This is a genomic window from Paenarthrobacter sp. NPDC090520 (assembly GCF_044769205.1).
Classification (GTDB): Bacteria; Actinomycetota; Actinomycetes; order Actinomycetales; family Micrococcaceae; genus Arthrobacter.
In genome coordinates, this window is record NZ_JBIVXM010000002.1 from 312915 (window position 1) to 426850 (window position 113936).

General features: G+C 63.9%; 105 protein-coding genes and 1 tRNA gene (1 of these 106 only partly in view). 67 read left to right on the forward strand and 39 right to left on the reverse strand.

Annotated features, from left to right (window positions below; genetic code table 11):
• The first annotated feature begins 153 nt into the window (after positions 1-153).
• The 3 genes from tpiA to ACIQTZ_RS04095 all read left to right on the forward strand — a co-directional run bounded on the left by tpiA (position 154) and on the right by ACIQTZ_RS04095 (position 1803).
• On the forward strand, positions 154-969 hold the full coding sequence (gene tpiA, locus ACIQTZ_RS04085; RefSeq protein WP_400332306.1) for a triose-phosphate isomerase: 816 nt from the start codon (positions 154-156) through the stop codon (positions 967-969).
• 36 nt (positions 970-1005) lie between these two features.
• Entirely contained in the window at positions 1006-1263 is a 258-nt protein-coding gene (secG, locus tag ACIQTZ_RS04090) for a preprotein translocase subunit SecG (protein ID WP_017198454.1), read from the forward strand.
• A 144-nt stretch (positions 1264-1407) separates the two neighbouring features.
• The gene (locus ACIQTZ_RS04095; RefSeq protein WP_402977762.1) at positions 1408-1803 is read left to right on the forward strand and encodes an RNA polymerase-binding protein RbpA; all 396 of its coding nucleotides are present in this window, start codon (positions 1408-1410) and stop codon (positions 1801-1803) included.
• On the opposite strand, the gene pgl is transcribed toward ACIQTZ_RS04095, so the two are convergent.
• From pgl to tkt, 6 genes are read right to left on the reverse strand one after another with little or no spacing between them, the layout of a single operon-like run.
• On the reverse strand, positions 1756-2574 hold the full coding sequence (gene pgl / locus ACIQTZ_RS04100) for a 6-phosphogluconolactonase (protein ID WP_400332309.1): 819 nt from the start codon (positions 2572-2574) through the stop codon (positions 1756-1758). The two genes, ACIQTZ_RS04095 and pgl, sit on opposite strands and share 48 nt — an antisense overlap.
• On the reverse strand, positions 2564-3505 hold the full coding sequence (locus tag ACIQTZ_RS04105) for a glucose-6-phosphate dehydrogenase assembly protein OpcA (protein ID WP_402977765.1): 942 nt from the start codon (positions 3503-3505) through the stop codon (positions 2564-2566). The genes pgl and ACIQTZ_RS04105 overlap by 11 nt, the downstream gene beginning before the upstream one ends.
• On the reverse strand, positions 3502-5058 hold the full coding sequence (gene zwf, locus ACIQTZ_RS04110; protein WP_402977768.1) for a glucose-6-phosphate dehydrogenase: 1557 nt from the start codon (positions 5056-5058) through the stop codon (positions 3502-3504). The genes ACIQTZ_RS04105 and zwf overlap by 4 nt, the downstream gene beginning before the upstream one ends.
• A gap of 15 nt (positions 5059-5073) precedes the next feature.
• Complete coding sequence (locus ACIQTZ_RS04115) at positions 5074-6705, reverse strand: glucose-6-phosphate isomerase (RefSeq protein ID WP_402977771.1); 1632 nt, start codon at positions 6703-6705, stop codon at positions 5074-5076.
• A gap of 6 nt (positions 6706-6711) precedes the next feature.
• Positions 6712-7830: a transaldolase gene (gene tal / locus ACIQTZ_RS04120; protein WP_400332318.1), complete on the reverse strand. Its 1119-nt coding sequence runs from the start codon at positions 7828-7830 to the stop codon at positions 6712-6714.
• A 33-nt stretch (positions 7831-7863) separates the two neighbouring features.
• Complete coding sequence (gene tkt / locus ACIQTZ_RS04125) at positions 7864-9978, reverse strand: transketolase (protein WP_402977973.1); 2115 nt, start codon at positions 9976-9978, stop codon at positions 7864-7866.
• Between the two features lie 435 nt (positions 9979-10413).
• Here tkt and ACIQTZ_RS04130 point away from each other — a divergent pair, with 435 nt between their 5' ends.
• A complete protein-coding gene (locus ACIQTZ_RS04130) occupies positions 10414-11376 on the forward strand; it encodes a heme o synthase (protein WP_397321786.1) in 963 nt (320 codons plus the stop codon).
• 367 nt (positions 11377-11743) lie between these two features.
• Here the strand turns inward: ACIQTZ_RS04130 and ACIQTZ_RS04135 are convergent, their stop codons facing one another.
• From ACIQTZ_RS04135 to ACIQTZ_RS04145, 3 genes are read right to left on the reverse strand one after another with little or no spacing between them, the layout of a single operon-like run.
• Positions 11744-12688, reverse strand: a complete 945-nt coding sequence (locus ACIQTZ_RS04135) for a heme A synthase (RefSeq protein WP_402977774.1) — start codon at positions 12686-12688, stop codon at positions 11744-11746.
• A 32-nt stretch (positions 12689-12720) separates the two neighbouring features.
• Complete coding sequence (locus ACIQTZ_RS04140) at positions 12721-13485, reverse strand: ABC transporter permease (RefSeq protein WP_402977777.1); 765 nt, start codon at positions 13483-13485, stop codon at positions 12721-12723.
• Positions 13482-14441 carry an ABC transporter ATP-binding protein gene (locus ACIQTZ_RS04145; RefSeq protein ID WP_402977780.1) on the reverse strand — a complete coding sequence of 320 codons (960 nt, stop codon included), beginning with the start codon at positions 14439-14441 and terminating at the stop codon, positions 13482-13484. The genes ACIQTZ_RS04140 and ACIQTZ_RS04145 overlap by 4 nt, the downstream gene beginning before the upstream one ends.
• Before the next feature lie 110 nt (positions 14442-14551).
• Here ACIQTZ_RS04145 and ACIQTZ_RS04150 point away from each other — a divergent pair, with 110 nt between their 5' ends.
• The 6 genes from ACIQTZ_RS04150 to ACIQTZ_RS04175 are packed head-to-tail and all read left to right on the forward strand — an operon-like array spanning position 14552 to position 19721.
• Positions 14552-15373, forward strand: a complete 822-nt coding sequence (locus ACIQTZ_RS04150; RefSeq protein WP_402942551.1) for a helix-turn-helix transcriptional regulator — start codon at positions 14552-14554, stop codon at positions 15371-15373.
• Entirely contained in the window at positions 15373-16848 is a 1476-nt protein-coding gene (gene sufB, locus ACIQTZ_RS04155) for a Fe-S cluster assembly protein SufB (RefSeq protein ID WP_144658782.1), read from the forward strand. The genes ACIQTZ_RS04150 and sufB overlap by 1 nt, the downstream gene beginning before the upstream one ends.
• Before the next feature lie 2 nt (positions 16849-16850).
• Complete coding sequence (gene sufD / locus ACIQTZ_RS04160; protein WP_402977783.1) at positions 16851-18152, forward strand: Fe-S cluster assembly protein SufD; 1302 nt, start codon at positions 16851-16853, stop codon at positions 18150-18152.
• Positions 18153-18189: 37 nt separating this feature from the next.
• Positions 18190-18546, forward strand: coding sequence for a non-heme iron oxygenase ferredoxin subunit (locus tag ACIQTZ_RS04165; RefSeq protein ID WP_400332335.1), 357 nt, complete (start codon positions 18190-18192; stop codon positions 18544-18546).
• Between the two features lie 43 nt (positions 18547-18589).
• The gene (sufC, locus tag ACIQTZ_RS04170) at positions 18590-19375 is read left to right on the forward strand and encodes a Fe-S cluster assembly ATPase SufC (protein ID WP_400269424.1); all 786 of its coding nucleotides are present in this window, start codon (positions 18590-18592) and stop codon (positions 19373-19375) included.
• A gap of 13 nt (positions 19376-19388) precedes the next feature.
• Complete coding sequence (locus tag ACIQTZ_RS04175; protein ID WP_144658786.1) at positions 19389-19721, forward strand: metal-sulfur cluster assembly factor; 333 nt, start codon at positions 19389-19391, stop codon at positions 19719-19721.
• An 81-nt stretch (positions 19722-19802) separates the two neighbouring features.
• Here the strand turns inward: ACIQTZ_RS04175 and ACIQTZ_RS04180 are convergent, their stop codons facing one another.
• Complete coding sequence (locus ACIQTZ_RS04180; RefSeq protein WP_402977786.1) at positions 19803-20705, reverse strand: neutral zinc metallopeptidase; 903 nt, start codon at positions 20703-20705, stop codon at positions 19803-19805.
• 61 nt (positions 20706-20766) lie between these two features.
• Here ACIQTZ_RS04180 and ACIQTZ_RS04185 point away from each other — a divergent pair, with 61 nt between their 5' ends.
• Together ACIQTZ_RS04185 and ACIQTZ_RS04190 are read left to right on the forward strand one after the other, a co-directional pair.
• Positions 20767-22155, forward strand: a complete 1389-nt coding sequence (locus ACIQTZ_RS04185) for a class I adenylate-forming enzyme family protein (protein WP_402977788.1) — start codon at positions 20767-20769, stop codon at positions 22153-22155.
• Positions 22156-22168: 13 nt separating this feature from the next.
• Positions 22169-23347 carry a thiolase family protein gene (locus ACIQTZ_RS04190; RefSeq protein WP_402977791.1) on the forward strand — a complete coding sequence of 393 codons (1179 nt, stop codon included), beginning with the start codon at positions 22169-22171 and terminating at the stop codon, positions 23345-23347.
• Here ACIQTZ_RS04190 and ACIQTZ_RS04195 read toward each other — a convergent pair.
• Genes ACIQTZ_RS04195 through ACIQTZ_RS04205 form a run of 3 tightly spaced genes read right to left on the reverse strand, consistent with a single transcriptional unit; the run spans position 23344 to position 25324 of the window.
• The gene (locus ACIQTZ_RS04195) at positions 23344-23982 is read right to left on the reverse strand and encodes an energy-coupling factor transporter transmembrane component T family protein (RefSeq protein ID WP_402977794.1); all 639 of its coding nucleotides are present in this window, start codon (positions 23980-23982) and stop codon (positions 23344-23346) included. The genes ACIQTZ_RS04190 and ACIQTZ_RS04195 overlap by 4 nt on opposite strands.
• Entirely contained in the window at positions 23979-24701 is a 723-nt protein-coding gene (locus ACIQTZ_RS04200) for an energy-coupling factor ABC transporter ATP-binding protein (RefSeq protein WP_402977797.1), read from the reverse strand. Before ACIQTZ_RS04200 ends, ACIQTZ_RS04195 begins: the two co-directional genes overlap by 4 nt.
• Positions 24701-25324 (reverse strand): biotin transporter BioY, encoded by a 624-nt coding sequence (locus ACIQTZ_RS04205; protein ID WP_400332351.1) that lies wholly within the window; start codon positions 25322-25324, stop codon positions 24701-24703. Before ACIQTZ_RS04205 ends, ACIQTZ_RS04200 begins: the two co-directional genes overlap by 1 nt.
• Before the next feature lie 255 nt (positions 25325-25579).
• Between ACIQTZ_RS04205 and ACIQTZ_RS04210 the strand changes: the two genes are divergently transcribed.
• Positions 25580-27178 (forward strand): ABC-F family ATP-binding cassette domain-containing protein, encoded by a 1599-nt coding sequence (locus ACIQTZ_RS04210; protein WP_397321801.1) that lies wholly within the window; start codon positions 25580-25582, stop codon positions 27176-27178.
• A 25-nt stretch (positions 27179-27203) separates the two neighbouring features.
• On the opposite strand, the gene ACIQTZ_RS04215 is transcribed toward ACIQTZ_RS04210, so the two are convergent.
• From ACIQTZ_RS04215 to ACIQTZ_RS04230, 4 genes are read right to left on the reverse strand one after another with little or no spacing between them, the layout of a single operon-like run.
• Entirely contained in the window at positions 27204-27689 is a 486-nt protein-coding gene (locus ACIQTZ_RS04215; RefSeq protein WP_402977801.1) for a YbaK/EbsC family protein, read from the reverse strand.
• Positions 27673-28539, reverse strand: a complete 867-nt coding sequence (locus ACIQTZ_RS04220) for an SURF1 family protein (RefSeq protein ID WP_400332357.1) — start codon at positions 28537-28539, stop codon at positions 27673-27675. Before ACIQTZ_RS04220 ends, ACIQTZ_RS04215 begins: the two co-directional genes overlap by 17 nt.
• Positions 28540-28809: a hypothetical protein gene (locus ACIQTZ_RS04225; protein ID WP_402977804.1), complete on the reverse strand. Its 270-nt coding sequence runs from the start codon at positions 28807-28809 to the stop codon at positions 28540-28542. It lies immediately after the preceding gene.
• The gene (locus ACIQTZ_RS04230; protein WP_400332361.1) at positions 28806-29318 is read right to left on the reverse strand and encodes a DUF3099 domain-containing protein; all 513 of its coding nucleotides are present in this window, start codon (positions 29316-29318) and stop codon (positions 28806-28808) included. Before ACIQTZ_RS04230 ends, ACIQTZ_RS04225 begins: the two co-directional genes overlap by 4 nt.
• A 155-nt stretch (positions 29319-29473) precedes the next feature.
• On the opposite strand from ACIQTZ_RS04230, the gene ACIQTZ_RS04235 reads away from it, so the two are divergent.
• From ACIQTZ_RS04235 to ACIQTZ_RS04245, 3 genes are all read left to right on the forward strand, one after another.
• Positions 29474-30199 (forward strand): beta-ketoacyl-ACP reductase, encoded by a 726-nt coding sequence (locus ACIQTZ_RS04235; RefSeq protein ID WP_400332363.1) that lies wholly within the window; start codon positions 29474-29476, stop codon positions 30197-30199.
• 138 nt (positions 30200-30337) lie between these two features.
• Positions 30338-31090, forward strand: a complete 753-nt coding sequence (locus ACIQTZ_RS04240; protein ID WP_402942515.1) for an SDR family oxidoreductase — start codon at positions 30338-30340, stop codon at positions 31088-31090.
• A 288-nt stretch (positions 31091-31378) separates the two neighbouring features.
• Complete coding sequence (locus tag ACIQTZ_RS04245) at positions 31379-32881, forward strand: ATP-binding cassette domain-containing protein (RefSeq protein WP_402977807.1); 1503 nt, start codon at positions 31379-31381, stop codon at positions 32879-32881.
• Positions 32882-32943: 62 nt separating this feature from the next.
• On the opposite strand, the gene ACIQTZ_RS04250 is transcribed toward ACIQTZ_RS04245, so the two are convergent.
• Positions 32944-33138: a hypothetical protein gene (locus ACIQTZ_RS04250; RefSeq protein ID WP_402977810.1), complete on the reverse strand. Its 195-nt coding sequence runs from the start codon at positions 33136-33138 to the stop codon at positions 32944-32946.
• Between ACIQTZ_RS04250 and ACIQTZ_RS04255 the strand changes: the two genes are divergently transcribed.
• Positions 33137-33280: a hypothetical protein gene (locus tag ACIQTZ_RS04255; RefSeq protein ID WP_402977813.1), complete on the forward strand. Its 144-nt coding sequence runs from the start codon at positions 33137-33139 to the stop codon at positions 33278-33280. The genes ACIQTZ_RS04250 and ACIQTZ_RS04255 overlap by 2 nt on opposite strands.
• A 565-nt stretch (positions 33281-33845) precedes the next feature.
• Here the strand turns inward: ACIQTZ_RS04255 and serB are convergent.
• A complete protein-coding gene (gene serB, locus ACIQTZ_RS04260; RefSeq protein ID WP_402977816.1) occupies positions 33846-34739 on the reverse strand; it encodes a phosphoserine phosphatase SerB in 894 nt (297 codons plus the stop codon).
• A gap of 110 nt (positions 34740-34849) precedes the next feature.
• On the opposite strand from serB, the gene ACIQTZ_RS04265 reads away from it, so the two are divergent.
• The 5 genes from ACIQTZ_RS04265 (at position 34850) to ACIQTZ_RS04285 (ending at position 38848) form a co-directional block, all read left to right on the forward strand.
• Complete coding sequence (locus ACIQTZ_RS04265) at positions 34850-35635, forward strand: ABC transporter ATP-binding protein (protein ID WP_400332375.1); 786 nt, start codon at positions 34850-34852, stop codon at positions 35633-35635.
• Positions 35636-35655: 20 nt separating this feature from the next.
• Positions 35656-36441, forward strand: coding sequence for a sulfite exporter TauE/SafE family protein (locus ACIQTZ_RS04270; RefSeq protein ID WP_397321812.1), 786 nt, complete (start codon positions 35656-35658; stop codon positions 36439-36441).
• 7 nt (positions 36442-36448) lie between these two features.
• Complete coding sequence (locus ACIQTZ_RS04275; RefSeq protein WP_402942507.1) at positions 36449-37258, forward strand: TrmH family RNA methyltransferase; 810 nt, start codon at positions 36449-36451, stop codon at positions 37256-37258.
• A gap of 151 nt (positions 37259-37409) precedes the next feature.
• Entirely contained in the window at positions 37410-37667 is a 258-nt protein-coding gene (locus ACIQTZ_RS04280) for a type B 50S ribosomal protein L31 (protein ID WP_009358283.1), read from the forward strand.
• Between the two features lie 86 nt (positions 37668-37753).
• Positions 37754-38848: a biotin/lipoate A/B protein ligase family protein gene (locus ACIQTZ_RS04285; protein ID WP_402977819.1), complete on the forward strand. Its 1095-nt coding sequence runs from the start codon at positions 37754-37756 to the stop codon at positions 38846-38848.
• Positions 38849-38878: 30 nt separating this feature from the next.
• Here ACIQTZ_RS04285 and pepN read toward each other — a convergent pair whose 3' ends face one another.
• Positions 38879-41482 (reverse strand): aminopeptidase N, encoded by a 2604-nt coding sequence (pepN, locus tag ACIQTZ_RS04290; protein ID WP_402942500.1) that lies wholly within the window; start codon positions 41480-41482, stop codon positions 38879-38881.
• A 110-nt stretch (positions 41483-41592) separates the two neighbouring features.
• Between pepN and ACIQTZ_RS04295 the strand changes: the two genes are divergently transcribed.
• The 3 genes from ACIQTZ_RS04295 (at position 41593) to ACIQTZ_RS04305 (ending at position 44988) form a co-directional block, all read left to right on the forward strand.
• A complete protein-coding gene (locus tag ACIQTZ_RS04295; protein WP_402942497.1) occupies positions 41593-43149 on the forward strand; it encodes a circularly permuted type 2 ATP-grasp protein in 1557 nt (518 codons plus the stop codon).
• Positions 43150-43213: 64 nt separating this feature from the next.
• Complete coding sequence (locus ACIQTZ_RS04300) at positions 43214-44140, forward strand: alpha-E domain-containing protein (RefSeq protein WP_400332391.1); 927 nt, start codon at positions 43214-43216, stop codon at positions 44138-44140.
• Positions 44137-44988: a transglutaminase N-terminal domain-containing protein gene (locus tag ACIQTZ_RS04305; RefSeq protein WP_397321818.1), complete on the forward strand. Its 852-nt coding sequence runs from the start codon at positions 44137-44139 to the stop codon at positions 44986-44988. Before ACIQTZ_RS04300 ends, ACIQTZ_RS04305 begins: the two co-directional genes overlap by 4 nt.
• Positions 44989-44991: 3 nt before the next feature.
• On the opposite strand, the gene ACIQTZ_RS04310 is transcribed toward ACIQTZ_RS04305, so the two are convergent.
• The gene (locus tag ACIQTZ_RS04310) at positions 44992-46443 is read right to left on the reverse strand and encodes an SDR family NAD(P)-dependent oxidoreductase (protein WP_400332394.1); all 1452 of its coding nucleotides are present in this window, start codon (positions 46441-46443) and stop codon (positions 44992-44994) included.
• 61 nt (positions 46444-46504) lie between these two features.
• A complete protein-coding gene (gene glgC, locus ACIQTZ_RS04315; protein ID WP_400332397.1) occupies positions 46505-47917 on the reverse strand; it encodes a glucose-1-phosphate adenylyltransferase in 1413 nt (470 codons plus the stop codon).
• Between the two features lie 93 nt (positions 47918-48010).
• Here glgC and glgA point away from each other — a divergent pair, with 93 nt between their 5' ends.
• Positions 48011-49207, forward strand: a complete 1197-nt coding sequence (gene glgA, locus ACIQTZ_RS04320) for a glycogen synthase (protein ID WP_402942489.1) — start codon at positions 48011-48013, stop codon at positions 49205-49207.
• A 124-nt stretch (positions 49208-49331) separates the two neighbouring features.
• Here glgA and ACIQTZ_RS04325 read toward each other — a convergent pair whose 3' ends face one another.
• Positions 49332-51434: an acyl-CoA dehydrogenase gene (locus tag ACIQTZ_RS04325; RefSeq protein ID WP_402977824.1), complete on the reverse strand. Its 2103-nt coding sequence runs from the start codon at positions 51432-51434 to the stop codon at positions 49332-49334.
• Positions 51435-51481: 47 nt separating this feature from the next.
• Positions 51482-52114 (reverse strand): TetR family transcriptional regulator, encoded by a 633-nt coding sequence (locus ACIQTZ_RS04330; RefSeq protein WP_402977976.1) that lies wholly within the window; start codon positions 52112-52114, stop codon positions 51482-51484.
• 162 nt (positions 52115-52276) lie between these two features.
• On the opposite strand from ACIQTZ_RS04330, the gene ACIQTZ_RS04335 reads away from it, so the two are divergent.
• The 3 genes from ACIQTZ_RS04335 to ACIQTZ_RS04345 are packed head-to-tail and all read left to right on the forward strand — an operon-like array spanning position 52277 to position 55883.
• Positions 52277-53617 (forward strand): acetyl-CoA C-acetyltransferase, encoded by a 1341-nt coding sequence (locus ACIQTZ_RS04335; RefSeq protein ID WP_402977827.1) that lies wholly within the window; start codon positions 52277-52279, stop codon positions 53615-53617.
• An 8-nt stretch (positions 53618-53625) separates the two neighbouring features.
• Positions 53626-54966: a 3-oxoacyl-ACP reductase gene (locus ACIQTZ_RS04340; RefSeq protein ID WP_402977830.1), complete on the forward strand. Its 1341-nt coding sequence runs from the start codon at positions 53626-53628 to the stop codon at positions 54964-54966.
• Positions 54963-55883, forward strand: a complete 921-nt coding sequence (locus tag ACIQTZ_RS04345) for a MaoC family dehydratase (RefSeq protein WP_402977833.1) — start codon at positions 54963-54965, stop codon at positions 55881-55883. Before ACIQTZ_RS04340 ends, ACIQTZ_RS04345 begins: the two co-directional genes overlap by 4 nt.
• Before the next feature lie 186 nt (positions 55884-56069).
• On the opposite strand, the gene ACIQTZ_RS04350 is transcribed toward ACIQTZ_RS04345, so the two are convergent.
• Positions 56070-56155, reverse strand: a tRNA-Leu gene (locus tag ACIQTZ_RS04350).
• A gap of 268 nt (positions 56156-56423) precedes the next feature.
• On the opposite strand from ACIQTZ_RS04350, the gene ACIQTZ_RS04355 reads away from it, so the two are divergent.
• Together ACIQTZ_RS04355 and ACIQTZ_RS04360 are read left to right on the forward strand one after the other, a co-directional pair.
• On the forward strand, positions 56424-57728 hold the full coding sequence (locus tag ACIQTZ_RS04355; protein ID WP_400332414.1) for a M20/M25/M40 family metallo-hydrolase: 1305 nt from the start codon (positions 56424-56426) through the stop codon (positions 57726-57728).
• 13 nt (positions 57729-57741) lie between these two features.
• Positions 57742-58902 carry an acyl-CoA dehydrogenase family protein gene (locus ACIQTZ_RS04360; protein WP_402942476.1) on the forward strand — a complete coding sequence of 387 codons (1161 nt, stop codon included), beginning with the start codon at positions 57742-57744 and terminating at the stop codon, positions 58900-58902.
• 9 nt (positions 58903-58911) lie between these two features.
• Here ACIQTZ_RS04360 and ACIQTZ_RS04365 read toward each other — a convergent pair whose 3' ends face one another.
• Positions 58912-59145, reverse strand: a complete 234-nt coding sequence (locus ACIQTZ_RS04365; RefSeq protein ID WP_387438396.1) for a DUF5703 family protein — start codon at positions 59143-59145, stop codon at positions 58912-58914.
• Positions 59146-59184: 39 nt separating this feature from the next.
• On the opposite strand from ACIQTZ_RS04365, the gene ACIQTZ_RS04370 reads away from it, so the two are divergent.
• The 13 genes from ACIQTZ_RS04370 (at position 59185) to ACIQTZ_RS04430 (ending at position 73341) form a co-directional block, all read left to right on the forward strand.
• Positions 59185-59442 (forward strand): hypothetical protein, encoded by a 258-nt coding sequence (locus ACIQTZ_RS04370; protein WP_397321829.1) that lies wholly within the window; start codon positions 59185-59187, stop codon positions 59440-59442.
• A gap of 267 nt (positions 59443-59709) precedes the next feature.
• Complete coding sequence (locus ACIQTZ_RS04375) at positions 59710-61383, forward strand: sugar transferase (protein WP_402942473.1); 1674 nt, start codon at positions 59710-59712, stop codon at positions 61381-61383.
• Between the two features lie 41 nt (positions 61384-61424).
• Positions 61425-62534 (forward strand): Gfo/Idh/MocA family protein, encoded by a 1110-nt coding sequence (locus tag ACIQTZ_RS04380; RefSeq protein WP_397321831.1) that lies wholly within the window; start codon positions 61425-61427, stop codon positions 62532-62534.
• Positions 62531-63550, forward strand: coding sequence for an NAD-dependent epimerase/dehydratase family protein (locus ACIQTZ_RS04385; RefSeq protein WP_402977836.1), 1020 nt, complete (start codon positions 62531-62533; stop codon positions 63548-63550). Before ACIQTZ_RS04380 ends, ACIQTZ_RS04385 begins: the two co-directional genes overlap by 4 nt.
• Positions 63547-64713, forward strand: coding sequence for a DegT/DnrJ/EryC1/StrS family aminotransferase (locus ACIQTZ_RS04390; protein WP_402977839.1), 1167 nt, complete (start codon positions 63547-63549; stop codon positions 64711-64713). The genes ACIQTZ_RS04385 and ACIQTZ_RS04390 overlap by 4 nt, the downstream gene beginning before the upstream one ends.
• Positions 64710-65372 carry an acetyltransferase gene (locus ACIQTZ_RS04395; RefSeq protein WP_400332426.1) on the forward strand — a complete coding sequence of 221 codons (663 nt, stop codon included), beginning with the start codon at positions 64710-64712 and terminating at the stop codon, positions 65370-65372. The genes ACIQTZ_RS04390 and ACIQTZ_RS04395 overlap by 4 nt, the downstream gene beginning before the upstream one ends.
• Positions 65369-66835: an oligosaccharide flippase family protein gene (locus tag ACIQTZ_RS04400; RefSeq protein WP_402977842.1), complete on the forward strand. Its 1467-nt coding sequence runs from the start codon at positions 65369-65371 to the stop codon at positions 66833-66835. Before ACIQTZ_RS04395 ends, ACIQTZ_RS04400 begins: the two co-directional genes overlap by 4 nt.
• Positions 66832-68103, forward strand: a complete 1272-nt coding sequence (locus ACIQTZ_RS04405) for a glycosyltransferase (RefSeq protein WP_402977845.1) — start codon at positions 66832-66834, stop codon at positions 68101-68103. Before ACIQTZ_RS04400 ends, ACIQTZ_RS04405 begins: the two co-directional genes overlap by 4 nt.
• Entirely contained in the window at positions 68100-69263 is a 1164-nt protein-coding gene (locus tag ACIQTZ_RS04410) for a glycosyltransferase (protein WP_402977848.1), read from the forward strand. Before ACIQTZ_RS04405 ends, ACIQTZ_RS04410 begins: the two co-directional genes overlap by 4 nt.
• Positions 69260-70003 carry a hypothetical protein gene (locus tag ACIQTZ_RS04415; RefSeq protein ID WP_400332436.1) on the forward strand — a complete coding sequence of 248 codons (744 nt, stop codon included), beginning with the start codon at positions 69260-69262 and terminating at the stop codon, positions 70001-70003. Before ACIQTZ_RS04410 ends, ACIQTZ_RS04415 begins: the two co-directional genes overlap by 4 nt.
• A gap of 2 nt (positions 70004-70005) precedes the next feature.
• Entirely contained in the window at positions 70006-70695 is a 690-nt protein-coding gene (locus ACIQTZ_RS04420; protein WP_400332439.1) for a hypothetical protein, read from the forward strand.
• A complete protein-coding gene (locus tag ACIQTZ_RS04425) occupies positions 70676-72013 on the forward strand; it encodes an O-antigen ligase family protein (RefSeq protein WP_400332443.1) in 1338 nt (445 codons plus the stop codon). Before ACIQTZ_RS04420 ends, ACIQTZ_RS04425 begins: the two co-directional genes overlap by 20 nt.
• A gap of 20 nt (positions 72014-72033) precedes the next feature.
• Entirely contained in the window at positions 72034-73341 is a 1308-nt protein-coding gene (locus ACIQTZ_RS04430; RefSeq protein ID WP_400332446.1) for a hypothetical protein, read from the forward strand.
• Position 73342: 1 nt separating this feature from the next.
• On the opposite strand, the gene ACIQTZ_RS04435 is transcribed toward ACIQTZ_RS04430, so the two are convergent.
• From ACIQTZ_RS04435 to rfbB, 3 genes are all read right to left on the reverse strand, one after another.
• Positions 73343-76024, reverse strand: coding sequence for a WecB/TagA/CpsF family glycosyltransferase (locus ACIQTZ_RS04435; protein WP_402977852.1), 2682 nt, complete (start codon positions 76022-76024; stop codon positions 73343-73345).
• Between the two features lie 194 nt (positions 76025-76218).
• Complete coding sequence (locus tag ACIQTZ_RS04440) at positions 76219-77628, reverse strand: sugar nucleotide-binding protein (protein ID WP_402977854.1); 1410 nt, start codon at positions 77626-77628, stop codon at positions 76219-76221.
• Positions 77629-77633: 5 nt separating this feature from the next.
• Entirely contained in the window at positions 77634-78632 is a 999-nt protein-coding gene (gene rfbB / locus ACIQTZ_RS04445) for a dTDP-glucose 4,6-dehydratase (RefSeq protein ID WP_400332454.1), read from the reverse strand.
• Between the two features lie 52 nt (positions 78633-78684).
• Here rfbB and rfbA point away from each other — a divergent pair, with 52 nt between their 5' ends.
• The gene (gene rfbA, locus ACIQTZ_RS04450; RefSeq protein WP_402942445.1) at positions 78685-79551 is read left to right on the forward strand and encodes a glucose-1-phosphate thymidylyltransferase RfbA; all 867 of its coding nucleotides are present in this window, start codon (positions 78685-78687) and stop codon (positions 79549-79551) included.
• Here rfbA and ACIQTZ_RS04455 read toward each other — a convergent pair.
• Positions 79548-80474, reverse strand: coding sequence for an aldo/keto reductase (locus ACIQTZ_RS04455; RefSeq protein ID WP_402977857.1), 927 nt, complete (start codon positions 80472-80474; stop codon positions 79548-79550). The genes rfbA and ACIQTZ_RS04455 overlap by 4 nt on opposite strands.
• A 51-nt stretch (positions 80475-80525) precedes the next feature.
• Between ACIQTZ_RS04455 and ACIQTZ_RS04460 the strand changes: the two genes are divergently transcribed.
• Both ACIQTZ_RS04460 and mshC read left to right on the forward strand, forming a co-directional pair.
• The gene (locus ACIQTZ_RS04460) at positions 80526-81359 is read left to right on the forward strand and encodes an undecaprenyl-diphosphate phosphatase (RefSeq protein ID WP_402942442.1); all 834 of its coding nucleotides are present in this window, start codon (positions 80526-80528) and stop codon (positions 81357-81359) included.
• Positions 81360-81374: 15 nt separating this feature from the next.
• Positions 81375-82655: a cysteine--1-D-myo-inosityl 2-amino-2-deoxy-alpha-D-glucopyranoside ligase gene (gene mshC / locus ACIQTZ_RS04465; RefSeq protein ID WP_402977860.1), complete on the forward strand. Its 1281-nt coding sequence runs from the start codon at positions 81375-81377 to the stop codon at positions 82653-82655.
• A gap of 85 nt (positions 82656-82740) precedes the next feature.
• On the opposite strand, the gene ACIQTZ_RS04470 is transcribed toward mshC, so the two are convergent.
• A complete protein-coding gene (locus ACIQTZ_RS04470; protein WP_400332464.1) occupies positions 82741-83646 on the reverse strand; it encodes a PAC2 family protein in 906 nt (301 codons plus the stop codon).
• A 122-nt stretch (positions 83647-83768) separates the two neighbouring features.
• Here ACIQTZ_RS04470 and ACIQTZ_RS04475 point away from each other — a divergent pair, with 122 nt between their 5' ends.
• The 18 genes from ACIQTZ_RS04475 (at position 83769) to ACIQTZ_RS04560 (ending at position 104576) form a co-directional block, all read left to right on the forward strand.
• A complete protein-coding gene (locus tag ACIQTZ_RS04475; protein WP_402977863.1) occupies positions 83769-84488 on the forward strand; it encodes an HAD family hydrolase in 720 nt (239 codons plus the stop codon).
• Positions 84489-85652: a site-2 protease family protein gene (locus ACIQTZ_RS04480; RefSeq protein WP_402977866.1), complete on the forward strand. Its 1164-nt coding sequence runs from the start codon at positions 84489-84491 to the stop codon at positions 85650-85652.
• 111 nt (positions 85653-85763) lie between these two features.
• Positions 85764-86819 carry a tRNA (adenine-N1)-methyltransferase gene (locus ACIQTZ_RS04485; protein ID WP_402977869.1) on the forward strand — a complete coding sequence of 352 codons (1056 nt, stop codon included), beginning with the start codon at positions 85764-85766 and terminating at the stop codon, positions 86817-86819.
• A gap of 97 nt (positions 86820-86916) precedes the next feature.
• On the forward strand, positions 86917-88725 hold the full coding sequence (gene arc, locus ACIQTZ_RS04490; protein WP_400332475.1) for a proteasome ATPase: 1809 nt from the start codon (positions 86917-86919) through the stop codon (positions 88723-88725).
• Positions 88722-90395 (forward strand): depupylase/deamidase Dop, encoded by a 1674-nt coding sequence (dop, locus tag ACIQTZ_RS04495; protein WP_402977872.1) that lies wholly within the window; start codon positions 88722-88724, stop codon positions 90393-90395. Before arc ends, dop begins: the two co-directional genes overlap by 4 nt.
• A gap of 118 nt (positions 90396-90513) precedes the next feature.
• Positions 90514-90717: a ubiquitin-like protein Pup gene (locus ACIQTZ_RS04500; RefSeq protein ID WP_400332481.1), complete on the forward strand. Its 204-nt coding sequence runs from the start codon at positions 90514-90516 to the stop codon at positions 90715-90717.
• A gap of 79 nt (positions 90718-90796) precedes the next feature.
• Positions 90797-91606 carry a proteasome subunit beta gene (gene prcB / locus ACIQTZ_RS04505; RefSeq protein ID WP_402977875.1) on the forward strand — a complete coding sequence of 270 codons (810 nt, stop codon included), beginning with the start codon at positions 90797-90799 and terminating at the stop codon, positions 91604-91606.
• Position 91607: 1 nt separating this feature from the next.
• Positions 91608-92315 (forward strand): proteasome subunit alpha, encoded by a 708-nt coding sequence (prcA, locus tag ACIQTZ_RS04510; RefSeq protein ID WP_400332487.1) that lies wholly within the window; start codon positions 91608-91610, stop codon positions 92313-92315.
• 1 nt (position 92316) lies between these two features.
• Complete coding sequence (gene pafA / locus ACIQTZ_RS04515; protein ID WP_402977878.1) at positions 92317-93681, forward strand: Pup--protein ligase; 1365 nt, start codon at positions 92317-92319, stop codon at positions 93679-93681.
• Between the two features lie 124 nt (positions 93682-93805).
• Positions 93806-94735: an FKBP-type peptidyl-prolyl cis-trans isomerase gene (locus tag ACIQTZ_RS04520; protein WP_402977880.1), complete on the forward strand. Its 930-nt coding sequence runs from the start codon at positions 93806-93808 to the stop codon at positions 94733-94735.
• A gap of 67 nt (positions 94736-94802) precedes the next feature.
• Positions 94803-95198, forward strand: coding sequence for an FKBP-type peptidyl-prolyl cis-trans isomerase (locus ACIQTZ_RS04525; protein WP_397321868.1), 396 nt, complete (start codon positions 94803-94805; stop codon positions 95196-95198).
• Positions 95199-95291: 93 nt separating this feature from the next.
• Entirely contained in the window at positions 95292-97298 is a 2007-nt protein-coding gene (locus ACIQTZ_RS04530) for a helix-turn-helix transcriptional regulator (RefSeq protein ID WP_402977883.1), read from the forward strand.
• Between the two features lie 9 nt (positions 97299-97307).
• Positions 97308-97658 (forward strand): hypothetical protein, encoded by a 351-nt coding sequence (locus tag ACIQTZ_RS04535; protein WP_402977886.1) that lies wholly within the window; start codon positions 97308-97310, stop codon positions 97656-97658.
• Positions 97659-97693: 35 nt separating this feature from the next.
• Positions 97694-97972, forward strand: coding sequence for a Sec-independent protein translocase subunit TatA (tatA, locus tag ACIQTZ_RS04540; RefSeq protein ID WP_400332498.1), 279 nt, complete (start codon positions 97694-97696; stop codon positions 97970-97972).
• Between the two features lie 50 nt (positions 97973-98022).
• Positions 98023-98817 carry a twin-arginine translocase subunit TatC gene (gene tatC, locus ACIQTZ_RS04545; protein WP_400332501.1) on the forward strand — a complete coding sequence of 265 codons (795 nt, stop codon included), beginning with the start codon at positions 98023-98025 and terminating at the stop codon, positions 98815-98817.
• A gap of 24 nt (positions 98818-98841) precedes the next feature.
• A complete protein-coding gene (locus ACIQTZ_RS04550; protein ID WP_402977889.1) occupies positions 98842-101793 on the forward strand; it encodes a DEAD/DEAH box helicase in 2952 nt (983 codons plus the stop codon).
• A gap of 45 nt (positions 101794-101838) precedes the next feature.
• Positions 101839-103479: an amidohydrolase gene (locus tag ACIQTZ_RS04555; protein WP_402977892.1), complete on the forward strand. Its 1641-nt coding sequence runs from the start codon at positions 101839-101841 to the stop codon at positions 103477-103479.
• Positions 103480-103832: 353 nt separating this feature from the next.
• Positions 103833-104576, forward strand: a complete 744-nt coding sequence (locus ACIQTZ_RS04560) for a polyprenol monophosphomannose synthase (RefSeq protein WP_400269490.1) — start codon at positions 103833-103835, stop codon at positions 104574-104576.
• 83 nt (positions 104577-104659) lie between these two features.
• On the opposite strand, the gene ACIQTZ_RS04565 is transcribed toward ACIQTZ_RS04560, so the two are convergent.
• The 4 genes from ACIQTZ_RS04565 to ACIQTZ_RS04580 form a co-directional block, all read right to left on the reverse strand.
• The gene (locus tag ACIQTZ_RS04565; RefSeq protein ID WP_397321881.1) at positions 104660-105007 is read right to left on the reverse strand and encodes an RNA polymerase-binding protein RbpA; all 348 of its coding nucleotides are present in this window, start codon (positions 105005-105007) and stop codon (positions 104660-104662) included.
• A gap of 257 nt (positions 105008-105264) precedes the next feature.
• Positions 105265-106245, reverse strand: coding sequence for an SPFH domain-containing protein (locus ACIQTZ_RS04570; RefSeq protein ID WP_400332510.1), 981 nt, complete (start codon positions 106243-106245; stop codon positions 105265-105267).
• Between the two features lie 90 nt (positions 106246-106335).
• Positions 106336-106797: an NfeD family protein gene (locus tag ACIQTZ_RS04575; protein ID WP_402942407.1), complete on the reverse strand. Its 462-nt coding sequence runs from the start codon at positions 106795-106797 to the stop codon at positions 106336-106338.
• 80 nt (positions 106798-106877) lie between these two features.
• Positions 106878-107732, reverse strand: a complete 855-nt coding sequence (locus tag ACIQTZ_RS04580) for a methyltransferase domain-containing protein (protein WP_402977895.1) — start codon at positions 107730-107732, stop codon at positions 106878-106880.
• A gap of 68 nt (positions 107733-107800) precedes the next feature.
• Between ACIQTZ_RS04580 and ACIQTZ_RS04585 the strand changes: the two genes are divergently transcribed.
• On the forward strand, positions 107801-109816 hold the full coding sequence (locus tag ACIQTZ_RS04585; RefSeq protein WP_402977898.1) for a prolyl oligopeptidase family serine peptidase: 2016 nt from the start codon (positions 107801-107803) through the stop codon (positions 109814-109816).
• 4 nt (positions 109817-109820) lie between these two features.
• Here the strand turns inward: ACIQTZ_RS04585 and ACIQTZ_RS04590 are convergent, their stop codons facing one another.
• Positions 109821-110495, reverse strand: coding sequence for a peptide deformylase (locus tag ACIQTZ_RS04590; RefSeq protein ID WP_402977901.1), 675 nt, complete (start codon positions 110493-110495; stop codon positions 109821-109823).
• Between the two features lie 72 nt (positions 110496-110567).
• On the opposite strand from ACIQTZ_RS04590, the gene ACIQTZ_RS04595 reads away from it, so the two are divergent.
• The gene (locus tag ACIQTZ_RS04595) at positions 110568-110972 is read left to right on the forward strand and encodes a nuclear transport factor 2 family protein (protein ID WP_402977904.1); all 405 of its coding nucleotides are present in this window, start codon (positions 110568-110570) and stop codon (positions 110970-110972) included.
• A 12-nt stretch (positions 110973-110984) separates the two neighbouring features.
• On the opposite strand, the gene ACIQTZ_RS04600 is transcribed toward ACIQTZ_RS04595, so the two are convergent.
• The 3 genes in view from ACIQTZ_RS04600 to ACIQTZ_RS04610 are tightly spaced (at most 47 nt apart) and all read right to left on the reverse strand, a layout consistent with a single transcriptional unit that may run on beyond the window.
• Positions 110985-112121 carry an FAD-dependent oxidoreductase gene (locus tag ACIQTZ_RS04600; RefSeq protein ID WP_402977907.1) on the reverse strand — a complete coding sequence of 379 codons (1137 nt, stop codon included), beginning with the start codon at positions 112119-112121 and terminating at the stop codon, positions 110985-110987.
• Complete coding sequence (locus ACIQTZ_RS04605) at positions 112111-112788, reverse strand: class I SAM-dependent methyltransferase (protein WP_402977910.1); 678 nt, start codon at positions 112786-112788, stop codon at positions 112111-112113. Before ACIQTZ_RS04605 ends, ACIQTZ_RS04600 begins: the two co-directional genes overlap by 11 nt.
• Positions 112789-112835: 47 nt before the next feature.
• On the reverse strand, positions 112836-113936 hold the 3' portion of the coding sequence (locus ACIQTZ_RS04610) for a type III polyketide synthase (protein ID WP_402977913.1). Its footprint extends 36 nt past the window's final position; 1101 of the gene's 1137 nt are visible here — the last part of the coding sequence; its start codon lies beyond the right edge, outside the window; its stop codon occupies positions 112836-112838.

The window sequence follows — 113936 nt, forward strand, 5'->3', positions numbered from 1 at the left end:
CGTCCGGGGGGGCGGCGCCCCCCTCCCGTACCCTCCCCTCTCCGTGCGGGGCGGGCCCGGCGGGCCCGCCCCCCCCCCCCCGCCGCGGGGGCGCGCCCCCCCCCCCCCCCCCCCCCCCCCCGTCCATATTCAACGCATCCCTTTGGAGTTCACGTGACTACCTCTGCCAACGGCAATTTTGTCCGCAAACCCTTTATCGCAGGCAACTGGAAGATGAACATGGACCACGTCCAGGGCATCACGTTGCTGCAGAAGCTCGCGTGGACGCTTGACGACGCGAAGCACGACTACAAGCGTGTTGAAGTGGCGGTCTTCCCGCCCTTCACCGATCTCCGTGGCGTGCAGACGCTGGTTCAGGGCGACGACCTCGAGGTCGCTTACGGTGGCCAGGATCTGTCCCAGTTCGACTCGGGTGCCTACACGGGCGACATTTCCGGCCAGTTCCTCAACAAGCTGGGCTGCTCGTATGTCCTGGTGGGGCACAGTGAGCGCCGGACTATCCACCATGAATCCGACGAGGTCCTGAACGCCAAAGTCAAGGCCGCTTACCGGCACGAGGTCACCCCCGTCCTCTGTGTTGGCGAGGGACTCGAGGTCCGCCAGGCCGGCACGCACGTGGAGCACACGCTTGCACAGCTTCGGACCGACGTTGAAGGCCTCACCGCGGAGCAGGCAGCTGATCTGGTGGTTGCCTACGAACCCGTATGGGCCATCGGAACCGGCGAAGTCGCCGGACCTGAGGACGCACAGGAAATGTGTGCCGCCATCCGCGCCGAGCTGACAGAACTGTTCGATGCCGATGTCGCTGCCAAGACCCGCCTGCTGTACGGTGGATCGGTCAAGGCAAACAATGCCGCCGCGATCCTTGCCGAGCCGGACGTGGACGGTCTCCTGGTGGGTGGCGCCAGCCTTGACCCGGCGGAGTTTGCTAACATTGTCAGGTTCGAGAGCCACCTCGTCACGGACTAGTCCGGCTCCCGCTTTCCGCTTCTTCGAAAGGCCGTCGTGGACGTTCTTCAAGTTATCCTGCAGATCCTGCTGGGCATTACCAGCCTTCTGCTGACGCTGCTCATTCTCCTGCACAAGGGCCGTGGTGGCGGCTTGTCCGATATGTTCGGTGGTGGCATGAGCTCCGGTTTGAGCTCGTCCGGCGTTGCGGAGCGGAACCTCAACAGGTTCACCATCATCCTTGGCATCACCTGGGGAGTGGTCATCATCGGCCTCGGCCTCATCATGCGTTTCACCTCCGGCGGGGATTCCTGATCTTCTCCGGAAAGTTCGTCACGCCATCCTGAACGGCGGCACCAAAGTTTGGTGCCGCCGTCGTGCACCTGGCATTAGACTGTCGGTGTTGGCCGTCAGGCCCACGGGCCATACGGCCGACCACCGAGTCGCTAGGGGTTCGAAATGGTTCATGGCACGCCCGGTTACCGGGGGACCCGAGTGGGAATAACCCAAGGGTCCGCACCGAGAAATCAGAGCGACCACAGTGACGGAGAACAATTGCCGCGTATTCGTGTTCCGTATTGGTGCGCCAAGGGACACGAAACGCGGCTTGTTTTTCTTAAGCTGCCGGACGAGCAAATTCCCAAGACCTGGGACTGCCCTAAGTGTGGGCTACCGGCGTCCCGTGACCCGCTGCATCCAGCAGCAGCACGCCCGGACGACGAAATCTTCAAGTCGCACCTGGACTACGTTAAAGAAAGACGCTCCAGCCAGGACGCAGAAATTGTCCTGGCCGGAGCGCTTGAGAGGCTACGCGCCCGCGGGGTCCTTCCGGACCAGCTGCTGCGGGACACGTGAGGCGGCGTTCTCGTCGATCAGCCACAGGGTCCTTGAGCGGCCCACCGGGCCGGCTGCAGGCACCTGTACGGGATTGGCGCCGGCCAAGGCAAGCCCGACAGCACCGGCCTTGTCTTCTCCGGCTACTACCATCCAGATTTCCTGGGCGGTGTTGATGGCGGGCAAGGTCAGGGAGACCCGCGACGGCGGCGGCTTGGGTGAGTTTTCAACGCCCACCACAGTACGGTCCTTGACCCGGATGGCTGCCTGCTCCGGGAACAACGAAGCAACGTGGGCATCCGGGCCGACGCCCAGCAGGAGGACGTCGAAGCGGGGCAAGGTGCCCGGTTCCTCGGGCCGGTCATCAGACATGTCGGCCGCGTGTTCGGCTTCGGCGGCTGCCTTCAAACGGTCCGCATAGTCTGCGGCAGCTTCCTCGGCTGTTGCGAAGTCATCCGAGGAGCCAGGTTCGTGGATGCGCTCGGGATCCACCGGAAGGTGCGCCAGAAGCGCCTCACGGGCCTGCCGTGTGTTCCGGTCACCGCTGTCGGCGGAGACGAAGCGTTCGTCGCCCCACCAGAAGTTCACCCTCGACCAGTCCACCGCGGGAGCGGCTGCCGAGTCGGCGACCGCCCGCAAAGTACCGATACCCACTGTTCCGCCGGTGAGGACCACCGTGGCTTCGCCGTGCTTGTCCTGGACGTCCACGAGCTTGGTGATGAGTCGTGCCGCAATGGCGGCCATCAACACTTTGGAGTCTGGGTGGATGCTTACTCTTGGCTCAGCGTGCACTGGTCTGGACTCTCCTCTGGCTGGTAAGTGGCAGTCCCATCGTAATCACTTCTCCGAAGACTTCGTCGGGGTCGAGCCGGCGGAGTTCTTCGGCGAGGCAGTCCTTGAGGCTGCGCCGCGGCAGGGTGATGCGCTGCGCCGGCTGGCCTGGCTGGGTGAGCTCGGCGACGGACAGTCCTGGACGGAACAGTTGCACATCTCCGCTGGCGCGGGTCAGCCGCACACGGCGGATGCCCGTACCGGCAGGATCGGCCACGATGGTCACCGGTGCTTCAAGTGCCAACGTCAACCACGCAGCCAGCAGAAGCGTGCTGGGGGAGTCCGAGGCACCTTCGACAGCAATGGCGGACACCGGATCACTGTCCACCTGGTCGAGCACCGCGGCGAGTTGGATGCGCCAGTTGGTGAGGCGGGTCCAGGCGAGGTCGGTGTCTCCGGCTTTGTAGGTGTTGCGGATGGTGTCGAGGGCTTGGGCGGGGTCGGGTTCGTTGGCGGAGTCGGTGATGCGGCGGTGGGCGATGGCTCCGATGGAGGTTTCGCAGGCCGATGCGGGGGCGCCGTGGGGCCACCATGCGACGATGGGTGCGTCGGGGAGGAGGAGTCCGGCGACGAGGGATTCGCTTTCGTGGGCCATTTGGCCGTAGCCGCGCAGCACGATCACTTCGGACGCGCCGGCGTCACCGCCGACGCGGATTTGCGCGTCGAGCCGGTCCGGGGCTTCGGCGCCGGCGTCGGCCAGGACGATGATCCGGCAGGGGTGTTCCCGGCTGGCTTCGTTCGCGGCTTCGATCGCTTCTTCTTCTTGCCCGGATTTGGTCACGACGACCAGGGTCAGGACCCGGCCCAGGGCGATCACCCCGCCTTGCTCGCGCAGGGAGGTGATTTTCTTGGAAATTTTCGAGGTGGTGGTGTCCGGCAGATCGACAATCATGGCCTTCTCCAGGTTCGTCCGTCACGGGCCAGGAGCTCATCGGCCGAAGCCGGCCCCCAACTGCCCGGTGCGTAGGGTTGCGGTTGTTCATCCAGGGACGCCCAGTAGTCCTCGAACGGGTCAAGGATCTTCCAGGACAGTTCCACTTCCTGGTGGCGGGGGAACAGCGGCGGCTCGCCCAGGAGCACGTCCAGGATCAACCGCTCGTAGGCTTCCGGGGAAGATTCGGTGAAGGAGTGACCGTAGCCGAAGTCCATGGTCACGTCCCGGACTTCCATCTGCGTGCCCGGGACCTTGGACCCGAACCGGATCGTGGCGCCCTCATCGGGCTGGACCCGGATCACCACCGCGTTCTGCCCGAAGTCATCCTCGCCGTGGTCACGGAAGAGCAGGTTCGGGGCGCGTTTGAACACCACCGCGATCTCCGTGACCCGCCGACCCAGGCGTTTACCGGCGCGGAGGTAGAACGGCACCCCGGCCCACCGGCGGGTGTTGATGTCCACCCGGATCGCCGCGAACGTCTCGGTCTTGGAATCGGCGGGGATGCCGTCTTCCTCCAGGTACCCCTGGACTTGTTCCCCGCCCTGCCAGCCACCGGTGAACTGCCCCCGCGCCGAATGCGTGGACAAATCCTCGGGGAGTTTGACCGCGGCGAGGACCTTTTCCTTCTCCGCCCGCAAATCATCGGCGTTGAACGAGATCGGCTCTTCCATCGCCGTCAACGCCAGCAACTGCAGCAGGTGGTTCTGGATCACGTCCCGGGCCGCACCCACACCGTCGTAATACCCCGCCCGGCCACCGGTACCGATATCCTCGGCCATCGTGATCTGCACATGGTCCACGTAATTCGCGTTCCACAACGGCTCGAACAACTGGTTCGCGAACCGCAACGCCAGGATGTTCTGCACCGTTTCCTTGCCCAAATAATGGTCAATCCGGAACACCGCATCCGGCGGGAACACCGACTCCACAATGTCATTCAACGCCCGGGCCGAGTCCAGGTCATGACCGAACGGCTTCTCGATCACCACCCGACGCCACTGCCCGGTCTTGGCCTGCGCCAACCCATGCTTGGACAACTGCCGGCAAACCTGCTCAAACGCCTTCGGCGGGATCGAGAGATAGAAGCCATGATTACCGCGGGTGCCGCGGGTTTCATCCAACTCCTCCAACACGTCCCCGAGCCGCTCGAACGCATCATCATCATCGAACTCACCCGTCACGAAACGGATACCGGAGGCGAGCTGCTCCCACACGGCTTCATCAAACTTCGTCCGCGCGTGCGCCTTCACGTTCTCTTTGACCTCAGCGGCAAAGTCAGCGTTATCCCACTCACGCCGGCCGAAACCCACCAAAGCGAAACTCGGCGGCAACAACCCACGATTAGCCAAGTCATACACCGCAGGCATCAACTTCTTACGGGCAAGATCACCAGTGACCCCAAAGAACACCAACGACGACGGCCCAGCAATACGACTCAAACGACGATCCCGCGGATCCCGCAACGGATTCCGCAAACCAGCAGTCTTCCTGCCGTTTTCAGTATCTGGCATTTTAGGTTTTGTGCCTTAGCTTTCGAGTGCGCTGGGCTGACCGGCCAACGCAGCGATGACATCCTGGAGCTGTGCTACGCCTGCGGCACGCTCGGTGAGGTGCAGGCGCAAGACGGGTCGGCCGTGGCTTTCGAGGACCTGGGCGTCGCCCGAGGCCTGGGCCGCAATGAGTTGACCGAAGGTGAAGGGCCGCTCAGGAATTTCAAGATCAAGGGAGGACGCTGCAGTGACCTGCAGGAACACACCGATGGCGGGGCCGCCCTTGTGGAACTGCCCGGTGGAGTGCAGGAAGCGGGGCCCCCAACCGAATGTCACCGGACGCCCGCTGGCAGCTGCGAGTTCATCGCGGATGCCCTCCAGGGGTGCATGGCTGATGCGGTCCAGGTACGCCTGGACGCTGAGGTAACCATCGGTGCCGAGCTGGCCAAGAAGCGCCTGCACAGCGTCCGTAACAGTCGCCGAGGAGCCGAGCCAATCGCCGCCGCGTACTTCCACGGCACCGTCGGTGAAGGCAGCAGGCGTCGGTTCGGGACGGGCATCGAGCAGGCCACGAGCGGCAACCTTGGCGGCTTCAACGTCGGGCTGGTCGAACGGGTTGATACCCAGGAGGCGACCGGCGACGGCGGTAGCAAATTCCCAGACGAACATCTGCGTGGCCAGGCCACCGGCGATGGCCACCTCGTTCTCGCGAAGTTCGACGTCGTCATCCGCACCGACCAGGCGGATGACCAGCACGTCGTCTGCACCGCCGCGGGCTTCGGGGGAGTCCGGGCCAGCGACAACAGGCAGGACACCGGTGCCGAGCTTGCCGGTGGATTCGGCAATGAGCTGTTCCGCCCAATCAGCGAAGCCAACAATGCCGGATCCGTCCTCTGCGATGACGATCTTGTTCCGTAGCGGGTTGGTCCCGCCCAGGGCAACACCGAGGGACAGGCCAATGTTGTCCGAGGAGTCCTCGTTGAGGACCTCTCCGGCTTCTTCGGCCTCATCAAGGAACGCCTGGATATCCACGCCGGCCAAGCCGCACGGGACCAGGCCGAAGGCCGTCAGGGCCGAGAAACGGCCGCCGACGTTCGGGTCTGCGTTGAACACGGCACGGTAACCGGCTTCGCGGGACGCCTTGTCCAGGGGCGAGCCCGGATCGGTCACGATGATGATCCGGCTCTTGGCGTCGATCCCGGCGTCGTTGAACGCCTTCTCGAACACCCGGCGCTGGGAATCCGTCTCAACAGTGGAACCGGACTTGGACGAAACGACGATCGCCGTTTCAGCCAGCCGGTCCGCGAGGGCAGCACTGACCTGTTCAGGATCGGTGCTGTCGAGAACAGTCAGCTCGACGCCAGCGGTGCCGGCAATGACTTCCGGTGCCAAAGACGATCCACCCATGCCACACAGGACAATATGGGAAACGCCTTCGGCGCGGAGCGCGTCACGCAACTCGAGGATCTGGCCGACCAATGGCTGGGAAATGGCCGGAGCCTCAACCCATCCAAGGCGGATAGCGGATTCCGACTCCGCGTCCGGACCCCACAGCGTGTGGTCCTTGGCGAAGATCCGCGTAGCGATCCTGTCTTCGACCAGGCTGTCAATGTGCTGGGCGATTGCCTGCTGTGCGGCACCGCTGGCGTCAAAGCTGATTGTGCTCATTGTTGGTTAGGAAGCCTTCCGTGCGGTAGCAAGTGCGCCTTCGACGTCGGCCAGCAGTTCCTTCCAGCTGGCCACGAACTTCTCGAGTCCCTCGGACTCGAGGAGCGCAACGACGTCGTTGTAGGAGACACCGAGGTTTTCAAGGGCGTTGAGGACGGCGTTGGCGTCTTCGTACGTGCCGCTGATGGTGTCGCCGGTGACCACACCGTGGTCGAAGGTGGCATCCAGGGTCTTCTCCGGCATGGTGTTCACTACGCCGGCGGCAACCAGTTCGGTCACGTAGAGGGTGTCCGGGTATGCCGGGTCCTTGACGCCGGTGGAAGCCCACAGCGGACGCTGGGGGAGTGCGCCCGCTTCTGCGAGCACGTTCCAGCGTTCCGTGGAGAACAGCTCTTCGTAGACCTGGTAGGCAAGGCGTGCGTTGGCGACGCCTGCCTTGCCCTTAAGAGCCTTGGCCTCGTCGGTGCCGATGCCGTCAAGGCGCTTGTCGATCTCGGTGTCCACGCGGGAAACGAAGAACGAGGCGACCGAGTGGATCGTGGACAGATCGTGGCCGTTCTCCTTGGCCTGCTCAAGGCCGGACTGGAAAGCGTTGATGACTGCACGGTACCGCTCCAGCGAGAAGATCAGGGTCACGTTGACGCTGATGCCCTCAGCCAGCGTGGCAGTGATGGCTTCGAGGCCTTCCAAGGTTGCCGGAATCTTGATGTGGACGTTGTCCTTGTTGACCTTGGCGTAGAGGTGCTTGGCCTCGGCGATGGTGCCGGCGGTGTCCCAGGCGAGGCGCGGGTCGACCTCGATGGATACACGGCCGTCAACACCGTTGGTGGCCGCTGCGAGCGGGGCGAAGAGGTCGCAAGCGTCCGCCACATCAGTGGTGGTGATCTCGAAGATGGTTTCTTCGACGCTGGCACCCTCTGCGGCCTTGGCTGCAATGGTTGCGTCGTAGTCCGTTCCGGAGGTGATGGCGGCGTGGAAGATCGACGGGTTGGTAGTCACGCCAACCACGTTCTTCTCGTCAATGAGCTTCTGCAGCGTGCCCGTTTCCAGGCGGTTGCGGGAGAGGTCGTCGAGCCAGATGGAAACGCCGGCGTCAGACAGCTGCTGCGTGGGAGTGCTGGTCATTGGTTTTCTCCTTGATGGGATTTCAGACGATTACTAAGAAAGGTCTGCGAGGGAGTCTTTGGCAGCGGCTGCAACAGCTTCGGCGGTGATGCCGAATTCGTTGAACAGGCGCTTGTAGTCGGCGGAAGCGCCGAAGTGCTCGAGGCTGATGGAGCGGCCGGCGTCGCCGACGAATTCCTGCCAGCCGAGGGCGAGGCCTGCTTCGACGGATACGCGTGCCTTGACGTAGCCGGGGAGGACGGATTCGCGGTAGGCCTCGTCCTGCTTCTTGAACCACTCGACGCAAGGCATGGAGACAACGCGGGTGGCGATGCCCTCGGACTGGAGTGCTTCGCGGGCCTGGACGGCGAGCTGGACCTCGGAGCCGGTGCCGATCAGGATGACCTGCGCGTCAGCTGTTTCGCCGTCCTTGGAAGCCTCGGCCAGCACGTAGCCGCCCTTGGCAACACCTGCGGTGGACGCAAAGGTGTCACCGTTTGCTGCACCTTCGCCACGGGCGTAGGTGGGGATGTTCTGGCGGGTCAGGACAATACCGGCCGGGTTCTCGTGGTTCTCCAGCATGGCCTTCCATGCTGCGGAGACTTCGTTGGCGTCTCCGGGGCGGACAACGTCCAGGCCGGGGATGGCGCGCAGCGAGGCGAGCTGCTCCACCGGCTGGTGGGTGGGGCCGTCTTCGCCCAGGCCGATGGAGTCGTGCGTCCAGACATACAGGGAGGGAACACCCATGAGGGCGCCGAGGCGGATGGCGGGGCGCTGGTAGTCGGAGAAGATCAAGAACGTGCCGGAGAACGCGCGGGTGCGGCCAGCCAGGGAGATGCCGTTCACGATCGAGGCGGCGGCGTGCTCGCGGATACCGAAGTGCAGCACACGGCCGTACGGGTTGCCCTTCCAGGCTTCCGTGGAGCGGGAGGCCGGGATGAACGACGGCGAACCTTCGATGGTGGTGTTGTTGGACTCGGCCAGGTCAGCCGATCCGCCCCAGAGTTCCGGAAGGACCGGGCCGATCGCGTTCAGGACCTTGCCCGATGCTGCGCGGGTGGAAACGTCCTTGCCGGCTTCGAAGACCGGGAGGGCGGCGTCGATGCCGACGGGCAGCTTCTTGGCTTCGATGCGCTCGAGCAACGCGGCGCCGTCCGGGTTGGACGCCTGCCATGCCTCGAACTTGCTCTGCCACGCGGCCCGCTCTTCGGAACCGCGCTCCACAACCTTGCGGGCGTGGGCCAGGACCTCCTGGTCCACCTCGAAGGACTTGGCGGGGTCGAAACCGAGGACCGACTTCAGCGCGGCAACTTCTTCGGCGCCGAGTGCGGAGCCGTGGATCTTGCCGGTGTTCTGCTTCTTCGGGGCCGGGTAGCCGATGATGGTGCGCAGCGAAATGATGGACGGCTTGGTGGTCTCAGCCTTCGCAGCCAGCAACGCCGAGTACAGTTCCTGGACGTCTTCGACGTACTCGCCGGTCTTGGTCCAGTCCACGCGGTGGGTGTGCCAGCCGTAGGCCTCGTAACGCTTCAGGACGTCTTCGGTGAACGCAATGTCCGTGTCGTCCTCGATCGAGATGTGGTTCTCATCGTAGACAACAACAAGGTTGCCCAGTTCCTGGTGGCCGGCGAGGGAGGAAGCCTCGGACGTGACGCCTTCCTGCAGGTCACCATCGGAAGCGATGACCCAGATGGTGTGGTCGAACGGCGATTCGCCGGCGGGAGCATCGGCGTCGAACAGGCCGCGCTGGCGGCGCTGGGAGTAAGCGAAACCAACCGAGGACGCAAGGCCCTGGCCCAGCGGGCCCGTGGTGATTTCCACGCCGGCGGTGTGCTTGTACTCCGGGTGGCCCGGAGTCAGCGAACCCCAGGTGCGCAGTGCTTCGAGGTCCTTCAGTTCCAGGCCGTAACCGGAAAGGAAGAGTTGGATGTACAGGGTCAGGGAAGTGTGGCCCGGGGAGAGGATGAAGCGGTCGCGGCCAATCCACTCGGGGTTCTTCGGGTCGTGGCGCATCAGCTTCTGGAACAGCAGGTACGCCGCCGGAGCCAAGCTCATGGCCGTACCAGGGTGGCCGTTGCCGACCTTCTCCACAGCATCAGCAGCCAACACCCGAACAGTGTCAACAGCCTTCTGGTCCAGATCGGTCCAGGACAGTACTTGCTCTTCCAAATGTGGCACGAAAACCGAGCCCCTCTCTGTGCTGACGGCAGGTTTTGGAAACACGGCGCGCAGGAAGCTCAGGATGGCGCCCGCTGCAATGTGTCTACCAGCCGTTCACCATTGAAACGTTGATCTCTCATCCAGTCGCACGGAGAATCCGAGAATACGGTTTCCCGGAAAGTCGACGTGTGCTGATCTGTTTCACAGCTTAGCCCTAAACGTGGCGTGGGACTCAGGGAATCCCACTAACTGGACAGAAATTCGCTTATATGAATCACCAAGGCGCCCCGAACGCGTGAAGATTCGGAAACATTGGCGTATTTTGCGGACATTGGTCCACTTCCGGCCACGGTATGATATTTGGAGGCCACCAGCGGTGTCCGGCCCCCGGTTCCACCATCAACCGGACGCTGCCGCTGCGAGAACCCCAGAGCATAGAACAGAGTGACTGCCGCCGTGAGCACAACTGATACGCCCCTTAACGCGTCCCCGGCCCGGGGAGGCATCGGAATTTCCCGTAAGTTCAAGGCGTATCTGGCCCTCACCAAGCCCCGGGTCATCGAACTGCTCCTGGTCAGCACGCTGCCCACCATGATCTTCGCCCAGCGAGGCTTCCCCTCCATTGGCCTGATCCTTGCAACGCTGGTGGGCGGAGCCTTTGCCGCCGGCAGCGCGGGCGTCTTCAACTGCTACATCGACCGGGACATCGACAAGTTGATGCACCGCACCGAGAAGCGTCCGCTGGTGACGGGAGAGGTGACTCCCCGCGAAGCGCTCGTGTTCGCTTGGATCCTCGGGGCCGCGTCCATCGCGATCCTTTGGTTCGGTGCCAACCCGTTGTCCGCGTGGCTCGGCCTCGGTGCAATCGTCTTCTACGTCGTCATCTACACGATGATCCTCAAGCGCCGCACCGCGCAGAACATTGTCTGGGGCGGCGCAGCGGGTTGCTTCCCGGTACTCATCGCCTGGTCGGCAGTGACCAACACCGTTGAATGGCCGGCGATCGTCCTTTTCATGGTGATCTTCCTCTGGACCCCGCCGCACTACTGGCCCCTTTCCATGCGCTATGGCGAGGACTACCGCAATGCCAAAGTGCCCATGCTGGGTGCCATTGCCGGCGCCAAGGTGGTCTCGGTGCAGGTTGTCCTTTACGCATGGGCCATGGTGGCATGTTCGCTGCTGATGATCCCCGTGGGCGGCGCGGGCTGGGTCTACACCATTGCGGCGGTCGCCGCCGGCGCCTGGTTCCTCTACGAGAGCCACGCCTTGTACAAGCGGGCCCAGGGTGGCGACGTTTCGAACAAGGGCGCCATGAAGGTCTTCCACGGTTCCATCAGCTACCTGACGCTGCTGTTCATCGCCCTCGCCGTCGATCCCTTCGTGGGTGCGCCGCTGATCGGCGGCTAACGCCCCAAGGCTCCAGCTACGCACAGTCCGACGTCGGACTTTTCCGTTAATCACCCGCCGCACGCTCTCCCAGCAAATCGCCCATCGTTGGGATCGCTCTCTCACGAAACGCCGGTGTCCTGCCCAACGCTCTCGCATCTAGGCGCCGCGTCAGACCGACGCTCGCTCAATTCGTCAGGAAAGTGAGAGAGCGTCGTCGGGCCGGGGGCGTTTCGTGAGCGAGCGTTCGCCAGACGGATGTTCTCACACGGCAGCCCCTCACTGCTGTCGTGATCCGGCTACGAAGAAGCCCGACGTCGGCACTCGGGACTTGAGTAACACCGTCGGGCCTTTCCGCTGGCGGCAGGCTGCCAAGCCTCCCGTGCTCCTACTTGACCGGGCTCGCCTTCGCCAGGTCTGCCGCGTTGGTTGAGGCGCTCATCAGGAGCGCCGCGCCGAGCATGTGGGCGCCAACCAGGAGGGCGGGGATGCCGTTGTAGTACTGGGTAAAGCCAATGATGGCCTGCAACACGGTGACCGCCACCATGAGGTACGAGGCCGTGCGGAAGGGCCCGGCAATCTTGTGCCGGAACACCACGTAGACGGCAAAGAGTGAGCCTGCCGTGATCAGGTAGGCCGGAACGGCGTGGATGTGCGAGAAGAGGTCCCAGTCGAGGTCGTTCCTCGGTGCGTCGGCATCGCCTGCGTGCGGGCCGGCGCCCGTCACCACTACTCCGAGCATCACCGCGATGGCAGAGAACACGGCCACTGCGAGCATTGCCGGGCGCAGAACAGCCGGGAGCGGAACCAGGGTGCGGTTCATGAACCGCCCTGTGCGCCCGTAGGCCCGGTTGACCAGGAGGGTGGCAAACACCACCAAGGCCATGGACACCAGGAAGTGCAACCCCACGACCCAGGGATTCAAGCCGGAAAGAACCGTGATGCCGCCGATGACGGCCTGCGCGGGGATGCTGGCCAGAAGTCCAAGTGCCAGAAGGAAGAGGTCACGCCGTTGCTTGCGGAGGTTCCACAAGTAGACCAGCATGAGGGCGGCCACGGCCGCCAGTGCGAACGTCAGGAGGCGGTTGCCGAACTCGATGAATCCGTGGATGCCCATTTCCGGAGTGTTGACGAGGGAGTCCGAGGTGCATCGTGGCCACGTGGGGCAGCCAAGGCCGGAGGCCGTCAGGCGGACGGCGCCGCCGGTCACAACCAACACTGTTTGACCGATCAGTGACAGGACGGCCAAGCGCCGGATGGTCCGGTTCACCTCGGTGGGGAGCTTGGAAGTGAACCGCTGAAAGGTTTGGGGAAGGCGTGATGCCGTGCTCACAGGTTTCTCGTTTCTCAGTTCTCGTTCGGTGGTCAGTTCCACTTGAACCAGCGGATGGCCGCGGCGCCCGCAATCAGTGTCCACAGCAGCAGGACCAAGGCGGCGGGCCAGGCGATGGCTCCGTGCAGGAACGCCTCGCGCAACGCTTGTCCGAGGGCGCCGGAGGGCAGGAAATGCACAATGTTCTGGGCCAGCGCCGGGAGTCTCTCGGCCGGAACCACAATGCCACCCAGGGCGCCGAGGAGGATCCACAGGAGGTTGGTGATGGCCAACGTGGCCTCCGGGCGCACCGTACCCGCAACCAGAAGCCCCAGGGCGGTGAACGCTGCAGCACCGAGGACCAACAGAGCCAGCCCCGGCAGCCAGCCTGCCGCTTCGGGGCGCCACCCCAGCAAACCGGCAACCACGGTGACCACCACTACCTGCAGGAACAACACCACCAGCACGGCCAGGATCTTTCCGGCAATGAGTCCACCCCGGCCCAGCGGGGTGGTGGACAGGAAGCGCAGGACGCCGTAGCGGCGGTCGAATCCTGTGGCGATGCCTTGGCCGGTGAAGGCCGTGGACATGGCGCAGAGGGCCAGGATGCCCGGCGTCGCGATATCAACGCGGGAGCCGCCGAGGCCGTCCAACAGGGGAGTAACAGCCAGGCCCACCAATGCCATGAGCGGCAATACGATGGCCAGGATGAGCTGCTCTCCGTTGCGGAGCATGGTGATGGTCTCGTACTTGCCCTGTTGGACGATGCGGCGGGACAGGGAGGCCGGACCTGCGTTGTGTGCCAGGAGTTTGCTCATCGAAGGTCCCTTCCGGAAAGGTCCAGGAATACGTCCTCCAGGCTGCGTGCCTCAAGCCGGAGGGATGCGGGCATGATGTTCCGTTCTGCCCACCACGCGGTCAAGGCTGCCAGGTCCGCCGGAGTCAAGGCGCCACTGACCGAGTAGCTCCCTGACCTTGTTTCGGTGACCTGGAGGCCTGCGCGGAGAACTGCGCTGAAGTCCAGCCCGCCGGGTGCGTCGAAGTAAAGGGTCCTGTCGGCGATGTCCGTCGAATGGTCGTTCGCCAACAGTTCGGCAACGGTTCCTTCGGCGACGTTGTGCCCGCCGTCGATGATGTAGACGTAATCGGCGAGCCGCTCGGCGTCGTCCATCAGGTGGGTGGTGAGCACAATGCCCATGCCGGCGTCGCGGAGTTCGGCGATGAGGTCGAAGACGATCTGGCGCGATTGCGGATCAAGCCCTGCGCTGGGCTCGTCCAGGAAGAGGATGTCCGGATTGCCCACCAGGGCGGCCGCCAGGGCGAGGCGCTGTTTTTGCCCTCCGGACAGCCGGCGGACGCTGGTCCTGCTGAACTGGTTGATGCCGAGCCGTTCCACCAGGAGGTCAAGGTCCATGGGGTTCGCGTACATGCCGGCCACATGGCGCAGCAAGGGAAGGGGGCGGGCCGACGGCGGGAGGCCGCCGTCCTGGAGCATCACACCAACGCGGGACCGCAGTTCCGCCCCTGCGGTGTCCGGGTCTTCGCCGAGGAGCGAGATGGTGCCCCCTGTCCGTTTCTGCAGGCCTTGGGCGCACTCGAGGGTGGTGGTCTTGCCGGCACCGTTGGCGCCAAGGAGGGCGGTGATTTGCCCGCGCTCCGCTACCAGGGAAACGCCACTCACAACCCTGAGCATTTTGCCGTCAAGGGAGGCCAGGGGGCCAACATCCTTGATGAGTCCGTCTATGGTAAGGACAGGGGAGTCGGTGGATCGCACCAAAGTATTCTACGCGAAGTAGTACGGTCACATGCGGCGGGTAAGGCAAGGTCAGTCTTGCCTTACTGGAGGCCGGAATGAAATTACGACATGATTGTGTTGTGTATTCCATGAGCACTCCAGTTTCCATGCCCTCGAAGCGGCATGCTGCGGCGGACGGGCCCGTTGCGCCCGTGCCTTCGCTGCCGGATGCTGAAGACCGTACGCGCGACCGCGTCCTTGCCGCGGTCCTGGAAAACGGACCTGTCAGCGCCGCGGAACTCGGCGACCTGCTTGGATTCACCCCTGCGGCCGTACGCCGGCACTTGGACCACCTTGAACGGAACGGCGTCATCGAAGTCAAGCGGGTCGCAAAGGCCGGAGCCGGTGCAGGCCGCCCGGCACGGCGGTACGTCCTCAGTTCACAGGGCCAGTCCAAGCTGGGCGACGACTACCTGAACATCGCAACCTCTGCCCTGCGCCGCCTGCAGGATATCGCGGGAGAAGATGCGGTACGCGACTATGCGGAAGAACGGTTCGCCGAGCTGGAACGCCGTTATGCGCCCGAGGTGGCCGCTGCCGGTGAGGACATAGGAGCCCGCGCAGTGGCTTTGTCCAAGGCACTGAGCCGGGACGGCTACGTCGCCTCCGCCCACTCCATCGAGGCCAAGGCTCCCTTGCCCGCCGAATTCTCCAGCGTCCAACTGTGCCAGGGGCATTGCCCCATACAGCAGCTCGCGGCGGAATTTCCCGTGTTCTGCGACACCGAAACCAAGGTGTTCTCCCGTTTGGTGGGCGTCGATGTCCGCCGCTTGTCCACCCTGGCGCAAGGCGGTCACGTCTGCACCACCCACATACCTACCGGGCGACCGGCTGCCACGATGCTCCCCGGCATCGCAGAGCAGTCCGGAAACCTGTCCAAGGAATCAAACAACCAGCAAGAAAGGCCGTGATGACGGGTCAATTAGCTGAAGGAACAGCAGAGAAGGCGGTAGCTGACGGCACTGTGATCTCGGAGATTCTGGAAAAGAATCCCGAGCTGCATGGCATCGGCAACTACGAGTACGGCTGGGCCGACAAGAACGACGTCGGCGCCAACGCCCGCCGTGGCCTCGATGAGGAGGTTGTCCGTGACATCTCCGACAAGAAGAGCGAGCCCGAATGGATGCTCGACCTACGCCTCAAGGGCCTGAAGTACTTCGACCGCAAGCCCATGCCCACCTGGGGTGCAGACCTCTCGGGCATCGACTTCGACAACATCAAGTACTTCGTGCGCTCTACCGAAAAGCAGGCAGCCACGTGGGAAGACCTGCCCGAGGACATCCGGAACACCTACGAGAAGCTGGGTATCCCGGAAGCTGAGCGCAGCCGCCTGGTTTCGGGCGTTGCGGCCCAGTACGAGTCCGAGGTTGTCTACCACCAGATCCGCGAGGACCTCGAAGCCCAGGGCGTGATCTTCCTGGACACCGACACCGCGTTGAAGGAACACCCGGAGATCTTCCAGGAGTACTTCGGCACCGTGATCCCCGTGGGCGACAACAAGTTCGCCTCGCTGAACACCGCGGTCTGGTCCGGTGGCTCGTTCGTGTACGTTCCCAAGGGTGTCCACGTGGACATCCCGCTGCAGGCCTACTTCCGTATCAACACGGAGAACATGGGCCAGTTCGAGCGCACCTTGATCATTGCCGACGAAGACTCGTACGTGCACTACATCGAGGGTTGCACGGCTCCGATCTACACCTCGGACTCCTTGCACTCGGCAGTGGTGGAAATCATCGTGAAGAAGGGCGCACGCGTCCGCTACACCACCATCCAGAACTGGTCCAACAACGTGTACAACCTGGTCACCAAGCGCGCCATCTGCGAAGAGGGCGCCACCATGGAATGGGTCGATGGCAACATCGGTTCCAAGGTCACCATGAAGTACCCGGCCGTCTACCTCGTTGGCGAGCACGCCAAGGGCGAGACCCTGTCCATCGCCTTCGCAGGCGAGGGCCAGCACCAGGACACCGGCTCCAAGATGGTGCACATCGCACCGAACACCAAGAGCTCCATCATTTCCAAGTCAGTGGCCCGTGGTGGCGGCCGTGCTGCCTACCGTGGCCTGGTCCAGGTCCGTGAAGGCGCCAAGCACTCGGCCAACACGGTCCGTTGCGATGCGCTACTGGTGGACACCATTTCCCGTTCGGATACCTACCCGTACATCGACATCCGCGAGGACGACGTCGTACTGGGCCACGAGGCAACCGTTTCCCGCGTCAGCGAAGAGCAGCTCTTCTATCTGATGTCCCGCGGCATGCCGGAGGACGAGGCCATGGCCATGATCGTGCGCGGCTTCATCGAGCCGATCGCCCGTGAACTGCCCATGGAATACGCCCTCGAGCTCAACCGCTTGATTGAACTTCAGATGGAAGGATCCGTCGGTTAACAATGACTGATATCACTACTGAAAAGGCTCGCATCGGCGCGCCCTCAGCACAGCCCTTTATCGACGGCTTCACCGAAGAAGGCGAGAACCTCTCGCCGATCAACGCCGGCTCGACGACGGAACAGCCTTCTGCGGGACCCCTCGCCGGTGCGTCGGCGAAGGGTCACTCGCACGGCGGCGGCGTCGGCGTTCCCGACAGTTCGCGCGCCGGTCGCCTGACGTCCTACAAGGTGGAGGACTTCAAGGCACTGACGGGCCTTGAAGAGGACTGGCGGTTCACCCCGCTGCGCCGCCTCCGTGGGCTGCACAGCGAAGCCCTGACCGGTGCTGCGCCGGCCGTGTCCGTCAACGCCCCTGCCGGAGTGACGGTTGAGACCGTGGGCCGCGAAGACCAGCGCATCGGCCAGGCAGGCATTCCCGAGGACCGCGTCTCCGCGAACGCCTGGGCGAACTTCCAGGAAGCCACCGTCATCACGGTTCCCTCGGAAACGTCCCTCGAATCGGAGATCACGGTGACCCTCGCCGGTGCCGGTACCGATGCTGCCGCCCAGCACGTGGTTGTTGTGGCGGAGAAGTTCTCCAAGGCCGTCCTGGTCCTGGGCCACGAAGGCACTGCCGTCGTGTCCGAGAATGTCGAGATCATCCTCGAAGACGGTGCAGAGCTTACTGTCGTGTCGCTGCAGGAATGGAACGACGATTCGGTTCACGCCTCCTCGCAGCAGGCAAAGATCGGCCGTGACGCGAAGTTCAAGCACATCGTCGTCAGCCTCGGTGGCGACCTCGTCCGCGTGACGCCGACGGCCCGCTTCGCAGCCCCCGGTGGCGAAGCGGAACTCTTCGGCCTGTACTTCGCAGACGCCGGGCAGCACCTTGAGCACCGCACGTACGTTGACCACGGGCAGCCCAACTGCGTCTCCAACGTGCTTTACAAGGGCGCGCTGCAGGGCAAGGGTGCACACACTGTATGGGTAGGCGATGTCCTGATCCAGAAGAACGCCGAAGGCACCGACAGCTACGAGAAGAACCAGAACCTGGTGCTGACCGACGGCTGCCGCGCGGATTCCGTGCCCAACCTGGAAATCGAGACGGGCCTGATCGAAGGTGCGGGCCACGCCAGCGCCACCGGCCGTTTCGATGACGAGCACCTCTTCTACCTCATGGCACGCGGTATTCCGGAAGACGTTGCCCGCAGGCTCGTGGTCCGTGGCTTCCTGAACGAGATCATCCAGAAGATCAAGGTTCCGGCCATCGAGGACCGTCTGACCGAAGCCGTCGAGCGCGAGCTCGCCGCAACCGACAACTAACGTCCACCGACAACCAGGACAGGCCAACAGGACAACCATGAGTGATCACATCAAGGGCGAACTCGTGTGCAACGCCAACGACATCAAGGTCAAGCAGGCGCTGCGCGTCCTGATCGATGACTACCCCGTAGCCATCGTGAAGGACTCGATGGGCGAAATTCACGCCGTCGGAGACACCTGCTCGCACGCTGACATCTCGTTGTCCGAAGGCGACGTCGAAGGCTGCGCGATCGAGTGCTGGGGACACGGTTCCCAGTTCGATCTGCGCAGCGGACAGCCCCTGCAGTTGCCTGCCTACGATCCTGTCCCGGTTTTCGCCGTCGCCATCGATGGCGACGACGTCTACGTGGATGTGACCAACGTTGTGAACGGCGCTCCGGTAAACAACTACTGAGCGCCCAGTACCGCCAGACTTACGAACGGAAAGAAAGAAGAGCATGTCTACTCTTGAGATCAAGGACCTGCACGTCAGCATCGAGACGGAGCAGGGCACCAAGGAGATCCTGAAGGGCGTCAGCCTGACCATCAGGACCGGCGAAACCCACGCCATCATGGGCCCCAACGGTTCCGGCAAGTCCACGCTTGCTTCCACCATCGCCGGCCACCCGCGTTACACGGTGACCAGCGGCAGCATCACCCTGGACGGCGAAGATGTCCTGGAGATGAGCGTTGACGAGCGCGCCCGTGCAGGCGTCTTCCTCGCCATGCAGTACCCGGTGGAGGTTCCGGGTGTCACCATGACCAACTTCCTGCGCACTGCCAAGACCGCCATCGACGGTGAAGCACCTGCCCTCCGCACGTGGACCAAGGACGTCAAGGCAGCCATGCAGCAGTTGCGCATCGACGCCGACTTCGCCCAGCGCAACGTCAACGAAGGCTTCTCCGGCGGCGAGAAGAAGCGCGTCGAGATCCTGCAGCTCGAGCTCTTCAAGCCCAAGTTCGCCGTGCTCGACGAAACCGACTCCGGCCTGGATGTCGACGCCCTCAAGGTGGTTTCCGAAGGCGTCAACCGGGCACACGCCCAGGGCAACATGGGCACGCTGCTCATCACCCACTACACCCGCATCCTGCGCTACATCAAGCCGGACTTCGTTCACGTCTTCGTTGACGGCAAGGTAGTCGAAGAAGGCGGCCCCGAGCTCGCCGACCGCCTCGAAGAAGAGGGCTATGACCGCTACGCCACAGGTGCCGGCGTCGCTGTTGCTCCTGCCGCTCAGGCCTAGTTAGGATCACCTTATGACCGAAATCAACGCTGCGCGCACCAGCCTCGAGGATGTCGAGGAAGCGCTCAAGGACGTCATCGACCCCGAGCTTGGGGTCAACGTCGTTGACTTGGGCCTGCTTTACGGCCTGAAGTACTCGGACGACGACGGCGCCCTCCTGATCGACATGACACTCACCACGGCGGCTTGCCCGCTGACGGACGTGTTGGAAGAGCAGGTTGGCAAGTCCTTGGACGGCATCGTCGATGACTGGCGCCTGAACTGGGTATGGATGCCGCCATGGGGTCCCGAACGGATCACCGACGACGGCAAGGACCAGATGAGGGCCCTCGGCTTCAACATCTGATCACCTGGCTGTCCCGCTGTAGGCGGACACGAGGAAACGGTTCCGGGCTTATGCCCGGAACCGTTTCCGTTTAAGCCCCGGCTATGGTGTGGCGACGCCGAACGTGTCGCACTTGTTGATGTCGCCGGTGGAGTAACCCTGGGAGAACCACTTCTGCCGCTGTTCGCTGGAGCCATGCGTCCAGGACTCCGGTGAGACCCTTCCGGTGGCCGCTTCCTGGATGCGGTCGTCGCCCACTGCCGATGCAGCGGAGAGAGCATCCTGCAGGTCCTGCTGGGTTATCGGATCCAGGAAGGGCTTTCCCGTTGCAGGGTCAGTCTGCGTTGACGCGTAACGCACCCACAGGCCGGCGTAGCAGTCGGCCTGCAGTTCCACCCGCACTCCGCCGGATTGGGGGCCTTGGGGATCCTGTTGTGCCCGGTCAAGGTTGCCCAGGATGTTCTGGATGTGGTGCCCGAATTCGTGCGCCACCACGTATTCCTGCGCGAGGGGGCCGCCCGAGGAGCCAAACCGCGTCACCAATTCGTCGAAGAAACCAGGGTCGAAGTAGGCCTTGACGTCGGCAGGGCAATAGAAGGGCCCTACGGCAGTGGTCGCCTGCCCGCAGCCTGTAGTGGTGACTTGGTCGAAGATGACCGTCCCCGGCCGCGAGTACTTCACGTTGTAGTCGGCCAGATAGGCGGGCCAAAAGGCGTTCAGGCTGTTGACCGTCCCGGTGATGCGGCAATCCAGCCGCTTGTCGGCATCCGCACCTGTCTGGCATTCCTGGACGCCGCCCGTTCCGGTGCCGCTCTCGACGGCGGGTGGCTGGCCGCCGCCGGTGATGTCACCGAGGATGTTGGGATTCACTCCCAAGAGCACGAGCAGGAGGGCCACAATGCCGCCTCCGATTCCGCCGCCGATCTTGGTTCCGCGTCCTATGCCGCTGCCGCGTCGGTCTTCAACCTGCGAGGGATCAAGCTGTGCTCCGTCATTGAAACTCATACAGCCAGAATAGACGTCACCTTTGATGCCTGACGGCGGACACTGCCGTAAAATTGCGGGGATGCCTTTCCTGGACAAACTTCAACTCTGGGCCGATGAACGCCCGCACCACACGGCCGTGGTTGTGGGCAGCAGCCGGCTCACCTGGGCGGAACTCCGCGACGCCGCCACGGACCTTATGGACACCCGGGCTACTACGGTGCTGGCCGAACAGAACTCGGTCCCCTTCATCGAACGCTACGTTGCCGCGGTGGCCGGGACCCGCCGCTGCGCCGTCCTCGACCCGGCTTGGCCCGGGCCCATGGTTGAGGAGGTCGCCGCGAGGGTCCAGGACTCGACGACGGTTACCGATAGGCAACTGCTGGATGGCGATCCCGCCAGCACGTTCCTGGTTGGACTGACCTCCGGCACAACCTCCATTCCCAAGGCCTTCACCCGTTCGCGCCGTTCCTGGCAGGTCTCCTTCGATGCCTCCATCGAATTTTTCGGCTTGGAACAGGACGACCGTACACTCGCTCCCGGGCCGCTTTCGGCATCCCTGAACCTCTACGCATTGTCCGAGTGCCTTTACGCGGGAGCCTCGTTCCATACCCTGGACACCTTCGATGTTGGCGACGCCCACGCGGCCATCAGCCACGACGGCATCACCAGGCTCGTGCTGGCCCCCACCATGCTCCGCCTCCTCAGCGAACGCGGCCTGGCCGGCGATGTGGACGCCTCGGGGATCCGCAGCATCGTCTCCGCCGGTTCCAAGCTCGATGCCCGCACGTTGGAGGCAGCCCGCCGCTGGGCTCCCAATGCGGTGATTTACGAGTACTACGGAGCCTCCGAACTGAGCTTCGTGTCCGGCACCCGGCTGGCCGCCGGGGAGCCGTTGGACATTGGCGGGACCGGCATTGGACGCCCGTTTCCTGGCGTGGACGTACGGATCCTTGATGACGCAGGGAACGAGCTTGAGCACGGTCAGCACGGAAATATCAGCGTCCGCAGCGGGATGGTCAGCAACGGCTACCTTTGGGGCGATGATGGCCAGGCGCTTCGCTGCCTCGACGGCTGGTACACGGTAGGGGACCAGGGCTACCTGGATCATGGCACCTTGCATATCCTCGGACGCCGGGCGGACATGATCATCACCGCAGGCAAGAACGTTTACCCGCACGAGGTGGAGCTCGCCCTTGCTTCCGTGCCGGGCATTGAATCCGCCGTTGCGGCCGGGGCGCCGGACGACATCAGGGGCCAAAGGGTGGTCGCGGGAATCGTTCCCGCATACGGGGCTGTCACAGCCACCCAGCTTCGCACGGGCCTGGACGGATTACTGCCACGGGACAAATGGCCGCTGCAGTACTTCGTCATGGCCGAGCTGCCCATGACGGACCGCGGCAAGGTGAGCCGCAAGGTTCTCCTGGATTGGATCAAGAACCACGATCCGCGGGTCCAGCCCCTTGGCTAAGGCGGGCAGCCGGGTGACGTCCGATCCGTCCCGACAGGCCGTCATCCTTGGGGCGTTGCGGACGCCCGTGTGCCGTGCCAACGGCCGGCTCCAGCACTTGCGGGCCGAGGATCTGCTGGCTCCGGTGCTGGCAGCCCTGGTGGAGGATGCCCACGTGGACCCGGCTGTGGTGGACGACGTCATCATCGGCAACGCAGTGGGCGGTGGCGGCAACGTGGCCCGGTTCGCTGCGCTCCAGGCAGGTTTCCCCGTCAGCGTTCCCGGCATGACGATCGACCGGCAATGTGGTTCGGGACTTGATGCGATAGCAGTGGCGGCTCGACTGGTTGCTGCCGGGGACAGCCCCCTGTTCATCGCCGGCGGAGTGGAAAGCGTCAGTACGGCGCCCGCACGCGCCAACCGGAACGACGACGGCGGCCTGGACTTCTACTCCAGGGCCAGCTTCGTGCCAAAGGACTTTGGTGACCCGGACATGGGGGTGGCCGCCGAAAATGTGGCCCGGCATTTCGGAATTGATCGGGAACGGCAGGATGCCTACGCGCTGGAAAGCCACCGCCGTGCCGTCGCAGCTTCCACGGCTGGCCGCTTCGAGGCCGAAACAGTGCCGCTGGCCAGCGCTGGAACGACTGTCGCCCAGGACGACGGACCCAGGAAGTCGCTCAACCCGACCCTGATGGCGCGGTTCCCGGCAGCGTTCGTTCCTGGTGGAAGCGTTACCGCCGCGAACTCGTGCTTTGACGCTGACGCTGCTTCCGCCGTCGTTGTTACCTCGCTCGACCGGGCCCGGTCGATGGGTGCGCAGGACGCCTTGCTTGTCCTGGACTGCGATACAGCAGGGGTGGACCCGGAGTTATTGGGCATTGGCGCTGCCCATGCTGCCGAACGGCTCCTGGGCCGCGCAGGCCTTTCGGCCAGGGACGTGGACCTCGTGGAATTCAACGAGGCGTTTGCCTCCCAGGCCATCGCCTGTCTGGACCAGCTGGGGATCGACCCGGCGGCAGCCAACCTGGAGGGTGGAGCGCTGGCTCTGGGGCACGCTTACGGCGCGTCCGGTGCAGTGCTGGTGACGCGGTTGATGGCCCAGGCCAGGGACCGCTACCACTCCGACGGCGCCGAGTCGCTGGGGCTGGCGATGATCAGCATCGCCGGCGGAATGGGGACGGCAGCCCTACTGCGGTACGCGAGGCTCTAGCGGCCCTCTGGTTCCTCGTCGGGTTCGCCAAGACCCCTGGCAGCAAGTGCGTCCCCGGTCTGGCGGGCATAGGCCACGGTGGTGATGAAGACAGGAAGCACCAGCGCGCGCGGGCTGCGCTCGAGTCCGCGGGCCCTCGCGGCGTCCCGGACATCGGAGAACGCGCCGGCAATGAACGGGATGCTGCGGAGCATGATGGCGATGGTCAGTGCGAAGCGCTCGGGATCTGCGCCCCAGCGCTTAAAGGGCCGGGCCAGCGAAACCACACCGTCCAGCAGCTTCTGTACCGGTGTCGTGGCCGTGAGGACAGAGGCGGCGACGACGCACACCAGGACATTCAGGACAATCCTGGCAGCAGTGGGGCCGCCCAGCTGCCACCATTGGAACAATCCGATGACTGCCACAATCGGCGCGACCATCCTGATGACCCGCGCAAGGCGGCGGGGACCCGCACCGCTCAGCAGGAACAAGGCGCATATGGCCCCGAAGACCGCCAGCGAAACAGCCCAGTCGACTATGAGGAAGGACGCGGCCCCGCAGACCGCCACCACCAGGAACTTCAGCCATAAGGGAGTCCTGTGGATCAGCGAGTCCCCTTGGACGTAGTTCGCGATGAGGAAGCCATGGCCCCTCACGGCGTGGTCCCGTTAATGCTGGCCGCACAAAGCTCCCGATAATGGGCAATGGCCGCGGCGGGGATGCCGTCGAAGACGATCCGGCCAGACTCGACCACCAGGACACGGTCCATGTCCTGGGCGAGTTCCAGGTCATGGGTGGACATGATGACCTGCTGTTCGAGCCCGGCGATGGTGCGTCGAAGCAGTTCGCGGTTCCGCAGGTCCAGCAAGGTTGACGGTTCGTCGAGGACCAAAACCTTGGGATTCACAGCGAGGACGGCGGCCAGGGCCAGCAATTGCCGCTCGCCGCCGGAGAGTTCGTAGATGCTTTGGTCGGCCAGGTGCAGGATGCCGAATCTGTTCAGGACCGCCTCGGCCCGGAGGGCACGCTCGCGCCCGTTCTTCACCGAACGGCGCAAGGACAATTCCACGTCTTCGCGTCCGGTGGGCATCACCAACTGCGACAACGGATCGGTGAACACGAAGCCCACATTGGCGCGGACCCGCCGCACGGCAGCCACGGTGTCCTCTCCATGGACCGTTACCGACCCGGCAGTGGGTTCCACCAGGCCGTTGACCAGGCGCAGCAAGGTGGACTTGCCGGAACCGTTGGCGCCGATGACACCGATGCGCTGTTCGGCCAGGCCGAGGGACACATCCTGCAGCAGGGTCTTGTCCGTCGCCGCACCGTCCACGGCAACACGGACGGAGACCCCGCTGAAGTTGATGGAAGTCATTAGCCTGCCTGTTTGACCCGGCGCACCAGCACGTCCGGAAATGCCTTATGGAGTGCCACCGCGATGAGGACCGCGAGGACGTTCTTCAGGATATCGCCCGGATAGTAGGGGAGGTCCGCGATGAATGCCTTGGTGAAGTCGAGTTTGCCGTTGACCATCATGCCCAGCACGCCGAGCCCGTGGATGATGACCACGCTGCTGACCATGGTGGCGACGAACAGCAGGAGGGCACGGAAGCGCACCGTCTTCCGGATGATCACGGCAGCCAAGGCGCCTGCCGCAGCGGCAGCCAGGGGGAACGCGATGATGTAGCCCGCGGAGGGAGTCGCCAGGATGCCGAGCCCGCTGCGTCCGCCGCTGAAGATCGGGAGTCCTGCCAGCCCCAACAGGACATAAAGCCCGACGGCGGCAAAACCGCGCCCGGCGCCCAGCACCAGGCCGCTGAGCATGACAGTCAGGGTCACCAGGGTGATCGGCACGCCAAGGGCACCCACCGGGATGCCCGGGACGATCGATGAAGCGGCCACGAGCGCCGCAAAGACGGCGATGAGGCCAAGGTCCGTTGCTGTCCACCTCTTGCGGGCGACAGTGCGCGCTGGTGGAGCCGGATTGGTTTGAGTCATTGGGGGTCCTTGTTAGCTGCAGTGATGGTGGGTTGGGGCCCACCTTTCGAGAATACGGAGGCGCGGGACCTCCTATTTTGGAGTCTCTCCACAAATGCACGGGAGCAATCTTTGGTGGGTGGCACAGTTTCCCCCGATGTCCGGTCCCGGCCAGGCTGCCGGTAGACTTGGACAGGCCGTTCTCATGGCCGTCCCCGCCGCACCCACCGGCCCACCGGCCCCGCAGGCGTTCCCCGTTGAAAGGCATCACCCGAATTGATTACCGTCCAGGAACTCGAACTCCGCGCCGGCGCACGCCTGCTGATGGACCAGGTCAACTTCAGGGTGGACAAAGGGGACAAGATTGGCCTTGTTGGCCGCAACGGCGCCGGCAAGACCACCCTGACCCGCGTCCTCGCGGGGGAGGGACTTCCGGCAGGCGGCAAGGTGACGCGGAGCGGCGAGATCGGGTACCTTCCGCAGGATCCCCGCACCCCGGACATGGAGCAGTTGGCACGGGACCGCATCCTCTCCGCCCGTGGCCTGGATGTGGTCCTCGGCAAACTGAAGAAGGCCCAGGCGGAGATGTCCAGTGAGGACGCAGCTGTCCAGCGCAAGGCCATGAACCGCTACGACCGCCTGGAGGCTGAATTCCTCGCAGGCGGAGGGTATGCAGCAGAGGCGGAAGCGGCCGCCATTTCGTCCAACCTCGCCTTGCCCGAGCGCATCCTCAACCAGCCGCTCAAGACGCTCTCCGGCGGCCAGCGTCGCCGCGTGGAGCTGGCCAGGATCCTGTACTCGTCCGCAGAAACCCTGCTGTTGGATGAACCCACCAACCACCTGGATGCTGATTCCATCACCTGGTTGCGCGACTTCCTGAAGAACCACCAGGGCGGGCTCATTGTTATCAGCCACGACGTGGAACTGCTCGAAGCAACGGTGAACAAGGTCTACCACCTTGATGCCAACCGCGCCCAGATCGATTACTACAACATGGGCTGGAAGCGCTACCTCCAGCAGCGGGAAACCGACGAGCGCGCGCGCCGTCGTGAACGCGCCAACGCCGAGAAGAAAGCCCAGGTCCTCCTGGACCAGGCCAACAAGATGCGTGCCAAGGCCACCAAGGCCGTTGCCGCGCAAAACATGGCCAAGCGCGCCGAGCGGCTCCTCAGCGGGCTCGAGGCTGTCCGTGAGCAGGACCGGGTGGCCGCGTTGCGCTTCCCCGAGCCCTCGCCTTGCGGCAAGACGCCGTTGACGGCGGAGGGCCTCAGCAAGTCCTACGGATCCCTGGAGATCTTCACCGACGTCGACCTTGCGATCGATCGCGGCTCCAAGGTGGTCATCCTGGGCCTCAACGGTGCCGGCAAGACCACGTTGCTGCGCATGCTCGCAGGAGTGGACGCGCCGGATACCGGTGACATCATCCCGGGGCATGGCCTCAAAGTCGGTTACTACGCCCAGGAACATGAAACCCTGGACCACGACCGCACCGTGCTGGAGAACATGCGTTCCTCGGCGCCGGACATGAAGGACGCCGAGGTCCGCGGCATCCTGGGCTCGTTCCTGTTCTCCGGCGACGACGTGGATAAGCCCGCCGGTGTGCTGTCCGGTGGTGAAAAGACCCGCCTGGCCCTGGCAACCATCGTGGCTTCCAGCGCCAATGTGCTGCTCCTCGACGAACCCACCAACAACCTGGACCCAGCCAGCCGCGCGGAAATCCTCGGGGCCTTGAAGAACTACACCGGTGCCGTGGTGATGGTGAGCCACGACGAGGGCGCAGTCGCCGCCCTGAACCCCGAGCGCGTAGTGCTGCTGCCCGACGGCGTCGAGGACCACTGGAACGAGGATTACCTGGACCTGATCACGCTGGCGTAAGGCCGGCACTGCGGCGCGGCTGCTGCTAGCGTACTGGGAGCTCGGCCGCTCCTGTTATGCGCAGCAGATCCTCGTAGGTGATGGAGAACATGGAGTTGTGGTCGCCGGCTCCGGCCCATAAAACGCCGTGGCCTTTGAGTGAGGCATCCAGGATGGTCCTTATCGGCTGGGGGTGGCCTACGGGCGCCACTCCGCCCACTTCTTGTCCAGTGTGTTCAAGGACGAAGTCGGGCTTGGCGCGCCGGATCTTGCCCGTCCCCAGTTGGCGGGCCACCAGGGCCGTGTCCACCTTTGCGGCGCCGCTGGCGAGGATCAGCAGGGGAGTGCCGTCCACTTCGAAAACAAGGCTGTTGGTAATGGCAGCGACCTCACAGCCCAGTACGGAAGCTGCTGCCGCCGCCGTCGGGACCTTCTCCTCGAAGATACGGACCGTATCCTTGGCTCCGAGCGCAAGGAGGGTTTTCCTGACGGTTTGGACAGGATCGCGGAGACTCTCAGTAGCCTTGGGCATCCAGGATGGCGTCTTCCTCTTCTTCGGACGTACGGCGCTTGTTCTTTCGTGGGGCAGGGGCGGGCCGCTTGCGGGGACCAACGGCGGACATGGTTTCCTCGTCGTCCTCATCTTCGGCATCAATCGCTGCGTTGCGCGCCTGCTGCCGGGCGGCGTAGCCGAACCCGATGAACATCAGGACGCCGAAGGCAAACCACTGCAGCGAGTAGGACAGATGGGTGCCTTCTTCCGTTGCCGGTTTCGGGAACGGCGTAGGCATGGGTTGCACGGCCGGTGCTTCGCTGGCCAATTGGCCGTAAGCGCCCGTTTCGATCGTGTAGGGCAACTCACCAGCGAACCCCGGCAGATCGATGGACGCCAGTTGCCCCTCCACCGCCCCGCGGTCCAGCTTCGGTTCCGATGGCTTGAGGCGGGCCACCACGGTGACCTCACCTGTGGGCGGGGACGGAACGACGTCGGGCCGTCCCGGGGTGTTGTTGCCGATCGGCAACCAGCCACGGTCGATCACCACGGCCTCACCGGTGGTGAGGCGGAAAGGAACCACGACGTCGTAGCCCGGCTGACCGTTCAACGGCCGGTTCCGGACCACTCGCTGTCCGTCAAGATCGTAGGTTCCGCGCAGTTCCACCTGGGTCCATTCGCGCTCGGGATCGAGTTGGCGGAACTCGTCCTTGATGGCGGCGAAGGGCACCGGGGTGGCCGAATAGTTGCTGACCACGCGGTTGATTTCGGCCAGTGTTTCCGCGCGCCGGTCCATTTGCCAGCGTCCCAGGAACACACAAGCCGTAGCGAAGATAACGGCCAGGACAAAATAGCCCAGCCACTTGCTGGAAAACAGGAAGCGGTACATTCAGCGGGCCCCGCCTACGGACGCCTCGTCCGACTCGAACGGCACCGTTTCCTTCCATAGTCCGCGCGTCTGCAAGTAGTCTTCGAGCCACGCGCGGTGTTCGCCACATGCCAGCCACACCTTCCGGCGCTCTGGGGTGTGAATGCGTGGGTTGTTCCACAGGAGTTGCCAATCCGCGCCATCACGGCAGCCTTTGCGGGAGCACAGCGCCTTTTCCGGTACCGCTTGCTGGTCGCCTTGACCAAGGCCGCCGAGGGTGAAGATGTTCATGAAGCCGCCCGTTCGTCGCCGGCGTTCCCGGCCTTCGTAGATGGTGTGTCGTCGGTGGTGCCTTGGGGCGGAGTGCTGTCCTGGTCCGGATCCTCGTCCACCAGCTCCCCCTGGAGGACGGTGACCGTTTCTTCGGGTTCTTCTTCGGCTGGTTGCTGCGACCCCTCGATTTCGGGCGTGGCAACATAGTCCAGCAAGGACTCACTGTGGTCCTCTGCCATGTCGCTGCCATTGGCGATGACAACCGCGATCCACGGCAGGAAGACGGCGCCGGCCACCGCGACGATCTTGAACCAGCCATCCACAACGAAGATCAGGATGATGCAGACCATGCGGATACCCATGGCCAGTGAGTACTTGATCATCCGTTGACGCATGTCCTCGGAGTGGGCGGTGGCGGCGTCCGTGATGCTGTGCACTTCGGGGTCGCTGGAAACAGCGTCCGGGTCCCCGGGCACCTGCTGCATGGGACTGTTCTCTCGTGTCACAGCTGAATCATCACGCTCCAAAGGCTCCTATCAATTCTCTCACCATCGCGGTACTGGCCCAAACCGCTGGCCACACCGGTTACCCGCGCGTTGCGGGGTCCGGCGGCTAAGATCGAGGCAGGTAAAAACCCCTCTTCACCGCGGCACACCCATGCCGCAGAACCTGGAGCGAATGAATGTCTGAAGCAGTATCCACCGGCCGGAGCGTCCTGGTTACGGGTGGCAACCGAGGAATCGGCCTGGCGATCGCTGAGTCCTTCCTGGCCAATGGCGACAAGGTTGCGGTGACCTACCGTAGCGAATCAGAACTCCCTGAAGGGATTCTGGGAGTGAAGGCCGACGTCACCGATGAAGGATCGATCGATGCCGCATTCAAGGCGGTCGAGGAAGCCCACGGGCCCGTGGAGGTGCTGGTGGCGAACGCCGGCATCACCAAGGACACCCTGTTGCTCCGGATGAGCGAAGACGACTTCACCTCGGTTTTGGACACGAACCTCACCGGCGCGTTCCGCGTCATCAAGCGGGCGTCCAAAGGCATGATCCGCCTTCGGAAGGGCCGCGTCATCCTGATCTCTTCGGTATCCGGCCTGTACGGTGCGCCGGGACAGATCAACTATTCGGCCTCAAAGGCCGGCATGGTTGGCATCGCCCGATCGCTCACCCGTGAACTCGGCAGCCGCGGCATTACCGCGAATGTGGTGGCGCCAGGATTCATCAACACCGACATGACGGCCGAGCTCCCCGAGGAGACTCAGAAGTCCTACCTGGCCAACGTCCCGGCCGGCCGCTTTGCCGAGGCTTCCGAGGTAGCCAACGTGGTGCGCTGGGTTGCCAGTGATGAAGCCGCCTACATCTCCGGTGCGGTCATCCCCGTCGACGGCGGACTGGGCATGGGCCACTAGCCGCTGCCGCACTAGCCGCTGCCGCACTAGCCGATCAGGCAGTTTTTGTTGGCGCTCCACAAGCATCTTTCCGGCACGCGCTGGCAAGATGGAATCCGAGCCCACAGTTTTTGGATGAAGTGAACAAAAGGAGCACGTATGGGAACGCTGGATAACAAGACTGCCATCGTCACGGGATCATCCCGCGGTATCGGTGCCGAAGTTGCCAAGATCCTCGCGGGCGAGGGTGCCGCCGTCGTCGTTAACTACCGACAGAAGGCCCCGCGGGCCAATAAGGTGGTGGCTGGGATCCAGGCCGCCGGTGGACGCGCAGCCGCCGTCGGCGCAGACCTCACCACGGATGAAGGCGTCCATGCCCTGGCCAGTGCCGCCATGGAGGAGTTCGGATCACTCGACGTCCTGGTGCTGAACGCCTCCGGTGGCATGGAAACGGGCATGGAAGAGGGCTACGCATTGAAGCTCAACCGCGATGCCCAGATCAATATGCTGAACGCGGCCGTGCCGCTCATGCCCGAAGGTTCGCGGGTTGTCTTCGTGACCAGCCACCAGGCCCACTTCGTCGAGACCGTACCCACGATGCCTGAGTACGAGCCCGTAGCAAAGAGCAAGAGGGCCGGCGAGGATGCGCTCCGCGCCCTGTTGCCCGATCTTGCCAACAAGGGCATTTCGCTGGTGGTCGTCTCCGGCGACATGATCGAGGGAACGGTGACGGCTACTCTCCTTGACCGTTCCAACCCCGGTGCCATCGAGGCACGCCGTGCAGAGGCCGGCAAACTGTACTCCGTGGAAGAGTTTGCGGCCGAGGTGGCCAAGATGGTCACGGCCGACGTCGAATCGGGCCACACCGAGTACGTTGGTGGCGCCGATTACTTCGGTAAGAGCGAGCAGTAGCGGCACACGAGGAAGAGGCCCGGGATGGCATCCCGGGCCTCTTTCACGTTAAACGGACCTTCATCCCTGGCTCAACACTTCATGACGATTTCATAAATTATTGCCATTCTTTCGTCACGAATTTCATTAACTTGTTTCCAGATTCTAATTTTGCATTAAAGTTCGCCATCTGATTGACTCGGCAATACGCCTGCGTCCGTAGTCGCGTGCAATATTGTGCCTTGGGCAGCGCGCATCAACGGGCTTTTCCTGCCAGTCCCTCCGCGATTCTGCGAACAAGGAGCTTTATTGGACCTGCTACTGCACGCCGACGATATCCGCGCGTCCTATGACCAGCGGCGCATCCTCAAAGGCGTCAGCTTCTCATTGCACCGGGGTGAAATCCTGGGATTGATCGGAACCAACGGTGCCGGCAAAACCACATTGATGGGCGTCCTGGCTGGAGCCCACAAACACGACGGTGGCCGCATGAATCTCGCCGGAGAAAAGTTCGCACCCGACTCCCTGGAAGAAGCCCAAGCCTGCGGTGTCGGCCTCATTCCGCAAAACTTCCGGGTGGATCCTGAATTAACGGTTGCCGAAGCCATATTCCGCGGGACGTTCCAAGCGGGGAAAGCCCACGGGGAATTAAGGGAACAAGCAGCGAAATTGATTCTGGACGCCGGGATTGACCTTGATCCGGACATGAAAGTCGGAGCCCTGATCCGTGCCGAGCAAACTTTGGTGGAAGTTCTCCGGATGGTTGCGGAGGAAGCCCAGCTTGTCATCATGGACGAAGTTGCGGCCTCCTTGCCGGACCACGACGTTGCCGTGCTGCACAAAGTCCTGCGAATGCTGAACCAGCAGGGCAGGGCGATCATCTACATCACCCACCGGCTCGATGAAGTGCGGTCCATAGCCCACCGCATCGCGATTCTGCGTGACGGGCGGGTTCATCGTGTGGTGGACGCGAGTCAGACAGACATCGCCGAACTGGCTTTCATGCTGTTGCAGCAAAAACTGGAGCCAAACGCCCGTCCCGTGGAACTGGCTACCGGTGAAGAGGCGCTGCGGGTGGTGAACCTGGGTGTAGGTGACGTGGTCCGCGACGTCACGTTCCACGTGGCCAAGGGCGAGATCTTTGGCCTCGTGGGTACGCACCGCTCCGGGATCTACCCTTTGATCGGTGCCCTTGTAGGGACGAACCCCAGCACCTCCGGGGAGATCTTCATGCACGGCGACAAGGTGGAAATCAGGGAACAGCCGGATGCCAAGCGTTTGAAGATCGGGTTCCTGTCAGAGACGGACGACAACTTTGAGGCGAGTGCCACCGTCGTCGACGGGCTTCAACAGGTGGCGGACGACCATGAGGTGAGCCTCCAGGACGAGGTGATGCAGCTCCGAGGGGTCATTGAGCTTGTCAGGCGCATGCGGATCAACACCACGAACATCCACGGAACCATCGCAACATTGTCCGGCGGTGACCGGCAGAAGGTGCAGCTCGCCAAGTGGATGACCACCGATTGCGACATCCTGATCCTCAGCCACCCCAGCCGGGGCATCGACATCGGCGCCAAGGAAATCGTTTACAAGATGCTCCACGAACTCAGCCAAACGGGAGTGGCCATTATCCTGCTGTCATCTGACTTGTCTGAATTGGTTGGCTGGTGCCACAGGATTGGCGTGATGCGGGACGGCGAAATGGTTTCCATCGAAGCGAACGCAAATACCAACGAGGATGTCTTGGTCCACCACATGTTGGGCGAGAAATTCGAGGCAGCATCCCGGGATCCCCGGCGCCAAAAGAGTTAGTTCGTTGGGGAATGAAGAAGGGGTGGTCCTCAGGAGGACCACCCCTTCTTCATTCGGTGACACTAGATGGTGATGCCCTTGGCCAGGTTCTTGAGCTTGTGGCGGGCCAAGGCAAGGTTCGCGTAGGTGCGGTCCAATACCAGGTAGACAAACAAGCCCTTGGAGCCGGCCGAGTTCAACACGTTGATCAAGTGGTACTGGGTATCCAATGTCATGAGAATGTCTTCGATGTCGCTCTCCAGGTTCAGGTCGGACATGGTGCGCAGTTTTGCGCTGACCAATCGAATTGCCTGCTGCCGCGACGCCGAGATCGAAGCCGGGGCTTCCGCCCTGGGCCAAAGCCATACCGCTGGTGTAGTCAACCACGGCGGCACCGGTGGCGCCTTCAATGGACAGTAGTTGCTTTACGGCTTCGTCAAGTGAACTCATATTCCGATCTTCCTGTTCTGTTTCCTTGGTGGAGGGTTGCGGGAAGTAATCGGTGGTGGATTCCCGGAACGGGACCTCCAGGAAACCCGGCTCCCCAACCACCGCCTTCCCATGGGGCGTGCCCGTGCCAGGGTCTTCTTCCTTGAGTACCTCGTCCAGGAAGGAGGCAGAACCTGTTGTCGGGTCAGGGGACCCATCGGCAAGGGGACCTTCAGTGAGGCGTCTCCACCATTTCCAGGTGCGCTGTGAACCTTCCACTTACCGTCCTGGCGTCCATGTGGTCCTGACGGCCACATGGTGCGTTGCAGACGTGAAGATATGGTTCATGATGCTCCTGGGTCAACGATGGGACGCCAGGCAGCACCTCATCGAAGGAACCTCTGTCAACGAGTCGCCGGACCATGGCAGCCGGACACAACAGTTAAGTGTCGGGAAGCCCGGTTCGTGACGACGATTCATCCACGGAGAAACGGACACAGGCATCGCTGGATCCGCGGAACCGTTCTCCTCGACCACGGCGGCGAGGAAATCCGGCTCAGACGTTGGCGATATGCCTGACCGCGTCGAGGTAAGGCATGTTGATGGCCGCGTCCGCCACGGCCCGTACGGCCGGCTTCGCGTTAAAGGCCACGCCGATCCCAGCGGCCCCCAGCATGTCGAGGTCATTGGCACCGTCGCCGACGGCGATGGTGTGCTCAAGGTCGATGCCTTCGGCCGCAGCCCACTCCCGCAGGTACTTTTCCTTTGCGGTGCGGTCAATGACAGCGCCCAGCACCTTGCCCGTCAGCGCGCCGTCGACGATTTCAAGCTCGTTGGCAATCCAGTAATCGAGGCCGAGTTCCCCGGCAAGCGGACCAAGAATCTGGTTGAAACCGCCGGAAACAACAGCCACCACATGGCCGGCCGCCTTGAACGCGGCAACGAGCTCTGCCGCGCCCAGGCTGAGGCGCACCTCGGCACGCACGGAATTCACGACGTCGACCGGCAAGCCTGCCAGTACTGCGACGCGGGCGTGAAGGCTTTGGGCAAAGTCGAGTTCGCCGCGCATCGCCGCTTCGGTGACGGCTGCGACTTCCTCCCGCTTGCCGGCGTAGGCAGCAAGCAGTTCAATGACTTCCTGCTGGATGAGCGTGGAGTCGACGTCCATGATGAGCAGCTTCCGCGACGCCTTCCGGAGGCTTTCGGGTACCAGCGCCGTATCCATGCCTGGAGCATCCACCCCGGCAACGGTGCGGCGCAACGCAGCCACGTCTTCTGCCGTGGCTGCGGCGACGTTGAGTTCAGCGGTATGCACTGCGTAACGCCCGTCACCGGACTGTGATTCTGCTGACACTGTGACGCCGGCGCCCGTGAGCGCCTTGCGCACGCCATCAAGGGATTCGGGGGACAAAGTCATGCCATAGCTGACCGCAGCCAAGTTCGAAGTCATGCCCTCAATCCTAGCGAGGCGGCTATATGTACCCGAATTGGTTTCGCCTGATAAACAAGGACAAGTGCCGGTTATCAGTCATGTTCATTTTTGTCCTAGTGTCTACTGCTATGAGTGATGTTCTGGAATTGGCTTCCGTCAGCGTTGTCCGAGGCAAAAAAACCCTGCTGGACAAAGTGGACTGGCAGGTCAACGAGGGCGAACGCTGGGTCATCCTGGGACCCAACGGCGCGGGCAAGACCACGCTTCTGCAGATTGCTGCCGCACGTCTGCATCCCAGCAGCGGCAAGGCCGGCATCCTCGACGAAACCCTGGGCCGTGTCGATGTCTTCGAACTCCGCCCCAGGATCGGCCTCTCTTCGGCTGCCCTTGCCACCCAGATCCCCGAGCACGAGAACGTGCTTAACGTCGTTGTCACCGCGGCCTACGGTGTCACGGGCCGCTGGCGCGAAGGCTACGAGCGCGACGACGAACGCCGCGCCTTTGGTCTCTTGAACGACTGGGGGATGGGGCCGCTGCTGAACAGGACATTCGCCACGCTGTCCGAGGGAGAGCGCAAGCGCGTCCAGATCGCCAGGGCACTCATGACCGACCCCGAACTCCTGCTCCTCGACGAGCCCGCGGCCGGGCTGGACCTTGGCGGACGCGAGGAACTGGTCCACAAGCTGGGCGAACTTGCCCAGGACGAAGCCTCCCCGGCAATGGTCCTCGTGACGCACCACCTTGAGGAAGTGCCGCCGGGCTTCACCCATGCCATGTTGCTGCGCGAAGGCGAAGTGGTGGCCGCGGGGCCCATCAACGACGTCCTGACCAATGAACACCTCAGCAGCACCTTCGGCCTTGAGCTGGACGTCACCGAAAACGCTGGCCGCTACACGGCCACTGCCCGCCGCTAGGCCGGAAACGCATATTCACTATGGAAATTCTTAGCAGCATCCTGGTCTTTTTCGCTGGCCTCTGGGCGGGCACCATCAACGCCGTCGTTGGATCCGGCACCCTGGTCACCTTCCCGGTACTTATCGCACTCGGTGTGGTTCCCGTGGTGGCCTCCATGAGCAATGCCATGGGCCTCGTCGCAGGCACCGCAGCCGGCGCCTGGGGCTACCGGCGCGAGCTGAAGGGCCGGGGCAGGCAACTGATGAAGTTGATGCCGGCCTCCCTCCTTGGCGGCATTACCGGCGCCTGGCTCCTCCTTCATTTGCCGGAGAAAGTCTTTGGCTATGTCGCACCGGTGCTGCTGGTTGCGGCCTTGCTGATGGTGCTGTTCCAGCCGAAGCTGCAGGGCTGGATAAAAAACCGCGAGCAGAACCCGGAGCACGCCCTCAAGGACAAGAGCCACGGCATCCTCCTGGTGGTCCTCATCTACCTCGCCGGCGTTTACGGCGGCTACTTCGTTGCAGCCCAGGGAATCCTCCTGGTAGGCATCCTTGGCGTGTTCATGTCCGGCACCATGCAAAACGCCAATGCCATGAAGAACATCCTGACGCTCACGGTCAACATGGTGGCGGCCATCTCCTACCTGATCTTCGCCTTCGACCGGATCGACTGGCTGGTGGTCCTCCTCATTGCCGTGAGCTCCACCATTGGCGGCCTGGTTGGCTCGAAGGTGGGCCGCAAACTCTCGCCGAAGGTCCTCCGCAGCGTTATTTTCACCCTCGGCATTGTGGCCCTCGGTTTCATGATCGCCAATCTCCTGAAGTAAACGCATCATGACCTTCCACTATCTCGAAGCTGCGGACGACCCCCGCGTCTCCGACTACACGACGCTGACAGATGTCCATCTGCGCAAGCTGCGTGAGCCGGAAGAGGGAATGTACATCGCAGAGTCGTCCCGCGTGCTTCGCCGTGCACTGGCTGCCGGGCACCAGCCACGGTCCTTCTTCCTGGCGGAGAAGTGGATCGAGGACCTCGCGGACGTCTTCGAGGCGTACCCCGAAGTTCCGGTCTTCATTGGCAAAGCCTCCCTGTTGGAAGAGATCACCGGCTTCCACCTGCACCGAGGCGCGATGGCTGCCATGCACCGGCCGGCCCCGGTAGCCCTGCCGGAACTGCTCGCGGGCGCCCAGCGCGTGGCGGTGCTCGAGGACATCGTGGACCACACGAATGTGGGTGCCATCTTCCGCTCCGCGGCGGCCCTCGGCGTGGATGCAGTGCTTGTCTCGCCGCGCTGCGGTGACCCGCTGTACCGGCGCAGCGTCCGCGTCAGCATGGGGACCGTATTTCAAGTTCCTTGGGCCCGGTTGGAAAACTGGCCCGGGGATCTGGCGCTGCTGCAGGAGCAAGGCTTTACTGTCGCGGCCATGGAACTAACGGATGACGCCCTGGACCTTGACGAACTGGCAGCCCGGGAGATCCCCAAACTTGCGCTGGTGCTCGGCACCGAAGGAGCCGGCATGAGCGCCGGGACGCTCGCCGCCGTCGACCTTGCAGTGAAGATTCCCATGCGAGCCGGCGTCGACTCCCTCAACGTCGCCGCTGCCTCGGCGGTGGCTTTCTGGGAGCTGCGTCCCCGCGATTGACGCGGGGCCGCCCACTGGTTCGTGCAGATGGCAAGCATCAGGTAGGATTGTTTGTTGGTCCGGACGTTGAAATGAGTTATGGCATCTACGGACCACCTCCATTCATACCTGGCAGCTGGCAAAATCCAGCTGCGCGAACAAAGGTCCAATTATGAAGTCTGATATTCACCCGAAGTACGAAGCTGTTGTCTTCAACGACCTGGCTTCCGGCGTCAAGTTCCTGACCAAGTCCACCGTGTCTTCCTCGAAGACCATCGAGTGGGAAGACGGCAACACCTACCCGGTCATCGACGTCGAAATCTCCTCGGAGTCCCACCCGTTCTACACGGGCAAGCAGCGCATCATGGACTCCGCTGGCCGCGTCGAGCGCTTCAATGCTCGCTTCAAGGGCTTCGGCGGCAAGAAGTAACCCACTTCACCCCAAGTCTTCTCGAGGGCCCGCATCACCGGTTTCCGGCGATGCGGGCTTTTGCGTTTTCCGGCAAGATGGAAACCATGACTTCCCTCCCCGCACAGGAAATGAACGACGACGGCACGCACCTTCACGGGGCGTACAAAGTTCCCGGCGGGAAGCTGGTGGTGGTTGATCTGGACGTCGTCGAGGGCCGGTTTGCGAATGTCTCCGTGAGCGGAGACTTCTTCCTTGAACCCGACGAAGCACTCCTGGACATCAACACGGCCCTCACCGGGCTCCCCGCTGAATCTTCGGCTGCGGAGATCGCGTCCGCCGTCAACACGCGGCTTCCGGAGGGGGCAGTGCTGTTTGGCTTCTCGGCGGAGGCCGTGTCCGTCACCGTCCGGAGGGCCTTGTCCAAGGCCACGGGATGGGCGGACCACCATTGGGACGTCATCCCTCCGTCAGTCCTTCCGACACCTGTCAACGTGGCCCTCGACGAAGTCCTGACCGAGGAGGTGGGCGCTGGACTCCGGAATCCAACCCTGCGTTTTTGGGACTGGGCGGAACCCTCGGTGGTGATCGGGAGCTTCCAGTCCGTCCGCAACGAGGTGGATCCGGAGGGTGTCGCGAGGCACGGGGTGACAGTGGTCCGCCGCATCAGCGGGGGAGGGGCCATGTTCATGGAGGCGGGCAACTGCATCACCTACTCCCTCTACCTGCCGCAGACCCTGGTTGACGGGATCAGCTTCGCCGACTCCTACGCCTTCCTTGACTCCTGGGTCATGGCCGCCCTGGAGAAGCTCGGCATCAGTGCTTTCTATGTGCCACTCAATGACATCGCCACGGACCAAGGCAAGATCGGTGGCGCGGCCCAGAAGCGGCTGGCGAACGGCGGCATGCTGCACCACGTGACCATGAGCTATGACATCGATGCGGACAAGATGGTGGACGTCCTGCGGATCGGCAAGGAGAAGCTCTCCGACAAGGGAACCCGCAGTGCGAAGAAACGGGTGGACCCCTTGAGGAGGCAAACAGGCCTCGCCCGGGCGGCCATTATCGACGCCATGCAGGAGGTCTTCACGGAGCGCTACGGCGCCGTCGTGTCGCGCCTGACGGATGACGAGTTGGCCGAAGCCAGGAAACGGGTGGACACCAAGTTCGGCACCGCCGAATGGCTCAACCGCGTTCCCTGACCCCGGCTGCCTCTTCTGCAAGGGCGGATGTCAGCCTGCTGCCTGCGCTGTCAGGGCGCGCAGCAGGTGGCTGCGCTGCTCGATGATGATCCGGCGCAGGGCGCGGGGCGCGTCTGCGTGCTCCTGCAACCACTGGTCGGTCCGTAGCACCACGGGGTGGGCGACGGGGTCGGTCCCCTCCGGGAGGTCCTGGGAAGCGGGGAACAGGCCCCGGACAATCCGGCCGGCGATCTCGATGGAACGCTCTGCCCACACCGTCTCAAGGGCCTGGAAGTACGGTTCGATATAGGGGTCGAGCAGCGCGGTGGGCGCCACCATGAAGCCGTTGATGGTGGCCGACAGGATTTCGTTGGAGAGCTCCGAGCCAAGAACGGCGGCTTTCCAGGCGGACGCCTTGACAGCATCGTCCGGCCGGGCCGCCATGGCCAGCGCGTGTCCTTCATGGCCCGAAGCCGTTCGGTCACCCGCCAGCTCTGCGTCCAATTGCTCCTGGGAAGCCTGCCCATGCGCCGCCAGCGCCTGCCAGAGGCTCCACCGAAGCTCCGCATCCACCGTCAGGCCATCGATCACCACGCCGCCCTCCAACAGGCCCATCACCAGCGGAAGTTCCCGGTCCGAATGCCGTGACACATCTGCCAGGGTGCGCGCCCAAGCCAGTTGCTGGTCCGAGCCAGGCAGTGCAGCGCGAAGTTGGCGCGCTGCCACGGACAGGAACCCGGACCTGACCTTGTCCCGCTGGGGAGCCGGTACGTACCGCCCGGCAGCAAAGGATGCATTGGCCAGCACGTTGAGGAGCACGCCGATGCCGGTTTCCGCAGGAGCGAACTGTTCTACGGCGGACACGTACTGCGCCGATGGCGTCACGCCGTCCCGCGCAGCGTCCCATAGGGCTGTCCAGCACAACGCGCGCGCCATGGGGTCCTGGATGCGGTGCAGGGACGTACGGACGGTCTGCTCTGAAACCGTGTCCAGCCTGACCTTGGCATAGCTGAGATCGTCATCATTGACCAGGAGCAGGGCCGGGCGGGATTTTCCGGAAAGCCCGTCCACCAAGGTCCGCGGGCCGGCCACATCCACCTCAATGCTGTCCACGCGGACCAAAGCGCCGTCCTGGTCCGGGTCGTACAGCCCGATCCGCATCCGGTGGGGACGCAATTCCTGGTCTCCGGTCAGCGGGTCCACCGCATCCTGCGTCAGTATCACGGCCCCAAGGATGCCGTTGTCCTCGACGATCTCGGCACCGATCGTGGAGATGCCGGATGTCTGAAGCCATTGGCGGGCCCACACGGCAAGGTCCCGCCCGGACGCCTCGCTGAGTGCGCGCAGGAGGTCGTGGAGGGAGGTGTTGCCATATTCGTGGTTGCGGAAGTACTGCCTGGATCCGGCAATGAAGGCGTCGAATCCAACGTAGGCAACCAATTGCTTGAGCACCGAGGCGCCCTTGGCATAGGTGATGCCGTCGAAATTCTGTTTGGCCGCCTCCAGGTCGGGGATGTCGGCAACGATCGGGTGCGTGGTGGGCAGTTGGTCCTGGACATAGGCCCAGGCCTTGCGCTTGCTCGCGAAGTTCACCCACGCGGTGTCCCAGTCCGTGGCCCGGTCTACGCCCAACGTGCCCATGTAGTCGGCGAAAGACTCCTTCAACCACAAATCGTCCCACCAGGTCATGGTCACCAAGTCGCCAAACCACATGTGGGCCATCTCGTGCATGAGCGTGTTGGCACGTGCCTGGTACTGGGCGTCCGTTGCCCGTGACGAGTAGACGTACTTTTCGGTGAACGTCACCAGCCCGGGGTTCTCCATGGCTCCAAGGTTGTACTCGGGAACGAAGGCTTGGTCGTACTTCCCCCACGGGTACGGGTAATCGAAGAGTTCATTGAAGAACGCGAGGCCCTTCTTGGTGAGTTTGAAGAGCTCACCGGCATCAAAGGACCCAGCCAAGGACGCGCGGCAGTAAAGGGCCAGCGGAACATCAAGGCGGGTTCCGCCGTCGAGCGTTGCTCCCCAGTGGTCCGTCGCCTTGAAGTACGGGCCAGCCAAAACGGTGGTGATGTAGGTGGACATCCGGGCCGTTGTGGCGAAGTCCCACAGGGCCGCGGACGGATCGTCGCGCAGTGGCGTCCGCGCCACCTCAACACCGTTGGAGGCAACTTCCCATCCGGTGGGCGCGATCACGTGGAAGGTGAATTCGGCTTTCAAGTCAGGCTGTTCGAAGTTGGCGAAGACGCGCCTGCTGTCCGCCGGTTCGTACTGCGTGTAGAGGTAGCACTTGCCGTCCGCGGGATCCACGAAGCGGTGCATGCCCTCGCCGGAACGGCTGTAGAGGGCCGTCGCGGAGACCGTAACCACGTTTTCTGCCGCAAGGCTTTCGAGGATGATCCGGTCCTGGTCTACTGCCAGGGCGACGTCCAAGGCGCGGCCGTTAAGGACGACGGACTCAACGGTGCCGCCGATGAAATCAAGGAAAGTGGCCGAGCCGGGCTCGGCGGAAAAGGCGATGGTGCTGGTGCTCGGGTATCCGGTGACTGCGGGATCTGCCGCGTTGCGGACATCGAGGGTGACGTCGTAGGAATGGGTGGTGATCAGGGCTGAGCGGGTAGCGGCTTCTTCGCGCGACAAATTGTGATTCGACACACAGCCATCTAATCATGAGGCAGGTGGCGGCCTGACGCGGGAGGCCTGCGAAACCGCGACACAATCAGCGCGAAATGCGCTCGACCCAAAAAGGTGATTGTCTATTTCCCATGTCTGACCTCTTCCAGGATTACTCAGAGGCCGCCGCGCGCAGCGGCGCCTATGACGAAATGTTTGCCAACGGCCACGTCGCCAGAAAATCCTACGGTCAGGTTGCCGGCGCCCTGCAGGAGCTTTCCCTGGCGGATGTCACCGCCCGGGCCGACTCCATGGCCCGCAGCTTCCTCGACCGTGGCGTCACCTTCGACTATGCGGGCGAGGAGCGGCCGTTCCCGCTGGACATTGTTCCCAGGGTCATCCCGGCTGACGAATGGGATGTGCTGGAACGCGGTGTGGCCCAGCGCGTCAAGGCCCTCGAAGCCTTCCTCAACGACGTCTACGGGCGCATGGCGGTGGTGGCGGACGGCGTGATCCCGCGCCAACTGGTGACCACCAGTGCGCACTTCCACCGCGCCGTGCATGGCTTCGAACCGTCCGGCGGTGTCCGCGTCCACGTTTCGGGCATCGATGTGGTCCGTGATGCGGCGGGCACGTTCCGGGTCCTTGAGGACAACGTCCGCGTCCCGTCGGGCGTCAGTTATGTCCTGGAAAACCGCCAGGCGATGGCCAAGGGCCTTCCCGAGGCGTTCGGCCAGCAGCATATCCGTCCCGTGGAGGAGTACCCCCGCAGGCTTCTCTCGGCTCTTCGCAAGACAGCTCCGGCGGGCGTGGACGACCCCACAGTGGTGGTCCTGACGCCCGGGGTCTTCAACAGCGCCTACTTTGAGCACACACTCCTTGCGGGCCTCATGGGCGTGGAACTGGTGGAAGGCCGCGACCTCATCTGCCGCGGCAACCGCGTCTATATGCGGACCACCGCCGGCGAGCAGCGCGTGGACGTCATCTACAAGAGGATCGATGACGACTTCCTTGATCCGTTGCAGTTCCGTTCCGACTCCATGCTGGGTTGTCCCGGATTGGTCAATGCAGCGCGGGCCGGCGGCGTGACGATCGCCAACGCCGTGGGCAACGGCGTCGCAGACGACAAGCTCGTGTACAGTTACGTCCCTGACCTGATCCGCTACTACCTTCACGAAGAGCCGATCATTGCCAACGTCGACACTTTCCGGCTTGAGGAAAAGGAAGCCAGGGAGCATGTTTTGGACCGGCTCGAAGAGTTGGTGGTCAAGCCCGTGGACGGTTCCGGCGGAAAGGGCCTGGTCATTGGCCCCGATGCTTCCAAGGACGAGCTCGATGCTTTGCGCAAGCGCGTGATCGCCGATCCCCGCGGCTGGATCGCGCAGCCTGTGCTGCAGTTGTCCACTGTTCCGACGTTGTCCGGAGACAAGTTCGGCCCCCGGCACGTGGACTTGCGTCCGTTCGCAGTGAACGACGGCGACGACGTCTGGGTCCTGCCCGGCGGACTCACCCGTGTGGCACTCAAGGAGGGGTCGCTGATTGTGAACTCCAGCCAGGGCGGCGGATCCAAGGACACTTGGGTACTGGCCAATTCGCCGCAGATGCCGTCCGAATTCATTCCACGGCAATCAGTGACCGTTCGCGAACAGGTGTCCGTGTGGCCCGTGGAAAGCAACTGGCGGGACCGGCAGACGGAACAACAGCAGTGAGCGGCGTTCCGTTCCTCCCCACCCTTGAACTTCGACAAGCACCACGCGAAGGAGGCACAGCCGCATGCTGAGCCGTATTGCCGAGTCACTCTTCTGGATCGGCCGCTATGTTGAGCGCGCCGATGGCACCGCCCGCATCCTGGACGTCCACTTGGAACGCCTCAACCACTTGCCCCTTGAGGAACAGCGCACCGTGGCAAGGGACCTGCTTGCCGTCATGGGCGCCAAGCCGCAAAACGAGGACTTCGGCCTGCCCGAACTCCTGCATGCCCTGGCCTACGACAAGCAAAGTGCGTCCTCGATCGCCGGTTCCCTCGGTGCCGCCCGTGAAAACGCACGCCGTGCCCGCGAGACCGTGTCCCAGTCGCTCTGGGAGAGCCTCAATACCACCTACTACGGCCTTAACCAGCACCGTAAGGATGTGGTGGGCACCTACCGGTTCTGCAACTGGGTCCTGGAACGGACCGCCATGGTCCGCGGCCTCGCCGACACTACGGTGAGCCACGACGAAAGCTGGCTGTTCATGGTGCTTGGCCGCTCCCTGGAACGGGCAGACATGACCGCACGCATGCTCTCCACCCGCGACGTCCAGTCGGCCGGCATGTCCTGGGTCAACATGCTGCGGTGCGCCGGTGCGTACGAGTCGTTCATCCGGACCCGCAGGGCCGCTTTCGGTGACCAGCACGCTGCCGAGTTCCTGCTCCTGGACCGGCTCTTCCCACGGTCCATCGTCTACGCACTGCGCGATGCCGACGAGTCCTTGGCCAAACTGGATCCCTCGGCCCAGCGCGTTGGCTTCATCAACGATGCCCGCAGGATCGTGGGCCAAGCCCGCACCTTCCTTGAGTTCCACCGGACCGATGACCTGATGTCCGAGCTTCCCGAGCACATGGAACGTGTGCAGAAGGCCGTGACCCAGGCCTCGGACGCGATTTCCCGTAAGTACTTCAATCAGGCTGATGAGCACGCCTGGGTGGGAGAAGTTTCATGACCCGGTTGAGCATCGTCCACAAGACCGCCTACAAGTACAACCGCCGTGTGACCCTCAGCTACAACGAGGCCCGCATGACGCCGTTGACGGACGGCCAGCAAGTGGTCCTTGAGTCCTCGCTGAAGGTGAGCCCCAGCCAGGCCTCGGTGAGTACCTACCGCGACTATTGGGGTACCCGCGTTACCGCCTTCGACATGCAGATGCCGCACGAGAACCTTGAGGTCCTGGCGACTGCCACTGTGGAGGTCCACCGCACTGAACGGGTGGCGAACGACGACGATATTGTTGGCTGGGACGTCATCCGTTCCGCGAAGATCCAGGACGAATTCAGCGACTGGTTGCCGCAGTCACGGCTTAGCGGTCCGGGCGAGGAAGTCCTCAGCCTGGTTCCCGGCGTCGTCGAGGGCAAGAACCCGCATGAGGCGGCACTAGCAGTCTTCTCCTGGATGGCCGGTGAGATGACGTACATGAAGGGCACCACGGGAGTCACCACCAACGCCGAGCAGGCCTGGACCCAGCGTCAGGGTGTTTGCCAGGACCTCGCACACCTGGCCATCGGCTCGCTGCGCAGTTGCGGCATCCCGGCGCGGTACGTCTCCGGCTACATCCACCCGAGGTCCTCGGCGGACATCGGCGAAACCGTGGCGGGCCAGTCCCACGCATGGCTGGAGTGGTGGGATGGCGAATGGCGCAGCTGGGACCCCACCAACCACAAGCCGGCGGGGGACTACCATGTGACAGTTGCCAAGGGGCGCGACTACCGGGATGTGCCGCCGCTGAAGGGAATCCTTTCGGGCGGCGGCGGCTCCGGTTTGTCGGTGTCGGTGGAGATTACCCGCCTGGCGTAGTGCTCACCAGGGCGAGGACTTGTAATCCTTGAGGAAGACGCCGTACTGGTCCTCGCCCTGCTCGCCCATCACGATCGGATCGTAAACCCGGGCGGCGCCGTCCACCAGGTCCAAGGGAGCATGGAAGCCTTCTTCCATGAGCCGGATCTTGGTGTAGTGCGGCCGCTCGTCGGTGATCCATCCGGTATCGACGGCGGTCATCAGGATACCGTCGGCGTCCAGCATTTCCTGGGCACTGGTCCGCGTCATCATGTTCAAGGCTGCCTTGGCCATGTTGGTATGCGGATGGCCCGGCCCCTTGTAGGCGCGGGAGAACTGCCCCTCCATGGCGGACACATTCACGATGTACTTCCGCCGTGCCGTGGAGCGCTTCATCGCGCCGCGAAGACGGCTGACCAGCAGGAACGGTGCCGTGACATTGCACAGTTGGACCTCCAGCATCTCGAGCGGATCCACCTCATCCACCACTTGCGTCCAGCTGTTGATCGTGGCGAGGTCCGGAACCAAGCCACCGGCATCGATCGCCGTTCCGGATTCGATCCGTTCCAGCGAAGCGGACCCCGTGGACAGCGCCAACGAGGTAATGGCGTCGCCGGCGAGGACCGGGTGCTCGGTCACGCTGCTCGCCAGGGCCAGGGGGTGCTTGTCGTGGGCGTGGCCGAAGGTGACCAACTCGGGCCCACCGTTGGCCGTTTCGAGGGCGGCGGGCAACGGCTCGTCCTCCGCGTCCACCAATGGCTTGTAGGCATTGCCTGACCTGCGCACCGTCTGAGCCGCGTTGTTGATGATGATGTCCAACGGACCGGCCTCGTTGAGCGAATCCGTCAGTGCCATGACCTGTGCCGGATCGCGGAGGTCAATTCCCACGATCTTCAGGCGGTGCAGCCATTCGGAACTGTCCTCCATGGCCGCGAAACGGCGCGCGGCATCCTTGGGGAAGCGCGTGGTGATGGTGGTGTGGGCGCCGTCACGGAGCAGTCGCAGGGCGATATACATGCCGATCTTGGCCCGCCCGCCGGTCAGCAGCGCCCTGCGCCCGGTGAGGTCCGTGCGCGCATCCCGCTTGCTGTGGCTGAATGCGGCGCACTCCGGGCACAACTGGTGGTAGAAGGCATCCACCTGGGTGTAGTGCTGTTTGCAGATATAGCAGGGCCGGGACCGGATGAGGTGACCGGCTACCTCACCGGTTGCCGAGGGAGCCAGCTTGTTGCCCCGGGTTTCGTCGTCAATGCGGTCCGGGGCCGCTGTGGCGGTAAGGGCGATCACCGCGCGGTCCGCTTCCGCGATCAGGTCCCGCTTGGTCACCCGCCGGTGACGCTTGACCGCCTTGAACATCTTGCCCGTGGCACGGCGGACGGCAATATAGTCCGGGTGCTCTTCGTCGTAGGCATGGATGGTGGTTAAAACCTTGAGGCAGGCCTGGATCTCCTCAGGCGTCAGGTCGGTGGAGCTCATTGACCTGATTTTACAGCCTTGGGACCCCGGGGCCTGCCTCGGGTTGGTGGTGCGGGTTTCGTCAGTGCGCGGCGCCTTGGGAAGCGGCGTCCACCACGCGCGCCTGGATCCCGGCGGCTACTTTCTCGGCAGAGTCGCGAATGTCGGGATCGCCCTGCGTTGCTGCCTTGAGGGCTTCAGGAAGGCTGCGGCGGTACTCGGCGGAAAGCGCCAGCTCTTCTTCGCCGGGTTCCGGGACCACCTGGCCCTTGGCCAGCACCGTGATGCCGGATTCGGTGACCTTGTACCCCCGGGCCTTGTCCAAGGCCGCATCCACGCCAATGGCAGCACCGGCGGGGACTTTGACGTTCTTGTCAAGGATGGCCCGTTTGATCACGGCACCCTCCCCAACGCGAACCTTGTCCATGAGTACGGAATCCTGGACCCGGCTGCCGGCTTCGACGAAGACGTCGTTGGACAGGACCGAACCCTCAACAATGCCACCGGAGATCACCACGCCGCTGGCAACGATCGAATCCAGGGCTGTTCCCACCGTGCTGTTTTCGCCGCGGACAAACTTGGCCGGCGGAGAAATGCTCTGGCGGGTGTAGATCGGCCATTCGGAGTTGTACAGGTTGAAGACGGGGACGGGGGAGATCAGGTCCATGTGGGCGTCGTAGAAGGAATCGATGGTTCCTACATCGCGCCAGTACGTGCGGTCGCGCTCCGTGGCGCCCGGGATGTCATTGAGCGTGAAGTCGTAGACCCCTGCCTCACCCTTGTCCACGAAATACGGGATGATGTCGCCGCCCATGTCGTGCTTGGTGTCCAGCCGTTCGGCATCCACATGCAACGCTTCCACCAGGGCATCGGCGTTGAAGACGTAGTTGCCCATGGAAGCCAGGAACTGGCTGGGGTCGGCCGCGAGCCCAGGCGTGCTGGCGGGCTTCTCGACGAAGGCGGCGATCTTCTGGGGATCGTTCTGGTCGACCTCGATCACGCCGAACTGGTTGGCCATGTTCAGCGGCTGGCGCACGGCTGCAACGGTGGCCTTTGCGCCGCTGGCAATGTGCTGCTCAACCATCTGCGAGAAGTCCATGCGGTAGACGTGGTCAGCACCCACAACAACCACAATGTCCGGGGCGTCGTCGTGGATCAGGTTCAAGGATTGGTAGATGGCGTTGGCGCTGCCGAGGAACCAGCTCTTGCCCACCCGCTGCTGCGCCGGAACGGAAGCGACGTAGCGCCCCAGCTGGGTGGACATGCGCCAGGTCTCGGAGATATGGCGGTCCAGGCTGTGCGATTTGTATTGTGTCAGCACAACAATTCGCAAATATCCCGAATTGACCAGATTCGATAGTGCAAAGTCAATAAGCCGGTAACCGCCGGCAAACGGTACAGCTGGCTTGGCACGGTCTGCTGTCAGCGGCATCAGGCGGTTGCCCTCTCCACCGGCCAACACGATTGCCAAAACTTTCTTCAACGCCATGGTCACAGCTCCCCGTACGTCTTCGTAGCCCCCAAAAGTCCGATTTTCCGGACTCTTTCACACTAGAACACATACGGCTGAACGACTACGTTGGTTAGCGTGCGAATAGACATTGTGACTAAAGAATTCCCCCCGGAAATTTATGGCGGTGCCGGTGTCCATGTTGCCGAGCTCAGCCGCGTGCTGGCGAAGCACGTTGACCTCCATGTGCGGGCCTTCGGCGCAGCGCGCGAAGCCGACTACCACGGTGCAACGGTTGACTCCTATGAGACACCCGGGGATCTGGACGGGGCCAACGCTGCCGTGCAGACCCTCGGCGTCGATCTGAGGATCGTTCCGGACGTTGCGGGGGCGGACCTCGTCCACTCGCACACCTGGTACGCGAACATGGCAGGGCACTTGGCGTCGCTGCTGCACGGTATTCCCCACGTGCTCAGTGCCCACAGCCTTGAACCGTTGCGGCCATGGAAAGCCGAGCAACTTGGTGGCGGATACGCGCTCTCGTCGTGGGTGGAAAAGACCGCCTACGAGGCCGCGGCCGCGATCATCGCCGTGTCGGAGGGGATGCGCCAGGATATCCTCCGCAGCTATCCCAACGTCGATCCGGCCAAGGTGCGCGTGGTCCACAACGGGATCGACGTGTCCCTGTGGGAGCGCGACGAGGAAGAAGACGCAATCCGTGCGCTCGGCATCGATCCCGCCAAGCCCAGTGTGGTCTTCGTGGGCCGCAATACGCGCCAGAAGGGTGTTCCCTACCTGCTGCGCGCTGCCTCGAGCCTTCCCGGGGACGTGCAGCTGGTTCTTTGCCTCGGCGCGGCTGACACCCCCGAACTTGCCGCGGAAACGGCCAAGCTCATCGAAGAACTGCAGAGCCAGCGTGAGGGCGTCATCCTCATTGAACGGATGCTGCCGCGGCGCGAGCTGATCCAGGTCCTGAGCCACGCCACCGCGTTCGCCTGCCCGTCCATCTACGAGCCCCTCGGCATCGTCAACCTTGAAGCCATGGCCTGCGGCGCGGCGGTGGTGGCCAGTGCCACCGGCGGCATCCCGGAGGTGGTGGACCACGGAAACACCGGGCTCCTGGTGGAGTTGGAACAGGTCACCGACGGGACGGGTACGCCGCTGGATCCGGAGAAGTTCGTCCGTGACTTCGCCGCTGCCCTCAACGAGGTGGTGACCGATCCGGACCGTGCACGCGCCATGGGTGTCGCAGGACGGCGCCGGGCCGAGGAACATTTCTCGTGGGAATCCATCACTGAGTCCACCCTTGAGGTCTACCGCTCGGTGCTCGCCTAAGCGTCGCTGAAGCAGCCGAAACCACGACGGCGCCGCCCCCTCAGGTGGGGACGGCGCCGTCGTGGTTTCCAAGCTTCAGCAATTGTTCACCCCTTGGCCAGCCCGGACTGCTAGACCCCGAAAATCACTGTTGCCGGCCCGCTTTCAGCGCCATCAGGGCCTTTTCGTCGGCTGGGGCGCTGCCGCTGGCCCGCTCGTGCCGGAAGTAGGTACGGGCTTCCTCCTGGCGCGTGGCCTCGGCACCCGTGGCTACCGCAGCCCGCAAGTGCTCCGGGCCGTAGCCGAAGGCATCCACGAGGTCCAGGGCATGCGGGCGGATCTTCACCAGCAGCCGGTTGATGTAGGTGCCTACCGTGCGGCCACGCTGCATGGAGAGGCGGCCGTTCATGAGGTACCACGAGAGGTGTTTCTCAATGAGGGACAGTCCAAAGAGATCACGCAACCACGTCAGCACTTGCTTGGTTCCGGCATCGGATACCGATTCCAGGGCTTCGGTGAACGCCTCCCACTGAAGCAGTTCAGCGTGTGCCTGGGCGGCTTCGATGAGCTCATGCTGGTGCTGGTTGAACAGCGCTGCCGCCTGGTGTTGGGGAAGCTTGTTGGCACCCTTCAACGCGGCCCCGACCTCCGCCACCATTGACTGGACCCTGTCTGTCAGCAGGGTGCGCTGGCCGGCTTCATCCCGCAAGGCCAGTGCGGCTTTCTGGACGGATCCGGAATCAGCCACGAACTGCGCTACTTGGCGAAGGCCGGTCCGGTGGAACGCAACATCCGCAGCCTGATCCACAACGTAGCGGGCCAGCACTCCGAAATCGGCACTGCGGAATTCCTTGGCGTAATCGGCCAGCAGCCGCTTGGCCACCAACTGAAGGAGAACCGTATTATCGCCTTCGAAGGTCACGTACACATCCAGGTCGGCCCGCAGGGAGGCGAATCGGTTCTCGATGAGGAACCCGGCCCCACCACAGGCTTCCCGGCACTCCTGCAACGTGTCCAGGGCGTGCCAGGTGCTGAGCGGCTTCAAGGCAGCGGCGAGGGTTTCCAGATCCTGGCGGTCGGCGTCGGTGTCGTGGGCTCCGGAGAAAACGTCGTCGAACTTCGTGAGCAACTGTTCGTGCGCAAAGCTTGCCGCGTAGGTGGTGGCCAGCCGCGTGAACAGGCGGCGCTGGTGTCGCTGGTAGTCCAGCAGCACTTCCTCGTCCGTGGGCGATGACGCGTTGAACTGGCGGCGCTCTGCCGCGTAGTGGATGGCGGCCTTCAGTGCCACCTTGCTGGCCGCCACTGCGGCGCCGTCAAGGGAAACCCGCCCTTGGACCAACGTGCCCAGCATGGTGAAGAACCGGCGGCCCGGGCTTTCGATGGTGGAGGTGTAGGTGCCGTCGGCGGCGACGTCGCCGTAGCGGTTCAGCAGGTTGGTCCGCGGAACCCTGACATCGGTGAAGTGCAGGCGACCGTTGTCGATGCCGTTAAGTCCACCCTTGATGCCATCGTCCTCGCCCCCGATGCCCGGGAGGAACTCCGTGGTGTCCGGATCGCGCAACTCAACGTAGAACGCGTGGACGCCGTGGTTGACGTTGCGTGTGACGAGTTGGGCGAAGACCACCGCAGCCAGGCCGTCGTTGGCGGCGTTGCCGATGTAGTCCTTCCAGGCCGCCCGGAACGGAGTGTTGATGACAAATTCCTGGCTGGCGGCGTCATAGGTGGCTGTGGTGGCGATACTTGCCACGTCGGAACCGTGACCGGTTTCCGTCATGGCAAAGCACCCGGGGATGTCCAGGCTCATGATTCCTGGAAGCCATTTGTCGTGATGTTCCTGCGTGCCCAGGTGCATCACTGCGGAGCCGAAAAGCCCCCACTGCACGCCCGCCTTGATCTGAAGCGAAGGGTCGGCGGTGACCAGCTCCTCGAACCCGGCGATATTTCCGCCGTGATCGTCCGATCCGCCCAGGCGCACCGGAAAAGCCCGGTGGACGGCGTTGTTGTCCACGAGGTACTTCAACTGGTCGAAGACGCGGTGGCGGTGGTCTGTATGAGTGAGGCCCTCGATCTTCCGGACCTCGGGGCGGCCGGCGAGTTCACGGGCCTGGCGCCGGACGCCGGCCCACGTGCCGAGGAGTTGCTCGCCCAATGCCGCGACGTCCACGGCGGGCACGGCTTCGACACCGGGTGCAGGGTTGCCCGCGGTCGCCTGCCGGGCTGATGATTCGCGATCCACTACGTCGGTCATGCTTCTTCTTTCTCTGGTTCCGGACAACTGCTGCGTCTTTGCTGGTGTCAGGTGGTCTTGAGCTGTGGGGCGATGCCCAGGCACAGCCAGTCGGTGATGTTCGCGGCCATGGTGGCCTTGTCCGGCTTGGCGGGCGTGGCGGCACTTCCGAGCCACATTTCGCCGGCGTTCCGGACCAGGCCGATCGCAGCCGTAGGCCAATATTCGATGAGGGCCTCGTTGTCCGGCCCCAGGTATTGACGCATGGGAGTGGCGATCATGCCGGTGATCTGCTCGAAAAAGTTGCCCAGGGCGCCGGATGCGGCAATGGCATCCTGCGCCGAGGCTTCTCCCGGGGTCAGCCTGGTAATGAAGGCATAGACATTCGGGCTGGATTCGGCCATCTGGAGGTAGGCGGAGACCATGGCGTACAGCCCCTCACGCGGAGTCTGCGCCGACTGGGCTGCGTCCTTCATGCGGCGTTGCATCTGCCCAAGAACCACTTCGCCCATGGCCTGTTGCAGCCCGGCTTTATCTCCGAAGTACCGGTAGTAGACCGATTTGGAGGTTCCGGCCGCGCCCGCGATGTCCTCCATGGACGCGTCGCTGCCGAGCGCGTGGACGGCCTTCCTCGCCGTCTTGATCAGCGCCCGCCGCCGTTCTTCGCGGTGGGACTGCCAGCGGGCCGTGCGGCCATCCATGGCGGTTTCGGCCCCGGCGACGGCGGCAGGGGAGTGCTCGACGCCGGTTCGGCCGGCGCCTTGGTGGGCAGGTGGGAAATCTGCGGGACCGCTGTTCACGATACCCAGCGTATCAGGTACGCTGGGTATCAGTAACCGGCATCTTTTCAGGAGGAGACAAGCATGGCTGCAACAGACGTAACCACGGGTGCAGGCCCGCAACCGCTCCAAGCACGTTCGGCAGTCATCGTGGGCGGAAACCGGATTCCGTTTGCGCGCACCGGCGGTGCGTACGTGAAGTCGTCCAACCAGGACATGCTCACCGCAGCACTGGACGGGCTGATCGCACGCTTTGGGTTGCAGGATGAACGCATCGGCGAAGTCGCGGCGGGGGCCGTGCTGAAGCATTCCCGGGATTTCAACCTCACCCGTGAGGCGGTGCTCGGCTCGGCGTTGTCTCCGGAGACTCCGGCGTACGACCTGCAGCAGGCTTGCGCCACCGGCCTTGAAACGGTCCTTGGCCTGGCCAACAAGATCAAACTGGGCCAGATCGATTCCGCCATTTCCGGCGGCGTGGACTCTGCCTCGGATGCCCCCATTGCAGTCAGCGAGGGGTTGCGGGAGATCCTCCTGGACCTTAACCGCGCCAAGACCCCGGTCCAGAAATTGCGCATCCTTGGAAAGATCAGGCCCAAGGACCTGGCACCGGATGCACCCAACACCGGCGAACCGCGTACCGGACTGTCCATGGGGGAACACCAGGCCCTGACTACGGCACAGTGGAAGATCTCCCGCGAGGCCCAGGACGAACTCGCCTTCAACAGCCACCACAATCTCGCCTCCGCCTACGACCACGGCTTCTTCGACGACCTCATCACCCCTTACCGTGGCCTCAACCGCGACTCGAACCTGCGACCGGACACGTCCCTTGAGAAGCTCGCTGCGCTCAAACCGGTGTTCGGCAAGAACCTTGGATCCCAGGCCACCATGACCGCCGGCAACTCGACGCCGCTCACGGACGGCGCTTCGACAGTGCTGCTCGCCAGCGCGGAGTGGGCAGAAAGCCGTGGCCTGCCCAAGCTGGCCACCGTCGTGGACGGTGAAGCCGCCGCCGTCGACTTTGTCCATGGCAAGGACGGGCTGCTCATGGCGCCGGTATTTGCCGTCCCGCGGCTACTGGCACGCCAAGGACTCACCTTGGAGGACATCGACTTCTTCGAAATCCACGAGGCCTTTGCCGGGACCGTGCTCAGCACCCTGGCGGCGTGGGAGGACGAAGACTTTGGCCGCACCCGACTCGGCCTGGACGGCGCGCTGGGCAAGGTGGACCGCGCAAAGCTCAACGTGAATGGATCATCCCTCGCGGCAGGCCATCCCTTCGCGGCGACCGGGGGCAGGGTTGTTGCCTCGCTGGCCAAAATGCTGCACGGAAAGGGCACGGTGGACGGTCGTCCGGCCCGCGGCCTCATCTCCGTTTGCGCCGCGGGCGGCCAGGGCGTCGTCGCCATCCTGGAAGCTGCATAGGGGACCCGATGACGGACAAATACACCCAAATCGTCAGCGGTGGGCTGGGCCGGGACGTGGCCAGGAAGCTTGGCCTGCCCCAGCCCGTCCTGTTGCGTCGCTACCAGCCCGGTGCGCCGTTGATCTCCGGTCCGGTGTTGGTCAACGGGGACAGTGCGGGCGCCGACGATCTCGCCACCACCTTGCTGGGTTGGGGCCTGGACGTCCGCCGGAATGCCTTGCCCAAGGAAAAGTTGGGCGCCATCATTCTGGTCCTCGATTCAGTGCAGCACCCTGAGGACCTGGGCAAGCCTGTCCTTGCCGTGGGTGCTTCCCTCCGGGACCTTGCACCCAACGGCCGGTTCATCACGGTGTCCCGGGCACCCCAGGGAACCTCGTCGCCGGCAACCGCCGCCGCCCGCCAAGGCATCGACGGCCTGCTGCGTTCCCTGGCGAAGGAGCTCCGGTCGGGGGCTACGGCCAACGGTGTCGTGCTTGCGGAGGACCTGGCCACCACCAGCCCCTCCGCCCTCGGGGCCGTCCGGTTCTTCCTGTCCGGTCGCTCGGCCTACGTCGACGGACAATTCCTTTCGGTGACCTCGGCGGCCGGTCGGATGCCGGCCGTGGCGGACAAGCCCCTTGCAGGAAAAGTCGCCGTGGTCACCGGCGCGGCGCGGGGGATCGGTGCCGCGATCGCCCGCACCCTGCACCGGGATGGCGCGAAAGTGGTGTTGGTGGACATCCCTGCGGCCGGAGACCACCTGGCCGAGGTGGCCAACCAGGTGCACGGGACGGCGCTGCAACTGGACATCAGCCGCAGCGATGCGGGGCAGCGGATCATCGAGCACGCCGTGGAGCGACACGGCAGGCTGGACATCGTGGTGCATAATGCCGGCATCACCCGGGACCGCCTCCTCGCCAACATGGACCAGGGCCGGTGGCAGTCGGTCATTGCCGTGAACATCGCCGCGCAATTGCGGATCAATGAGGCACTCCTGGCGTCCGGGCATTTCAAGGATGCCCCGCGCATTGTCTCGGTGGCCTCTACCAGCGGCATCGCCGGCAACCGGGGCCAGACGAACTACGGTGCCTCCAAGGCCGGTGTGATCGGCATGGTGCGGTCAACCGCGCCGTTGATGGCCTCCTTTGGCGGGACCATCAACGCTGTTGCTCCGGGCTTCATCGAAACGGAGATGACCGCCCGGATGCCCCTGGCCATCAGGGAGGCGGCCCGCCGGCTGAACTCCCTCAAGCAGGGCGGCCAGCCGACGGATGTGGCCGAAGCCATTGCCTTCCTCGCGAGCGACTCTGCCGGGGGCATTTCCGGGGAGGTCCTTCGAGTCTGCGGACAGCAACTGGTGGGCGCATGATCCAGGCCCAGCCCGTCATCCTCGGAGAGTTGCCGTCGCTGTCCAAGCTCTACGTCAATGCCGCCGCCAACGCGGCCCGGAGGCGCGTCCTGGGGACCCCGCCGCGCAGGAAGCTTCCGGCCGTGAGCCATGAGGTCCGGGACGTGACGGCGGACGTTGAAAACCTCACGTCCTATCAGCATTTCCTGGGTGAAACGGCACGCGACATCCTTCCTGCCGGGTTCGTCCACGCGCTGGCTTTCCCGGTGGCCATGAGCGTGATGAACCGTGACGACTTTCCGTTGCCACTGCTGGGGATGATCCATCTCAGGAACCATGTGGAGCAGTACAGCCCTATCCAGTTCACCCAGGCGCTGGATATCAGGGCCTGGGCGGAAAACCTCCACGGTCACCGCGCAGGTACCCAAGTGGATGTGGTGGCCGAAGTCCGTTCCCACGCTTCGGGAGTGTTGCTGTGGCGTGGCGTTTCCACTTACCTGGCCAAAGGCGTCTTCCTGCCCGGAATCGACAAGGCCGGGACGTCCAACAGTGCGGCAAAGACGGACTTCAAGCCCCCGTTTCCCACCGCTCTCTGGCAACTCGGGGTGGATACGGGACGCAGCTATGCCGCGGTATCAGGTGACTTCAACCCGATCCATTTGAGCGGTCTTTCCGCCAAGGCCCTGGGGCTGCGCGGATCGATTGCCCACGGCATGTACCTGGCGTCCAGGGCGTTGGCCGATGTGGGCGCCGTCAAGGCCGAAGCGTTCACGTGGGACGTAGCCTTCGAGGCCCCCGTGTTCCTGCCGGCGCGGGTGGCTTTGGATATCTCCACGACCCAGGCGGCATCCGGGGCTTGGGAACGCTCGGAGTACGTCGCCTGGAATCCGCGCAGCGGACGCCGCCATTTCATCGGCAGCGTTGCTGCGCCGGGCTAGGCCCCGGGGCACGACGACGGCGGCAGTCAGTAATGGTGACTGCCGCCGTCGTCGTGTATATGACAAAGCGGGATTTCGGCACATGACGCCGGTGGCAATAAATGTGAGCAAGCTCGCAAGCGGGTATTTTTGCGACAATGCCTTAAACAATCAAGGCCCGGAATTCGAAAATTCCAGGCCTTGAATTGGTGCGCGGAGGGGGACTTGAACCCCCACCCCCTTTCGAGGACTAGCACCTCAAGCTAGCGCGTCTGCCATTCCGCCACCCGCGCAGGTGGTGTCCGAAGTAACTGTTTGCGCCGTGCGGCGCTTTACTTTCCTTCGAAGCAGCGAGAAAAACTCTAACACGCTTTTGTGGGAACACAGAAATCGGGCAGCCGGTGCGCGGTGGTGCGGTAAAGCCCGCTCCGACGGGTGGCCCGAATGTCTGCACCCTGGCCCATCCGATGAGTAGGCTGAGGGGACACGGGACAGCACAGCGGCGGAGTCCGCGCTGCGCGTCACCGGAACCTGCAGCCCAGCCACGCAAGGAGAACTTCCATGTCTGTCATCCGTCCCGAAGACGAAGTAGTCCGGATCTGCCAGGAGCTCATTCGCATCGACTCGTCCAACTTCGGCGATGGCAGCGGACCGGGGGAACGTGCTGCCGCTGAGTACACCGCAGGCCTCATCAGCGAAGTCGGCCTCGACGTCGAGATCTTCGAATCCGAGCCTGGGCGGGCAAGCGTGGTCACCCGCATGGCCGGCGAGAATCCATCCGCGGACGCGTTGGTGGTCCATGGCCACCTGGACGTGGTTCCGGCACTGAAGGACCAGTGGAGCGTTGATCCTTTCAGCGGTGAACTGAAGGACGGACTGATCTGGGGCCGTGGAGCGGTGGACATGAAGGACATGGACGCCATGATCCTGTCCGTGCTGCGTGATTTCGCCAGGACTGGCCGCAAACCCAAGAGGGACATCATTTTCGCCTTTTTCGCCGACGAGGAAGCGGGCGGAACGTACGGGGCGCGCTATGCCGTGGAGCACCGCCGTGAACTTTTCGACGGTGCAACTGAAGCCATCTCCGAAGTGGGCGGTTTCTCGGCAACAATCGGTGGCCAGCGAACCTACCTCCTGCAAACAGCCGAGAAGGGTATCTCCTGGCTGCGGTTGGTAGCGCACGGCCGCGCCGGCCACGGCTCCCAGATCAACACGGACAACGCAGTGACCCGTCTCGCGGCTGCCGTCACCAGGATCGGCGAGTACACGTGGCCCATCGAGCTGACTCCCACCACGCGGCAGTTCCTGGACGGCGTCACCGAACTCACCGGAGTGGAGTTCGACCCCGACAACCCGGACATCCTCCTCAAGGAACTGGGGACCGTGGCGCGGTTCGTTGGTGCGACCCTGCAGAACACTTCCAACCCCACGTACTTGCGCTCGGGTTACAAGCACAATGTCATTCCGGAGTCCGCCGAAGCTTTCGTCGATTGCCGCACGCTGCCGGGTCAGCAGGAGTTGGTGTTCCAGACCATCAAGGAGCTCGCTGGTGAAGGCATTGACATCAGCTACGTGAACAAGGATGTGTCCTTGGAAGTCCCGTTTGCGGGGAACCTGGTGGACTCCATGATCGATGCCCTCCACTCGGAGGACCCTGGAGCGAAAGTACTGCCCTATACGCTTTCCGGTGGAACGGACAACAAGTCGTTAAGCAAAATCGGCATCACGGGCTACGGCTTTGCCCCGCTCATGCTCCCGGACGAGCTCGATTTCACCGGCATGTTCCACGGCGTCGATGAGAGGGTTCCCGCCGAATCGTTGAAGTTCGGCGCCCGCGTCCTGAACAGGCTGCTCACCAACTACTAGGAAGGCTGAGGCAATGGTTCCCGAGGAAATCCTGCCCGACGAACTGCTCGAGCGGCTCCGGGGGCGGGCTGCGGGCTACGACAGGGACAATGCGTTCTTCCACGAAGACCTCGCGGACCTTGCCGACGCCGGTTACCTCAAGGCTTTTGTCCCGGCGTCCGACGGCGGCCTGGGCCTTGGCCTCGAAGCGGTGGCTGCGCTTCAGCGCCGGCTCGCCACGGCCGCGCCGGCCACAGCGTTGGGCGTGAACATGCACCTGGTCTGGACCGGCGTCGCGCATGTCATGAACGCAAGGGGAGACGATTCCCTGGCCTTTGTCCTCAAAGAAGCCGGAGAAGGGGAGGTCTTTGCCTTCGGGATTTCCGAAGCGGGCAATGACTCCATGCTCTTCGATTCCGGAACTGTGGCCGAGCCGTTGCCTGATGGCGGCTACCGGTTTACCGGCCGCAAGATCTTCACCAGCCTGTCCCACGGCTGGACACGGCTGGGTACCTTCGGCAAGGACTCCGATGCCCGTGATGGCGAGGGCGAACTGGTGTTCGGATTCCTGCGCCGGGAGGATCCCGGGCACCGGACCCTTGATGATTGGAACACGTTGGGCATGCGTGCCAGTGCGTCCAACAGCACCTTGCTGGAGGGTGCTGTGGTGCCGCCGGAACGGATCTTCCGGAAGCTCCCGGCAGGACCGAACCGGGATCTGCTGATCTTCGCGATTTTCGCCTGCTTCGAAACGTTGCTCGCCGCCGTCTACACCGGGCTTGCGGACCGTGCCTTCGTCCTGGGCGTGGACGCCGTGAAACGGCGCGTCTCCTCGAAGTACGGGGGACGCAGTTTTGCCCAGGATCCGGACATCCGCTGGAAGATCGCCGATGCCGCCATGGCCCTGGACGGCATCTACCCACAGCTGGCCGGCCTGGCCCGGGACGTGGACGGGTTGGTGGACCACGGTCCGCAATGGTTCCCGAAGCTGGTGGGCCTGAAATCACGGGCGACGGAGAATGCCCGCTACGTGGTTGACGTGGCCATCAGGGTGTCCGGGGGAGGGAGCTATTTCCGTGGCTCGGAGCTCGAGCGGCTCTACCGTGACGTGCTGGCCGGCATCTTCCACCCGTCCAACGACGAATCGGCGCACAATACAGTGGCCAGCGCCTGGTTGGGACCCTTGGAAAACTAGTCGGTGGGACTACACCGTTCGTTGGACGGAGTACACCTTCCGGCGAAGCCAGAAACGGCGGCCGCCGCCCATATACAGCCGGCTGCGCTCCAACTCCCACTTGCCGTACTCGGAGTGCTCAGCCAGCCGACGGCGGGCCTCCGGCAGCGAATCCTCAGGTCCAACCGTCAGGACGAGGTACTCGTACTGACGCGCATAGTCTCGTTGGCGCTCAACGGAGCCGCCTTGAAATTGTTCCTTCATCCCTCTCCATTTTGGTCCTTTTCCGGCTAACGTGAAGGCATGAGCATCGATCCGCGTGTCGCGCTGCAGTCACTGACTGCTGCCTTCGAAGAGCATCTGGCCGCTGCCTCCGCCCGGCGCGGGGAGGGTGATCCCACCGTCGAGGCGGCCTTCTTCGCCGTCGCCGATGCGTTCGAGGTTTACGAGGACGCACTCTACGAGGCCTATTCCGAGGTTACTCCCCTTCAAGTGTTCGACGAGGATGACGAGGACGGTGAAGAGGTCCTCGACGAGGACCTCGAAAGCCTGGAGGACTGAGCAACTGTCACCGGCCACCCAACGGGTGGCCGGTTTTTTTGTGCCGGTTTTGGCCTTCTTTGTGCTGCCTTGGGCCCGGATTGGCGCTGATCTCCGGCGTCGAACCACGAGCCAAGGCACGTAGTCCCAAGTAGCGCAGCTAGGTACTCGCGAGTATGCGCAAGGGGTAAACCTGCGCAAAGTTGAGTACCGACTACTGGTGCGCCCCCATTTCCCCCCGGCTTCACTGGGTTGTAGGCAATGGCAGGTCTGCAAAAGAAGGCTGACATGGTACGAGTTCCGCTCTTGCGCCAAGGCAAGGCAACAGCACCCAAGCGTGCAACCCACACCGTCGCGGCATTCCCCCTGCAACCGGCCGTTGCCACCGTCAATCCGCCGGTGTCTCCCTGGATTGACAAGTCCGTTGCTGCACAACGGACTGAAAAGGCGGGACTGGCGGCACTGGGGGCAGATGTCACCCTGGACCTCATGCCGCCAGTCACCCGCCGGCCCGCACACGCGGTGCTGCCGCGGCCCGACCGTTCAACGTGGATCCGGTTGCTGAGGAATGCCCTCCGCCTTTCCGACAGTGTTTTGGTGGCGGTCGCGGTTTTTGCCGGATACCTGCTGAACACCGATGGCTTCGCTACGGCCGCGGAGGGAACCGGATACACACGGCAAGCCATCCTGGGACTGCTCATCGGGTTGGCGTGGATTGGCGCACTGGAGGTCTACCGCACGCGGGATTCGAAGGTCCTTGGCGTCGGCCCGGAGGAATACAAGCGCGTCCTCTCGGCCAGCCTGCGGGTCTTCGGCTTCCTGGGCGTCGCCGCGGTGGTGTTCAGGATCGAGTCCGTCAGCACCTTCGTCCTTGTTTCGCTGCCCATCGGCGTTGCTGCCCTTGCGGTGAACCGGTGGGCTTTCAGGCGCTGGCTGGGCCGGCAGAAGGCCCATGGCCTGTGCCTCTCCCGAGCCATCGTGGTGGGTGAGCCGGAGGACGTCAGGTACGTCATCAAGCAAATCAACAGGAAGTCCGGAGCCCCTTACGACATTGTGGGAGCCTGCCTTCCGGGCGCACGCCGGGGAACAACCCTCGTGGTGGACGAACGCCGTGTCCCTGTTCTCTCTTCGATCTACGGGGTGGCCCGCACCGTCCGGCAGACCGGAGCCAACGCAGTGATCGTGGCAGGCCCAGTTCCGGGCGGCAACCAGTTCATCCGCGAGCTGGGGTGGCGGCTCGAGGAAGATGCTGCCGAACTGGTGCTCGCGGCAACACTGACCAACGTCGCCGGTCCCCGCATCCACTGGCGGCCGGTCGAAGGCCTCCCCCTGATGCACGTCGACATCCCGCACTATTCCGGTGGCAAGCACACCCTCAAGCGGGTCATGGACATCGCCGTCGCGGGCGCAGCCCTCCTGGTCCTGGCGCCCGTGCTGCTGGCACTGGCCCTCATAGTCCGGTCCGACAGCCCCGGTCCCGTCCTGTTCAAGCAGGAACGGATCGGAAAGCGCGGAACCACCTTCCAGATGCTCAAGTTCCGTTCCATGGTGGTGGACGCCGAGGCCCGGTTGGAAGAACTCAGCACCAAGGACCAAGGAGCGGGCGTGCTGTTCAAGATCAAGGGCGACCCCAGGATCACCAAATGCGGACGCTGGATGCGGAAGTACTCCCTGGACGAACTGCCGCAGTTCTGGAACGTCCTGATGGGCACCATGAGCCTGGTGGGCCCCCGCCCGCCCCTGCTCCGCGAAGTTAACGGCTATGAGCAGCACACCCACCGCAGGCTACTGATCAAGCCGGGCATCACCGGTCTGTGGCAAATCAATGGACGGTCCGACCTCCCATGGGACGAAGCTGTCCGCCTGGACCTCTATTACGTCGAGAACTGGTCCATCGCGGGGGACCTCATGATCATGTGGCGGACCTTCCGGGCCATGACCCGGCCCGCCGGAGCCTACTAAACCCTTTCAACCCAGTCACCCTCACAGAATCCGAGTGGAAAATGAGCATAGGAACCATTCCATCAGGCCAACTGAATGGCCACGGGCTGCGCCCGAAACTGCGGATCGCCGTTGTGGGCGCGGGTTATTGGGGACCCAACCTGGCAAGGAACCTCAAAGCGAGCCCGGACTGGGAACTCGTGGCCATCTGCGACCTTGACGTCGAGCGGGGACTCCGCCTGGCGGAAACGGTGGGTGGGGTGGCCGTCGTCGAATCCCTCGACGAACTGTTGGACACCTACAACCTCGACGCCGTAGCCGTGGCGACGCCGGCCCACACCCACCACGGAGTGGTGATGACCGCCCTGCGGGCAGGCAAGCATGTACTGGTGGAGAAACCGCTGGCAGACAGCAGGGCCAAAGGCCTCGAAATGGTCGAGGAAGCCAAAGCCCGTGGCTTGGTCCTGATGGCCGACCACACCTACTGCTTTACCCCGGCGGTCCTGAAAATCCAGGAGCTGGTCAGCAGCGGCGCTTTGGGCGACATCCTGTACGTCGACTCGGTGCGTATCAACCTTGGCCTGGTCCAGCCCGATGTGAACGTGTTTTGGGACCTTGCCCCGCACGATCTGTCCATCCTGGATTTCATCCTCCCCGGCGGACTGCACCCGACGGAGATCTCCGCGCACGGAGCCGATCCACTCGGAACCGGGCGTGACTGCGTAGGCCACCTCACCTTCGGGTTGCCCAACGACGCCATGGTCCACATCCATGTGAACTGGCTCAGTCCCACGAAGATCAGGCAAATGATCATCGGCGGTTCCAAGAGGACGCTGGTGTGGGATGACCTGAATCCCCAGCAGCGGCTCAGCGTCTATGACCGCGGCGTCAGCCTGGAACACCAGCCCCGCTCTGCTGCGGACAAGAAAGCGACCGCCATTTCCTACCGCCTGGGAGACACATGGTCCCCGGCACTCCAGGAACGGGAACCCTTGACCCAGGTAGTGGCCGAGCTGGCCTCGTCCATCCGCAACCACTCGACTCCGCGAACCAGCGGCGAGTCCGGACTGCGCGTCCTGTCAGTCCTGGAAGCCGTCACCCAGAGCCTCGGCACCGACGGTCATGCGGCCGTTGTGGCGGGGAACGAAGTTTCCCTCCAGGTTGCCCAATGAACGCCCTCCTCGGCGCCACCGTCCTGGTCACGGGCGGGGCCGGCACCATCGGGTCCACCCTCGTGGACCAGTTGCTCGACGCCGGAGTGGCCCACGTGGACATCCTGGACAACCTGGTACGCGGCCGCAAAGCCAACCTCGACGATGCCATGGCCTCAGGACGTGTCCGTTTGATCGAGGGGGATATCCGCGAGCGCGACCTGGTCCACGATGTGACGATCGGCAAGGACCTGGTGTTTCATCAGGCGGCCATCCGCATCACCCAGTGCGCTGAAGAACCACGGCTCGCGCTGGAAGTACTGGTGGACGGGACGTTCACTGTCCTTGAAGCGGCCGTCGAGCACAAAGTAGGAAAGCTCATCGCGGCTTCCAGTGCGTCGGTTTACGGCATGGCGGAGGAATTTCCCACGACGGAACGCCACCACCACCACAACAACGACACCTTCTACGGCGCCGCCAAGTCGTTCAACGAAGGCATGGCCAGGAGTTTCCGGGCCATGTCCGGCCTGGACTACGTGCTGCTGCGCTACTTCAACGTCTATGGTCCCCGCATGGACGTCCACGGACTCTATACCGAGGTGCTGGTCCGCTGGATGGAGAGGATCGTTGATGGACTTCCTCCGTTGATCTTCGGAAACGGTGAGCAGACCATGGACTTCGTGCACACGGCAGACGTGGCCCGGGCCAATGTCCTTGCAGCTGCGAGCCCCGTGAATGAGGGCGTTTACAACGTGGCCAGCGGTACGGAGACCAGCCTCGCTGACCTCGCCCGTACCCTGCTGCACGTCATGGATTCGCCTTTGCACCTGGAGCATGGGCCGGAACGGGCAGTGAACGGAGTTGTCCGCCGGCTGGCTGACACCACCCTTGCCCGGCGGGATCTGGGCTTTGAGGCCGCGGTGGGATTGGAGGACGGATTGCGTTCCCTCGTTGATTGGTGGAGGCCACTCCGGGAGGAAATCGCCGCAGCCAGGTCCGCCACCCGGCCGGCAGTGCCTGCGGCAGGTGCACGATGACCCTGTCAGAGACCTCGCTGGCGCGTATCGACGTCATGAAGCCGTGGCTTGGAGCCGAAGAGGCCCAGGCCGTGGCGGAGGTCATCGCATCGGGCTGGGTTGCCCAGGGACCGAAGGTGCGCCAGTTCGAGGAAGCTTTCGCTGTGGAACAGCAGGCGGCTTATGCCGTTGCCGTCTCGAGCTGCACGTCCGCCCTGCATCTGGCTTTGGCCGTTGCCGGTGTTGGTCCCGGCGATGACGTGGTTGTGCCGTCCCTTTCCTTCATCGCCACTGCGAACGCGCCCACGTACGTGGGCGCACGGCCGGTGTTCGCCGACGTCGACCGCGTCACCGGCTGCGTGACGGCCGAAACCGTGGCCGCCGCGCTTACTCCTGCCACCCGGGCCGTGATCGCCGTGGACCAGGGTGGTGTGCCGGTGGACCTGGAACCCATCCGTGAGCTGTGTGATCCTTTGGGCATCGTGGTGGTGGAAGATGCGGCGTGCGCCATCGGGTCGCGCTACCGCGGGCGGCCGGTGGGTGCCGGTGCGGACGTGGCTGCATGGTCCTTCCACCCCCGCAAGATCCTCACCACAGGAGAGGGTGGCATGCTCTCGACGTCCCGGAAGGACTTTGGCGACCGTGCCCGCAGGCTCCGCGAACATGCCATGAGCGTTTCGGCCGCCGACCGGCATGCAAGCGTCCTGGCCCCGGCCGAGGAGTACCTCGAAGTTGGCTTCAATTATCGCATGACAGACCTTCAGGCCGCCGTCGGACTCGTGCAGTTGGGCCGACTGGCCCAAGCCGTACGGCGGCGTCGTGAAATGGCCGCCAACTACGCTGACGCGTTTGCCGGTGTGGAAGGACTGCGGCTCGTGGAGGATCCCGTGTACGGGGCGGGCAATTACCAGTCGTGCTGGCTGGAAATCGGTGAGGCTTTCCCGCTGGAACGCGATCAGCTGATGGTTCGCCTGGCGGAGGACGGAATCTCGGCCCGCCGCGGCATCATGGCCGCGCACCGCCAGCCCGCCTATGCCGGCAGGGATACCGGCAGCGCAGCCCTCGACGCCACGGAATGGCTCACGGACCACACATTGATCCTGCCCCTCTACCATCAGCTCACGCTCGCCGACCAGGTCCGCGTCATTGATTCCGTGCTCCGGGCGGCAGGGCGGGGACGATGAGCGAGTTGCTCCTGATCGCTGCAAGCGGCCTGGCCCGGGAAGTCCTGGCCATGGTCCGCACCAGCGGGCCGTTCGACGTCATCGGCATACTTGACGACGACGAAGACAAGCTCGGACGTGTTGTGGATGGCGCCCACGTACTCGGGCCCATCCGCGACGCCCTGAAATTCCCGCATGCACTGCTGTTGGTCTGCATCGGATCGGGCAGCGGCAGGGAAAGCGTCGTCATGCGGCTTCGGGCGCTTGGGCTGTCCGAGGACCGTTACGCGACCGCCGTCGATCCCTCCGCCCATGTTCCGGAAGGGTGCCGCATTGGCCCCGGCAGCATCATCCTGGCGCACGTCACGATGACTGCTTCGGTGACCCTCGGCAGCCACGTCGTGGCCATGCCCGGAGTGACCTTCACGCACGATGATGTTGTGAGCGACTTCGCGACCTTCGCCGCGGGCGTGTCCCTGGGCGGGAACGTCCACATCGGCAGGTCAGCGTACATCGGAATGAACGCCAGCGTCCGCGAGCGCCGCACGGTTGGCGCCGGTGCCACCATTGGCATGGGTGCCGCCGTTCTGAGCGACGTTCCCGAGGATGAGACGTGGGCGGGTGTTCCTGCACGGATCATCCGGCGCGGCAACTACCCCGCGCTGGAGGGCATCCTGTGACTCTCCAGAAGCACGTGGCGACCCAACGCCGGCCAACGCCCTCAAGGGCCTTTGCGCTGAGCGTCATCAATGCGTTCGTCACGCGCCTGGGGACCATTGGCATTGGCATTGCCCTGGCCCGTTTGCTGGGACCGGAGGAGTTCGGTACGTACGCGGTGGCGTTCGTCGCCCTGATCGCCGTGTTGAGCTTCAACGAGTTGGGGGTGAGCCTGGCCATTGTCCGGTGGCCCGGGGACCCAAAGCATATCGCTGCTACGGTTACTACGATTTCCACGGCGTGCAGTGTTGTTCTCTTCGCTGCGTCCTATGTGGCTGCCCCGTACTTTGCTGCTGCCATGGGCAACGAGGCCGCCACGGATGTTGTCCGGCTGCTTGCCACCTGCATCGTCTTCAACGGCCTCGTGGCCACCCCTGCTGCCCTCCTGCAAAGAAACTTCCGTCAAGGGCAGCGGATGGCCATCGACCAGGTGAACGTGTGGCTCGGTGCGGGTGTTTCCCTGGTCCTGGTCATAGCCGGCATGGGGGCCATGAGCCTTGCCGTCGGCCGGGTGGCAGCAAGCATTGTGTCTGCCGTGCTCTTCGTCGTTTTTTCGCCGTTGCCTTACCGCTTCGGTTTTTCCCGGAAGGCGGCCCGCGAGCTGTTGTCGTTCGGGCTGCCGCTGGCAGGGGCGAGCCTGGTGGTTTTCAGCGTCGGCTACGTGGACCAGCTGGTGGCAGGCAAGATGCTGGGACCCGTGACGCTGGGACTCTACGTGATGGCGTTCAACATGGCCGGTTGGCCCGCGGCATTGTTGTCACAGCCCCTCAGGAGCGTCGCCCCGGCCATGTTTGCCCGCTTGCAGGACAATCCGGAAGATATGCGCGCCGCGCTGCTTTCCTTGCTCGGTGCATTGTCCGCGGTGCTCCTTCCGGTCTGCGCGGTGATGATGGGCTGCGCTGTCGCGTTGGTGACCTTGGTCTACGGGGATGCCTGGTCCTTGGCGGGCCTGGCCCTGGTATGGCTTGCACCGTTGACGGCACTGCGCATCCTTCACGAGCTGCTCTATGACTACCTCGTGGTGGTTGGCCTCTCCATGTCGATTTTCAGTGTCCAACTGGTGGCGCTGCTGGCATTGGTTCCAGGACTGATTGCCGGGGCCGCGCTTGGCGGGATGCCCGGCCTGGCCATGGCTCCGGCAGGTGTGGCCCTGCTGGTGACCACTCCCATGTATCTGAGGACCCTGCGCCGGGCGAACGTCGCCATGAAGGACCTGGCGGCCCGTGTTGCCGTTCCGCTCGCCCTGGCCGCCGTCACCGGTTACGCATCGTGGCTCGTGTCCCAGGCGCTGCACTCACCCTTGCCGGCTGTCCTTGCTTCCACCGGCATTGGACTCGTGGCCATGGGGGCCGCCCTCGCCCTGAGGCGCTCCGACGTCGCCGAAATCCGGCGCTGGGGCCGTGGCCGCGAGGAGGTGGCCGCATGAGGATCGTTGTCTACCCCCACGACCTTGGCCTCGGCGGCAGCCAACTGAACGCCATCGAACTGGGCGCCGCCGTCCAGGCGCTGGGACACGAAGTGATGCTGTTCGGACAGCCCGGCCCCTTGGTTCGCAGGGCCAGGGAACTGGGCCTCGAGTTCATCCAGGCTCCAGTACCGGGGAAACGTCCCTCTCCGGCAGTGGTCCGGTCACTGGGACGCCTGGTCCGCGAGCGCGGCGTCGACATCATCCACGGCTACGAATGGCCCCCCGCCTTGGAATGCCTCGCCGCCAGCAAAATAGCGGGCGGTTCCGCCGTCGCCACCGTCATGTCCATGGCGGTTGCACCCTTCATCCCGTATTCCATGCCCCTGATGGTGGGAACAGAGCAGATCCGCCGCCATGAAGAGAAGGCCGGCCGGGGAATGGTCCGCCTGATGGAACCACCTGTGGATACTGCAGCCAACGTTCCGGATACGGGCGCTGCCACAGACGAATTCCGGGAAAGGTGGGGGCTGGCGGACGCGGCCATGCACGTTGTCTGTGTTTCGCGCCTGGCCCACGAACTGAAGCTGGAGGGAATTCTCGCAGCCATGGACGCCGTGGCGGATCTTTCCCGCGCAGGAGACGTGCGTCTGGTAGTTGTGGGATCCGGGCCGGCCGAGGCAACCGTCCGCGCACGGGCCGAACGGATCAATGCCGGGGCCGGACGCACCGTGGTTGTCCTGACCGGGGAAATCGAGGACCCACGTCCCGCCTACGGCATAGCCGACGTGGTCTTGGGAATGGGCGGCTCAGCCTTGCGGGGCATGGCGTTCGCCAAACCCCTGGTGGTCCAGGGCGAAGAGGGCTTTTGGGAGCTCCTCACGCCGGAATCGCTGCCAACCTTCCTGTGGCAGGGCTGGTACGGCGCAGGGCCCGGGAGTTCCGGGCAGGGAAGCGGGGCACTCACCGCCATCCTCGCCCGCCTGCTTGATGACCAGGGGCTGCGCATCGCCCTGGGAAGCTACGGCCGGCGCCTGGTTGTGGAACGTTTCTCCCTGGAGCACTCCGCACAACGGCAACTTGACCTCTACACGGAAGTTACCGGGTCACCGCAGCGGCCGCCTGCGCTGGCACCGGCCGAGGCGACGGCCCTGGCACGATATGCCGCCTACATTGCGCGACGCCGCTGGCTCCGGCTCCGCGGCAGGGCCGCCCTGGATGATTTCAATTCCCGCCCCGTGGCGTCCTCGCCACGTCCGGCCTGGAACCCCGCTGAGGTCCGGCCATGACGCGGACCATCATGTACATTTCCGGAGGTCGCTGGGACGGCATCGCCGGCACGGACCGGCTCCTCGCCGAGGCGCTCGCAGCACGAGGCGATGTGTTGTGGGCGGACCAGCCAGTCTCCGTCCACCGCTACGCCGACGTCCGCCGCCACGCGTTCAGGAGCCTCAACGGTGTTCCCGAACAGGTGGCACCGTCCATCAACCGGCTCCGCCTCCCTGCACTTCCCGGCTTCAGCCGCCCCCTGGTCCGGCGAAGCACCGAAGCTCTGGCCATAAGGGCGCTGGCGTCCGCCGCGCACAAGGGGGACATCGCCGTCGTCGTCAATTCCTCCCCGGTGGTGCCGTTCCCTGCAACCATCAGGGCTCCCCGGCTTCTCCACCTCACTGACGACTGGCTGGCGGCAGCGGACCTCCTTGGCTTGTCGCGCCGCCATGTGGAACGGGTCCTGCGGGCCAACTGCGCCATGGCAGATGTGGTCACCGCGGTCTCGCCAGGCCTGGCCGAAAAAATGACCGCGCTCGCTGGCCGCACAGTGGAACTGCTGCCCAATGGTTGCCGAACCCCGGCGGCAGGGGACCCGGACGCCGTGCGGCGGCCCGTTGCCGCCCTGGTGGGGCAACTGAACGAACGGCTGGACAAGGAAATCCTCACCGAACTGGGCCATGCCGCAGTGCCCCTGGTGGTGGTGGGACCCCGGACCGAACGTGATCCGGGGATGGCACGGTTCCTGGATGGCTTCCTGGCCCTGCCGTCGGTGGATTGGCGCGGTGCAGTCCCCGCCGAAGAGGTGGCCCGGATCCTCCAAACAGTCGCGGTGGGCCTGACCCCGTACAGCGTTTCGGAGTTCAATACGTCAAGTTTTCCCTTGAAGACCCTCGAATACCTTGCATCAGGTGTTCCCGTGGTTGCGACGGACCTGCCCGCCACACGGTGGGTTGGGGGATTGTCCGTCGCCATCGCCGGGACACCAAGGGAATTCGTGGATCTTGTGCGTTCCAGGATCGTTGACCCGCCCGGCCCTGTGCGGCGGCTGGCGATCCAGGACTCGGCCCTCGCGCACACGTGGGATGTCAGGGCAGAACAGCTGCTTTCCCTTGTGGGCAAGCATCAAACCACGGAGCCGGGCAGCACACGCGGATCCCGTCATGTTGGGAGCAAATGATGCAATTTCGTACCGTCATAGCGAGCATAATCCGGCGGTGGTACGTGCTGGTCGCCGGCATCCTGGTCACCGGGCTGTTGTGCGTGGCCATCCAGATGAACGCCCCGGACAAGTTCAAAGCCCAAGCCAGCCTGGTGCTGATGCCCTCCAGCCAAAGCATCGGCAGCGCGGGCAACCCCTACCTCTACCTGGGAGGCATGAGCGAGGCACTGGACATCCTGATCCGCAAACTCTCCTCGCAGCCGGTCAAGGAGCGCGTCCTGGCGAACTTCGGCACGGCCACGTACACGGCCGAACCGGACCGCGGCACCAACGGCGCCATCCTGGTCATCACGGCAAATGCTGACTCACCGGAACAGACCATGTCCCTCCTCAAGGCCGTGATGGAGGAAACCCCGCGCTCCCTCAACGAGATGCAGGAAGCACTCAATGTCGCCGTTCCGGCCAGGATCACCACCATGAACCTGCTGGTGGACCGGCAGGCCGTGCCGGAGGTGAAAGCCCGGACCCAGCTGGTGTTGGTAGCAGGCGCCGGTGGCGTCGCCGTGACCCTGGTGATCGCCGTCCTCCTGGACGGGTTGCTCCTGACCCGGCGCCGCCGCAAGCTCGCAGCAGAGCAGGAAATCACCGTGGACCCCTTGGCCGCCTCGCCGGTGAGATCCCGTAACCGGAACAAGACCCAGGCCACCACGGAACCTGAAGCTGACGGCGTCCTGCCCTTGTCTTCCGGACCAAGTTAGCCATGACGGCGGCTACATTCCTCGGGATCCTCCTGCGCCGTTGGTACGTAGTAGCCATAGGCCTGGTGCTGGGCCTGGCTGCATTGGGCGCCATCAGATCCTCCGAGCCCGTTTTCTGGACCGAGGCAGATGTCACCTTCCTCGCCCCGGAACGGGAACCTGCCTATTGGATCTCAGGGGGCAGCGCCATGACGTTGGTGGAGTTCGCGGACATGGTCAAGCGCCGGGTCAACCAGGATTCTGCTGCCGTGGACCTGGTCCTGACGAGCGGAACACTGTACGGCGCAGGAGTCCAGCAGGGCTACTCCGTTACCTTGCCCAACAATGGTGGCCAGTGGAACAAGACCTTCAGCCAGCCCGTGCTCAAAGTGCAGGTTGTGGATTCGAGCGCGGAGAAGGTGAACCAGGTGCTGGCGAACGTCCTTGACCGGATCAACGACGCTACCGTCGCGCTGCAATCCGAGGCCAAGGTCAAAGGGGACCTCATCTCCACCCAGACCACTCCGTCCAAATCGGAGGTGGTCTTCGGCGGTGGAACTCCGGTCACGCGGCTCAAAGGAGCGGTGGTGCTCGAGGCGCTCTGCCTGGCGGTCACGTCCGTGGCCACCATCTACATTGACCGCATCATGGTCCGCCGCCGCCAGAGCAAGATGCAACCAAGGGAGGTGTCCGATGCCAAGGCCCGGGTCTGAGCGGAACACGCTGCTTGCCAACCCCACACCCCTCGAACCCGCTGAACGCAGGGACGTCTCATCGTTCGTCATCGTCTACCTGCTTCTCACCTGTGCCATCCCTTCCAACCTGACACTCACCGCCTTGGGGTCCGTGGGCAGGCCCAGCACCCTGTGCGGGCTCCTGGCCTTCGCGTGGTGGTTGCTGTACCAACTGCAGCGCACCACCCCAAGCCGTGCTGGAACGCAAATGGTCCGCAACGCCATGGCCGTTTTCCTGGCCATGGCGTTGGCCAGCTACGCCCTGGCCATGCTCCACGGAGTCCCTGCACCCGAAACGAGCCCGGCCGACAGCGGCATCATCCGCCTGACGAGCTGGGCGGGCATCTTCCTGCTGATCAACGATGGCCTGGCCAGTCGCCGGACCCTGATGAAGGTCCTCCGCGCCCTGGTCCTGGTGGGAACAGGAACAGCACTGCTGGGCCTCCTGCAGTTTGCCACAGGCCAGTCGCTGGTGGACTGGATCAGCTTGCCCGGGTTCAGCGCCGCCTCGGAGCTCACCGGCGTACAGTCCAGGGGTGGCTTCGTCCGCGCGGCCGGCATGGCCAGCCACCCCCTGGAGTACGGCGTCGTCCTGGTGGCCTCCCTCCCCGTAGCCATCGCATTCGCCGTGACCGACAGGCACCGGGGATGGCTCCTCAGATGGTCACCGGCAGCGATCATCTCTGCCGCAGCCGTCCTCTCGGTGTCCCGTTCAGCGCTCACAGCCTTCGCCGTCGCTATCGTCGCCCTGGTTCCGTCATGGCCCAAAAAGATCCGACGCCGGGCGATCCTCCTGGCCGTCGTCCTGGCCGGCGCCCTGTACGTCCTGACTCCCGGCATGCTGGGTACCCTTCGCGGACTCTTCACGGTGGGAACCGAGGACCCCAGCATCAGCTCCCGCACCAGCGCCTACAGCACTGCGTTCGGGATGCTGGCCAACAACCCAATCGTCGGCCGCGGGTTCGGAACGTTCCTGCCCGATTACGTGATCGTGGATAACCAGTACCTTGGCACCCTCGTGGAACTTGGAGTCCTCGGCCTCCTGGCCTTCCTTGGGGTCATCGCCTGCGCGCTCGCCGCCACCTGGCAGGCCAGGAAACTCGCCACGGATCCCGCCGCCCAACAGCTCTCCCAAGCGGTCCTGGCATCAGTAGCAGCAATCGCGGTCACCTTCGCCTTCTTCGATGGATTGTCCTTCGCCATGTCCGCCAGCGTCCTGTTCTTCATGCTCGGAATCTCCGGAGCGCTGTGGCGGCTGGCCCGCACGGACGCAGCCCTCGAACCCACTCCGCACTGACCACCGGGAATCGGGGAACCATGAACCGCAGGTCCGCGGCAATACTCGGAGCGCTGGCACTGCTCTGCCTCCTGGCAGGTGCCACGATCAGCGGGGGAGCACCCCTCGCGGGCACGGCGCCGCAACCTGAACCAACCCACCCGGCGGGCACTGCACTGCGCCCTGTCGACGGCGGACCGGGCTTCTACGGACAATTCCGCAACCCATTGCCTACCGATCCGGACTACTTTCCCGTGGGTGTCTGGTTCGAAAGTGCCTTGGAAAAGGACTATGTGGCCAAGGACCTCGCGGCGGGACTCAACACGTACGTCGTGCTCACACCGGACTCCGACATGGAACTCATCAAGTCCTCCGGAATGTACGCCATCCCCACCTACCCGGCCGGGACAGCCTCAGGCTTCGCGTTGGGTGACGAAGTGGACATGTGGGCCGGCGGCGGTGACGGTGCGTGGAGCGGCAAATACCCCGGGGAGGGGACCATCTGCGTTCCCGAACAAGCCAAATGCGGCTACACGGTCCAGGGCCAACTGCGCGCCGCCGCGCCACCAGGCACCATGGTCTACGCCAACTATGGCAAGGGTGTCACTTTCTGGCTGTCCGACGAACAATCACAAAAGTTCCTTCGCGAATATCAGGACGTTGTCTCGGCGGACAACTACTGGTTCACGGACCCCAACATCTGCGCCAAGACCGAAGGCGGCGCCATCAACGGCTACCTCCGGGACCTCACCCCCGCAGAATGCCGGCTCGCGGCCAATTACGGGTGGACGGTGGAGCGCATCCGCAAACTCACGGGAGGCAGCCAACCCGTATGGGCTTTCGTCGAGGCAGGCCACCCGTTCGAGGACTCACCAGCCGCTGCCACCATTACCGGTCCCCAACTGCGTGCGGCCGTATGGAGCAGCCTCATCCACGGTGCCCGCGGAATCGTGTACTTCAACCACAGCTTTGGCGGGGACTGTGTGACCCAGCACGTGCTTCGTGACTGCCCCGGAGACGTCCGGCCTGCGGTCACGGCAGTGAACCACCAGATCAAGCAGCTCGCCCCCGTGCTGAACGCGCCGTTCCTGGATGGTGCCGCCACCGCATCCGGTCCCGTGGATGTCGCGACGAAACTCCACAACGGGCAGGTCTACGTCTTCTCCGGTGCCAACACCCAGGCCGCAGGCCAGGCCACCTTCCACCTCGCCTGCGGCGGCAGCACCGCCGTCGTGATCGATGAAAACCGCACCATTCCCATCACTGACGGAACGTTCACCGACAGTTTCGCCGACGGCAACGCGGTCCACCTCTACCGCATTGAAGGAGGCACCAGCTGCGGCTGGTGACTTAGCGGCTGCTGTTGTCCCTCTCCCAGGCCAACGCCGGGGTGCCCGGGCGTAGTGCACGACGGCGGCCCGCACCTGCGAAGGCCGCATACACCAACGCGTCGAAGGCCGTCAGCGGACCACGGACCGATTCCACCAACTGCCGCAGCGTCCTGGAAGCCGTGGCATCACCGGAAACCGCATCCTGCTGGGCGTTACCCGAGGACGTACGCCGCAGGACGGCCATCAAGGCAGACGGGGAACGGGGGGTCCGAACCACCACCGGTTCCGTGTCCAGGACGGCCTTCTCCTCCGCCGTGAACAACCTGTCAACGTAGTAGTCATCGCCACTCAGCGGCGGAAAGGTCCCCAAGCGGGCGTGTCCCGGCTCGCTGAGGGCATAAGCCCCCGCACCCCACAAGCCCTCCGAGTTCCCGGGGATCCTGGTCCTGGCCCGGTAGTAGGCGCGGACAAGGAACGTTGCACCCGTGGTGTCGTACCGGTAGGCGGGGCGCCCGGCAAGGAGACTACCCTCCGTTAGCGCCGAGAACACCGCAGCCAGGGCACCGGCCGTCACTTCTATGTCGGCATCCAGGTACAGCCGCGGCCACAACTGCGCAGCCTCATCAGCGGCATTTAAAGCCGCCACCTTCGAAGCCGCCTCCACCTCGATGACACGCACGCCGTCATAGGCCGCCGCAATGGCCTCCGTCCCATCCGTACACCCATTGCAGGCAACAATCACCTCCACGGTGCCCCAAGCCAACACCTCCCGCAACGAATCCAGCGTCCGCCCGATCACCGCGGCCTCATTGTGCGCCGGAATAACCACCGAGCCCACCGGGCGAACAACCGGTCCCGGCTCCGGGTAGGCTCCCGCATGGGGCAAGGAAGCCCAACGCCTGCGGCTCAGCAACGCCACAGCGGCCTCCCGGTGACCGGGTTTCCCGAGGCGCGCAATCTCCGAGCCCAGCACCGCCAGCCGGAAAGCCCCCGAACGCCCACGGCCCAGATGCTTCTCCGCATACCGCACCCGGTTGACCGACATCAGGGCCGACAACTGCGCAGACGAACCCGACCCGCCACGCTCGTGCCACATCCTGGCAGACGGCTCAAACCAAATCGGGAAGCCCAACTCCCTGACCCGCCGGCAAAAGTCTGTTTCCTCCGAGTAGAGGAAGAACTGTTCGTCCCACTCGCCCACGGCCTCAGCCACCCTCGCATCGATCAGCAAGGCCGCACCCGTTGCCCACTCCACAGCGTGGGCATACTTGTAGCTCTCTGCATCAAAGTCCATCTCGGACAACCATCCAGGCCGTCCGGGCAGACGGCTTCCCATGGCCGCGTCACCCAGCGCTCGCAGGATGCTGGGTTCGCGCCGCAAAGAGGGATAGACGCTACCGTCGTCATCGAGGAGAACAGGTACCACCGCACCGGCGCCCGATGCCGCCATGCGGCGCCGCAGCGCAGCCACCGCGCCCCGTTCCACGCGCAGGTCAGGGTTGAGAATGAGGAAGGCACCAGCCGGACCAGCGGCCCGGAGCCCCACGTTGATTCCACCGGCATACCCCAGATTGCCGCCCGTGCTCTTGGCAATCACATCTGGATGGTCCGCCAGGGCTGCCATGGTGTCGCCGTTCGGTGAGTTGTCCGCCACCACTACCTTGAGCGTCTGGGTTGCCGTTTCGGCCCGGAGGCTTTCGATGAGCGGGCCAATATCATCGGCGTTGTTGTAGGTCACCACCACGACGGCGATGTCCGCTTGGTCTTCCGCCGAAGCGAAGGTGCCCGGCGCCTGGAGTGGCGCGTGCGCAGGTTGTCCCACCGCGCGGGTCATCCCGGACGCGGCGGACAGTCCACTGTCCCGCCGCAGGTGGAGGTAGGCCTCGGGGCCGTCCACGAGGTAGCGGTGGGCCAGCCGGCGGGGCTCGAGCATGAGGCGCCATGCCCATTCGAAGCCATGTCCGGCCACCCAGGCCGGTGCCCTCGTGATGCGGCCGGCAAGGAAATCCACCACGGCGCCGAACGCCAGAAGGACCTTGGCTCCTGTCAGATGGCCGTACTCGGTGATCCACAGTTCCTGGCGGGGTTTGCCCAAACCCACCACCAGGAGGTCTGCGTCGCTGGCAGCTATCTCACCGGCCAGTCGCCTTGATGCCTGCGGATCGCTGATCTCGGACCGGTCCGGCGCCCACCAGCCAGCGATGGCCAATCCCGGACGATCCGCGGCGAACCGCTGGCGGATCAGCTGCTGGGCCTGCCCTGACCCACCGAGGAAGCCCACGCGCAATCCGCGACTCTCTGCTTCGTCGAGGAGGGGTCCAACCAGGTCGCTGCCCGCCAGCCGTGGCCACGGCTTGCCGGTGAGGCGCTCCGCTTCCACGGCAAGGGGAGCGCCATCGATGAGGGTGAGCCACTCAACCGCGGGGCCGGCCATCGTTCCTGCCCAACGGCTTCCCGTGCCGAAGTGCCGGATGTGGTCCAGGTTCGCTGAGCACACACCGAGGGGCGGTGTTCCCAGGTGTGTGGCGCGGTCCATGATGAAGCGGACGGCCTCCGGGAACTCCATGAGCCGGACCGAGGAGCCGCCGAGACAAAGCTCCTTGGCTTGGGCCGCCTGTGGCGCTGCTGGAGGGTGGTAACTCAGCCGTCCGGCGAGGTCGTGGAAAAGGCCCCCGATGGGGAAGGTCTTTGACTGCAGCATTATCGGCTCTCCAGACGCAAGGTCTCGCTCGGGTCCAACTCAAGGCATGGACAATTGACCGGCGATCCCTGGCCGCTGCACTGCCTTGGATCGCCGCGGGCAACTGGTGCTGCCCGTACTTGCTTGAGTTGTCTCCCGGCCCCGTCTGATCGAGGTTGCCGTACGGCCACTGTAGGACGTTTTGTGCCGCAGGGCTAGGGTTTCAGGTCCTGCAGGTACTCCTTGAGCCGGACGTGTGCCTCCGGGGGCACGAATCCGGCCGCCTTGATCCTGCCAAGATCCAGCACGCTTCGTCGCGGACGGGCCGCCATGCCGGGTTTGGCGTACTCTTCGGCGCTCACCGGGGTCACCAGCCCGGGATCCACGCCGCTGAGGCGGTAGACGTCCCGCGCGATGTCCGCCCACGATTGCACCGGCCCGTCGTTGCTGACGTTGTACGTTCCATACGGAGCGCCGGTGCCCAGCAAGTGCCTGATCGCCGCCGCGATGTCCTCGGCAAACGTCAGGCGCCCCCACTGATCGTCGACGACGGACGGTCCTGCACCGCGTCCGGCCAGCGCGGCCATGGTGCGCACGAAGTTCTTTCCATCGCCTACCACCCAGCTGCTCCGGAGGATGTAGTGCTTCGGTGCCACAGCAGCGGCCGCATCGCCCGCGGCCTTGCTCTGCCCGTAGACGCCGAGGGGACTGGGTTGCTCGTCCTCGCCGTGGATCTCCGCCGTGCCGTCGAAGACGTAGTCGCTGGAGACGTGCACCAAGGTCAGTGAATGGTCGACGGCGGTCCTCGCCAGGTTCGACACCGCACCGGCATTGACCTGCCAGGCCGCAGTCCGGCCCGCCGGGGTTTCGGCGGCGTCGACGGCGGTGTAGGCGGCGGCGTTGATGACCGTGTCGTACTTCCGCCAATCGGCCCGGTCAAAGGAGCTGCCATCCGTGACATCAAAGTCCGCCCGGTCAAAGAAGTCCACGGTGTCCAGATGCGCGAAGACCTTCCGCAAGGCGGACCCCAGTTGGCCGTTGGCGCCCAGAACCATGGTCCGGAGCGGCTTCATGGGAGCAACCTGGGCCAAGGATGGGTGCTGTTGGTCCTGGGTGGACATGGTGGCTTCGGCCAAGGGGATCGGCCACGGCACAGCAGCGGTGGCGTCGGCCAGGTTCAGGAACGTGTAGTCGGCCTGGGCTTCGGAGCTCCAGTGGTCGTTGACCAGATACGTGTACGCCGTGTTGTCGTCAAGGGTTTGGAAGGCGTTGCCCACGCCCCGCGGGACGAAGACGGCCTCGCCGGGACCCATTTCGGTGAAAAACACCGTGCCGAATCCCGGACCGCTCCTCAGGTCCACCCACGCTCCGAAGATCCTGCCGGAAGCTACCGAAATGAACTTGTCCCACGGCTCGGCATGGATTCCCCGCGTCGTACCGCGTCGGGCATTGAATGAGATGTTGTTTTGCACGGGCCCGAAGTCGGGCAGGCCCAGGGCGCCCATTGTCCTGCGGTTCCAGTTCTCCTTGAACCAGCCTCTTTCGTCTGCGTGCACCGGCAGGTCGAAGAGCAGTAAACCGCGGATCGGGGTGGACCGGGACGTCAACTCTTTGGGTGTCGGCATCGGCGCTAGTGACCTTGCCCTGCGTACTTCACTTCAGTTTCGGCTTTTTGCGGCCGCCACCAGTCCTCGTTCTCCTGGTACCACTGCACTGTAGCCGCCAGTCCGGCGTCGAAATCTTCGAACAGCGGCCGCCACCCGAGCTCGCGTCGCAACTTGGTGGAGTCTATGGCGTAGCGCAGGTCGTGGCCTGGGCGGTCCGTGACGAGGTCGTAGGCATCGGATGGTTGGCCCATCAGGTGGAGCAGTTTCTCCACCACCGTGCGGTTGGACTGTTCCCCGTCGGCGCCGATCAAGTACGTCTCACCAATGCGGCCGCGTTCCAGGATGGCCGCCACCGCCGAGGAATGGTCTTCCACATGGATCCAGTCCCGGACATTCAGGCCTTGTCCGTAGAGCCGTGGCCGGTGTCCATCCAGGAGATTCGTGATCTGGCGGGGAATGAATTTCTCCACGTGCTGGTATGGCCCGTAATTGTTGGAGCAATTGCTGATGGTGGCCTGCAACCCGAAAGAACGGACCCAGGCCCGCACCAGCAGGTCCGAACCGGCTTTCGTTGCGGAGTAGGGGCTCGTGGGCCGGTACACCGAATGCTCGGTGAAACGGGTGGGCTCATCCAGGGCGAGGTCTCCATATACCTCATCGGTTGAGATGTGATGGAATCGCGTCCCGTGCTTCCGGGCAGCCTCAATGAGGGTGTAGGTCCCCAAGAGATTGGTGTCCATGAATGGCCTGGGATCCTGCAGGGAATTGTCATTGTGGGATTCCGCCGCGAAATGCACCACCGCATCAACACTGGCCGTAAGCCGGTCAACAAGCACGGAGTCGCAAATATCGCCCTTGATGAATTCGAATCTTTCCGGTGGCAGCCCGGCCAGGGATGATTCATTTCCCGCATAGGTCAATTTGTCCAGGACAGTGACATGAACGCTGCCGTGTTCCATGATGTAGTGGACAAAGTTGCATCCGATGAATCCGGCCCCGCCGGTGACAAGGATTCTCTGCATGGCGATAGCGTAACCGCCAGCACCGGTCACGGGCAGGGGAGAGGAGCGCAAAATGCGCGGAATTATTCTGGCAGGTGGAACGGGCTCACGGCTTCATCCCATCACGCTCGGAATCAGCAAACAATTGGTTCCGGTGTTTGACAAGCCCATGATCTACTACCCGCTCTGCACCCTCATGCTGGCGGGAATCCGCGACATCCTGGTGATCACCACCCCCAAGGACGCCCCCCAATTCGAGAACCTCCTGGGCGATGGCTCCCACTTCGGCATTTCCCTCACGTACGCCCAGCAGCCCACCCCGGACGGCCTGGCACAGGCCTTCATCCTGGGCGAGGAACACATCGGCGGCGGCAAGGTGGCGCTCATCCTCGGGGACAACATCTTCAACGGTCCCGGCATGGGTGCCCAGCTCCGGCATTACAACGACGTCGACGGCGGCGCCATCTTCGGCTACTGGGTCAAGGACCCGACGGCGTACGGCGTGGTGGAGTTCGACGACGACGGCCTCGCCATCTCGATCGAGGAAAAGCCCGCGCAACCAAAGAGCAACTACGCCGTACCGGGACTCTACTTCTACGACAACGACGTCGTTTCCATGGCCAAGGACCTGGCGCCCTCGCCCCGTGGCGAACTGGAGATCACGGACATCAACAGGAAGTACATGGAGCTTGGCAAACTCCACGTCCAGAAGTTCCCACGCGGCACCGCGTGGCTGGATACCGGTACCTTCGGCGACCTTAATGACGCCTCGAACTATGTCCGCACCACGGAAAACCGGCAGGGGCTGAAAATCGGCTCGCCGGAAGAAGTGGCATGGCGCATGGGCTACCTGAGCGATGACGAACTGCGCCGGCAGGCGGCCAAACTGGCCAAGAGCGGCTACGGGAGCTATCTCCTGGACATCCTGGACAGGCGCTAGGAAACGTCTTCCAGGGCCCGCGAAATTTCCGCCGGCAGGACACCCAGTTGCGCGTCGAGGAGTTCCTTGAGCTGGACTGCGTTGCGCGGTCCGACGATGGCGGTAGAGACGCCCGGGCGGGAGAGCAGCCAGCTCAGTGACACATCCAGCGGCGAGCGTCCCAGACCCCGCGCTGCCATGGCCACGGCTTCCACCACCCGGGAGGCCTGAGGGTCAAGGTACCTTTCCACGTACGCGGTCAACCGGCCCTGGGCTGCCCGTGAATCCGTGGGGATCTGTCCGCGGTACTTGCCGCTCAGCACTCCGCGGCCCAGTGGAGCCCAGGCCATGAGTCCCAGGCCGGCATCTTCAATGGCCGGGACAAGTTCATCTTCCGGCCGGCGCTGGAGGAGCGAGTACTCGGATTGGTTGGCCACGAGGGTGAAGCCGGCAATCGCCGCAGCTTTGGCTGTTTGCCAGCCGTTGTAGTTCGAAATTCCCACATAGCGTGCCCGACCGGTCCGCTGGGCCAGTTCCAGCGCAGACAGGGTCTCTTCGAGGGGAACGTTCGGATCCCACTCGTGGGCGAACCAGATGTCAATGTAATCCGTCCCCAGCCGCGCCAGGCTGGCGTCCAGCGCAGCCAGCATGGCACCCCGCGAAGCGTTGATGCTGCGACGGGATTCGGAACTGGACGCGCCGGCTTTCGTGGAAAGGACCACTTCGGAACGGGCAACCACGTCTCCCAGCATGGAGCCGAGCATCGCTTCGGCCTGACCCTGGGCGTAGGACGCGGCGGTGTCGATCACGGTCCCGCCACCGTCCACGAAGGCATGCAGGAGGGCGGCGGCTTCCTGTTCGTCCGTCTCTTGTGCCCAGGACATGGTTCCAAGCGACAAAGAGGACACCCGGAACCCACTGTTTCCGACATAACGCTGCTGCATGCTGATAGCTTACGGGGAGTTCCCATACTTCATGACGTAGGGTCTATTCACGTGAACTGGATAGAAGCTGCCTTGCTGGGCCTGGTGCAGGGCCTCACCGAATTCCTCCCGATCTCTTCGAGCGCGCACCTGCGGATTGTGGGCTCGTTCCTCCCGAATGCCTCCGATCCCGGCGCCGCGTTTACGGCGATTACGCAGCTCGGCACGGAAACCGCCGTCATTGTGTATTTCTGGCGGGATATCGTCAGGATCATTCGCGCCTGGTTCGGTTCCCTGACCGGCAAAGTCGCCAGGAACAACCCCGACGCGCGGATGGGGTGGCTGGTGATCCTCGGCAGCCTGCCCATCGTCATTTTGGGCCTTTTGTTCCAGGACCAGATCGAATCCGTGTTCCGCAGCATGTGGATCGTTGCCACCATGCTGATCGTCTTCGGCATGATCCTGGCGGTGGCGGATGCCATAGGCAAGCAGGAAAGGGACCTTTCCCAGCTCAGCTACAAGCACGGCATCCTGTACGGCTTCGCCCAGGCCATGGCGTTGATCCCAGGCGTCTCCCGCTCCGGGGGCACCATCACTGCCGGCCTCCTGATGGGCTACACGCGTGAGGCGGCCGCCCGCTACTCCTTCCTCCTTGCGATCCCCGCGGTGTTCGGCAGTGGCTTCTACCAGTTGTACAAGACCGTCTCCAAGGAAGGGCTCGCCGGCCCCTACGGTCTCCCCGAGACTGCCCTGGCCACCGTGATCGCCTTCGTGGTGGGCTACGTCATCATTGGCTGGTTCCTCAAGTTCGTTTCGACCAGGAGCTACCGGTTGTTCGTTTGGTACAGGATCCTGCTGGGCTTGGCGTTGTATGTCCTGCTCGGTTTCGGTGTGATCAGCGCCTAGCACTAAGGTTGACTCGTGAAATCGTGGATCTCCCGCCCTGTTCCTGAGCTGCCCGGCAGCCCGGCGTCCCTGCGCCTTTTCGATACTGCCCTGGGGCAGGTGGTGGAGGTCGGCCACAAAGCGGACCAGTCCATGTACGTGTGCGGCATCACCCCGTATGACGCTACGCACATGGGCCACGCCGCCAGCTATGTGGCCTTCGACCTCCTCAACCGTGCGTGGCGTGACGCCGGAACCACAGTGTCCTACGTCCAGAACGTGACGGACATTGACGATCCCCTCCTGGAGCGGGCCAATGCCACCGGCGTGGACTGGCGGGAGCTGGCAGCGAGCCAGATCGAGCTGTTCCACACTGACATGGATGCCCTCAATGTCCTGGCTCCGGACCACTACATCGGTGCAGTGGAGGCCATCCCGGACATTGTGCCTGCGGTGGAGCGCTTGATCGCTGACGGCGTCGCTTACCGGGTCCAGGGTGCGGATGGCGAACCTGACGGCGACGTCTATTACGACGTCGAAACGGCCGGCAAACGCTCGGACGCCACCGATGCCTGGACCCTCGGTGACGTCTCCGGTCTGGGCGAAGCGGAAATGCTGGAGCTGTTCGCCGAGCGTGGCGGCGATCCGGCCCGCCCGGGAAAGCGCCAGGCCCTCGACCCACTGCTGTGGCGCGTAGCCCGCGAGGGCGAGCCGAGCTGGCCGGGCGCCAGCCTCGGTGACGGCCGGCCCGGCTGGCACATTGAGTGTACGGTGATCGCCCAGAAGTACCTCCCGGCACCGTTCACCGTCCAGGGTGGTGGCTCAGACCTCATCTTCCCGCACCACGAAATGGGAGCCGGCCACGCCTACTCCTTGGCCCATGTTCCCCTCGCACGGCACTACGCCCACGCCGGCATGGTGGGCCTTGACGGCGAAAAAATGAGCAAGTCCAAGGGCAACCTCGTCCTCGTTTCCAAGCTTCGCGCCGCCGGCGAAGAGCCTGCGGCCATCCGCCTGGCCATCCTTGCCCACCACTACCGTTCCGATTGGTCCTGGACTGCGGAGGGTTTTGCTGAGGCCAAGCAGCGGCTGGCCACGTGGCGCGAGGCAGCCCTGAAGGCACCTGCGGAATCGGCCATGCCGCTCATTGCAGCCATGCGCACTGAGCTGGCCAACGACCTGAACGCCCCAGGTGCCATCGCCGCCGTCGACCACTGGGCAGAATCGGCGCGCACTGCAGGCGCCGCCGAAGCCTCACCCGTGGACGGCGCCCTGGTGAAGGACGCCCTGAACGCCTTGCTCGGCATCGAACTCTGAACCGAAGTGCAGTAAAACGAAGCGGCCCTGACGGATATCCGTCAGGGCCGCTTCGTTGCCGGCAGTAGCTGTACCAGCGGTCCGCCTAGGGGCGTTCCTTACCCCGCCGTTTGAGATAGCGTTCGAATTCCCGGGCAATGGACTCTCCGGAGGCCTCGGGAAGGTCCGCCGTGTCCTTGGCTTCTTCGAGTTGGCGAACGTAGGCCGCGATCTCCGGATCTTCCGTGGCGAGTTCATCCACGCCTCGTTCCCAGGCCTCTGACTCTTCGGCCAGCGTGCGGCTGTCCAAGGGAACCTGCAGCAGGTCCTCGATCTTGTGGAGGATCGCCAGCTGCGCTTTGGGCGACGGTGGCTGGGCAACGTAGTGGGGGACTGCGGCCCACAGCGAAACGGTGGGTAGTCCGGCGAGCATGGCGAACTCTGCCAGCACGCCCACAATGCCCACGGGTCCCTCGTACTGGGAGGCCTCGAGGTTGAGCCGCTCGCGCAGGGAGTTGTCCTCAGTGGTGGTGCTTACGGGGATGGGGCGGCTGTGCGGAACGTCGGCCAGCAAGGCCCCGACCAGGATCACGGAGTCAACCTTGAGTGCTTCGGCGTGGACCAGCAACTCAGTGGTGTAGGCGCGCCAACGGTACGACGGTTCCGTGCCGAGGACGAACACCACGTCAACATTGCTGTCCGGTATGGATGCCTTGTAGATCCGGGTGGACGGCCATTTCACCTTGCGGGCGCCGGACGAGGTACGCCGCACGGTGGGGCGGGTGAACTGGAAGTCGTAATACTCCTCGGCATCCACCGTGCCCACCTTCTTGCCATCCCACAACTTGTTCACATAGTGCAAGGCGTCGCTGGCGGCCTCTCCGGCGTCGTTCCAGCCTTCAAACGCGGCGATCATTACGGTGACACGTTGGCCTTCCGCGGGTTCCTTGAGGAAACGCTCGGGCTCCGCAACGGTGTCCTGTCCTTCGGGGGTCCCGTCCACACTGTTCATCCACTCACCCTACGTCCAAGACCCGCGTGGATGCATGGCATTTCAACGGGGCGCGTCCCCGGTCTTCGCCCACAGCGCAAGCACGGCAAGGTTGGCTCCGTGTTCCACGTAGACTTGAAGCCATGCATTCCTCACCCAGCCAGCCCTTCCTCAAAGCCGTGCTCTGGGATATGGATGGCACCCTCGTGGACACCGAACCCTATTGGATTGCCGCTGAGCGTGCCCTCGTGGAGGCCCACGGCGGTTCCTGGTCCCACCAACAAGCCATGCAGCTGGTAGGCCAATCACTGCTCCACTCGGCGGGGATTCTGCAAGCAGCAGGCGTTCGGCTCGAGGCCCGTGAAATCATTGACACCCTCAGCTCCCAAGTGATCCAGCAGGTCCGCAACGAAGTTCCGTGGCGGCCCGGGGCGCGCGAGCTCCTGGAAGATCTCCACCAGGCCGGCATCCGCTGCGCCCTGGTCACCATGTCCGAGGGCCCCTTGGCCGGCGTGGTGGTGGAAAGCCTGCCCAAGCCGTACTTCGAGTTCCTCGTCACCGGCGACACCGTGACCAACGGCAAACCCCATCCCGAGGCCTACCTGACGGCAGTCGACCGCCTGCGGCTGGACGATCCAACGCTGACCATCGATCACTGCGTGGCGCTCGAGGATTCGGTTCCGGGAGCCACCGCGGCCATGGCATCGGGAGTCGTCACCATCGGTGTTCCCCACCAAGTGCCCCTTCCGGACGATCCCCGCATGGTCCTGTGGGACACCTTGGTGGGCAGGTCCGCCGCCGACGTCTCCAGCCTCGTCCTCGACCGCTTCGCAGCAGCAAACCTGCTTGAAGGGGCCAACTAAGTGAGCAGTCCCTCCGCGCCACACCATGCCGCCACGAAGCGGGACGGCATACCCCTGGGCAAAATCGCCGGAATCCCCGTGTACCTGGCTTACTCGTGGTTCGTGATCGCCGGGTTTACGGTGATCGTTTACGGTCCGGCCGTGTTGGTTCAATTTCCTGGATTGGGCCTGGGCGCGTACTTCGTGGCCTTTGGTTACGCACTGTTGCTGGCCGTGTCCGTGTTGGTTCACGAGCTTGCGCACGCTTTGAGTGCCAAGGCGTTTAAGTGGCCAACGGAGAAGATTGTTCTCAATCTTTGGGGAGGGCACACACAATTCCAGAACTTCACGGCATCGCCCGGGCGTGCGGTGGTGGTGGCCATGGCCGGCCCCGCGTCAAACTTCATCCTGGCCGGGGCTTTGGCTCCATTTGTGTTCGGCCATGCCTTCCACGGCGTCGTTGAGATGCTTGCGAACATTCTCATGTGGGCCAACTTCCTGATCGGCATCTTCAACGTCCTGCCCGGAACCCCGTTGGACGGGGGACGCCTCGTCGAGTCAGCCGTGTGGAAGGCCACCGGAAGCCAGGACAGGGGGACTATCGCCGCAGGCTGGTCGGGGCGTGTCATCGCGGTAGCACTGTTTCTCTGGTTCATTGCCCGGCCCTTCCTCAGCGGGGAGCGGTTGGACATCAACCTCATGTTGATTACATTGCTGGTCTGCGGCTTCCTCTGGATGGGCGCATCCAGTTCCATCCAGCATGGGCGACTCCGCAGCCGGCTCTACCTGGTGAGCGCCGGCGGACTGGCCGATCCCGCGGTCGGCATCCCGAACTCCGCCAGCGTCGCGGACGTGGTGGCCATGTCACCGGAAGGACGTCCCGCCGTCGTGATCTGCGGTCCGGACGGTAAGCCCCAGGGCGTGGTGGACACCAGCGCGGCCGCCGCTGTGCCGCCTTATGCGTTGGCCACGACGCCGGTCACGGCGGTGGCGCACGCCCTCGCAGCCGGTGCCTACGTGCCGGAATGGTCCAAGGGCCAGGAGCTGATCCAGTACCTGGCCAGACTGGACGGCAACGAATATGCGGTGGTGGACCACAACGGCATGGTGACCGGATTGCTCCGCCAGCAGGCGGTGGTGACGGCCATAACAGGTAAAGAAGCCCGCGGAGGCGGGCGGGCCTGACGCCTTAGCCGGTAGAGTTACGTGCCGGCCCGAATAGATCCAGACGAATTTTTGGCGCCCTCAGGGCAGCGATATATGGCGGCACAGCCGCACAGGAGTGAGGAACACCAGATGAGCAGCGAAACCGCCGCGGAAACGGCCACCACCGTCACCGGCGCGAGCCCGGCGGCCCAACCAACCGGCGCTGCGCGGCGCCGTGGACCCTTCCGCGTCGGCGAACGCGTCCAGCTCACGGACGAGCGTGGCCGCATGAATACCATCACGCTCGAGGTGGGCGGCGCCTTCCACACGCACCGTGGATTCCTGAACCACGATGAAATCATCGGCAAGGTGGACGGCTCGGTCGTCAGCAACAACATCGGCCAGCAGTACCAAACGCTGCGCCCGCTGCTTTCGGACTTCGTTCTTTCCATGCCGCGCGGGGCTGCCGTTGTGTACCCCAAGGACGCAGCCCAGATCGTCACCATGGCGGATATCTTCCCTGGTGCCCGCGTGGTGGAAGCCGGCGTCGGCTCCGGCGCCCTCTCGATCTCCCTGCTGCGGGCCGTCGGCGACGGCGGCTACCTCCACTCGTTTGAACGTCGCGAAGAATTTGCCGACATTGCCCGCGGAAACGTGGAGACCATCTTCGGCGGACCGCACCCCGCGTGGCAGATCTCCCTGGGTGACTTCCAGGACGAAGTGGTCAAGGCTGAGGCCCCGGGGTCGGTGGACCGGGTTGTCCTGGACATGCTGGCGCCGTGGGAATGCCTCGATGCCGTGGCAACCGTCCTGGCACCGGGCGGCGTCTGGATCAACTACGTGGCCACCGTGACCCAGTTGTCCCGGACCGCGGAGGCCATCAGGGCCGACGGACGCTTCACCGAGCCGGACGCCTGGGAATCCATGGTCCGCGGCTGGCACCTTGAGGGACTGGCTGTCCGCCCCGACCACCGCATGGTGGCCCACACCGGTTTCCTCCTGGTGACCCGGCGTCTGGCTGACGGCGTCCAAGGCATTTCCGTGAAGCGCCGCCCGTCCAAGACCGAGTTCAGCGAAGACGACTTGAACGCCTGGACGCCCGGTGCCGTGGGGGAGCGTTCCGTCTCGGACAAGAAGCTTCGCCGTGCGGCCCGTGACGCAATCGCCGGCACCAACGTCCAGGACGATCCGCCGGTCACAAACTGATAAAGGTCACAATAGGGTCCGCATTCCGGATGTCTCCCAGCACCCTGAGCTTTTCGGGACTAAGGTCTTCTTAAGCGCAGGAAGGGGCTGATGAATCGTGGATACGTCGAACAACGACATTGGACGGCCGACGCCGGAAGAAGCAAACGCAGCAGCGGAAGAGGCTGCCCGCCGAAGGCTTGCCGCCATCCAACCGCCTGACCCTTCGAGTGAACTTACCGTGGCCGAACGGCAGATCAACATCCTTCGGGACAAACTCCGCCATATCGACCGCCAGTTGGCCGCTGCCACGCAGAACAACACCAAGCTCGTCACCATGCTGGAAACGGCCAAGGCCGAGATCCTCCGGCTGAAGGGCGCGTTGGAGCAGGAGGGGCAGCCACCGTACAGCTTTGGCACGGTGGTCCAGATCAATCCGCGCAGGCAGCCAACGGCAGGCAATTCGGGCCAGGCCGCCACAGAAGAATCCGTGGATATCTTCAATGCCGGCCGGAAGATGCGCGTAGGCATCAGCCCCTTGGTTAACGTCAACCAGCTGGCCGTGGGCCAGGAAGTCCTCCTCAATGAGGCACTCCTGGTGGTCGCTGGCCTGGGATATGAGCGCGCCGGGGAACTGGTGACACTGAAGGAACTCCTTGGCCAGGACCGTGCCTTGGTGGTGGGCCGCGCAGACGAAGAGCGGGTGGTCCGTCTCTCCGGTGCCCTGCAGAACGTGCACCTCAAGGTCGGCGACGCGCTCTCGCTTGATTCGCGGACCGGTTACGCCTTGGAGAAGGTGCCACGCGCCGAGGTGGAAAACCTGGTCCTTGAGGAAGTTCCGGACATCACGTACCAGGACATTGGTGGCCTGGGCCCGCAGATCGAGCAGATCCGCGACGCCGTGGAGCTTCCGTTCCTGCACCCGGACCTGTACCGCGAACACGGCTTGAAGGCTCCGAAGGGCATCCTTCTTTACGGTCCTCCGGGTTGCGGCAAGACTCTCATTGCCAAGGCCGTTGCCAATTCCCTGGCCGCACGCGCAGCCGAGCGCGCAGGGAATACGGACCTCAAGAGCTACTTCCTGAACATCAAGGGTCCCGAACTGCTGGACAAGTACGTCGGCGAGACGGAGCGGCACATCCGCCTCATCTTCTCCCGAGCCCGCGAGAAAGCCTCGGATGGCAGCCCGGTAGTGGTGTTCTTCGACGAGATGGACTCGCTGTTCCGCACCCGCGGCACCGGGGTGTCCTCCGACGTCGAAACCACCATTGTGCCCCAGCTCCTGAGCGAGATCGACGGCGTGGAGCGGCTGGACAATGTCATCGTCATCGGTGCATCCAACCGTGAGGACATGATCGACCCCGCCATCCTGCGGCCAGGCCGCCTGGACGTCAAGGTCAAGATCCAGCGGCCGGACGCCGAAGCTGCGGCGGACATCTTCGGCAAGTACATCACCACCGACCTGCCGTTCCATGCCCAGGACCTCGCGGAGTACGGCGGGGATGTCCAGGCCACCGTGGACGCCATGATCCAGCGCACCGTGGAGGCCATGTACTCCACGGAGAAATCCAACGAGTACTTGGAAGTCACCTACGCCAACGGCGATACGGAAATGCTCTACTTCAAGGACTTCAATTCAGGTGCCGTGGTCCAGAATGTGGTTGACCGGGCCAAGAAGTACGCCATCAAGGACCTCCTGACCAACCACCAAAAGGGCCTGCGCATCGACCATTTGCTCCGGGCCGTCGTCGACGAGTTCCGCGAGCACGAGGACATGCCCAACACCACCAACCCGGACGACTGGGCCCGGATCTCGGGCAAGAAGGGTGAAAGGATCACCTACATCCGCACCATCGTGCAGGGCAAGGCAGGCCAGGAGCCTGGCAAGTCCATCGAAACCACCGCCAACACGGGCCAGTACCTGTGACAGCTCGGCCCGAGGGACAAACCCAGGAGAAACTGCCTGTAGGCGGCGCCATGCGGGTGATGGGCTCGGAAACGGAATACGGCATCCATGCCCCTTCCGCCCCCGGCGCCAACGCCACCATGATGTCCGCGCGCATCATCCAGGCCTACGCCACCGTCACCCGGCAGCGTGCTGCCGGCGGCGCGGAAACGCGCTGGGACTACACGGACGAAGAACCGTTGCATGACGCCCGCGGTTGGACGCTGGAACGTTCGGCGGCCGATCCGAGCCAACTCACGGACCAGCCGCCAGTGCTCGACGCCGAGGCAGTCGCCTTGGCGTACGGGCGGCAGGAGTTGGAACTCGATGGGGCTGATGAATCAGGCTCACTCCTCATGAACATGGTGCTCGGAAACGGTGCCCGGCTCTACGTGGACCATGCACACCCCGAATACTCGAGCCCGGAGGTAACCAACCCCCGTGACGCGGTGACGTGGGATGCTGCCGGGGACCTGGTTGCCTTGGCTACGGTTCGCAAGGTTGCCGCGGACACCAGCCTTCCCCCGATCAACCTTTACAAGAACAACACGGACAACAAGGCGGTGTCCTACGGATCGCATGAGAACTACCTCATGCCGCGCTCCGTGCCGTTTGGTGACATCATCCGCGGGCTGACGCCGTTCTTCGTCTCCCGCCAGGTGGTTTGTGGTGCAGGCAGGGTTGGCCGAGGGCAGGACAGTTCCACCTCCGGCTACCAGATCAGCCAACGTGCCGATTTTTTCGAGGCCGAAGTGGGCCTGGAAACCACCATCCGGCGTCCCATCATCAACACCAGGGACGAGCCACATGCAACGGCGGACAAATACCGCCGCCTGCACGTCATCATCGGCGACGCGAACCTCAGCCAGGTGTCCAACTACCTGAAGTTCGGGACCACGGCCATGGTGCTGAGCCTGATTGAAGCGGGACAGGCACCCAGGATCGAGGTCCACGAGCCCGTCCAGGCGCTTCAGGCCATCAGCCATGACACAACGCTCACCACCTCCGTGAGGCTCCTTGACGGAAGGCACGTCACGGCGCTCGACATTCAGTGGATGTACTTCGAGGCCGCGGCAAAACTGGCGCAGGAGACGGGCGTAGCTGACTCCGTGACCGGCGACGGCCATACCTACGAGGTGCTCGAGCGGTGGGAGGCCACGCTCACTGCGCTGGGTACCGATCCTGCCTCCGCAGCGGCGTCCGTGGAGTGGGTAGCCAAGAAATCCATCGTGGAGGGCTACCGGAACCGGGACAAGCTCGAATGGGGAGACGCCCGGCTGGGCCTGGTGGATCTTCAGTGGTCCGACATCCGGCCGGAAAAGGGCCTCTACTACCGGCTTCTCTCACGGGACCGCATGGCGCGGATCGTCGACGACGCCGCCATCACCAGGGCGGTGGGCGAACCGCCGTCGGACACCAGGGCCTACTTCCGGGGACGGTGCGTCTCGACGTTCGGCAAGGACGTGGTGGGGGCGAGTTGGGACTCCGTGATCTTCGATGTCCCGGGCCTTGGCAAACTGCAGCGTGTCCCTACCCGGGAACCCCTCCGCGGCACCCAGGCCCTCACGGGTGGGCTGTTCGACAGGCACAGTGAAGCAGGTTCTTTCCTGGCCGAATTGCTGGGGCAAACACCCCTGCCGCCCAAGGCCTAGGACACCGCCCGGCACGGCAAAAATGGTGGTCCGGCAAAGCCGGGCACGGCAGCCCGCAGCGTGGCAGTATGGCAGTAGGAAGTCCCCATATGGGGGACTGACAGTAGGGAGAAAGAAAATGGCAGGTCAGGAGCAACAGCAACCGCAGTCGCGGGACACCGAGGCCGAGGTAGACGTACCGGAGGCCCCGCCTGCGGCGCCCGAAGCCCAGGCTTCGGACGCTACCCAGGGCGTGGACGACCTCCTCGACGAAATTGACGGCGTGCTCGAATCGAACGCCGAAGAGTTCGTCAGGGCATTCGTCCAAAAGGGCGGCCAGTAACCGGTCCCGGACACAGGATGTAGAGCCCGTTCGGCGAGAGGCCGCCGGGCATTGGAACGCGAGTCGAAGGAGTGCAGCAATGCAGGACCCATCAATCGGCCCCCTGGCCACCCAGGCAACGTCTTCATTCACGGAGCATCTCCAACGCTCGCGTCCCGAACTTCTTCCCTTCAATCAATCCCTTCCGGCGGGCACCGTTCCCGCCGCGCCGCATGCCACAACCATCGTGGCCATGACGTATGCCGGGGGAGTCCTCATGGCCGGCGACCGGCGCGCGACCATGGGCAATGTCATTGCCAGCCGCCATATCGAGAAGGTCTTCCCGGCGGACGAATACTCCGTCCTGGGAATTGCAGGCACTGCAGGCCTCGCCATCGACATCACCCGCCTCTTCCAGGTGGAACTGGAACACTACGAGAAGATCGAGGGCACCCTCCTCAGCCTCGTGGGGAAGGCAAACCGCCTGGGCGCCATGATCCGCGGCAACCTGCCCATGGCAATGCAAGGCATGGCCGTCATACCGCTCTTCGCCGGCTTCGACCACGTCTCAGCTACCGGGCGGCTGTTCTCCTATGACCTGACGGGCGGGCGTTACGAGGAGTATGAGCACCACTCTGTTGGCTCTGGCTCGGTCTTCGCCCGCGGGGCTTTGAAGAAACTATGGAAGCCCAATCTCTCCGAGGAAGCGGCCGTAGCCGTAGCCGTCGAAGCCCTGTACGACGCCGCGGATGACGATTCCGCAACGGGTGGCCCGGATCCGGTCCGCCAGCTGTATCCCGTGATCTATGCCGTGAACCGGGCGGGCCACCGCCGGGTTCCTGAAAGGGACCTCGCTGTGATTTCCTCGGCCATCGTCGAATCGCGGGCCATCGCCGGACGGGAGGCCTGACATGACGCAGCAATTCTACGTTTCGCCTGAACAGCTGATGAAGGACCGGGCGGACTTCGCCCGGAAAGGCATCGCAAGGGGCCGGTCGGTGATCGTGATTTCCTGCTCGGAAGGCATCGCTCTCGTGGCAGAGAACCCTTCACCCTCCCTGCACAAGATCGGCGAAATTTACGACAAGATCGCCTTTGCGGCGGTGGGCAAGTACAACGAGTTCGAGAGCCTCCGGCAGGCAGGTGTGCGGTATGCCGATGTGCGGGGCTACTCCTACGACCGTGAAGATGTGACGGCCCGTGGGCTCGCCAGTGTCTACGCGCAAAGCCTGGGCGCCGTGTTCACCGCTGAACAGAAACCTTTCGAGGTTGAACTCGCGGTGGCCGAGGTAGGGCTGCGCCAGGACAAAGACCACCTGTACAGGCTGACGTTCGACGGTTCCATCGCGGACGAAAATGGCTTCGTAGTGATGGGTGGCGTGGCCGAGCAAATCTCGGATGTGGTGCGGGGTTCCTGGGATCCCGAACTGGACTTCGCCGGCGCCATGAGATTGGCGCTTCGGGCGCTGGCTGCGGACAAGGACGTTGAAAGTCTTCCTGCTACCGCCGTGGAGGCCGCTGTCCTGCACAGGGCCTCGGAGAGCAGCAGGGGAACGCGGAGGTCTTTCCGCCGCCTTCTCCCTGAGGACATGGCGCAATTGATCACTGAGGAGGCCTGAGATGGACAAACGGATTTTCGGCATAGAAACCGAATTCGGAATCTCGTATTCGAGCCCTGACTCCCGGCCCCTGGCTCCGGAAGAAGTGGCCCGCTACCTGTTCCGCAAAGTGGTCAGCTGGGGCAGGTCCTCCAATGTCTTCCTGACCAACGGATCGCGGCTCTACCTGGACGTTGGTTCGCACCCGGAGTACGCCACAGCCGAATGTGACGACCTCGCCCAGCTCATCGCCCACGACAGGGCGGGGGAGTTGATCCTGGACGACCTCGTCGATGAGGCACAGGCGCGGCTTGCCGCCGAAGGTTTCAACGGAACGGTGTACCTGTTCAAGAACAACACCGATTCCGCCGGCAATTCCTACGGCAGCCACGAGAACTACCTCATTCCCCGTAGGGGCGAGTTCTCCAGGTTGGCCGAAATCCTCATTCCCTTCCTGGTGACCAGGCAGTTGATCGCCGGTGCCGGCAAGGTCCTCAAGACACCGCACGGCGCCACCTTTGCGTTTTCCCAGCGTGCCGACCACATCTGGGAAGGCGTCTCATCCGCGACCACCCGTTCGCGTCCCATCATCAACACCCGCGACGAACCCCATGCCGATGCCGAGTTCTACCGCCGCCTGCACGTGATCGTCGGCGACTCGAACATGTCCGAGACCACGGCCCTCCTCAAGGTGGGCACCGTGGACCTGATCCTTCGCATGATCGAGGCCGGAGTCATCATGCGGGACATGCGCATGGAGAACCCGATCCGGAGCATCCGCGAAATATCGCACGACCTGACTGGCCGGGCCTTGGTCCGTTTGGCCAACGGCAGGCAACTTTCCGCGCTGGACATCCAACGTGAGTACCTGGGCAAAGTGACGGAGTTCGTGGCGGCCAATGGCGCGCACAACCCCCATGTCCCCCTGATCCTCGACCTCTGGACGCGCACATTGGATGCCATCGAAAGCGGTGACACCAGTTCGATCGACACCGAAGTGGACTGGGCCATCAAGAAGAAGCTCATGGACGGTTACATGCGCCGCCATGATCTCAGCCTCGATTCGCCCCGGATCGCCCAGTTGGACCTGACGTACCACGACATCTCCCGCCAACGCGGACTGTTCTTCCTCCTCCAGTCACGCGGTGCTGCCCGCCGTTTGGTCACGGAGACCGAGGTCAAGGACGCAGTGGACGCTCCGCCGCAGACCACGCGCGCCAAACTGCGCGGGGATTTTGTCCGCCGCGCCCAGGAACTTGGACGCGACTATACGGTTGACTGGGTTCACCTGAAGCTCAACGACCGTGCCCACCAGACCATCCTGTGCAAGGATCCCTTCCGCAGCGTGGACGAAAGGGTGGAGGCCCTGCTGGACTCTATGAGCTGACTCCCAGCTTCGCCGGTTACTCTGGATGTTGGTCTCTTTCCAAAGAGGCACCTGATCGGACGCAGCGCGCCCCGCGATTGCCTGCGATTCCGAATGTCCTTTGTCCCGACGAAAGTGTCTTTTTGTGCGACGACTCCTAGCAATACTGATTCCTGCCCTTCTGCTCGTGACAGCCTGTGGGGGAGGAGGAAGCACACCGGCTGCCGAGCCCACCAGCCAGTCAACGGGTGATGTCTCGAAGCTCTCTTCGCTGAAGGTGTCCGACAACGGTGACGACAAAGCACCCGGCCTCGACTTCACCAAGCCCCTGGCCGTCACCGAACCCACCGTCAAGGTTGTTGACGAGGGCGGCGGAGAGACCATCAAGGCCGGCCAGACGGCTGAGTTGGCGTACATCGCCGTCGACGGCACCGACGGCAAGACCCTGGAAGACACCTATCCCCAGGGACCCCAGCCGATCGAACTAAATGACGACTTGAAGTCTGGAAACGCGGCAATCTACAACGCCATTGTTGGCGCCAAGATCGGTTCCCACGTCGCTTTCGCTGCGCCCGGAAACGCCTCCACCGGCGAGGCGGCCACGACGCAGTTGGTGGTCTTCAAGCTGCTCTCCGCCAAGGACACTCCGAAGGCCCTCGACAAGCCTGAAGGCGAAACCGTCACTCCTCCGGCAGGCCTGCCCACCGTCAAGGAAAATGACAAGGGCATCCCCGAGATCTCCGTTGACGGCGTCGCGGCTCCCAAGGAGCTCATCGCACAAGACCTGATCAAGGGCACCGGCGCGGCCGTCAAGGCCACGGATACGCTGACCGTGAACTACGTGGGCGTTAATCTCGTTGGCGGCGAGAAGTTCGACTCCAGCTATGACAGCGGAAAGACTGCCAGCTTCCCCCTGTCCGGCGTCATCAAGGGCTGGACCCAGGGCCTGGCGGGCAAGACCGTTGGTTCCCGCGTACTCCTGGTCATCCCGCAGGACCTCGCGTACGGCGCGGAAGGATCCGGCAAGGCCAAGGGCGACCTCGTCTTCGTCGTGGATATCCTCGGCGTCAAGTAACAGGAGCCAGCACGACGGGCACTGGCTTAGGCTGGAACCTGACACCCGACTACTTCAAGGAGCAACCATGTCATTTGGACAGCGCGATTACGACCGCACCAAGCCGGAGATCGACTTCCCTGAGGGCGAGGTCCCCACGGAACTGCGCATCACCGACATCATCGAAGGCACGGGCGCCGAGGCGAAGGCCGGAGACACCGTTTCCACGCACTACGTTGGCGTGGCCTGGTCCACCGGTGAAGAGTTCGACGCTTCCTGGGGCCGTGGTGCACCGCTGGACTTCCGCGTCGGCGTAGGCCAGGTCATCCAGGGCTGGGACCAGGGACTGCTGGGCATGAAGGTTGGCGGCCGCCGCCGCCTCGAGATTCCCTCCGAGCTTGCCTACGGCTCGCGCGGTGCTGGTGGAGCCATCAAGCCCAACGAGGCCCTGATCTTCGTCGTGGACCTCGTAGCCGTCCGCTAGGCGAACCAAAACCACAAGGCGCGTCACCTCCGGTTCAGCCGGCAGGTGACGCGCCTTGCTGTTTTTCGACGGGTGTTTAGTAACGTAGCAAGGGTGTCCGCATCCCGCACTGAACGCCTCCTGAACCTGCTCCTGGCCCTGCTCAACACCAAAGTAGGGTTGAGCCGCGCAGTCCTGCGCGAGACGGTCTACCGTGGCTCCGCTGAGAGTGACGCGGCTTTTGGGCGCATGTTCGAACGTGACAAGGTGGACTTGAAGCAGTTTGGCTTCGATATAGAGACGCTGATGGATACCGGTTTCGGTGAGGATGACCCCGCCTCAACCAGATACCGGATCGGGAAGGATTCGAACAGGCTTCCCGAGGTCAGCCTCACCCCGGCTGAAGGGACTGTCCTTCTCCTGGCTTCGCAACTCTGGGAGCGTGCAGCCCTGGGGAATGCCGCGGTGAACGCCGTGCGCAAGCTGCAGGCCGCAGGCGGGTTCGCGGACACGGAGCTCCCTTCCGGAGTCCAGCCGCGCGTCAAGCCTGCGGGCCAGGCATTCGATGACGTAGTGGCGGCCATGCACGGACGCCAGGCCATCCGTTTTGGCTACCTCGCCGGCAGCACCAACAGGGAGGAAACCCGTGAGGTTGAACCGTGGGGCCTGGGCAGCCGCTTCGGCCAGTGGTATCTGGTGGGCCTGGATCGCGGACGGAAAGCGAAGCGGTTCTTCCGTTTGTCCAGGATGACCACCGCCGTCACGGTCATGGCCACCAGCCGGTTCGACCCACCCGCTGGTTTCGATGCAAGGGCAGAGCTCAATTCCCTCACGGAACTTCCACTCCAGGAAGCGCACCTCGACGTGGACGCGGGACGGTTGCTGGACCTTCGGAAACGCGGCTCGGCCATGCCCGGCACCAACGGACGCGACACACTCCGGATCGCCTTCCGGGATCCGGAGAAGTTGGCCGAGGAGCTGGCCTCCTACGGGCCGCATGTCATGGTGAGGGAGCCTGCCGGGTTGCGCGCCGCCGTCGTACGTCGCCTTCAGGGTGCGGCCGCCTTTGATGCCGCCCCACCTGTTGCCGTTGAGTTTCCCGCCTCCGCCCCGGTTGTCCGGGCGCGGAAACGGACCTCGGAGGACCAGCTCACCCGGATGCTGCAGCTGGTGCCGTTCCTGGTACACCACCAGGGGCTGCATATCCAGGAGGTCGCAGACCACTTTGGGATCACCCGCAAGGCCCTCATCGACGATCTGAAGATCCTGATCTGTTCCGGGCTGCCGGAAGGCTATCCGGACGACCTGCTGGACATCCAGTGGGAAAACGACCACGTGTACATCACCGAACACCTGGATCTGAACCGTCCCGTGCGATTCAGTGAGGAAGAAGCCGCGGCGCTGTTGACGGGATTGGCCATGCTGGGAGACCTGCCGGCCTTGGCCGGTGTTGAAGAAGACCATGCGGGCAGCGCCCTTGAATCGGTCACGCTCAAGTTGGCAGGTGCCGCGGGCGACGCTGGAAGACTGGCAGGGGCAGTGGCCGGAGCCTCTGTGGAACCCGAGCAGTCGGAGGCCTTCGCCACGGTGACCAAAGGCCTGCGGGACGGCACGCAACTCCGCCTGCGGTACCTGTCCTTGCAGCGGGACGAAGTCAGTGAACGGGACGTGGATCCGCTCCGCCTCTTCTCCATGGACAATACGTGGTATTTCGAGGCCTACTGCCACAGCAAATCAGGACTCCGCAACTTCCGGCTGGACAGGGTGGAGTCGCTGGAGCCCAACGGGCGGCCGGTGTCGCGGAAGGCGGTTCCGGACGCTGATGTGCCGGCACGTCTCTTCACTCCCAGTGACGACGACGCCTTGGTAGTGCTGCAGCTGACCCGCCAGGGCGCCGGACTTGCCGACGACTACTACGCGGAGCGCACGGCTCAACTGCCCGACGGCGGCCTGCTCGCCGAAGTGCGCTTCGGCAGTCCGGAGTGGCTGCCCATGTTCATAGCCCAGCACGGTGGAACAGCCCGGATCATGGACCCCGGGCCGCTCAGGGAAGCTTCGCGGGCCTGGCTCGAATCCGCCTTGGCGCAGTATGGCGCCACGACTTCCAGCCCGGCTGGCTAGACTACTCAGATGCCTTGGTGGTTTTGGATCCTGTTGTGGATCGCGCTCATAGCCCTGTCGCTGCTTTTGCATGTCACCCTGGGCTTCCGTTTGTTCCGGAAATTCATGGCTACCGTGCGCGAATTGGGCGAGGCGGGTAAACGTTTCAGCAACATTTCGCCAACAACGGAAACCTCCGATGTGGACGCGACGTCCGAGAGGTCGGTGCCCGGTTCTGCCGTTTTTGCCTCGCCCGAGCAGATGCGTCATGATTACCTGACGGCCAAAGCCTTCCGCCAGGAAGTTCGTCGCCAACGGCGCGTCCAGCGCAAAGCCGAGCGGGGCCAACCCCAATCCCTGCACGACATAGAATTCAGATAGACGTAGGATGTATCCAAAAGGAAAGGACCTCCCCAATGGGACGACTATTTGACGGGCCCTGGCCGATCGTCATCATCATCATCGTGGCTCTTCTGCTGTTCGCCGCTCCTAAGTTGCCAGCGATGGCGCGCAGCCTCGGACAGTCGATGCGGATCATCAAGTCCGAGGTCAAAGAAATGAAGAATGACGGCAAGCCGGAGACCAAGGACTCTGCGAGCGATGCCGATGCCGTAGAGGGCAGGGTTGTGGATCACCCGGACGCCAAGTCCAAGAACAGCGGCGAAACTGACGTTCCGCCATCCAACCGCGTCTAAGAAGAAGTGTGGTAGCGACGAAAGGGCGCAAAGCCAATCCCGAAGCCCGGATGGCCTTGCTCGACCATCTCAAAGAGCTCAAGAACCGCCTAATTAAGGCTGCCATCGGTGTAGTGGCTGCTGCCGTTGGCGGCTGGTTCCTCTATGACCCGGTTCTCGAAGCATTGAAGTCTCCGGTCGATTCAATCGCCGGGCATACGGGTGCAATTGCGACCATCAACTTCAACAGCATTGCTTCGCCCTTTGATTTCAAGCTTCAGATTTCCATCCTGATCGGGCTGGTGATTTCCAGCCCGATATGGATTTATCAATTGTGGGCTTTCATCACTCCCGGCCTGACCAAGAAAGAGCGCCAGTACACGCTGGGCTTCATGGCTGCGGCTGTTCCGCTCTTCCTTGCCGGGGTCTGGGTTGGTTGGCTTGTGACGCCGCAGGTGGTCAGGGCCCTTACGCAGTTCACTCCCTCCGGCGTTGCCAACATTATTGATGCGCGCGACTACATCGACTTCGTCACCCGCATGATTCTGTTCCTCGGTCTGGCCTTCCTTGTGCCGGTGGTCTTGGTTGGGATCAACATGGCAGGCCTGGTTTCGGGAAAGACCATCCTGAAGGCTTGGCGGATCACGGTGTTCCTGGTCTTCGTACTGGCCGCCGTTGCCGCACCGGGCGCTGATGCCTTGTCGATGTTCCTCCTCGCAGGACCATTGCTGGTGCTGTTCTTCTCAGCCATTGGCGTCTGCATCTTCAACGACCGGCGGCGCGAACGCCGTGCCGTCAAGCGGGCTGCTGAGACGGAAGCCACGGCGGACATAGCCACCTCGGCATCGGATCTGGAGAATCTGTAGACCTCCGGCCACTAGGCTTGATGCATGTCCTCCATCTCCGGGTCTCCGTCACCATCAGACCGCTACCGGGCGGCAGCCAACCGGACGGCCGAAGCCAAGACGTATCTTGGCGCTTTCGCACGTTCCCTTGATTTCGACCTGGACGACTTCCAACGTGAGGCGTGCCGGTCCCTCCAAGAGGGCCGGGGCGTCCTCGTGGCGGCACCCACCGGCGCGGGTAAGACAATCGTTGGTGAGTTCGCCATCTATCTTGCGCTGCAACGGGGATTGAAGGCGTTCTACACCACTCCCATCAAGGCGCTGAGCAACCAGAAGTTCTCTGAACTTGCTGCCAAGTACGGGGCGGCCAACGTTGGCCTGCTGACCGGTGATACCACCATCAACGGAGAGGCGCCGGTGGTGGTCATGACCACCGAAGTGCTCCGGAACATGCTGTACGCCGATTCGGAAACCCTGGGTGACCTTGGCTTCGTGGTGATGGACGAGGTGCACTACCTCGCCGACCGGTTCCGCGGGGCAGTGTGGGAAGAAGTGATCATCCATCTGCCCAGCGAAGTCCAGGTGGCTTCTCTGAGCGCCACAGTGTCCAATGCCGAGGAGTTTGGTGCCTGGTTGGACACCGTCCGCGGAGATACGGACGTCATCGTGTCCGAGCATCGGCCTGTTCCGCTCTGGCAGCATGTCATGGTGGGTCGGGAAATCGTGGACCTCTTTGCGGGCGACACGTCCTTTGACGAGATCGCCCCGCCCATTCCCGATTCCGAGGTCCCGGACCTGGACGAGTCGGAAGACGCCGCTGAGGAACGTGCTGCAAGCCTCGCCAAACCGTCCAAGCAAGCAGGAGGCAAAGTCCGGCAGGCCCTGTCCGGGCAGGAGTTCGAGGTAAACCCCGAACTCCTGGCCATGGCGCGTTCGGAAAGCCGCATGAACTTCAGCGGCCGCTTTGGCCACGGCGGACGCAGCCGGCGTCGCCAGGACAGGCAACGGGAGGACCGCAACACAGAACAGCGCAGTCCTGTCCGGAAGGCCAGCAGGCCCCAGGTCATCGACAGCCTGAACCGGCAAGGCCTGCTGCCCGCCATCACCTTCATTTTCTCCAGGGCCGGCTGTGACGCAGCGGTCGCACAGTGTGCGGCCTCCGGATTGTGGCTGACCACCGAACGTGAGCAACAGATCATTGCCCAACGTGTGGACGAGGCCAGCCGGGAGATTCCGGCCGACGACCTTGACGTCCTGGGTTTCTGGGGGTGGCGCGACGGCCTGGTCAGGGGCTTCGCGGCCCACCATGCCGGGATGCTTCCCACCTTCAAGGAGGTGGTGGAGAAGCTCTTTGCGGACGGTTTGGTTAAGGCTGTTTTCGCCACCGAAACCCTGGCGCTGGGCGTGAACATGCCTGCACGGTGCGTCGTCCTGGAAAAGCTTGAAAAGTTCAACGGGGAAGCCCACGTCAACATCACGGCAGGGGAGTACACCCAGTTGACGGGGCGGGCCGGGCGCCGCGGCATCGATGTCGAGGGACACGCAGTAGTCCTGTGGCAACCCGGTACTGATCCGGCAGCCGTGGCGGGACTGGCTTCGCGCCGCACCTACCCCCTGAATTCAAGTTTCAGGCCAACCTACAATATGAGCATCAACCTGATTGCCCAGTTCGGGCGCACCAGGGCACGGGAAATCCTCGAGTCCTCTTTTGCGCAGTTCCAGGCCGACCGTTCCGTAGTCGGCCTCGCCAGGCAAGTCCGCGGCAGGGAAGAATCGCTGGCCGGCTACGCCAAGTCCATGGAATGCCATCTCGGTGACTTCGGCGAATACTCCCGGCTGCGGCGGGAATTGGGCGATGCTGAGCAGTTCGCGGCGCGGGACAACCAGCGGGCCCGCCGTTCAAGGGTGTCCGATTCCCTGACCCGTCTCATCCCCGGGGACGTCATCAGCGTTTCGAGCGGCAGGTTGGCGGGGTTCGCCGTCGTGCTTGACGCCGACCCCAACGCGCGTGAACCGCGGCCCGCCATCCTGACCTCGGACAACCAGTTGCGGCGAATCGGCGCACATGACGTGGATGCGCCGGTGTCCCCGGTGACCCGGATCCGGATTCCCAAGTCCTTCAATGCCAAGCTGCCGAAGGCCCGGCGCGACCTCGCAGCGTCCATGCGCCACGCTGTCAGCGACGATGCTCCCAAGCGGCGCAACAGCAGGCATGAGGACTTCGGCCTGGGTTCCCGGACGCAGGAGCAGGAGAAACGGATCGCCGAGCTTCGCAGGAACCTCCGGGCGCATCCTTGCCACGGCTGCAGCGAACGTGAGGATCACGCCCGCTGGTCAGAGCGCTGGTGGAAACTGCGGAAGGAGACCGACGGGCTGGTCCGCCAGATCCAAGGCAGGACCAACACGATTGCCAAGACCTTCGATCGTGTCTGCGATGTCCTGTCCTCGTACGGCTACCTGGAAGCGAACGACGCCGGAAAGGTCACCATCAGTGCCGACGGCCAGCGTCTTCGCAGGATCTATGGCGAGAAGGACCTGCTCATCTCGCAAGCCATCAGGGAAGGTGCAATCAACGACCTCGACGCCGCGGAGATGGCGTGTTTTGCCACTACCTTGGTGTACCAGGCCAAGCGCGAAGACCGGGGCCTGCGGCCCAAAATGCCTTCCATTTCCCTGGAGACCGCCGTGGACATCGTGGTCCGTGAATGGTCGCGCCTGGAGGACACCGAGGAACAAAACCGGCTCCCCTTGACGGCGGAACCCGAACTGGGCCTCATGTGGCCCATGTACAAGTGGGCCAAGGGCCGGCACCTCCAGGATGTGCTTAATGGGACGGACCTCGCGGCCGGTGACTTTGTACGCTGGGCCAAGCAGGTGGTGGACCTGTTGGACCAGTTGGCGAAGATTCCCCAGCTGGACCCACGGCTGGCCCGCATCTGCCGGGAGTCCATCGACTTGGTCCGCCGTGGCGTCGTGGCGTACTCCACGGTCGCCTGACGTCTTTTTCGATTTCATTACCGTCTTTCCCAAGGAGTTCAGCGAATGAACCAGCCAGGCGCGCCTGCCGGCAAACCCAAGGTCACCATGTACCGCAACGGATCCATCTACACGGCGGCGGATCCTTTTGCCACGGCCATGGTGGTGGACGGTGACACTGTGGCATGGGTCGGTTCCGAGCAGGCTGCTGCGTCCATCGCGGACGACACCATGGAGATCATCGATCTCCGAGGTGCCCTGCTCGCCCCGGGCTTCGTGGACTCGCATGTCCACCTGACCGAAACGGGCGTGGCTCTGTCCGGACTGCAGTTAGGTAGTGCGCGGTCAGCCCGCGACGTCCTCGACGCCGTTGCCGCAGTGCCCGGCACGGCTGCCATCCTGGGCCACGGGTGGGATGAAACCACGTGGAACGATTCCACGCTGCCCACCGTGGGAGAGCTTGATCGGGCAGCCCGGGGCCGGACCGTCTACTTGTCGCGGATAGATGTCCATTCGTCGCTCGTTTCTTCCGCACTGATCAAGGCCGCGGGCCTTGGCGGGCTTGATGGCTTTACCGGGACAGCCCATGTGGTCCGGGCGGCACACACGGCGGCCAGGAGCGCGTCCAGGAACTTCGACGATTCCACGCGACGGGGCTTGCAGGAAGCAGCCCTCCGCGAAGCGGCCAGCAACGGGTATGTGGCGCTGGCGGAAATGTCCGCTCCCCATATTTGCCGGCCGGACGATCTGCGGTTGGCCAACTCCTGGAACGAGGAAGGCGGCAGCCCGCTGATCCTGCCCTACTGGGGTGAGCTGGCCTCCTCGGAGGAGAACGCCCAGCAGATCCTGGAAGGCCTCGGAACCCCGGTGTTGGGGCTCGCCGGCGACCTCAACATCGACGGGTCCATTGGCTCCCGGACAGCAGCACTGGCCTCCGATTACGCCGACGCTCCCGGAAACCGTGGCAATCTCTACCTGTCCGTTGAGGAGGCGGCGAGCCATCTGGCGGCATGTTCCATGCTGGGTATCCAGGCCGGGTTCCATGTCATTGGAGACGCCGGACTGGCTTCCGCGCTGGACGCGCTCGACGCGGCCGCAGCGGAAGTCGGAGAGCAGCGTATCCGTGCTGCCGGGCACCGTTTTGAACACGTCGAACTCGCCGACCAGGAATCGGTGGACCGGCTCGCCAAGTACTCCATCACTGTCAGCGTGCAGCCTGGTTTCGATGCCGCGTGGGGGAGTCCGGGAGGGCTCTATGAGCAGCGGCTCGGTGACCGAAGTCGTGGCATGAATCCCTTCGCGTCGTTCTATGCCAGCGGCGTTCCCATTGCCTTTGGAAGTGACAGCCCTGTGACTCCGCTTCGACCATGGTCAAGCATCCGGGCCTGCCTGGAACACAGCAATCCTGACCAGCGCATCTCGGCGCGCGCTGCCTTCCTGGGCCACACCCGAGCGGGGTGGCGGGCCACCAAACACCGCAATCCGCTCATGGGCCAACTGGTTCCGGGCGCACCGGCGAGCTTCGCCGTCTGGGAGGTCGAGGAGCTTATGGTGCAGGTGGCAGACAGCCGGGTGCAGTCGTGGAGCACCGATCCACGAGCCCGCACCCCACTGCTTCCGGCCCTGGATACCGGCAGCGACCCCGTATGTTTGCAAACGGTCCGCGAAGGCCAGGAACTGTTCGCGCACGAGTCCCTGCGCGGCTGATTCCGCAAGAATTTTCCGGAACCACCGCCCCGCTGAACTGGGGCAACGCCCGTCAATGCAGGTCATCGGGCGGTTGACGGCGTTGCCTCGCCGGGTAGCATGGGCGGTACGCGTGTGGGCAGGTCCATACGGTCTTGGAGAACAGTCCGCCCGGCAGGATACCCGCCGGGCATCGACTGGACTGTGGCCGTTGGACCTGCCCACAGCATCGGCTGCTCCGCCCGGGAATGTGGGCACTGACACATGCGCAAATTATCAGTGGCCGCCTCACCCTATAATGGAGAGTTGCGCCAGAACGCCAGCGTCCATGCTGGTCCGGCACACTGACCGCTCCATCAAGGAAAGGCCTCTTCTTGCGTGTCCTGACGATCATCCCCACCTACAACGAGCTGGAATCGCTCCCCAAGACACTGGGCCGGCTTCGGGCTGCCGTTCCCGAATCGGACGTCCTCGTGGTCGATGACAACAGCCCGGACGGTACGGGACAGCTCGCCGACGGGATCGCCGCGGAGGACAGCCAAGTGCATGTCCTGCACCGCAAGGGCAAGGAAGGCCTGGGGGCCGCGTACATCGCCGGGTTCAAATGGGGCCTCGCCGCGGGCTATGACGTCCTGGTTGAAATGGACGCAGACGGCTCGCACCAGCCGGAGCAGTTGCCCCTGCTGCTGGATGCCATCAAGGACGGCGCCGACCTTGCGATGGGATCCCGTTGGGTTCCCGGCGGGAGCGTGGTTAACTGGCCGCTGTACCGGCAGGCGATTTCCCGCATTGGCAGCACGTATTCCCGGATCATGCTGGGCGTCAAAATCAAGGACGTCACCGGGGGATACCGCGCGTTCCGCCGGAGCACCCTGGAGGCCCTCAAGCTGGATGAAGTAGCCTCGGTCGGCTACGGCTTCCAGGTAGACCTCGCCTGGCGCGTCGCCAAACTCGGACTGCGTATCGAAGAACGTCCCATCACGTTCGTGGAGCGGGAACTCGGGGCATCCAAGATGAGCGGCAACATCGTGGTGGAAGCCATGATCAACGTCACCAAGTGGGGCCTCGCCGCGCGGTGGGCGAAGCTCACCGGCAAGCAGCCGGCCGCGGCCAAGTAATCCGAGGCCACCAGGCCACAAGAAAAGGCCGGGCCCGGATCCCCCTAGGGGATCCGGGCCCGGCCTTTGCTCTGCAGGCTCCGTTATGCGGAGCGGCGCTCTCCACGGCGCTCACGGAGGATGTTCAAGCGATCCTCCAGGATTTGCTCCAGTTCCGGAAGCGTGCGGCGCTCAAGAAGCATGTCCCAGTGGGTACGTACAGCTTTTTCATTGGCGTCGACCGGACGCTCGCCGTCAACCAGCAGCGCCTCCTTGCCGGTCTTGGAAACCCAAACAGGGGGAATCTCGGCTTCGGCGGCAAAGGTCACGAAGACCTGCTCGCCATCCTCGCAACGGTACTCGACCCGCTGGCGCGGTGCCGGCTCGACACCGGATTCGGTTTCCATGCTCTGGGCGCCAAGACGCATGCCCCGCAGGCTGCGATCGCTCATGATTACTCCCTCTGTCTGTTCGCAGGGCTGGAAACCCTGCGCTAGCCGTAAGCCGTTGTCTCGCCGCTCACGGACTACTTCTGCACACCTTGCATCACTATTTGCAACGCCTGGCCAAGCTCTTATGTTCCATCCACGCTGAACCAGCCGGACAAATATCCCATTATACGCGGAAACGGGCCGGGCGCTCAAAAACCCTTAAACCCCAGGAGCGGCCAGCCTCCCGGCTGACCGCTCCTGGCGCGATTCGCTTGGTGCTACTCCGCGGGCCTCGCAGGCTCGGCTGCCGGCTCCGCGGACGTTGCCTTGGCATCGTCCCTGCCGCCGAAAAGACCCTGGACGGGGGAGTCCCCATTGGTCCCGCCAAGGGCACCGCCGATGCCTTTCAGGGCTTCGCCTACCTCGCTGGGAATGATCCACAGCTTGTTTGAGGTGCCCTCCGCAAGTTTGGGGAGAGTCTGCAGGTACTGGTAGGCAAGGAGCTTCTGGTCCGGATTTCCCTTGTGGATCGCGTCGAAGACCTTTTGGATGGCCTGGGCTTCACCGTCTGCTCGCAGGATGGCTGCCTTGGCATCACCTTCGGCTGCCAGGATAGCCGCCTGCCGCTGGCCCTCAGCCGTAAGGATCTGCGACTGCTTGGTGCCTTCGGCCGTGAGGATGGCTGCACGCCGGTCTCGCTCGGCCCGCATCTGCTTCTCCATGGAGTCCTGGATGGAGTGGGGCGGGTCGATTGCCTTGAGCTCGACGCGGGACACGCGGATGCCCCAGCGACCCGTGGCCTCGTCCAGCACGCCGCGCAACTGACCGTTGATCTGATCGCGCGAGGTCAGTGCCTCTTCAAGGTTGAGCCCGCCCACGACGTTACGGAGCGTCGTGGTGGTCAACTGCTCTACTGCCTGGATGTAGTTTGCGATCTCGTACGTGGCAGCCCGGGGGTCAGTGACCTGGAAGTAGACGACGGTATCGATGGACACCACCAGGTTGTCCTCGGTAATGACCGGCTGCGGCGGGAACGACACTACTTGTTCACGAAGATCCAGCAACGGCAGGAGCCGGTCCACGAACGGGATCAGGATGGTGAGTCCCGGGTTGAGCGTGCGCTGGTACTTGCCCAGCCGTTCAACGACGCCGGCACGTGCCTGCGGAATAATCCTGATCGAGCGGACCAACACAATGATGACAAATATGACAAGAACAACCAGCACTATGGCTGCCGCTGTTCCTCCTAGGCCGTCCATACATCTCCTTCATTCCCCAATTGAGTGGTTTGATGCGGCTCAACGGTGCGGGGCCAACCCGCGGCCGTCAGCAGAAACTTTTGGTGTGCCCTAAAGCGGGCTGTTTTCGGCAGTCGAGGCGACAACCGCCGTCGCGCCGTCAATCCTGGTGACCTGGACCGTGGCACCCGGGTCAATGACTTCAGACGTACTGCGTGCCGTCCACACGTCGCCCCCGATCTTGACCAGGCCGCTTGTCCCGCTCACAGCCTCGATAACGAGGGCGGATTGTCCAATCAGGCGGTCAACGTTGGTGCGCTGTTCGGCGGGTCCCTTGCGGAGGTGCTTGAGGGCCACGGGCCGTACAAAGGCAATCATCAGGAGGCTTACTACGCTGAAGATCACGATCTGGAGCCAGAAGTCGGCACCCGCGAAGTCCGCCACGAGACCGGCGAGGGCGCCGCCACCCAGCATGATGAAGAAGAGGTCGAGCGTGAGCATCTCCACCACTGCGAAGGCGAGGAAGACCGTGAGCCAGAGAGCCCACCAGTTTTCGCCGAGCCATTCAAACATCTGTTCCCCCTTGGTCCCGGACCCCGAGGACGGGATCACAGTCGCTGTCCTTCCATCCTAGCCCGGAGCGGAGTCCCACGTCAGGGCCGTGTTTCCCGGCTCCTGAAGATACCGATCTGGAACTTCGCCGTGGTGTGCAAGGATTCCGTGCCGTCGGCCGTTCCCGGCGTCTTGTGCGAATCGAGATGGTGGCCCGCAGGGCCCATGAAGGCGAGGTCCGCCAGCTGTGCCGGGTCCAGCGCGAGCGGGATGTCGAGGCTGATGGTGCGCCCTGGCAGGAAGTGTTCCGAGAGGGTCTCTGCCAGCTTCGCCTCTTTGCCTTCCTGTATGGACAGCATGCCGGTGCGCTCCGCCGCTTCGGCCAGGTGTCCAGGGCGTGGGGTGACCACCAACAGGGTGCCCCCCGGACGCAGCACGCGGGCAAACTCCGGTGGATTCCGCGGGGCGAAGACCACCAGGACCACGTCCACGGAATGGTCAGCGAGGGGCAGGGGACGCCAGATGTCCCAGACCAGGTTGGCGGCCTGGGGATTCAGGCGGGCAGCCCTGCGGAGGGCGAACTTGGAGATATCCAGTCCCACTGCTGTGGCCGGCGTCTTGTGCAGTACGGCGTGCAGGTAATGGCCCGTCCCCGTCCCGGCATCAAGAACAGCAGGATCCGGGCCCTGCATGGCTTCCGCCGCCAGGGATGCGATGGTGCCGGCCAGTTCGGCGTAGTGGCCTCCGTCCAGGAAGCGCTGGCGGGCAGCCACCATGTCAGCGGAGTCCGCTTCGAAGACAGTGCCCTTCCCGGTCAAGAGATTGAAGTAGCCCTGCTTCGCAGCATCGAAAACGTGGCCGGCGCTGCACAGGATCGCCCGGTGCGGACCCTCGCCAAGGTGGCAGGTTCCTTGGCACACGGGACAGCGAAGGGCGGCGATGGCGTCGGACAGCATGGCTTCAATCCTACGGCCGACGGAGTGTCAGGCCCCGGCATCCGGGGTGTGCGGTTAGGCTCACCCACGTGAAACCCGAGCAACTGCCACTGCTGAATACTGTCTCCGCTCCCGCTATCCACCCAGACGGGACCAGGGCCGTCGTCGCGGTCACCAGGCCGGACTTTGACACCGATTCCTATGTCGGCCAGCTCTGGACCGTGCCGTTGGACCCTGCCAAGCACTCCCGGCGTATTACGCGCGGTTTCAGGGACACCGCTCCCGCCTTCTCGCCCGACGGGTTGGTACTGGCTTTCCTGCGAAGCGACCAGGACGGCAAACCGCAGCTCTTCGTAGTGGAGTCCGCGGGAGGCGAGCCGCAGCGGATTTCCGCGCAGCATGCGGGCGTGGGAGGTTTTGAGTGGGCACCGGACTCGCACCGGATCGTCTTTACGTCGCGCGTCCCCGAACCCGGCCGCTATGGCACGGTGGACGACGTCACGGCCGGGCGCGAGGACCCGCGCCTCATCTCTTCCAAGCAGTACCGGATGAACGGCTTGGGCTATACGGCTGACCAGCGCCAGCAGTTGTTCGTGGTGGACGTACCTGAACTCGGCAGCGAGCCGGCGTTCCGTCCACGCGGACGGGCGGCCCACGAACAAAGCCACGCCGCCTTCACGGACGTTCCCCAGGCCCGGCAGCTCACCTTTGGCGACGCCGACCATGAGTCTCCGGTCTTCGCTCCGGACGGCCGCCACCTTTACTTTGTGGCCGCGCTGCATGAAACGCACGACGACGACCTGGTCGCCTCCGTCTACCGGCTGGACGTCCAAGGCGGCCAGCCAGAAGCAGTTCATCCCTCCAACCACAGCCCGCAAACAGTCAACGCCGTGAGGGTCTCGACGAATGGCGAGTGGCTGTTCTACACCGCCCAGGACCTGGGCGAATCGCGGATCGACTTCGTTGCCAGGAACACGGTGCTCTTTGTCATGCCCGTGGGCGGGGGAGAGGCGCGGCCATTGACCGATGCCGAGCACCTTGACGTTTCAGGCCCCCTGCAGCCGTGTGGACCGGACAGCGTCCTGGTCCTGAACACGGCCTTGGGCACTGTTGAACTGCTGGAGGTCGCAGCGGACGGCGGCATCATCCCGCTGGTACACGGTGCCCGCGTGGTGTTGGGAGCAACAGTGGCGGCCAACGGAGAAATGGCAGTCAGCTTCTCTGACGCCTCTACGGTAGGTGATCTTGCTTCCCTGGACAGGGGTGAACTGCGGCTGCTGACCGATTTCTCGGCAAACCTCCGCAACCATTCCCAAGTCAGCGAACCGCGGGACCTTGAAGCGGCGGCGCAGGACGGCAACCCCGTGCACGGCTGGGTGGTCATGCCGGACGGTCCCGGACCACACCCGGTGCTCCTCACCATCCACGGCGGCCCGTTCGCCCAGTACACGGGCGCGTTCTTCGACGAAGCCCAGGTCTATGCCGCGGCCGGATACGCGGTGGTGATGTGCAACCCCCGAGGTTCCGCCGGGTACGGCCAGGCCCATGGGCGGGCGATCAAGGAACGGATGGGAACCGTGGACATGCAGGATGTCCTGGCCTTCCTGGACGCTGCGCTGCGGAAATACCCGGCCTTGGACAAAGAGCGTTTGGGCATCATGGGAGGCTCCTACGGCGGGTACCTCACTGCCTGGACCATCGCCCACGACCATCGATTCAAGGGCGCCATTGTGGAGCGCGGCTTCCTGGACCCGGTCAGTTTCCACGGGTCGGCAGATATTGGCTGGTTCTTCGGAGGCGAGTACACGGGCGGAACCCCGGAACAACTGCAAGCCCAGAGCCCCATGGCCGTGGTCGGCGGCGTGAGGACTCCTACGCTGGTCATCCATAGCGAGAACGATCTCCGTTGCCCCATCGAGCAGGGCCAGCGGTACTACTCGGAACTGAAGTTCTGCGGGGTGGAAACGTCGCTGCTGGTGTTCCCGGGCGAGGACCACGAACTGTCGCGCTCAGGAACCCCGCATCACCGAAGGGCCCGGTTCCAGCACATCCTGTCCTGGTGGGCGCAGCACCTGCCCAGCGAGCTGAACCGCGGCGAGGACTAATGGTTTAGCTGCGGAGGAAGCCGAGGGCTGCCCGGGCATCCTCGATCCCGGGACCGGACCATCGGGCGGCATGTTCGGCGTTGCTGGACAGCGACCGCAGTTCGGCCCGGTCCAGGTAAAGGGTGCCCATCAAATGATCGGTTTCGTGCTGCACGATCCGCGCCTGCCATCCGGAGTACACGCCTTCAAACGGGGCACCATCCGGGGTGAGGCACTCCAGCTGAACCGAGGAGGGCCTGCTGACAACCGCTTGGTAGCCGCTGACTGAGAGGCACCCCTCGTAGAAGGATGCGCTCTCAGGACCAACCGCCGTGTACGACGGGTTCAGCACGGCAAGGAACTCCAACGGCTCGCGGTTCCTGGCTGCCGCCGATGCGGGGTCTATCTGGTACTGGTCCTCCAGGACGGCTATTTGGAGGGGTAGACCGAGTTGCGGCGCTGCCAGGCCCACACCGGGTGCAGCACGCATGACCTCACGCATGCGCTCGATCAGGGCGTGCAGTTCTTCGTCGTCGATTTGCCCGTCAAAAGGAGCTGCATGCTGGCGGAGCACGGGATGACCGGCCTGGACGATCGGGGGTAGGGGCTCCATATCCAAGAGCCTCCGCGCTGTGTCCCGGATGTCGGTTGCGGTGAAGTCCGTGGATGGGCCGTACAGCGGCCGAACGTGCTGGGTCATGAGCTGAGCCTATCCGTTCCGCCTGCCCGCCCGGTGGGTGGAGCGGCGCGGCAGGTGGGTTAGGCTCATCGGATGAGCCACAGCGACCCCCTGGAAGTAGTACTTGGATTCGTCAGGACCGTGGAAGCCGGCGGAGGAGGAGCCGACATCGATCCGTTCCTGGCCGAGGACTTCACCCTGACCGAATGGCCCCATGCCCTGTCCAAGACGGGCTCCACCCGCACCCGCGAAGAGACCCTGGCCGGAGCTGACGACAGCAAGGCAATCGTTTCCGGGCAGAGGTTCGAGATTGTCCGGACCACTACCGAAGGAAACCGGGTGGTGCTGGAGATGAACTGGTCCGCCGTCCTGCTTCTGGATCTCCCGCACTGGGATGCCGGGGAAACCATCCGCGCGCGGAGCACCGCAGTTTTTGAACTGCGGGACGGTTTGATCGCCAGCCAGGACACCTACGACTGCTACTACACGGGCAGCTGAGTCGGGCAAGGTTCACCAGCGCATCGTAAAGCGGCGCTCCACCAGCCCGGAGACGCAGCCCACTCGAAGGGCCGTCGCGAAGAGTCTGTTCCTGGCGCTCAGCGCTGAAGGCGGCATGGGCCTGCCCAAAGCCATGTTCATCCCCGCTTGACGTGATGCCTTGGAGGCGGCGCGGCCACGGGCGCGTTCAAAGCGCCTGACGTCCCTGCCCACTTCCTCACCCGCGAGCGAAGCATCGATGATGGGTGCCAAGGCTGCGGCGTCCAGCCACCCTAGGTTCATGCCTTGCCCGCCGATCGGACTGATCTCGTGCGCCGCATCGCCCAGCAAGACCACACGCCCGTGCACCATTGAAGAAGCCAGTCGGGACTGAACGCCAAAGGGGCTCAGCATGGTGTTGGTGGCCGGGTCCGGCGCCGCGCCTGTCCTGGCGCTGACCAGCGCGGCCAGGCCACCCGCCGTCGGGCTTGTTGCCGGTGCGCCGAGCCGCACCACCCACCGCCGCACGCCACCAGGCAACGGGAAGGATTCCACGATCCCGTCCGGCTCGAGGTAGAGGACGGCGTCATGTCCATGCCCCGTGGTGTCCTGGAAGTCTCCCATGAGGTAGTAGTCCGGATAGTCCCGGGCCCGCGCGCCGGGCTCGAACCGCTCACGGAACCTGGAATGGGCGCCATCAGCGGCTACAGCCAGCCCGGTCCGGAACCCGAGTGCTCCCGAAGGTGAGTCCGCTCCGATACTGACAGTGCCGCCGTCGTCAATCAGTGTGTGGACGTTGGCACCACGCACAAGTGCCTGCGGGTCCAACGCTGAGACGGCCGCCTCCAGCACCCGTTCCGTCACCGGTTGGGGCACTGCAAGGATGAACGGAAAGCCCGGATCTCCGGAGAAGGGCAATTCGGCGACCCTTTTTCCCCTGCTGTACGCCACGCCCCTCGGGATGCGTATCCCTTCAGCCACGAGCCCGCTGGCGAGTCCCGCCCGCTGGAGCTCCTTCAGGGCAGGAGGGTGAATACCGATGGCCCGCGATCGGTTGCTGCGCGCGGTGCGGCGTTCCAGGATGCGTACCGACCTCCCGCGCTGCAGCAGGAGGACCCCCAGAAAGAGTCCCACAGGGCCCGCGCCGACAATAACAACGTCAGGCTCCACGCGCACCGACGTCCTTGGAGCGGGCCTCCCGAACAAGCAGGTTGTGCCAGGGGCCATTCGGTTCCACGCGCCAACCGTCGGGGGCCACCGCACGCAGTTCTGACGGGGTATAGCTGCGCCTGATGGAGACCAGGCCGTCACCGCAAATGAACGATCCCACGCCAAGCGGCCAGAAACCTGCCGCAAAGAGCGCATAGGCCACATTGCTGCGCCGGAGGTCGTTGTGCAGCGACATCGAGGTGGCCAACTGCTCCGAGTCGCCCAGGACGGCGGCCAGATTGGCAGCGTCAAGGTGGTGCAGCATGTGGTTGGACAGCACAATGTGGAATTCACGCCCCTCCGCCACCAGGTCGGAGCTGAGGGCCTGCCGGTACTCCACTCCTGGCAGGCTCCGGGCCACCGAAGCGAAAGCGAACGCGCGCTCGTCGGGGTCGATCCCCGTCACCCGAAGGTCGTAACCGTCGCGCAATGCCCAGCGGGCCAGGCTGCGGGCGACGTCACCGCCGCCGCAGCCGATATCCAGTACCGAGACGGATTCCCGCAGACGCAAAAGTGGTACAAACCGCTCGCGGTACAACCTGTGCCATCCGGACAGCAGGGCGTTCACCACGGGGAAGCGGGCGTAGCTGCGGTTGAGGCGCTGGAGGTCGCAATCGGGGCGATCCATGTCCTCCACGGCATCCAGGTCCCGTTGCGCGAGGGACCCCCACGGACTCACAGGGCGGGGGAGACCAGCGTCAGGAGTCCCGTCTCCACGGTCAGGCCGGGTCCGAAGGCCATGGAGCAGATCCGTTCCTCACGCTCGTGGGCTGGCCTGTCCAGCATGTACTTGAGGACAAACATCACCGTGGCGCTGCTCATGTTCCCGTACTCCCGCAAGGTCTCCCGGGCAGGGACAAGTTGATCTGCCGTCAGTTCCAGTTTGGACTCCACCTTGTCCAGGATGCTGCGTCCGCCCGGATGGATGGCCCAATGCGTGATGTCCCGGTAGGGCTTGTCGCTGAGTCCGGGTTCCTTGGCGAGGAGCGGTTCCAAAGCGCCCGTGATGTGATCTTCAATGATGTGGGGCACGTAGGAACCGAGGACCATCTCGAAGCCTTCATCGCCGATGTTCCAGGCCATGGCTTCTTCACCCACAGGGGTCAGCACGGTCTCGAAGTGGTCCAGTCTGATGACGGGCTCCGGCCCTTCGGGTTCCCGGGCTGTGACGACGGCTGCCGCGGCTCCGTCGCCGAAGATGGCCGAACCCATGATGGTGTCCGGATCGTTGGAGGTGCGCACGTGCAGGGAGCACAGTTCGGCACAAATGACCAGGACAACAGCCGATGGATCCGCCACACAGAATTGTTTGGCGGCCCTGAGCGCCGGGAACGCGGCGTAGCACCCCATGAACCCCAGATGGTAGCGCTGGACCGAAGGCTGGAGGCCCAGGGCCCTGACCACCTTGTAGTCCGGTCCCGGGTTGAAGAATCCAGTGCAGGAGACGGTGATGACGTGCGTGATGTCATCCAGGCCGATCCCGGGAGCACCTGCCACGGCTGCCTTGCCGGCCTCGATGAAGAGCTTGGTGGCTTCGACGGCGAAAATTTCGTTCCGTGCCTTGGTGCTGGGACTCAGCACGCGGTTGCTTTCGAGGTCGAAGAACTGCGGATTTTCCGGATGGGCATCCAGGCTCAATTCGGCCACGGCCGTGTACCGGGTATCGATGGCGGCGGAGTCGAAGCAGGTAGTGACAAGGCGGGAACCAAGCCTGGTCAGGCCCGGTTGGGCTGCGAAAACATCACGAGCTTGCGATTGGACAAGGATCGTTGGCGG

Bases quoted from the DNA above. Each gene is read 5' to 3' on its own strand.
- ACIQTZ_RS04095 (WP_402977762.1), top strand. From the start codon at position 1,408: ATGGTTCATGGCACGCCCGGTTACCGGGGGACCCGAGTGGGAATAACC.
- ACIQTZ_RS04105 (WP_402977765.1), bottom strand. From the start codon at position 3,505: ATGATTGTCGATCTGCCGGACACCACCACCTCGAAAATTTCCAAGAAA.
- zwf (WP_402977768.1), bottom strand. From the start codon at position 5,058: ATGCCAGATACTGAAAACGGCAGGAAGACTGCTGGTTTGCGGAATCCG.
- ACIQTZ_RS04115 (WP_402977771.1), bottom strand. From the start codon at position 6,705: ATGAGCACAATCAGCTTTGACGCCAGCGGTGCCGCACAGCAGGCAATC.
- tal (WP_400332318.1), bottom strand. From the start codon at position 7,830: ATGACCAGCACTCCCACGCAGCAGCTGTCTGACGCCGGCGTTTCCATC.
- ACIQTZ_RS04140 (WP_402977777.1), bottom strand. From the start codon at position 13,485: ATGAGCAAACTCCTGGCACACAACGCAGGTCCGGCCTCCCTGTCCCGC.
- ACIQTZ_RS04150 (WP_402942551.1), top strand. From the start codon at position 14,552: ATGAGCACTCCAGTTTCCATGCCCTCGAAGCGGCATGCTGCGGCGGAC.
- sufB (WP_144658782.1), top strand. From the start codon at position 15,373: ATGACGGGTCAATTAGCTGAAGGAACAGCAGAGAAGGCGGTAGCTGAC.
- sufD (WP_402977783.1), top strand. From the start codon at position 16,851: ATGACTGATATCACTACTGAAAAGGCTCGCATCGGCGCGCCCTCAGCA.
- ACIQTZ_RS04165 (WP_400332335.1), top strand. From the start codon at position 18,190: ATGAGTGATCACATCAAGGGCGAACTCGTGTGCAACGCCAACGACATC.
- sufC (WP_400269424.1), top strand. From the start codon at position 18,590: ATGTCTACTCTTGAGATCAAGGACCTGCACGTCAGCATCGAGACGGAG.
- ACIQTZ_RS04175 (WP_144658786.1), top strand. From the start codon at position 19,389: ATGACCGAAATCAACGCTGCGCGCACCAGCCTCGAGGATGTCGAGGAA.
- ACIQTZ_RS04180 (WP_402977786.1), bottom strand. From the start codon at position 20,705: ATGAGTTTCAATGACGGAGCACAGCTTGATCCCTCGCAGGTTGAAGAC.
- ACIQTZ_RS04185 (WP_402977788.1), top strand. From the start codon at position 20,767: ATGCCTTTCCTGGACAAACTTCAACTCTGGGCCGATGAACGCCCGCAC.
- ACIQTZ_RS04200 (WP_402977797.1), bottom strand. From the start codon at position 24,701: ATGACTTCCATCAACTTCAGCGGGGTCTCCGTCCGTGTTGCCGTGGAC.
- ACIQTZ_RS04205 (WP_400332351.1), bottom strand. From the start codon at position 25,324: ATGACTCAAACCAATCCGGCTCCACCAGCGCGCACTGTCGCCCGCAAG.
- ACIQTZ_RS04215 (WP_402977801.1), bottom strand. From the start codon at position 27,689: ATGCCCAAGGCTACTGAGAGTCTCCGCGATCCTGTCCAAACCGTCAGG.
- ACIQTZ_RS04220 (WP_400332357.1), bottom strand. From the start codon at position 28,539: ATGTACCGCTTCCTGTTTTCCAGCAAGTGGCTGGGCTATTTTGTCCTG.
- ACIQTZ_RS04225 (WP_402977804.1), bottom strand. From the start codon at position 28,809: ATGAACATCTTCACCCTCGGCGGCCTTGGTCAAGGCGACCAGCAAGCG.
- ACIQTZ_RS04235 (WP_400332363.1), top strand. From the start codon at position 29,474: ATGTCTGAAGCAGTATCCACCGGCCGGAGCGTCCTGGTTACGGGTGGC.
- ACIQTZ_RS04240 (WP_402942515.1), top strand. From the start codon at position 30,338: ATGGGAACGCTGGATAACAAGACTGCCATCGTCACGGGATCATCCCGC.
- ACIQTZ_RS04255 (WP_402977813.1), top strand. From the start codon at position 33,137: ATGGTGCGCAGTTTTGCGCTGACCAATCGAATTGCCTGCTGCCGCGAC.
- ACIQTZ_RS04250 (WP_402977810.1), bottom strand. From the start codon at position 33,138: ATGTCCGACCTGAACCTGGAGAGCGACATCGAAGACATTCTCATGACA.
- serB (WP_402977816.1), bottom strand. From the start codon at position 34,739: ATGACTTCGAACTTGGCTGCGGTCAGCTATGGCATGACTTTGTCCCCC.
- ACIQTZ_RS04265 (WP_400332375.1), top strand. From the start codon at position 34,850: ATGAGTGATGTTCTGGAATTGGCTTCCGTCAGCGTTGTCCGAGGCAAA.
- ACIQTZ_RS04270 (WP_397321812.1), top strand. From the start codon at position 35,656: ATGGAAATTCTTAGCAGCATCCTGGTCTTTTTCGCTGGCCTCTGGGCG.
- ACIQTZ_RS04275 (WP_402942507.1), top strand. From the start codon at position 36,449: ATGACCTTCCACTATCTCGAAGCTGCGGACGACCCCCGCGTCTCCGAC.
- ACIQTZ_RS04280 (WP_009358283.1), top strand. From the start codon at position 37,410: ATGAAGTCTGATATTCACCCGAAGTACGAAGCTGTTGTCTTCAACGAC.
- ACIQTZ_RS04285 (WP_402977819.1), top strand. From the start codon at position 37,754: ATGACTTCCCTCCCCGCACAGGAAATGAACGACGACGGCACGCACCTT.
- ACIQTZ_RS04295 (WP_402942497.1), top strand. From the start codon at position 41,593: ATGTCTGACCTCTTCCAGGATTACTCAGAGGCCGCCGCGCGCAGCGGC.
- ACIQTZ_RS04300 (WP_400332391.1), top strand. From the start codon at position 43,214: ATGCTGAGCCGTATTGCCGAGTCACTCTTCTGGATCGGCCGCTATGTT.
- ACIQTZ_RS04305 (WP_397321818.1), top strand. From the start codon at position 44,137: ATGACCCGGTTGAGCATCGTCCACAAGACCGCCTACAAGTACAACCGC.
- ACIQTZ_RS04310 (WP_400332394.1), bottom strand. From the start codon at position 46,443: ATGAGCTCCACCGACCTGACGCCTGAGGAGATCCAGGCCTGCCTCAAG.
- ACIQTZ_RS04325 (WP_402977824.1), bottom strand. From the start codon at position 51,434: ATGACCGACGTAGTGGATCGCGAATCATCAGCCCGGCAGGCGACCGCG.
- ACIQTZ_RS04330 (WP_402977976.1), bottom strand. From the start codon at position 52,114: ATGGATGGCCGCACGGCCCGCTGGCAGTCCCACCGCGAAGAACGGCGG.
- ACIQTZ_RS04335 (WP_402977827.1), top strand. From the start codon at position 52,277: ATGGCTGCAACAGACGTAACCACGGGTGCAGGCCCGCAACCGCTCCAA.
- ACIQTZ_RS04340 (WP_402977830.1), top strand. From the start codon at position 53,626: ATGACGGACAAATACACCCAAATCGTCAGCGGTGGGCTGGGCCGGGAC.
- ACIQTZ_RS04345 (WP_402977833.1), top strand. From the start codon at position 54,963: ATGATCCAGGCCCAGCCCGTCATCCTCGGAGAGTTGCCGTCGCTGTCC.
- ACIQTZ_RS04355 (WP_400332414.1), top strand. From the start codon at position 56,424: ATGTCTGTCATCCGTCCCGAAGACGAAGTAGTCCGGATCTGCCAGGAG.
- ACIQTZ_RS04360 (WP_402942476.1), top strand. From the start codon at position 57,742: ATGGTTCCCGAGGAAATCCTGCCCGACGAACTGCTCGAGCGGCTCCGG.
- ACIQTZ_RS04365 (WP_387438396.1), bottom strand. From the start codon at position 59,145: ATGAAGGAACAATTTCAAGGCGGCTCCGTTGAGCGCCAACGAGACTAT.
- ACIQTZ_RS04370 (WP_397321829.1), top strand. From the start codon at position 59,185: ATGAGCATCGATCCGCGTGTCGCGCTGCAGTCACTGACTGCTGCCTTC.
- ACIQTZ_RS04375 (WP_402942473.1), top strand. From the start codon at position 59,710: ATGGTACGAGTTCCGCTCTTGCGCCAAGGCAAGGCAACAGCACCCAAG.
- ACIQTZ_RS04380 (WP_397321831.1), top strand. From the start codon at position 61,425: ATGAGCATAGGAACCATTCCATCAGGCCAACTGAATGGCCACGGGCTG.
- ACIQTZ_RS04385 (WP_402977836.1), top strand. From the start codon at position 62,531: ATGAACGCCCTCCTCGGCGCCACCGTCCTGGTCACGGGCGGGGCCGGC.
- ACIQTZ_RS04390 (WP_402977839.1), top strand. From the start codon at position 63,547: ATGACCCTGTCAGAGACCTCGCTGGCGCGTATCGACGTCATGAAGCCG.
- ACIQTZ_RS04395 (WP_400332426.1), top strand. From the start codon at position 64,710: ATGAGCGAGTTGCTCCTGATCGCTGCAAGCGGCCTGGCCCGGGAAGTC.
- ACIQTZ_RS04405 (WP_402977845.1), top strand. From the start codon at position 66,832: ATGAGGATCGTTGTCTACCCCCACGACCTTGGCCTCGGCGGCAGCCAA.
- ACIQTZ_RS04410 (WP_402977848.1), top strand. From the start codon at position 68,100: ATGACGCGGACCATCATGTACATTTCCGGAGGTCGCTGGGACGGCATC.
- ACIQTZ_RS04415 (WP_400332436.1), top strand. From the start codon at position 69,260: ATGATGCAATTTCGTACCGTCATAGCGAGCATAATCCGGCGGTGGTAC.
- ACIQTZ_RS04420 (WP_400332439.1), top strand. From the start codon at position 70,006: ATGACGGCGGCTACATTCCTCGGGATCCTCCTGCGCCGTTGGTACGTA.
- ACIQTZ_RS04425 (WP_400332443.1), top strand. From the start codon at position 70,676: ATGCCAAGGCCCGGGTCTGAGCGGAACACGCTGCTTGCCAACCCCACA.
- ACIQTZ_RS04430 (WP_400332446.1), top strand. From the start codon at position 72,034: ATGAACCGCAGGTCCGCGGCAATACTCGGAGCGCTGGCACTGCTCTGC.
- ACIQTZ_RS04435 (WP_402977852.1), bottom strand. From the start codon at position 76,024: ATGCTGCAGTCAAAGACCTTCCCCATCGGGGGCCTTTTCCACGACCTC.
- ACIQTZ_RS04440 (WP_402977854.1), bottom strand. From the start codon at position 77,628: ATGCCGACACCCAAAGAGTTGACGTCCCGGTCCACCCCGATCCGCGGT.
- rfbB (WP_400332454.1), bottom strand. From the start codon at position 78,632: ATGCAGAGAATCCTTGTCACCGGCGGGGCCGGATTCATCGGATGCAAC.
- rfbA (WP_402942445.1), top strand. From the start codon at position 78,685: ATGCGCGGAATTATTCTGGCAGGTGGAACGGGCTCACGGCTTCATCCC.
- ACIQTZ_RS04455 (WP_402977857.1), bottom strand. From the start codon at position 80,474: ATGCAGCAGCGTTATGTCGGAAACAGTGGGTTCCGGGTGTCCTCTTTG.
- ACIQTZ_RS04470 (WP_400332464.1), bottom strand. From the start codon at position 83,646: ATGAACAGTGTGGACGGGACCCCCGAAGGACAGGACACCGTTGCGGAG.
- ACIQTZ_RS04475 (WP_402977863.1), top strand. From the start codon at position 83,769: ATGCATTCCTCACCCAGCCAGCCCTTCCTCAAAGCCGTGCTCTGGGAT.
- ACIQTZ_RS04485 (WP_402977869.1), top strand. From the start codon at position 85,764: ATGAGCAGCGAAACCGCCGCGGAAACGGCCACCACCGTCACCGGCGCG.
- ACIQTZ_RS04500 (WP_400332481.1), top strand. From the start codon at position 90,514: ATGGCAGGTCAGGAGCAACAGCAACCGCAGTCGCGGGACACCGAGGCC.
- prcB (WP_402977875.1), top strand. From the start codon at position 90,797: ATGCAGGACCCATCAATCGGCCCCCTGGCCACCCAGGCAACGTCTTCA.
- prcA (WP_400332487.1), top strand. From the start codon at position 91,608: ATGACGCAGCAATTCTACGTTTCGCCTGAACAGCTGATGAAGGACCGG.
- pafA (WP_402977878.1), top strand. From the start codon at position 92,317: ATGGACAAACGGATTTTCGGCATAGAAACCGAATTCGGAATCTCGTAT.
- ACIQTZ_RS04525 (WP_397321868.1), top strand. From the start codon at position 94,803: ATGTCATTTGGACAGCGCGATTACGACCGCACCAAGCCGGAGATCGAC.
- ACIQTZ_RS04535 (WP_402977886.1), top strand. From the start codon at position 97,308: ATGCCTTGGTGGTTTTGGATCCTGTTGTGGATCGCGCTCATAGCCCTG.
- tatA (WP_400332498.1), top strand. From the start codon at position 97,694: ATGGGACGACTATTTGACGGGCCCTGGCCGATCGTCATCATCATCATC.
- tatC (WP_400332501.1), top strand. From the start codon at position 98,023: ATGGCCTTGCTCGACCATCTCAAAGAGCTCAAGAACCGCCTAATTAAG.
- ACIQTZ_RS04550 (WP_402977889.1), top strand. From the start codon at position 98,842: ATGTCCTCCATCTCCGGGTCTCCGTCACCATCAGACCGCTACCGGGCG.
- ACIQTZ_RS04555 (WP_402977892.1), top strand. From the start codon at position 101,839: ATGAACCAGCCAGGCGCGCCTGCCGGCAAACCCAAGGTCACCATGTAC.
- ACIQTZ_RS04565 (WP_397321881.1), bottom strand. From the start codon at position 105,007: ATGAGCGATCGCAGCCTGCGGGGCATGCGTCTTGGCGCCCAGAGCATG.
- ACIQTZ_RS04570 (WP_400332510.1), bottom strand. From the start codon at position 106,245: ATGGACGGCCTAGGAGGAACAGCGGCAGCCATAGTGCTGGTTGTTCTT.
- ACIQTZ_RS04575 (WP_402942407.1), bottom strand. From the start codon at position 106,797: ATGTTTGAATGGCTCGGCGAAAACTGGTGGGCTCTCTGGCTCACGGTC.
- ACIQTZ_RS04580 (WP_402977895.1), bottom strand. From the start codon at position 107,732: ATGCTGTCCGACGCCATCGCCGCCCTTCGCTGTCCCGTGTGCCAAGGA.
- ACIQTZ_RS04590 (WP_402977901.1), bottom strand. From the start codon at position 110,495: ATGACCCAGCACGTTCGGCCGCTGTACGGCCCATCCACGGACTTCACC.
- ACIQTZ_RS04595 (WP_402977904.1), top strand. From the start codon at position 110,568: ATGAGCCACAGCGACCCCCTGGAAGTAGTACTTGGATTCGTCAGGACC.
- ACIQTZ_RS04605 (WP_402977910.1), bottom strand. From the start codon at position 112,788: ATGGATCGCCCCGATTGCGACCTCCAGCGCCTCAACCGCAGCTACGCC.